This is a genomic window from Mariniflexile aquimaris (assembly GCF_042676825.1).
Classification (GTDB): domain Bacteria; phylum Bacteroidota; class Bacteroidia; order Flavobacteriales; family Flavobacteriaceae; genus Mariniflexile; species Mariniflexile aquimaris.
In genome coordinates this window covers 1-92,627 of the sequence record NZ_JBHTIB010000016.1, presented here as the reverse complement: position 1 = coordinate 92,627, position 92,627 = coordinate 1, and the positions used below count along the sequence as shown (strand labels likewise).

The window sequence follows — 92,627 nt, the reverse complement described above, 5'->3', positions numbered from 1 at the left end:
GTGACATAAAATCACTACCTTTAAATTATTAATTCTGTATCACTATTTCAGGACGTCACATATTACAATTAGATTCCTAAAGCTTTCTTAACGTCATCTAATAAATTTTTACCATCGGCTAAAATTGTTGTGCCTTGAGAAGAATCTAATACATAATCAAATCCTTGCGCTCTACCCACTTTTAAAATAGCCGCTTTTGCTTTTTCAGTAATTGGTTGAATTAAGTCAAGTTCTTTTTTCTGTAAATCTTTTTGAGCATCTGCCTGAAATTGTTGAATACGTTGTTGTTTTTCTTGAATTTCTTGCCCTCTTTTTGCGTTTTCTTCTTCAGATTTTGTTGCAGCTTCAGCTTCATATTGCTTCAACAAGGTTTGAAACTCTGTAATAGAACTTTGAATATCTTTTTGATACGTTTTACTTAGTGTTTCAAGTTGTTTTTGAGCTTCTTTCATCTCTGGCATCGCCGTCACTAAATCTTGTGTATTTATATGAGCAATCTTGCTTTGAGCGTTGGTGAAGCTTACAGTACCAATACATAATGCCGTTGCTAATAAAAGGGTTTTAATTTGTTTCATTTTTAAATAGTATTAATGTGTTATAAATTATTGTTTTTTGTTCAAACTATCGGTTGCCTTTTGGCGATCTTCTAATATCTTCTTTTTTCGTTCTTCAAGTTCTTTAATTCGTGCTGCTCTTTCGGCTAATTTTTTCTGTCTGTTTTCCTCAATAAGTTGTGCTTGTGTTTTTGTCTCAACTTTTTCTTCTACCTTTTCACTTGTTGTTTCAACTTTAGCCTCCGTAGTTTTAGCCGTTGTATCACTTTTTACTTCCGCAGTACTTGTCTCAGTTTTTTCATCTGTATTATTAGCTGCATTTCTAGCATCAATCTTTTCCTGCTGAATTCTTGCTCGGTCTTCTATTATTTGTTGGCGACGTGCTTCGGCCTCTAATTTTTTAGCTTCTCGTGCTGCTAAAATTTCTTGACGACGTTTTTCGACTGCACTTTCACGTTCGTTTTTCTTTTCTTCTAAAGCTTTTTCTCTTTCTTCGAGTTCCTGATTTATTTCAGGTACTAATTCTTCTGCTTCTGCTGCTTTGCGTTCGGCCTTTGTTTCTGCCTGAGTTCGTTTTGCACTACGAGTAATACTTCGTATAATCTGCTCACTTAAATCGAATTGTTTTGCAGAATACAACATCACAGCATCAGATGATTTATCAAAAATAAAATCATATTTTTTGGTTCCAGCCAAATCTTGAACTGCGGCAAAAATCTGATCCTGAATGGGCTGCATTAATTGTCTTTTCTGAATAAACAAATCGCCATTTGGCCCAAAACGTTTTTGTTGATAATCTAAAATCTCTTTCTCTTCAAAAGCGATATCTTCTTCACGTTCGCTAATAAGTTCTTTTGTTAAAAGCGCTTTTTCGTTACTTAAATCTTTACGCTTTTGTTCTACAACACTTAACTTAGCCTGAATTTCGTTCTTCCACTTTTCGGCCTTCTGATTTAATTGTGTGATGGCTTCTTGGTATTCTGGAACATTTTCTAGAATTAATTCGGTATCGATATATCCAATTCGTACACCACGCTGTGCATTAATTGAAAGGCTTATCATAAAAACTAATGTCAGTAAAAAAAGAACGTTATTTTTCATCTAGGTCTGTTTTTAATATTTAATTTTTTTAAATTCTAAAAATCGACAGATGATTTTTTCTGTTTCTGCCCTTTTTTTGAATTGCATCTTCAAAATTAACGAATTTTAATCTTAAAAATTTTAATTCTCATTTAAAACATTACATTGTTAGTAGAAAATATCGTGCCAAATTAATTTTTCAATTAAAATTGTTGTCCAATTATAAAGTGAGTTTCCCAACCATGTGCTTTTGTTTCGGTAGATAATGGATCGAAACCGTATCCAAAATCGATTCCTAACAACCCGAACGCAGGCATGAAAATACGAATCCCTAATCCTGCGGAACGATACATATTAAACGGGTTATAATCTCTAAAACTGGTGTAAGATGCACCTGCCTCTAAAAATGATAGACCATAAATTTTTGCGGATGCTTTTAACGTAATTGGATAACGCATCTCTAACGAGAATTTATTGTATATGGTACCACCATCGGTGTCTGATAATGATTGGTTTGGATAGCCACGTAAAGCAATCGCTTCTCTACCATCTAAACTATAAGTACCTAAGCCATCTCCTCCAACAAAGTAACGCTCGAAAGGTATTACACCTCTGTCGTTATTATACGCTCCTAAAAACCCGAATTCAACACTTGGCCTTAAAACCAAATCTTTCGCTAATTGGGTAAACCACTCGCCTTTAAAATTTATTTTATAAAATTCGAGCCACTTGTAAAATTCTTGGTCTATTTCTGCAGCTCTTGAATCTGAACTAGTTAGTCCATCTCTCTCTTCTCTTAATTCTTCATAATCTACACCATCAAACAATGAGTATGGCAGCGATAATTTTGCTGTTACTCCAAACTTTGATCCTCCTGTTGGATAAATTGGGTCTACACTGGTATTATTTCGGTTTAATCCGATGGTATATGAAAGGTTGTTTGCATATCCATCGCCAAATGTAAATAGTCCTGTGTTGTAATTATTTAAATCGTAACGTTGAAAACTTACCGCTTGTGATAGTACAAAGTAATCATCTGGCACCGTTAAACGTTTTGCTAAACCAAAGGTAATACCTGTAATGTTAAAGCTTTTAGATTTATCTGCATTACCCGTAGTGTAATCGTATAAAAACTGTTTTGTATGAGATAAAGATGTTGAAAACTGCACCGGACGTTTCCCGCCTAACCATGGTTCTGAAAATGAGAAACTATAGGTTTGATAAAAACGACTTGCCTGTAAACGGAGGGCTAATTTTTGACCATCACCCATTGGGATGGGTTTGTAAGCATCTTTTTTAAAGATATCTTTTATAGAGAAGTTATTAAACGATAATCCTAGGGTTCCAATAAAGCCACCGCCGCCATAACCACCTTGTAGTTCTATTTGGCTAGATCCGGTTTCTTTAACCGAATATTCCATATCGATGGTACCTTCATTAGGATTGGCATTGTTAAAGTTTGGCGATATTTCTTGTGCATCAAAAAACCCTAATTGACCAAGTTCTCGAACTGTACGTACTACATTCGCCTTACTATATAATTGCCCCGGACGGGTTCTTATTTCGCGGTAAATAACATGGTCGTTGGTTTTATCGTTACCAACTACGGTTACACTATTAAAGTAAGCTGGTTTTCCTTCTACAATTCTAATTTCCATGTCTATAACATTATTAGAAGCTCCAACTTCAACAGGATCGATGTTTGAAAATAAATAACCATTGTTCTGATATTCATTGGCAATATCAAACGCATCTGGTTTAGAATTATCTTGAATACGTTTTTGCAGCAACACACCATTATAAGTATCGCCTTTTCTAATACGTAGAATTCTATTTAAATACTCATTAGAATAAACGGTGTTACCAATAAATGTAATATCTCCAAATTTGTATTGACTACCTTCATTTACTTTTAAATGTAATGAAATGGTTTTATCGGTATTTACAACAACACTGTCTGATATTATACGAGCATCTCTATAGCCGTTTTCTTTGTATTTATCAACCACTTTTGTTAAATCGGCTTGATAAGCAGAATCCACAAATTTAGATCGCTTTAATATTCTAAGACGATTGATTTGCTTGGTACTTTTCATGCTTTTACGAAGAAATTTATCATTTAATACTTCGTTGCCAGTAAATACGATTTCTTTAATTTTTACTTTTTCGCCTTTATCGATGTTTAATACCATGTTAACTCTAGACGTTGTAGTAGAATCTTTAACTTCGATGGTATTAATATGGACTTTAGAATTTAAATACCCTTCCTTTTTATATTTAGTAGTAAGAAAGTTTTTGGTAGTGGTTATTAAGTTTTCTGTTACTTTAACCCCTTTATTTAATTTGTTATCTTTTATAATACCTTCAATTTTAGACTTCTTAACACCATTAATTTTTAACTCGTTAAGCTGCGGAAGGTCTGACAATCGTATTTCTAAGTTAGCTACATTGCCTTCAATATTAGTTACATATACTTCTATATCGTTAAATAATTTTGAATTCCAGAGTTTTTTTATGGCATCGCCAATTTCTTCTCCAGGAATGGCAATTTCTTTACCTTTTGTTAAACCAGAATAAGTAACTATGGTTTGCTCGCTAAATGAAGTGTTTCCAGCAACCGAGATTTCTCCTATAATATATTTTTCGCCGTTGCTATATGATAATTCTTGTGCTTGAATACTGATGCTGCTTATAATAAGCAAGGGTATAATGCAGCGTTTTAAAAATGTTGTCAAAGGTATAATATTAGCTAAGTTGTTCACTTGTTTTCCCAAATCGTCGTTCTCGTTTTTGATATTCTATAATAGCTTCATACAAATGCTGCTTGGTAAAATCCGGCCATAATACACCCGTAAAGTACAACTCAGCATATGCTATTTGCCAAAGTAAAAAATTGCTTATACGCTGTTCGCCGCTGGTTCTAATAAGCAAATCTACGTCCGGTAAATTTCGCGTGTAAAGATGCTCATTAATAATTAATTCATCAATTTTTTCGGGCGAAATTATATTATTTTTAACTTTAATGCTAATCTCTTTAACAGTATTTAGCAATTCTTCGCGCGAACCGTAACTTAAAGCTAATGTTAAAGTCATTCGCGCATTGTCCTTTGTTTGCTCTATAACCTCATGAAGTTCTTTAAATACTTTTTTTGGCAAGGTATTTAAATTTCCAATTGCTGCGAGTTTTATATTATTGTCTTGAAGGGTTTTAATCTCTTTTTTTAATGAAGTAACTAAAAGTTTCATAAGTGTTTGAACTTCTAGTTTTGGGCGATTCCAATTTTCGGTAGAAAAAGCATAGAGTGTTAAGTTTTCAATGCCAAGTTCGGCCGAAGCTTCAACTACTTGTCTCACCGCTTTTGTGCCATTTTCATGACCAAATGCCCGCATCATGCCTTGTTGTTTAGCCCAACGCCCATTACCATCCATAATAATGGCAATGTGTTTTGGGAGTGTTCTGCTTAGTACGCTTTCCTTTAAATCCATTTTAATTTATACAATAACATGGGTTTTCACCAAATGTATATGTTAAGGTAATGCCCGAAAACACATACCAGTCGTTATTATTTAAATTCCCAAATCTATATGGGAGATTATTTTGGTTACTAGGCAAACTTCCATCTAATTCATCTGAAAATGTATACCGCGCTCCAACTTCTAAAGCTAAAATTATATTTCCTAAAAAGTTAGATTTAAAACCTACTGCCATTGGTATTCCATATGCCCAACTAGAATTATTCTCAGGGGTTTGAACACCATTAAAAAAATAAGAATTGTCGTGATGTGCCGCACTTACTCCTGTGTAAAGATAAGGCGTAGCCACTTTATCGCCAGAATGTAAATCGTAGTCCATAAAGGTAAATTCTATTCCTGCAGCTATTTCGGTTATTTTAGTGGAGAACTCATACCCTCTTTGAATACGTCTTGGGTCGTCCGAATTGACATCGATACCTTCTAAATCGCTAAAAATTATCGAGGCACGATACGAGTGTCTTTTACTTCTATTCCATTTATAAATACCGCCAATAGCTAATTGATTTGGTGAAATAAAATCGGTAGCCCCAACATCGCCTATAAAATTACTGCCTCCTAAAAAAACACCTAATTCGTTAATTTGAGAATAGCCTAATTGAACGGTTAAAATACTTAATATTAATACGCTTAAATGCCTCATAAATATATAAAAGTTTGCAAATATAATAAATAAGATTAGCCTAATACCATTTGTGCCAATTTGTATTAGTGTAAAACAGTATTTCTATTAAATTATTGTTTAATTGCGTTTATCTTCACCCCAAAGCAGTTTTTTTCTTAAGGTGTCTAAAAAGCTTTCATCTAAAAGATCGATCATTTTAATTTTAAAATCGGCCTTTTTTATTTTTATAATAGTACCATTTTCTAGAGTGGCAATTCTAGAATCTAAAGAAATTAAATGACTTTCTTCGCGCCCTTCCACTCGTAATTGAATTTCGGTGGAATCTGGTATTATTAGCGGGCGCGCACTTAAATTATGGGGTGCAATGGGTGCTAAAACAAAACTATTGGTGTCTGGTGTTATAACGGGCCCTCCGCAACTTAACGAATATCCCGTAGAACCCGTTGGGGTAGATACTATTAAGCCATCGCTCCAATACGATGTTAAATATTCGTCGTTTAAATATGTTTCTACGGTAATCATGGAGGTGGTATTTTTTCTGCTTACCGCAATTTCGTTAAGCGCAAAATTTAATGCCTTAATTTCTTCATTTTCAGGTGAAGTTTCGATAGACAATAAACTACGCTCAGAAATTTTATATTTACCATCAATAATATTTTGAATGGCTTTTTCTATTTGATTAACCTGTATAGTAGCTAAAAATCCCAAACGACCGGTATTGATACCCACAATAGGAATTCCCATATCTTTCACAAAAATAATAGCTCTTAATATGGTACCGTCGCCGCCAACACTTACTAAAAAATCGAACGATTTATCTAACGTATCGAATGTTTTAAACGATTTATAAGCGTCAAAATTTGGAGATTCTTTTTTTATAAGATTGAAAAACTCGGTTTCAATATAGGCATCGGCATTCTTTTTTAATAAATAATCGAATAACCTTTCAACAGAAGTTGTAGTAGTTTCGTTATAAAAGCGTCCAAAAACTGCAACCTTCATATTATATGTTTAAATATTTATCTAAATAGTCCGATCGCTCTTTTAAACTTTCAATGTAACCATCGTCTTCATGCCCAGAAATAATGTTGTAACTATAGCGTCTAAAGGATTGAATAATATCATTTAGTCCGCCATTCTTAATTTTTAAAGTCACCTGCACAAGATCGTAAGTCATATTCGAAATAAAAGCGCCTAAGAGTTTGCCGTTATTAGATTCGACTATCTGGCTAATTTCGCTAAAGGAATAATCGTTTATACCTTTTTCTACAACAATAATTCCGCCTTGCCCAGAAAAAAACGGCGACTCGCTAAATAAACTTATCACATCGTTAAGTTCATAATAACCCAAATACACATTTTTTTCGTTTAACACAGGCATAATATTGGTAGCGTTTTTAGCAAAAACCTCTAAAACATCAAGCCATTGGGTGGTATTTCTAACATAAAAATCCTCGAACGCATATTTATACTCCATAAGCGATTTTTCGCCTTCAAAACAATAGGCATCCGTTTCAGAAAAACTTCCTAAATAAATCTTATTATCGTCCTGAATAGGAATATGCGAATAGGTTAATTGATTAAAAAGTAACTGCAAATCTTTAATTTTACTGTTACTATTAAGTGGTTTTATGTCGTTTATAATGTATTTTGATAAATTCATTACCGTATTGTATTTCAATGCAAATTAATCAAAAAAAAAGTATATAAGCCTTTTCTACTTTGTATTTTTGTCATTTAAAAAAGCAATACATGACGAAGTTAAGTGTTAATATTAACAAAATAGCGACTTTAAGAAATTCTAGAGGTGGCGATCTGCCTAATGTTGTACAATTCGCTAAAGACGCACAACGGTTTGGCGCAGAAGGCATTACTATTCATCCAAGACCAGACGAACGCCATATTAGATACCAAGATGCTCACGACCTGAAACCGGTAGTTTTTACCGAATACAACATAGAAGGCAACCCTGTTACCTCGTTTTTAGACTTGGTTTTAAAAGTAAAACCTACACAAGTAACATTGGTTCCAGATGCAGAAGATGCCATTACCAGCAATGCAGGTTGGGATACCTTAAAACATAAAAGTTTTTTAACCGATGTTATTAAAGAATTTCAGCGAAATGGCATTCGAACATCCATATTTGTAGACCCCGTTTTAAAACAGATAGAAGGTGCAAAAGCTACAGGAACCGATAGAATTGAGTTGTACACTGAAGCATTTGCCCATCAATATGGTTTAGGAAACAAAGCAGCCATCAAGCCGTATACGGACAGTGCTGAACTTGCCAATACCTTAGGTTTGGGAGTGAATGCCGGCCATGATTTGTCTCTAGATAACATCCAATTTTTTAAAGAAAATATTCCTAATTTATTAGAAGTTTCTATTGGGCATGCCTTAATTGCCGAAAGCTTGTATTTAGGCATTGAAAATGTTATTCAAATGTATTTACATAAATTAAAATAATGATTTTACATTCAAATATAATAGGCGAAGGCCGACCATTTGTTATTCTTCATGGATTTTTAGGAATGAGCGATAATTGGAAAACACTTGGTTTGCAATTTGCCGAAGCGCCTTTCGAGGTTCACTTAATAGACCAACGAAATCATGGTCATAGTTTTCATAGCCAAGAATTTAACTATGATGTGTTAGTTGAAGATTTAAAAAACTATTGCGACGAACATAACCTTGAAAATATTATTCTACTTGGTCATTCTATGGGCGGAAAAACGGCGATGCTATTCGCAACTAAATATCCAGAGCTAGTTGACAAACTGTTGATTGCTGATATTTCTCCAAGATTTTATCCAGTACATCATGATGGCATATTAGAAGGCCTAAGCGCCTTAAACTTTGATGTAATAAAAACACGAGGGGAAGCCGACACGGTATTAAGTCGTTTTATTTCGGATATGGGAATCCGACAGTTTTTGTTGAAAAATTTATACTGGAAAGAAAAAGGAAAACTTGCCTTACGTATGAATTTAGAGGTGTTAAAAGAAGAAGTAGCTGAAATTGGCGAAGCGTTACCATCGCAAGCAACCTTTGAAAAAGACACGCTTTTTTTACGCGGCGACCGATCAGAATATATTAGTATTGACGATGAAACCATTATTGTAAGTCATTTTCCAAAAGCAAAAATCACCACGATTTCAAATGCAGGCCATTGGTTACATGCCGAAAACCCAAAAGAATTTTTTGACGCTGTGATGGGGTTTGTTAAATAATTTATTTTGTACATTTATTAAAAACACAAAATCATGAATACTGTTCTAAAACTTTTATTAACTGCTTTTGCAGTATTTACCTTAGCCCATTTTCTGCCAGGCGTAACCTTATCTGGAGACATATATATTAACGCCATAATTGTAGCCATCGTTTTAGCAGTTTTAAACGTATTGGTAAAACCTGTTCTTATTATTTTAACACTTCCAATAACCATTGTAACTTTAGGGTTATTCTTACTTATAGTGAATGCTTTAATTATTTTATTAGCAGATACATTAATCGACGGATTTTCGGTAAACAGCATCTGGACAGCTATTTTATTTAGTATTCTACTGTCCATTCTAGAATCTTTACTGCAATCACTTTTAAAAGAAGATAAAAAACCGCTTTAAATCAAGCTATTAAAAACTTTGCCGGGTTGTAAAAATATTATATTTTTGCAACCCAAAATTGGTTAATCAATTTTAAAAAAAAGAAACAAACATTATTTGTTAAATGCCTATTAAAAGGATTTATATCATTTAAAATGAATATTACAAGAGAAAACGTTGATGCATTAAATGCGGTTGTAAAAGTAGATATCGCTAAAGAAGATTATAGTGCCAAAGTAGAAAAAATATTAGCAGATTACCGTAAAACGGCAAACATTCCTGGATTTAGAAAAGGACATGTGCCAATGGGAATGGTTAAAAAGCAATATGGCAAAGCGGTATTGGTAGATGAAGTAAACAAATTATTGCAAGATGCTTTAAATAAATATCTTACTGAAGAAAAATTAGATGTTTTAGGGCAACCTCTACCAAAAGCACAAGATCAAATAGATTGGGATGCTGATATATTTTCATTTGAATTCGAATTAGGATTAGCTCCAGAATTTGAGGTTAATTTAGCTGGAAAAACACCAATCACTCAGTACAATATTGTGGCTGATGAGAAAATGATTAACGAGCAAATTGAGCGTATTCAAAAACAATATGGTAAATTAATATCGCAATCTGTTGTAGAAAAAGATAGCGAAATCACTGGTGTTTTCAAAAATGAAGAGCGCGAAATTGAAAACAAAGTATCTATAACTTTAGATAAATTTAAAGAAAAATCTACCGAAAAATTATTTATTGGCGCCAAAGTTGGTGATGTAATTTCCTTAAAAACTAAAGGTCTTTATGAAGATGAGCATGAATTAATGCATGCCTTAAAAGTAGGTCATGACGATGTACATGGATTAGATATTGAAGTAACTTTTACTATTTCAGAAATTAACAAACGTGAGCTTGCAGATTTAGACCAAGAATTGTTTGATAAATTATTTGGTAAAGATGTTGTAAAATCGGTAACAGAATTAAAAGACAAAATTAAGGAAGACGCCGAAAAGCAATTTACGCAACAAGCAGATCAAAAACTTTTAAACGATGTAACCGAGTATTTAGTTGAAAATACTAAATTCGATTTACCTGCAGAGTTTTTACAAAAATGGATGCAAACAGCTGGAGAACAACCATTAGACAGCGACCAAGCAAAAGAAGAATACGAGAAATCTGAAAAAAGTTTACGCTATCAATTAATTGAAGGTAAATTAATTACAGATAATAACATTCAAGTAACTATGGATGATATTAGAAATCATTCAAGAGAAATGATAAAAGCACAAATGGCTCAATTTGGACAAATGAATCCATCTGATAAAGAATTAGACGATATTGCTGCACGTATTTTATCAAATCAGGATGAAGCTCGCCGTATTTCAGAGCAATTAGTAAGTCAAAAACTATTAGCGCTTTACAAAGAAAAAGCTAATCTTAAAGTTAAAGAATTAAGTTACGAAAACTTTGTTAAAGAAGTTTACGGCCATAAATAATACTGTGCCTTTTAAAGAATAATTCATTATATTTAGGCGTTATAATTAACTAATTGTAACGCCTAATTTATTGAGTATATTTAGCTTCAAAGATTGAAATTAATTTTTAAATCTTCATTTTAGAATCACTCAATTGAATATTAAGGATTTAACTTAAAAAACAACAAGTAACAACTATGGATTACGCAAAAGAATTTGAAAAATTCGCGATAAAAGATCAAGGTATTAGCAGCACATACTACAACAAAATTATTAGCAGTATGTACCCAACAAACTTAACACCTAATATTATTGAAGAGCGCCAAATGAACATTGCTATTTTTGACGTGTTTTCTCGTTTAATGATGGATCGCATCATTTTTATGGGAACCGCTATTAACGACCAGGTAGCAAATATTATTCAAGCACAACTGCTGTTTTTAGAAAGCACCGATGCTAATAAAGACATTCAAATTTATATAAATTCTCCAGGTGGAAGTGTATATGCCGGTTTAGGTATTTACGATACCATGCAGTTTATTAAGCCAGATGTGGCTACTATTTGTACAGGAATGGCCGCTTCTATGGGTGCGGTTTTACTTTGTGCTGGTGCTAAAGGAAAACGCAGTGGTTTAACACATTCACGTGTCATGATTCATCAACCATTAGGTGGTGCTCAAGGTCAAGCCAGTGATATTGAAATTACCGCCAGAGAAATTCTTATTTTAAAAGAAGAACTTTATAAAATAATTAGTAAGCACTCAGGGCAGGAATACGACAAAGTGTATGCCGATAGCGACAGAGATTACTGGATGAAAGCCGATAAAGCGAAAGAATACGGTATGATTGACGAAATATTAGCTCGAAATTAAAATAAAAATTGTAATTTTAAAGAATTGTTAAAGAGGTAGTTATATATAACCCTCCTTAAAAGAACGACGATTAATGGCAAAAGAAGAATTAGAATGTTCGTTTTGTGGACGTAAAAAACCAGAAACGAATCTATTGATAGCAGGATTAGATGCGCATATATGTGATAGATGTATAGAGCAAGCGCACGGTATTGTGCTAGAAGAATCCAAACAAAACGATAGCAGCGACTTATCTGCAGAATTAAAACTACGTAAGCCTCAACAAATCAAGGCCTTTTTAGACGAATATATTATTGGGCAAGACATGACCAAAAAGGTAATGTCTGTTGCCGTTTATAACCATTACAAACGTTTACTTCAACCAGTTACAAAAGACGATATTGATATACAAAAAAGTAATATCATTATGGTTGGGCAAACTGGTACTGGAAAAACTTTAATGGCAAAAACCATTGCCAGAATGTTAAATGTTCCTTTAGCAATTGTTGATGCGACTGTTTTAACGGAAGCAGGTTATGTTGGTGAAGATGTAGAAAGTATTTTAACCCGTTTATTACAAGCGGCAGATTATAATTTAGAAAAGGCTGAAAAAGGCATTGTTTTTATTGATGAAATTGATAAAATTGCTCGTAAAAGCGATAACCCATCTATTACAAGAGACGTTTCTGGTGAAGGTGTACAACAAGCCTTATTAAAACTATTAGAAGGTACCGTAGTTAACGTGCCACCGAAAGGCGGCCGCAAACATCCAGATCAAAAATTCATTGAAGTAAATACCGAAAATATTTTATTTATTGCAGGTGGTGCTTTTGATGGTATTGAACGTCATATTTCGAAACGCTTAAATATGCAAGCAGTTGGTTATAGTGCTTCTATGGCTGATGGTGGTGTAGATCAAACTAACTTGTTGCAATATATTATTCCGAAAGATTTAAAAGATTTTGGTTTAATTCCAGAAATTATAGGACGTTTACCGGTATTAACCTATATGGATCCGTTAGATGCCGAAACATTAAGAGCAATATTAACAGAACCTAAAAACGCCATTATTAAACAATATAAAAAATTGTTTTCTATGGATGATGTAGATTTTACCATTACCGATGGCGCATTAGATTATATAGTTGACAAAGCTATTGAGTATAAATTAGGTGCCAGAGGATTACGTTCTCTTTGTGAGGAAATTTTAACCGATGCTATGTTTGAATTACCAAGTAGTAACGATAAAAAATTAAACGTAACCAAAAGTTACGCCGAAGAAAAATTAGTAAAAACTACTTTAAAGAAACTTAAAGCGGTTTCATAAAAAAATCTTATAAAAATTATTTAAAGCTGTCTTTTATAAGGCAGCTTTTTTATTTTTGTTAAACTATGAGCAAACAACCTATTGGTATTTTCGATTCTGGAGTTGGCGGCACATCCATTTGGAAAGAAATAAACATGCTCTTACCAAACGAAAATACTATTTATTTAGCCGATAGTGCTAATGCTCCGTACGGTACTAAAGGAAAAGAAGCCATTATTAACTTGAGCATTAAAAACAGTGACTATTTAATAAAACAAGGCTGTAAACTAATAGTAGTAGCCTGCAATACAGCTACTACAAACGCAATATACACGCTTAGACAAAAATATAGCATCCCGTTTATTGGTATTGAACCTGCCATAAAACCTGCGGCATTACAAACCAAAACACATGCTATTGGCATATTAGCCACTAAAGGCACCTTAAGCAGCGAATTATTTTCGCAAACATCAGGGTTGTTTGCAAGCCACATAAAAGTTATTGAACAGGTTGGTGAAGGCATTGTAGAACTTATAGAAAGTGGCCAATTGAATTCTCAAGAAATGAGGTCCCTTTTAAGTATTTACCTAAAACCTATGATTGATGCCAATATAGATTACTTAGTTTTAGGCTGTACCCACTACCCTTATTTAATACCGATATTGATTGATTTACTTCCAAATCACGTTAAAATTATTGATTCTGGAGAAGCTGTTGCACGACAAACCAAAGCTATTTTAGAGCAGTATGAATTAGTAAATCTATCCAAGAAAAAAGGAACTTGCCAATTCTTTACCAATGGAAGTCCTGAAGTCATGACAACACTGTTAGACTCTCATTTTGAAGTTAAAAAATTGGATTTTTAAATGCTGTTACTGCGCGTTAGGGATTGCACCGGCATCCTTTTTGACGTTATCGAAACCAAAATATTTTTTGGTTGAAGATATCGAAGCGAAGCTTTAAAAAAGATATAGCGTAAAGCCCGACCCTTGGGTAACGCCCAACAAAAAGAGATTCCTGTTCTGAAAGAAGTTGTAAATTACTCTTTAAACCAACCAGAATATTTTATGTAATTATTAGAGATGCGGTCTATTTGCCCTGAGATTAATTCTTGACTAATATCCTTTACTTTTTTTGCAGGAACACCAGCGTAAATGCTACCAGATTCTACGTGCGTATTTTGAGTTACCACCGCACCTGCAGCTATAATACTGTTGCTTTCAATAACACAATCGTCCATAATAATACTTCCCATACCTACCAACACGTTATCGTGGATTGTGCAACCATGTACAATGGCATTATGCCCTATAGATACGTTGTTACCTATATTAGTAGGGGCCGTTTTGTATGTAGCGTGTATTACAGCGCCGTCTTGAACATTTACTTTGTTGCCCATTTTTATGTAATTCACATCACCACGCACAACAGCACTAAACCATACACTGCATTGGCTTCCCATTTGTACATCTCCTACTATAGTTGCATTTTCGGCTACGAAACAATCGTCTGGTATTTGAGGTGATTTTCCTTCTACTGGTTTTATTACTGGCATGTTTTTTAAGTTAAATTAATGTGCTGCAAAATTACATAAATCAAGAAATCTATTTAAAGAATAATTGAAATAATTACACCTTAAGTATAAGAGGAAATATTAAATGAAGTTATTATATTAATTAACCGCGGGACAGTTACAGCTGTACTTTTCTTTTCTGCAGTTAAAGTTATACCCGAGAGTAAACTGATGAAATCCGCCATTGGTAAAAACCACCGAATTATTTTGATAGGTATAAGTGTAGGCAAACATGAAATTATTAAAATTTACCCCTAAAATAGGTGTTAATTGCTGTAGTTTTTGGCTAGCAACATCACCAGAACTTGTTTGGTACTCTGCGCCATCTAAACTAGTTCTATAAGACAACCCACCCCAAACTTTACCAAATTCCATGTTTTTGTAAACTTTGGCATTAACATCAATAGATGCTTCTTTTGTTCCATCTTTGTATTGATACATTAGCGAAGGTTCGTAACTCCATTCGCTTCCGAACTTATTAAACACATAACCCGCAGAAAGCAAATACCGCCTTAAATTACTGGTGATTTCAATATCGTTATTAACGCCTGCATTTTTTAAAACATTCTTTACCGTACCATGCGCATAAAAATCCAGAAAATGATAAGATACGCCCAGATCTATATTAAAATTAGTTTCATTCTGTACAATCCCCTCTATTATTGGGTCTGGTCCATCAAAAAGAAATGTGGTTTCGTCTAATTTATATTGAATAAAGCCTGCACTAATACCAAAAGACAGCATATTTAAATCAGCTTCACTTCTAGAAAACATAAGATGATGTGCATAGGTAGCATAGGCTCCAGTTTGTGAGTGATACCCATTTTTATCAGTATACAAAATACCTCCAACTCCAGAAGGCGTATCACCTATTCTTCCGTTTACACTTAGGGTCATAAGTTTAGGCGCATCGTCATGCCCAAACCATTGCTGACGAGCCGTTAACCTAATTTTACTACAATTAGCGGCACCTGCCATGGATGGATGAATTAAATAATAATTGTCGGTAAGATAATCGGTATAAATTGGCAATCCTTCTTGTGAGGTTGCGATAAGTGTAAACAACACTCCAACTACGGCCATTAAACCATTCTTTAAATTCATTTGATTATAATCAGAAGCTTTTATAAAACACCTATATTTTTAAAAAATTGTTTACACAAAAAATAAAGTTTAACCTTTATCCAATTAACTCTAAAAAGAGGCAACAAAACTCAAATATATGGATAACTAAAGTTTTCTTTTAGTATTTTTGTCAAAAATTAGCTGAAATGAATACTTTCAAGGTTTCCGTGCAAGAAACATCAAATAATGCCATTGTAAAATTCGAAGTAAACGCGTTTATAACAAACCATCAGAGTTTCGAATTCAATAATATCGATGAAGCAAAATCATCGCCATTAGCGCAACAATTATTTTATTTACCCTTTGTTAAAAAAGTGTATTTATCATCAAATTTTGTTGCGGTTGAACGTTACAACATTGTAGAATGGGCCGATGTTCAAGAAGAAATGGCCGAACAAATTGAGTCTTATTTAAATGATGGCGGCGTAGTGGTTGAATCAGCGGCAGAAACTAAAAAAGTTCCGGTAACTGTTTACGCAGAAAGCACTCCAAACCCATCGGTAATGAAATTTGTTGCTAACAAAAAAATTGTGACAGCATTGTTCGAATTTACTTCTATTGAGGAAGCAAAATTATCGCCTTTAGCTACCCAATTGTTTCATTTCCCGTTTGTAAAAAGTGTTTTTATTGATGAGAATTACGTTTCAATCACCAAATATAATATTGCCGAATGGCAAGACATTACTATAGAACTTCGCGAATTTATTAGAAGTTATATTGAAAACGGAAAGGAAATTGTACTGGCCAATGCGGTTGAAACTTTAAAAAAATCGAACACCCAATTAGATAGTGCATTTGATAATTTAGACGATGTCTCGAAAGAAATTATAAATATTCTTGAAGAATATGTAAAACCTGCCGTTGCAAGCGATGGTGGAAACATTCAGTTTATTTCATACAATCCGGAAAACAAAAACGTAAGTGTCTTGCTGCAAGGTGCATGTAGCGGTTGTCCGTCGTCTACTTATACCTTAAAAAGCGGTATAGAAAATATGCTCAAACAAATGTTGCCAGGAAAAGTAGAAATGGTTGAAGCAATTAACGGATAAATAATTATTATTTAAAACGTTTATAACCACATATTTAACCAACTTTTTTATCGCTAAATTGCCATAATTGTGTCAAAAATTCGCTATCTTTAGGGGAGAGACATAATTATAATCTTAAATATCATATATCATGGCAATTTTAAAAGTTATTGAAATTTTAACAAATTCAGACAAAAGTTGGGAAGATGCTACTAAAAAAGCGGTAAAACACGCTTCAAAAAGCGTAAAAAACATCCGTTCTGTGTATGTTCAAGAGCAAAGCGCCATCGTTTCTAATGGCGAGATTACAGAGTTTAGAGTAAATGCTAAAATCACTTTCGAAGTGGATTAGATATTTCGCTAAAAAAAATAATCGAAGCGTTCAATCATTGAACGCTTTTTTTGTTCCTAATTTTCTTTAAATTTGAATTATGAAATACATTATATTCTTATTATCCATTAGTATTATAGGATGCAAGGGTGAGCCCAAAGAAATTGTGACCCACCCATATACCAACGAATTAATAAATGAATCCAGTCCATATTTATTGCAACATGCTCATAACCCAGTTGATTGGCATGCGTGGAACGATAAAACATTAACAAAGGCCAAAGAAGAAAACAAATTAATGCTTATTAGCATTGGCTATGCGGCTTGCCATTGGTGTCATGATATGGAAAAGGAAAGTTTTCAAGATAGTTTGGTGGCGCAAGTGATGAATAAAAACTTTATAAACATAAAAGTTGACAGGGAAGAACGACCCGATGTAGACCAAATTTACATGAACGCCGTTCAGCTCATGACGGGTAGTACCGGTTGGCCATTAAATGTAATTGCATTGCCCGATGGCAGGCCTGTTTGGGGTGGCTCGTATTTCAATAAAGAACAATGGATGGAAGCCCTAAACAAAATTTCAAAACTATATAATGATAATCCGAAGAAGCTTTACGCCATTGCCGATAAACTAGAAAAAGGTTTAAAAACTATAGACCTCGTTGATTTAAACACAGAAGAACCCGCATTCGACACAAGTACCATTGAAACTATAGTACAAAATTGGTCGAATCAATTTGATTATACAGAAGGCGGACTGCGCGGTACCCCAAAGTATATGATGCCTAATAATTATCTGTTTTTATTGCGTTATGCTTATCAAACTAAAGACGAAAAGATACAAGATTTTGTAAACTTAACATTAACAAAAATGGCCTATGGTGGCATTTACGATCATCTTGGAGGTGGATTTGCAAGGTATTCTACCGATAACAAATGGCACATACCTCATTTCGAAAAAATGCTTTATGATAACGCGCAATTAGTCAGCCTTTATTCCAATGCTTATCTCGCAACAAAAAACGAACTGTACAAAAACGTCGTAGTTGAAACGTTAGATTTTATAAACCGAGAAATGACCGCCGAAAATGGGTCTTTTTACTCGTCTGTTGATGCCGATAGTAAAACACCTCAAGGTATCCTTGAAGAAGGCTTTTTTTACGTGTGGCAGAAAGAAAAAATTAAGTCCATTTTAAATGATGACTTTGAAATGTTTTCTGATTATTACAACCTCAACGACTACGGTCTTTGGGAAAACGACAATTATGTTCTTATTAGAAAAGATAACGATTCAACGATAATCACTAAATACGAAATATCAAAAGAAGCCTTAGCGCAAAAAGCAAAAAACTGGAAAAAAATCCTATACGATATTAGAACTAATAGATCTAAACCAAGATTAGACAACAAGTCCATAACCTCGTGGAATGCCTTAATGATTAAAGGATACCTGGATGCCTATAAAATATTGGATGATAGGGATTATTTGTATGCAGCAGAGAAAAATGCGCTTTTTATAAAATACAATCAAATACGTAAAGATGGCGGTTTAAACCACAGTTACAAATATGGGCAAAGTACTATAAATGGTTACTTAGAAGATTATGCCACAACCATTGATGCTTTCTTATCACTTTACGAAGCAACACTTAACGAAAAATGGTTAGTAACAGCCAAAGAATTAACAGATTATACCTTTGCACATTTTTTCAATGAAACAAACAAAATGTTTTATTTCACCTCTGATCTGGATAGTAATTTAATAACACGCAGTATTGATTATCGAGATAATGTGATGCCTTCAAGTAATTCTATAATGGCAAAAAGCTTGTTTAAGTTATCTCATTATTTAGATAAGGAAGATTTTAGAAACACAGCATTAACTATTTTAAATAACGTGAAATCTGAAATACCTAAAATGCCTTCAAGTTATTCGAACTGGCTAGACTTAATGATGAACTTTACATATCCATTTTATGAAGTAGCCATTATTGGAGATGATGCCAAAGAAAAATTAACAGCATTAAATAAAACATACCTTCCCAATAAATTAATTGTTGGAAGTACCGATGAAAACGACATGCCTTTACTGCTAAATCGCTATGTTTCTGACCAAACTTTAATTTACGTATGCGTTAACAAAGTTTGTAAACTACCAGTATCGGAAGTAGATGAAGCTATTAACATGCTACAGGAATGACGTTTTTAACCACATTTTTAATCGCACTTGTTGCTTTCTTGCATCTCTATTTTCTAATTTTAGAAATGTTTTTGTGGACCAAACCAAAAGGCATTAAAACTTTCAAATTAAAATCTAAAGATTTCGCCGAAGAAACCAAGGTTTTAGCTGCGAATCAAGGCTTATACAACGGCTTTTTAGCATGCGGTTTATTTTATGCCATCATTCAAAATGATATAAAATTTGCATTGTTTTTTCTAATTTGTGTGACCATCGCAGGTATTTATGGGTCGTATTCTACAAAGCAGATTAAACTTTTTTATGTGCAAGCAATTCCTGCAATACTGGCTTTAATAAGTTGTATTCTTTAAAACTTAACTTTTAATTACCATTGCTTTGCTTAAAATATTTTTAATTTTAAGCTTTAAAACATTATAAAATTAAATTATGAATTTAGAAAACATTGACACCCAAAAATGGATTGATTTAGCAACTGAATATGGCTTAAAAATAATTGCAGCCATTGTTATATGGATTGTTGGTTCTTGGGTTATTAAAAAACTCTTAAAGGCTAGTCGAAAAATAATGACCAAAAGCAGTTATGAGGAAAGCCTTCAGAAATTTTTGATAAACCTGTTAAACTGGTCCTTAAAAATATTATTAGTAATAACACTTTTGGGTACTTTAGGAGTACCTACAACGTCTTTTGCCGCGGTAATCGCCGCAGCAGGTTTGGCTATAGGTTTAGCACTTCAAGGATCTTTAGGGAATTTTGCAGGCGGTGTGTTAATTATGATTTTTAAACCTTTTAAAATTGGCGATTTAATCGAAGCTCAAGGTGAATTAGGCACTGTAAAAAAAATAGAAATTTTCACAACCAAATTAACTGGCATGTCTAATAGAGAAGTTATTATACCCAATGGCGCCTTGTCTAACGGAAACATTATTAACTACACCACAGAAGGCACAAGACGTGTAGATTTAGTTTTTGGTGTTAGTTATGATGCCGACATAAAAAAGACCAAAGAGATTTTAATGGGTGTATTAACCTCCCACCCTAAAGTTATTGAGACTCCTGCACCAACGGTAAACGTATTGGCTTTAGCAGATAGCTCGGTAAACTTTGCGGTAAGACCTTGGTGTAAAGCAGAAGATTATTGGACTGTTTACTTTGAAGTTACCGAAAACACAAAATTAGCACTCGATGCTGCAGGTATTGAAATACCTTACCCACATCAAGTAGAAATTAGAAAACAAGGTTAAGATTTAGGCTTTAAGGCCACAAAATCTTTTAAATAATAAGGTTCAAAATAAGCGACATCCTCAAAATCGTTTGTTTTGAACTTTTTATATGCTAACAAACCCATCTCGTTTGCCGAAGGTAATTTGTTTTCAATAAAAACCGCATTCGGATGATTGATTAACTCTTTTGTCTTTTCAACACCATTACCTATAAAATAAACCTTCCCTTTTTCTAAATAATCACCAAAAGCGTGTTCATCTAATATTTGAGCTTTAGTTTCGCGAATTCGATTGTAATTAGAATCAAAAACTGCCGAATACACTTCCATGCGGCGCGCGTCTAACATGGCTACAATAACACCTTCGTTACAGGAAACTTGATGTGCTAAAGCCTCTAAAGTAGAAACTGAAATTAAAGGCTTATCAAGAGCAAAACAAAGTCCTTTTGCAGCGGATACTCCAATACGCAGCCCTGTATAAGATCCAGGGCCTTTGCTAATGGCTACAGCACTTAAATCGTTTAAAGCAATGCCCGCTTCTTTTAAAACCTCATCAATATATACATGTAAACGTTCGGCGTGCGAATAATTTTTATCGTAATCCTCTTTTAAAAAAATAGTTTTTCCTTCTTTTGAAAGCGCTACCGAACAATTAGTTGTTGCTGTTTCTATGTTTAGTATTATCACAATTAATTTGTTAATGATTTTCCCATGTAAAAGTCTAAAACTTTTGTCTTAAAAACAAAATCATATTTAGCATTTATTAGAGATGATTGTGCATTTATTAATCGGATTCTGGCTTGCTCTAAATCGAATGAAGTCATGCTGCCAATATTAAAGCGTTCTTTAGAATTTTCAAAAGCTAATTCTTGTGATGCTAACGATTTCTTAGCTGCTGAAAATGCTTTTAAAGCCGCATGTGCATCGGTATACGCCTGTTGAATGTTTGATTCTAAGTCTAATTTTGCTTGTTCTAAATCAAGCTGGCTATTGTCTTCTTGAATTTTTGATTTTTCAACAGCAGTTTTATTTTGAAATCTCGTAAAAATGGGAATATTAACGCTTAAACTTAAACTATGTCCTTTGTTTTCATTGATTTGTTCAAAAAATGAATTTGAATTAATTAAGTTCGAAAAATTAGCTCCGGAATTAAATCCGTAACCAAGCGATACTGTTGGTAAATACCCACCTTTCGATAATTCGGTGCTTAAACTAGCTATCTCAATATTTTTTTCGGCTACTTTTATTTCAACTCTATTTTCTAGCGCATAATTTAAAACGGGTGCAATTTCTTTATATAACAAGCCTTCCGATGGACTGATAATATTAATTACTTCCACATCGAACCCCTCATAAGACACTTGTAATAATTGTGACAGCGACAGTAATGATAAATTTAAACTGTTTTCTGCAATTGTTAAACTTTGCTCATCTTTACTAAGAGTTGCTTCGGCATCGTAAATATTTGCTCTAGGTTGTGCACCTGCGTTTACCAAATTTTTAACTTGTTCTAATTGCTGAATACTAAATTCGTACTGTGCTTTTGCAACTTGAAGATTCTCTTTATTAAATAACACGTTTAAATAGGCATTAACCACGAATAAAGAAATATCATCCTTTATTTTATCTAACCCAAGTTTATTAGACTCTAAACTTAATTTTGCCTGTTTGTAAGCGTTGAGATTTCTATAACCATTAAACACGGTTTGCGAAACACTTATACTGGCATTAGTTGAATGGAATGTTCTGTCTACAAAGTTACCGGGAAATAATTCCGATTGCCCTAAGCTTAATGATTGCGATAAATTTGCCCCAACATATGGTAAAAAACTTCCTTTAGATGCGATAACATCTTGCTCCATACTTAACAGGTTATTCTCGCCTTTTTTTACTGTAATGTTGTTCTCTAAAGCGTGATTTACGCAATCTTGAAGCGACCACTTTTTAGTTTGAGCAGCTATTGTGGTACATGCTAAGAAGAATACCCATATTATAAAATGATTTTTCATGCTCGTTTTTCTAATATTAGTTATCATTGTCTTCTTTATCTTCGTCATCTTTAGAGGCTTTATTCCAAACTTTAATCTTATCACCTTTTTTAAGTCCACTTGTTATTTCAACATTGATACCATCAGACAGACCAAGTTCTACATCGCGTTTTTCAAATTTTTTATCGCCTGTTTGCACTTCCACAAAAGGTTTTTCTGTAATGCGGTTATATTGTAAAAGGGCTTCTTTTATAGCAAATACACTGTCTTTACCTTCAATATCAATCTCTGCATTGGCACTATAGCCTGCACGAATATTGGTGGCTTCATCGATAGTTACATTTGCTTTTATAGTAAATTGAACGGCCCCGTTAACTTCAATCCCTTTAGGTGCTACAAAGGTTAATTTCGCTGGAAATTGTTTGTCTCCAATAGCTCCTAATATTACCTTTATTTCTTTGCCTTCTTCTAATTTACCAACTTCGGCTTCATCCACCTTGCCTTCAAAAATCATATGACTCATATCGGCAATAAAGGCGATTGTTGTTCCTGCATTGAACGTATTACTTTGAATAACCTGATCGCCTTCACGGATAGGAATTTCTAAAATAGTTCCTGAGATTTGTGCGATGATGTTTGTGTTTGCAGAACTTCCGCCAGAGATAGATCCTTGTTTGATTATCTGATAATCGTTTTGTGCCTGTGCCAGACTTTCTTTAGCTTGATCGAACGCAAGTTTACTATTCTCGAAATCCTGAATAGAAATAACACCTTTGTCAAAAAGCGTTTTGTTTCTATCGTTTAATATTTTGGCGTTGTCGTATGATAGTTTTGCTGATGCAATTCTACTTCTTGCACTTACCAAACTTTGTTCATTTGGCACTACTCTAATTTTAGCAATTAAATCGCCTTTTTTAACGATATCGCCTTCTTCAACCAAAATTTTATCTACAATACCAGAAACTTGAGGTTTCAGTTCAATTTCCTCTTCGGGGTTTAATTTTCCCGTTGCCACTGCTTTTGTTTTTATGGATGTATAAAAAGGTTCTTCAACTTTAAAGTCTTCAATCGCTTTGGAATTGGCGTCTTTAAAATACTTTAATACGAAGGCCAACAGTATTACAACTATTAATACTGAAATGATTTTTACAGTTTTATTCATTTTATTTTTCTTGATTGTTTATTCTTCTCTTAATGCTTCAATTGGTTTTATGCTTGTGGCTTTAAAGGCGGGAATTAGCCCGATTAAAGTTCCTAAAATAACTAATATAATTAGTGAAATAAATACGACTCCTATCGACACCGAAGCGTTAACAATAGTTGCATCGTCTCCCTGCCCAAATGCCGCATCCAGACCTATTAAAATCCACCCTCCTGTTATTATTCCAAAAATGCCAGCAACAAGGGTTAAAAAAACAGCTTCTACTACTATTTGACGTTTAATCTCGAATGGCGTAGCGCCTAATGCACGTCGCACACCTATTTCCTTAGTACGTTCTTTAACTGTAATAAGTAAAATATTTCCAATTGCAAATACACCTGCTATTAAGGTAGCAATACCTACAAACCAGGTTAAAAATTGCATGCCAGTTAAAAAGCCAGTTATTTTAGCGAATTCTTTACCTAAATTAAAACTTCCAAATGCGCGTTTATCGTTTGGATGTACGTTGTTAAGATTTTTAAGCAACAGCTTCGAATCTTCTTCTATTTGTTTAATATCGAATTCTGGTTTTCCGGTAATCATCATCCAACCAATACGATCGCCTTGATTATAGATTTGTTGAAACGTTGTAAACGGAATGTGGATATCGGCAGAAGGCCCCATATTTACATTGCCGGTTTCGAACATGCCAATTACCTTAAAGTTGATGCTGTTTATTTGAATATACTCGCCAATTGGCATTTCGCCTTTTTCAAATAATTGCTTGTATATATCTTCTGAAATTGCGACTACTTTTTTATTATCGTCAATATCATTCTGATTTATAAAACGGCCATGTATTAATTTTTTCTTTTGAACTTGGTCTAGCAATGGGTAATCTCCATAAACACGAAATGTACCCGAAAGAAAATTTCTAACAATTAATGCTTCATTTATATTCCTAGGCACCACAAATTCGATACCTTCAATGTTCTCTTCGATCTTTTTAGCATCGGTTAGGGTTAGTTGAATTTGCTTGCCTTCTTGAAATCCCTTAAATGGTTTACTTGTACTTTGTCCCCAAATAAAAACGCTATTTGTTGCGAAACTTCCAAACAATCTATTAAAAGAATTCTCTAGACCTCGGGCAGAACCCAGCAAGCCTATAAGTAATAATATACCCCACCAAACTCCCACCATCGTAAGAATCGATCTTAGCTTATTTTTATTAAAGCTATCGAAAACTTCTTGCCAAGTGTCTCTATCGAGTAAAAATTTCAACATATTTAATCGTTTCTAAGTGCCACAATTGGCTTTATTTGTGATGCTTTTTTTGCAGGCAAATACCCTGCAATTGCCCCAGCTAGTATTAAAGTAATGGTTGCGCCGATTACGAGACTACTGCTTACGCTTGGATCTTTTATAAAATATTCTTCTAAACTTGGACCTACTAATTCTAACACACCCATACCCATTAATAAGCCAACATAACCAGCAATTGCCGTAATAAGTATCGCTTCAATTAAAATAATAGATACTATAGATTTAGGTGAAGCCCCTAAGGCTTTACGAATGCCTATTTCTTTGGTACGTTCTTTTACAATAAATATCATAATGTTGCTGATGCCCACAACACCTGCGATAAGTGTTCCGAACCCAATTACTAAAATAATAACAGTTAAACCCATTGTCATCTGATCGACAGCTTTGGTTCCTTGCGCCATATTATGCACCCTGATAGCGCGCTGGTCGCTTTTTGCTACTGAAAATCGCTCTTTTAATTTTTTGGTGAGTTGCGTCCCAAAATTTAATGCTTGATCTGAATTCATTTCAGGATTATAGGTTAAATGCATCAAATCGACAAAATCATTATTACCGTAAACAAATTGCGTTGTTGAAATTGGCATATAAATAACACTTTCTTCATTATCACCTTCATCATCAGTAAACACCCCAACTACCTTATATTGAATTCCACTTAAATTTATGTATTTCCCAATAGCGTCTTCTTTAAAAAACAAATAGTCATCCACTACTCTACCAATAACTACAACTTTTGCTCTGTTTTGTATATCATTCTGGTTTATATAGCGACCTACTTTTACTTTATTGTTTTCAATAAACATGTATTCTGGGTAGACACCTCTTACTTCGTAAGTGTTTTTTTCACCTTTATAAGAAGCATTTACACTTTTATTGACTTTGGATGTGATATACTGTACTTTATCTCCAAATTCGTCTAGAATAAATGTTCGGTCTTCATTTGTAAATTGGATTTGTCTACCAACTTGAAGCCCTTTATAGGCCTTGGTTGTTTTACCTGGAAAAATTACAATGGAGTTATTGGCATCGGTTCCAAATGCCTCTTTAAACGTGTTTTGCAAGCCGTTGGCAATACCAAAAAGAATGGTAAATAGCAAAATAGCAAAAGCCACCGTGAAGCCAGATAGCAAACTTCTGGTTCTGTTTTTATTGATACTTTGAAATATTTCGCGCCAAAGGTCTAAATCAAACATACTGTTCTGCCCTTACTTGTTCTACTTTCTTATCTTCCATAATAACACCATCACGTAATCGTACAATACGCTTACACATGTTAGCAATATCTTCCTCATGTGTAACAATTAAAATGGTTTTCCCTTCATCATTTAATTGTTGAATAAACGCCATGATTTCATGAGATGTTGTAGAATCTAAGGCTCCTGTAGGTTCGTCTGCCAGAAGTAATTTTGGGTTTGCGGCTAAAGCTCTTGCTATAGCCACACGCTGATTTTGACCACCAGAAAGTTCTTTAGGTAAATGATGCGCCCAATTGGTTAATCCTACTTTTTCTAAATGAAACATGGCAAGTTCTTGACGCTCTTTACGCTTCATGCCTTGGTAGTACAATGGAAGCGCTACATTTTCTAAGGCATTTTTATAATTGATAAGGTTGAACGATTGAAAAATAAATCCTAAAAACTTATTTCTGTAAACCGCTGCTTTTTTTTCGGTGAGGTTTTTTATTGGCAAGCCATCTAAAATATAATCACCAGAATCTGCTTCATCTAACATGCCAATAATATTAAGCAAGGTAGACTTACCAGAGCCCGACGAGCCCATAATGGCAACCATTTCGCCGTCTTCGACCGTAAGATCTATACCTTTTAAAACATGTAATTTGGAATCACCTATTGGATAGGATTTGTGTAGTTTATGAATTTCTAACATTATATTGATTGATTAATCATGCCTTAAACTTATTAGTTAGACTAAGTAAGTAAAGAAATGTTACAATATACGTTAAAAAAACTTTTTTATTATTTCTTTAACGTATTGAATTTCTTATAAATAAAATATGCAATGCCTGCAACTAAAATATAAGGAATAGCCATTAAATACACAATGCCATCATTAATACCTTCTGCAGCTGTTTGTCCTTCTGCGGTTTCAAGTACTGCCCTACACATAGCGCATTGGGCATTTGTTTCGATAAAAATGAAACAAGTTAAAAGAAAAAAGATGACTTTGCCTTTGAAACTACACATAATATGGTGAAATCATGATATAAACTATAACGCCTGTAACTGCCACATAAAGCCACAATGGAAAGGTAATTTTAGCTATTTTTTTATGCTTTTCAAAATTATTTGTTATTGCTCTTACATAAGTGATTAGCACAAATGGAATGACTATAATAGACAAAAGTATATGTGATAAAAGTATAAAATAATACACATATTTAATAGCGCCTTCGCCTCCAAATTTAGTAGAATCACTTGTCATATGATACGCCACGTACATTACTAAAAACGCCACAGAACACCAAAGTGCCGTAGTCATTAAGTTCTCATGAAGCACGATATTTTTCTTTTTAATAGCTATTAAAGCAATCACTAAGATTACTGCTGTTAATCCATTTATAGTGGCATAAATTGGTGGCAAAAACGATAGCGGTTCTACATTTGGTATTCTAACACCAAACAGTATAGCAACTGCCACAGGTATGATAATTGATAAAGCAACAATTAGTTTATTGTATTTTTTATCGTCTAAGATTTCGTTTTGATTATTCATTGAGTAATTTTTTAATATCTTCTTTTAATATACTTATCTCTTCTGGCATACCTTCGTCATCCGTTTTTTCTTCTTCAGAAATTATCCCATTGTAAAAAATAATTGGGTTCCCATTTACAATCCGCGATCGTAAATAGCCGTTTTTATCGATTAATGCGAAGTTTCCGGAGTGTTCAAAACCACCTTCTACAGTAGCATCTTCGGCGGTATATAAATTAAACCCTTCATTAGCCAATTTGTATATTTCTGTTTGATCGCCTGTCATTAAATTCCAATTAGGGTTGGTAACACCATATCTATCTGCGTAAGCTTTTAATACTTCTGGCGTATCGTTTTCCGGATTAATAGTAAATGACGCCACTCCAAAATTTTCAAATCCTTTAAATGCATTTTGAATTTGAACCAGATTCGCATTCATTCTGGGGCAAATTGTTGGGCAGGTGGTAAAGAAAAATTCTATGACATACACTTTACCTTCATAATCTTTATTAGTTATTAGCTTTCCATATTGATTCGTAAAGGCAAACGAAGGTACTTTTTTACGTTCATTATTGATTTCAATAAAAGCTAAATTTGATTTTTTTGAATCGTTAAAATCACTTCTACTTTCTTTTCGGGTGACATCATTATTTACGATTCTGTCAACTATTTTAGGAACAAAAATAATTCCGAAGACTAAAATAATAAAGGCTATTCCGATGTATGAATAATTAGTTTTTTTGCTCATGGCTTTTCATATATAGTTTCTTATACGTATTGGTTTCGACTTCACTCAACCTGACATCTTTTTTAATTGTCGACTGCGTTTAAATCGTTTGCTCTCCTTGTATCAGAATTAAATTCACCTTTTCTTTTTTGTCTATACTCCGTAAACAAAATGCGCAAATCGTCGCTCATTTTATTCTTAATTTCTGCCACTTCAATACAATTGTATGAACTTAAAACATAAGGTACTTCCTTTCTTGAAATTTCATTATCGGTCCTGTCGTCTAATCGCCCTCTTTGATTTAAGTCTTTATCGACGATAAATACTTGATTGGTAGCTAAATTTTCATCTAAATTAGAGTTGCATTTCAGACTTAAAAACACCTTTTCAATAGCGTCTGGAGTTCCAAAAACAAAATGCCAGAATCTTAAATCTTCATACGAACTTATTTCCGTTTTTAATTTCTCAACGGCTTCTTCTGTACCAACAGGCACCACAATAACAACTTGAAACTTTTTAAATCCTTTAAATTTATCGTAAACCAATTCCTTTAAATTGGACGCTGCTATGCTATTGCTTAAAGGCGTTTTACCCAAAAAACCAAGTACCGTAATATGATCTTTTAAAAGCACTTTTTCGTCTGAAGAAGAATTGAATGCATTTAAATCTACTACCGAAGTATTAACTATATCTAAGGGTGTATAATTGTGAGTGGCTGGATATAATAACAATAAAAAGGTAACTGGTAAAAAAAATAATATCCCTAAAACAACGTATCTGCCAATTTTTTTTAAATCCATTTCGTAGTACTATAAACGTAGAGCAAAAATAAAAAAAGGCGGTCTATAAAACCGCCTAAATATATGTTTTAACACTAAATTAGTGCATTTATTATTTAAAAATCGTGTTTGATAAATCCTTTAGAGTAAACACCTTCTATATAGCCGCCTTCTTGTAATAAGATAAACACTAAATAAAGAATTAAAAAGATTGCTGTCCATACCACCATACGTCTCAACGCTTTTACTTCGTCGCGCATGTGCATAAAATCCCAGGTAATATAATAAGCTTTAGCAATTGTTAAGATGATAAAAATCCAGTTTAAGATTTTCATTCCTAAAAAATGCCCCATTAAAGATTCTGGTTTATATATCCCTAAAACAACTTCAACAGTAGTGATTACGGTTAAAAGAATTAAAACGCCCCAAATTTTTTGAGTTACCGTTTTAAATTTAATTAAACCTCTTAAGATTTCTAATTTATGTGCGTGTGCCATTTTTAATATTTTTTACTTATTAAACTAGGTAGAAGAATGTAAATACAAATACCCAAACTAAATCTACAAAGTGCCAATAAAGTCCAACTTTCTCAACCATTTCATAATTTTTACGTTTTTCGTAAGTTCCTAATATCACATTAAAGAAAATAATGATATTGATAATTACTCCCGAAAATACGTGGAATCCGTGAAACCCTGTTATAAAGAAAAAGAAATCGGCAAATAACGGCGACCCATATTCGTTCTCATGTAAGTTCGCGCCTTCTACAACGTGTTTTCCATTCGTTTTTAGTTGATGTAACGATTCTTCTCTAGAAAGAATGGTTTTTTTCCCATGTTCATCGATAGTTTGCGTTCTTACTAAAATTTCTGGATGCGCTTCTAAACCATGAATAACATCGTTTACGGTATAAGTTGGCAAAGAACCTTCTCCAACAAACCATAAACCATTTTTATCTTGGTGTTGTTCTCTTTCAGTTGGAGCAGCAACCACAAAATCTCTAAGCGCAACGCGATGTCCATCGGTATTCACAAATTGAATAATGTTACCGCCTTTTGTTTGTACAGCACCAAAATCTCCTTTAATAAATGTTGCCCATTCCCAGGCTTGCGATCCAACAAATATTAAACCTCCTATAATAGTAAGCAACATATATAATGTTACTTTCGCTTTATTTAAATGATGTCCAGCATCTACGGCAAGTACCATAGTTACAGACGACATAATAAGCACAAAGGTCATGAACGCAACGTAAATCATTGGGTGTTCTTGCCCGTGTAAAAAAGGCACGTGTGTAAACACCTCGTCGGCTATAGGCCATGTTTCACTAAACTTAAATCTTGAAAACCCATAGGCTGCTAAAAAGCCCGAAAATGTTAAAGCATCTGAAACGATGAAAAACCACATCATCATTTTTCCGTAACTGGCTTTAAGTGGTTCATTACCGCCACCCCAAGTTTTTCCTTCTGCTCCAGTGTTTACAACTGATGTACTCATATATAGGTTGTTTGTTTAAAAGTTGGACAAAAATAGACAATTTATCTATTTAATAAAATATCCGCCATTAAATTTTAAGATTCTGCAAAAGTAAAAACGTTATAAAATATGACATAAGTCATTTTAATAACAAAATTTCTACCTTACGAAATATAAGAATAAAAAGAGATACACCCATAATATATCTATAAAATGCCAAAACGTAGCAGCCAGTTCAAAACCTAGCATTTTTGTAGCAGTATAGTTTTGTTTAAAATGATTATAAATTACTACCAACAAACAAATTAACCCTACAACAACGTGTAAAATATGTACCACGGCTATTAAATAGATGTAAGACATGGTAACATTACTGGTAGGACCTGTAAAATTATACCCTAAATCTATGATTTGCTGAAAACCTGATAATTGATTAAATATAAAAACAACACCTAAAATAAGTGTTACAAACAACCACAGCATGGTAGCTTTTCGTTGGTCTTTTTTCAAAGCATTTTTAGCCAAAATAAACGAAATACTGCTCAACACAATTACAATGGTGCTTACAATAAATGCCTGTGGCAGCTGAAAATCTTTTAACCAGTCGGGTCTAGAACTACTGACCACAAAGGCACTTGTCCACCCTGCAAACGACATAATTAATGATATGATTCCAAACCAAAGCATCATTTTTTTTGCTCTGTTATTTTTTTCCTCTAAAGTTCCTTGTGTTAAATCCATAGTTATCCAATAAATTTATCAATTACATAAACAATTTGCACCAATGTTATATACAACACGCTTATCAACATGAGTTGTCTTGCTGCTTTCTCTGTCATTTCATTAAACAATCGAAACGCATAATATAACATACCCAATCCTAATACAAACACTATTATAGCCGCAACGATAGATAAACTCAATGCTCCGGTAAATCCAAAAACCGGTATAATAGACACTAAAATAGTCCAAATAGTGTACATAATAATTTGTACCGCTGTTCCTTTATCGCGTTTTCCGGTTGGCAACATAAAAAATCCAGCCTTCTCATAATCATTAAACAAAAACCAACCAATAGCCCAGAAGTGAGGGAATTGCCAAAAAAACTGTAACGCGAATAAGGTGCCTGGTTCTATCCCAAAATTATCGGTCGCAGCTACCCAACCTAACATAAAAGGTATGGCTCCTGGTATAGCTCCCACAAAAACTGCCAACGGCGTTTTGGTTTTTAACGGCGTATAAACACAAGCATATAAAAAAATAGAAATGGCACCAAACATAGCCGTTTGCTTATTGATGCTATATAAAATTATAATTCCTAATAGGGTAAAAATACTGGCAATTATAAAAGCCGTATTAACAGACATTCTGCCAGAAGGAACAGGTCTGTTGGCTGTACGTTTCATTAAAGCGTCTAGGTCTTTTTCAATAATTTGATTAAAAGCGTTCGAAGCGCCAACCATAAAATATCCACCAAATGCCAATAAAATTAAGGTTTTAACACTTACAATATCCACCCCGAGCAAGTAGCCTGCCAGCGAAGAAAACACCACGCTTAATGATAAACGCATTTTAGTAATTTCTTTAAAATCCGAAATTACCGAAGTTGTTGTTACTGAAGTTTTTGTGTTGCTCAATAGTTTTTAACATTAAACCTTTTGTAAGGCGAGTGCAAAGATACTTTTTAAAACATTTTCACCAATGGTTTTTTCTGGTAAATTTATCTAACCCAACAGAGGTTATTTTTTGGGCGTGCCCTTTCAGGTCGGGCTATTCGTTACAAGTCCGCGCTCCCCCGAAGCCTCGGGGTCGCTGTGGGCTTTTCACTACTATCCCTCACGCGCGTTTGCTCGCAGCATAAGTTTTTAAATCCGTGCACAAACACTATTTGCAACAAAACATAAGATTTTCTTCTTTTGAATACGCTGTAAATTTAGATTTCCGCTGTAAAAAAACCGTAATTGTGTGCTAATTAGCAGGAAGCTCTATTGAAATTTACATACTAAAAAAGAGATTCCTGCCTTCATAGTAATTTGTTAAAAATCAAAATACCAATTAAACAAATCGGTTCTAATACCAAAGTTAATCCAAACGGTATTGCTTTTAAAGGTAGTTGCGGTTTCTGCTTCCGGATTAAAGTTTCTAACCGTGATATCGGTAAATATTTTTAAGTTCGATGCGGGGTTAATTACATAACCAGCTTGTAAATTCCCGTTAAAGATTTTGGTCTTTATGCCCTGACCAACTTCTACACCTGTGTCATACGGACGGTCGTTATAATCTCTATACACATCGCCTCCGTAACTAAAATCGTCGGTGCCATCATTAAAATCCAGTCCGCGCATACCAAAAATTAGTTTTGCATTCGCAAACCATCGGTTGTAGTGATAGCGTCCAATTAATATCGCTTCACTAAAGTTAGCACCCCACAAATGCGCCATAGATTGGTTGTTGTGTCCGTAATTTAAAACGATGGTGTTGTGCGAATACGTATAAGGTCGCACTCTATTGTATTCAAATTGTAACAACAAATTATCCACTTTAAAGGCATTATAATATTTAACACCTAATTGATAGCCATATTTATTTTTCCAGCTTTTTTCACCACCCTTTATATCGCTAAGCGAAAATTCATCTAATATAAACTGACTGTACATGTTTATATTATCATTAAACTTATATTTCGCCGATGCCCCAAGTATGGCATTCCCTGCGCCTTGACCGGTTTCAAATTCAATGGCTCTATAAAAAATAACAGGATTTAAATAATTAACATCAAAGCCTCTATCGTTACTATTGGTCCATAATACCGATTCGAACAATCCAATATTTAATCGTTTCGAAACATTCCAACTTAAATAATGACTCGCTAAATATTTGCTTAAAAAGGCCTTGTCTTCTACCACCTCATCTCTCACATCTTTTAACCACATCCAGGTATTTGTATATTTAATTTTCCAAAAAGAGGTGTTAAGTTTAAAAAATGGATGCGGACTCGCCACATCGCTCAATAACAACGACCGATATCCATCGCCTATAAAGTTCTTTCCATGACCAAATTGCATGTTAATAAATTTAGCCGGCGCATACGATAAATAAGCTTCCGCCACAGGATAATCGTACGAATCGGTCTTAAAACGCTTTGCAATGCCACGCCCGGGAATTATTGCAGGGTCTGGTCCAAAAGCCTTTAAACTTTCAGCGTACTCGTTTACATAGTTTGCAAAACGCCCTTGACTTTCAAAAACCGTGGCATAGAAATTAAGCTTATCGCCCAAACCACCTTGCACTAAAAGACCACGCGTGTTATTATAAGTGCTACTAAAACTGGCTTCGGTATCCTTCCCCACTTCTAAATCAAAAATAGGATCAATTGAAAACCAATAATCTTTAGCTTGTATTTGTACCAAATGTTCGTTCCATATTTTACTACCCATCCAAGTACTTGTTTCTTTTAGAAGCTTGTCATTTTCAGACTGGAAATCGTAATACTTAGAAACATCGTTGTAAACAAATGGTTTGGAACTCGTGTGACTATTAGTTCCGATAAGGTTCATACTTCTATCAAATCGGGCATAATCGCTATGTGTAAACGGAATGTTTAGTTGACTGGAATACGCTTTGTTTTCGAAAGTCTCTACGGCCTTGTTTATGTTATCAAATTCTAATTTTGCTTCTTGTTCTTTACGCGATATGTCATTTTGTTTGGACAAATCATGCGTTGCTACCTGCTGCTTTATGAGTGGAATTCTAATAGGAATTGAATATTGTTTATAGGTGTTTCTACCATTATAGGTGGCAGGTGTAATTTTAGGAAGCATTCCAAACACCCGTTTAGCTTCTGTTTTCAACGAATCGAACATCGCATCGATGTAAATAAGCTTAAACACACCTGTTGTGTCCACTTCAAACAATACCACTACTTCGCCTTTATAATTTTGTTTTAAAACACTTTCGGGTACTTTAAAATTATCATAAATATGATTATACATTTTTTGGTCGAAGCATTTTTGCAGCTCAGAAATTGTTAAACTCTCGCAATTCGGAAAAACAGGAGGCTTTTCGAAAGATAAATTTCCTTGAGAAAATGAATTAAATTGAACTAAAAGTAGGAATAGAACAACATGGTGTTTCATGATTATTTCTTGAGTATTAATTTTGAGTTGAAAGATACTATTATTTTAATAATGCGCTTATTAAAAGACGTATTATCCTGTAAAAAAGAATGTTCTAAACCGCTAATTACTGATATCGCTTTGTAACTATTTCGAATAAATATTGGCGAACATTAAAAAAAAATCCCGTTACAAAATTTGTAACGGGACCGTATTTATTATGATTCCTGAATATTCAGAAAAACTATTTTAGTCTTGAACTTGAAATACAATTGGTAACGAATAAGGCACGTTTACTGGCTTACCACGTTGTTTACCTGGTTGCATTTTAGGAAGCATGCTAATTACTCTTTCTGCTTCTTTTTCTAAACCTGGATGTGGTGCTCTTGCACGAATACCAGTAATAGCACCAGTTTTATCTATTTTAAAGATTACGTTAATACGTTGTCTTCCAGACAATCCTAATTCGCTAGCTAACTCAGTATTGAACTTTTTATTAACGAAGTCTGATATTTTTTTAGACATACAATCTCTTTTTGCATCGTTGTTACCACCTTCGCAACCAGGAAAAACTGGTACGTTTTCGATAACAGCAAATGGTACGTCGATATCTTCTTCAACTTCTACCACTTTAACAGCTTCTACTTTTACGATTTTTTGTTTTTGATCAGACTCTGTAGACTCTATAATGGTTTCCTTCACTTCTTTTTCATCTTCTACAACCTGAATAACTTCTGGTGCAGCTGGTGGTGGAGGTGGTGGAGGTGGCGTTTGTAATTGCTCAGTGATAGGAATTTCTTCTTCTAATTCCGCATCCATATCGATTTGACCAATATCAATCGCTGCTTTATCATAAGTTTTGTAATTAATAGCGAAATTTGTTAAAAATAACATTAACGCTAAACCAATAGCGAAATACAGTGAACTATTACGTCCAACATTTGCTTGAGGATTTTTTTTAAGCTCCATAATTTATTCGTTTTTCAAGATTGCTAAAATAACTATTTATTTGTCAAATAAGCAAGTGTTTATTATTTTTTAATGGTTCTATTTTTTTTTAATGCAAAAATTATAACCATAACAATCACTCCACTCATATTTGCTAATACATCATAAATATCAGACGATCTATATGATGTTACACTTCCCTGTAATACCTCAATAATTATACCAAAGACAATACAAATCGCGGCTCCGTAAATTATTGCAGTTTCTTTTTTCCATTTAAACTTATAAATAAAGGTGTTAACCCATAAAAAAGTTAAAACCACATAAGCTAAAAAATGAAATATTTTGTCTCCGGAGGAAACTTTTATAGTTGGCAAATTATTAAGCCTCATTAAACAAGCCGCTGTTAATGCTGCTGTATAAAGGATGCTTATTAATAATACCTGTTTCTTAAGCACCTATTAGCGCTTTATAAGCTTCAGCAGATAACAGATTATCGATTTCTGATGTATCTGATATTTTTAATTTTATCATCCAACCAGCACCGTAAGGATCTGAATTTACCAATTCTGGTTCATCTTCTAAAGCTTCGTTAAATTCTATAATTTCACCCGATAACGGTAAAAATAAGTCCGATACTGTTTTTACGGCTTCAACGGTTCCAAAAACAGCTTCTGCTTCAAGGGTTTCGTCAACGGTTTCTACTTCAACATATACAATATCGCCCAATTCGCTTTGTGCGAAATGCGTAATACCTATTGTTGCTATATCGCCGTCAATACTAATCCACTCGTGGTCTTTTGTATATTTTAATTCTGCTGGAATACTCATTTTTTTATTTTAAATTCTATTATTCAACAAATGTATTTATTCAAACTTTAAATTCAAATATATTATTTGTTAATTACCAAAATTATATCGGATGGTAAATCCTGAACGTATGGTTGTTTGCGGAAATGCCGTAGATATCGCATATTTAGAGAACGAATAATCAAAATAAAAGATACCTGTCAGGTTTTTGCTGAATGCATAATCGGCCGAATATTTTAACGCCCAAATAGTTTGCCCCGAGGTTACCTGATTGTTTTCTAAGTCGAGATACCTAATAATTGTTTTATTATCTCGCATCGATATATCAGCCTTCATGTTTAAATCGCTTACAATACGCTTGCTTGGTCCAGCCAAATTAGAGTTTATTCGTAAATCTTTAATGCGATATCCTAAGCCTAAAACATACTCCATTCCTTGAACTTCGGTCACTAAATTATTATCAAAACTAAGCGACAGTAAACGGTCTTTTTTAATTTCGGTTAATATTTTTACCGAATTCTTCATTTCAAAATCTATACGAACTAACGGACTAAACATTTCTGTTAAGTTGATATTACTAAACAGTGTTTCGTTTTTATAATTACCAGATTGATTTAATACCTCGGAAGGTTGATCGTCATAAACCTCACTAAAATCTGGTTTTACATAATCTAAATTAGATTGAAACTGGTTGATAGTATAAGTTGAACGATAGCCATGTGTTAATGAAAAACGCTTGAAATTCTTTTTAAACCAAGCAAATTTCATGAAGCCTGTGTATTTTAAATCCCAGTTTGGAATAGGCACATCTCTAAAAGCAGTAGTTTTTACACTACTTGCATCCTGCCCGGAATAGGCTGCTAAAAATGCTGGTAATAACACCGCTTGACTATTTTTCCCAAAACCTTTAGGGAATCCATCGGCATCAACATCAGTTAGGTCGACTCCTTTTTCTTGTGCCAATCGTTGCGCCACAATTAATCTATTTGCTCTAAAATCGTTAAACGCATCAGAGGTTGTTTCGTCGCTTTTACCAAACGCCGTTTTTATTAAAACGGTTGAAATATTAAAGTTTCCAAACGTATTTGGGGTTAGCGAATTATAAACGCCGTTAGTAACATTATAATTTTCGGTATAATTTTCATAATAGGTTCTACTTCCTACTAAATCAATTTTTAAATCTTTTACAGGTTCTAAACTTGCAGACACATCCAATTGCTTTGTGTTTGTAGTTGTATATTGCTCGTTAAAATCTGGATACAAGGTTAACCAACCACGCTCTGCCGCTAAATATCTAATATCGTTTTGGCTTCCAAAAGTAAATCCGGTTGTTGGTTTTAAGGTGCCAATAAATCCTGGAGTTTCTAAATATCCTGGTAAATAAATACCATTGTTCTCAGAATAATTAAGCTGAATTCGTTTAATACTTGTTAAAATATCTACCCCTGCATTTAACAATTTGGTAACGGATTGGTTCTTAACTTGCGGCTGATTGGTTCTGTTTTGGTTTTGTCCTGGAGGACCACCTGGAGTAGCTTGTCTGGTTCTTACTCTAGTAAGTGGCTTTTTTACTAAACCTATATACTTGTAGAACCTGTTCATATCTAGAGCGGTATTGATATTATGGGTATTGGCATTTTGAACCGTATTCCCTAAATCGTAGGTTTCTCCATCAATTTCGAGTTCACCATATAAATCGGAACCTTTTTGCCATTGGAAATTTCCGTTATACTGATAAGTAGCATTTATAAAACTAAAAGTTGGAATTTTATTTATAGGTATCTGATAGGTAATTCCTAAGTTTTGATTTTGCCTATTAGGGTCTCCAAAATCGAAAAAGCCATCCCAAACATCGAGTGTTTCGTCTTGTTCGCCATTAATGATATTATCTTTAAAATAATTTCGAACAATATTATTATTAGACGCCGTAAAATTAAAACTTAAAGATTCTGTTAGCTTGTAATTAATGGTATATTGAAAATCGAACGTGTAATTTCGACTAAATAATTCTTCAATTCCAATATTTCCTCCTGTTAAATCTACCTCTCTAAATTTTTGCCTATTAAATTGCCTGTTAATATTGGAATTAACGGTAAAACTAGCTGGTAATAAATTTAAGTTGAAATCTTTTAATAGTTTCCAGTAATTTCCTGTAAATAACGAATCGTTCTTTTTAAAAGGTTCAACTTTTATAGGGTTGAAATTGAAGGCATAATTGGCGCCCACATTAACCGTTTTATTTACAGCATCTTCAATTTCAAAATCTCGATGTTCTACTTTATTATAGGAGTAATTGAGTGTTACATTCTCAACATCGTAAAAACGCGGTTTCGCATCGGTAGTTCTAGTTTTCCTTACACCTATAAAATTGATGCTCTGGCGCTTGGTATAATCTTCTGATTGTTCTTTTATTGTTTCGCGCTCCGCCTCTGTAGTGGCAGCTGATAAACGAGATGCTAAGGTTAAATCGCTATAGTACGCATCATATTTTGGGGTAATCAACTCTTCACTTTGCCCATAATTAAATGGCACTTGAATGCCCCATTTTTTTGGCAATAACTGCCCCACGTTAATATTGGTTACTACATCGTATTGTTTTACATCTTCCAAACTACGTTGGCTCGGACCTTGCTCGATACTACCAAAGCCAGAAGTACTTTGTCTTCCGGTGGCACTAATTGTCATAAAGTCGGCAATATTAGTATCTAAACTCACCACTGCAGCCCAACCACCTTCGTTATCCATATCAGATAATCGTAATTCGTTAAACCACACTTCTGCACAAACGGGAGATGCTACCGGTGGCGCATCATTAGCGCCGCTGGCGATACCATTTTTCACCCCAACCATTAAGGTTCTAATATCCCCATAATTAGGATTTCCTTTTATAGTAACGCGGTGTTGACCTATGGTATAAGTAGAAAACTCATCAACAGGCGTATCAACTAACACACCATCTATTACATCGTAAAACTTTTGCTTTTCGGTAGACAGGGTTGGGTTGGCTATCTCTAAAGCTTTAATTTTTCCTAATATCTCAATAGGTAAATTAACTTCATTTTCTTCAGGCCATAATCCGAGGCTGGTAGTAGATTCGGATACCTTTAGTGGAATTTCTATTTGATAATAATTTTCGGTTAAATCATTACCCATACGAATAAATCCAACCACTGTATTGCCACTTGGAATTCCTGTATCTTCTTCCTGAAGATGCATAAACATGCGCATGCGTTTAAACTGACGCATATCTAAATCTATGTTTTTATAAACACCGCGAGAATCTTGAGATTCTAAACCACAAACATTTACTACTAACGATTGTTCGTTTTGTTCAACTACGGTATTGTTGTTAAACAATTGTTCAGATTCTATTCCTGGTGGCATTTCATAACTACCTTCATTATCTAAAGTACCAATTACACCTACCGAAAACTCTGTAGCATCATCCGACGGGTCGTCTTTATCTGCTTGAAGCGTTTGGGTATAACGTCTCCAATCACTTCGCACTAAATCTAAAGTTCCGAAGCGAAATACTGTTGGTTCTGAAAATTCTTTAAGGTATAAACGTGTAAAACGTACGGAACGCAAATCGCTAATACCACCAACAGATTTTGCAAGACTACCTTCTAAAGGGATTCTAAACAAATACCATCTAACTTCTGGAGTTTGCCCATTGGTTAGGGTTCGTGTTTGCGATTTAAAGTCGACTATATATTCTTTTAATGGATTGCTTGAAACCGAAAGATTATTAAAATCTGATTCTGTAAGTGGTAAATTTTGTCTGGTAATTGGCAGCTCGTATTCGTAATAACTATCGATAGTATTCATGGTATTATCACGATTAATATCCTCAACATCGGGCTGTGTGTTAGATCCTCTATTGGTATCTGTAAAGGTTTCGGGGGTATTACCTTCTACACCATTATAATTTTTATAGCGTTCAAAAATATCACCACTGGTATTCAAAAAATAATTATAATTATCTCTTGATGGGTCGCTACCAAAATTAGAACCAAAAGCAGCTATTTCAGCTTCATCATCATAACCATCATATCCAACATCTTGGTTTGTACGTTCATCTCCCGTCGAGTCGAACGCATATACTAAAGATTGGTTTTGAGGCACCACACTTCCCCAAGCAGTTACAGGAAGCAGGTCGATATTACCATCCTTCGGTAATCCATTCTCGTACATTTTTCTTCCATCCTTTATAATATCTTCTGAAATATTACCTAAGTTAAAAACTAATTTTCCTCCGGGGTTTGACGGGTTTTCTTGAAACGGATCTTGTAACCAAAACTCGATATACTCTACGTTTTGTTGTTCAAAATCGGTTGAAGTTAATTGACGTGTGATACCTGCCCAAGAACTCGCTGGATTATTGATAAGATTATTACTTGTTGAAGGATCGAAATTATAAGGACCTCTTTCATTTGGATAATATGCTAAGTCTAGAGTACTTAAAACCGTGTTTTGCCCTTGAACCAAATCTGTATCAGGAAACAACTCTTTTATAAAAACGCGACTGGTATATAAACTTGATAAATCGTTATCGGATACATCACTTGGTCTTTGACTTGTATAAAATATAGGATCGATACTATACCAGTTTAACATGGCTCTTCCATAACCATTTTGAATGCCGTTGTTATCATCACCAGGCGAGGCTGTTAAATCTAATGGCCTGCTTGATAAAAACCACGACAGTTGCGATTTCAAATCGATGGCGTTTTGAGACCCTTCAAAATCATCGACATACGAGGTCGATTCACCATTAAGGTTCGTACCCGATGGCGACCCTGGTGCTAAATAAGCAAACTCACCACGTAGCGATAAGTTGGATTCTACATCGGTATCAATATTTGGTAAGGCGTTTGCCAATCGTGTTAAAAATGGCACTTTGGTGGCGTAATTTCCATTAAATCCGAAAATAGTATTATTGATGGGCTCTGTGCCGTAATTAGCTTTTTGGGTTATTGGACGTTCGTTTAAATTTAAAAGCGTACCGCCTATAACAAAGTTATCGTTAAATTTATGCTCGACGTTTATTCCTGTGAAACGTCTTGTTTGCTGACCAAAAACGGAATTGTTCTCGGTGGACACTTCGATTGGTGTATCGGATGCTTTTAAAGCTTCGTCTAAAATCTGAACTTTTCCTAACTGGTAATCTACGGTATAATCAATCCCCTCAACCAACACACGACCACCTGCAGTTACACGAACAGAGCCTCGAGGCACATTAAAAGACCCAATAGAAATACCATCGCTTCCACTAGATTTATAACTTCCTTTTAATTTGAATTTATTTTTTTCGACGGCTTCCAAGGCTTTTGTTTTAGTTTGCTTATAAAGCACATCGTAAACATACTTTGCTTGGTTTTCGTTGTAAGTGGCCGTATTATCGTAATCTTCACTTCCTCCAAGAGCTAATTTGTTAAAAAGGTATTCCCCAAAAGGTTCAGCACTTGGGAAAATAATTTTTCCGGTTTGCGATAAAACGGTTATCCCGTCAACAAAATCAAAAAAACCATCTCCTTTAGTTTGCGGGTCGTTGTTAATATTTAATTTATCTAAATTAAATACACGTAACAAAGGCGTTTCATTTAAAGGGTCTTCGTTGGTTCCAGGCGTTGGAAATGCTGTGGTTCCAACAGGAGTTATATAGTTTAACGGCGATGCTTCGTTGTAAAAAATATTCAGTTTAAAATCGTCTGAACTTAAATTATAAGCACCCGTGTCGTAAATGTTTTTCATCATCAAATCCCAAACAGGCTGATTTACGTTGGTGATGCTACTTTTTAACATTTTTACAATTAAACTACTATTTACAACAGATGTGACATCGCCAGAACTGTTGGTAGTTACACTTGTTGCATCTACGCCATCGTTCGCAAATTCACCTACCTGATATACTTTTCCGCCTAAGGTATACTGGAACGCTACGGCCAATACCTCATCGTTATTTAATCGTTGATTTAATGAAATGTATCCTAATTGCGTATTTAAAACATACTCCTGGCCACTCGTTAACTTGCGAGCATTTTCTAGTTTCGCATAATCGTAACCTTCTTTAACGCCAGACACCGCAATACCAGATTGCACCGTTGCAATATCGCGAATGGCACTGTTAATTTGGGAACCAGAACCGCCAATATTAGTAGGATCGTAGGCATTATTTTTATTACTTGGGTATGCTGTTGGAGAGGCTGTAATGGTTACCGCAGAACCCACTTTGTTGGGGTTAGATTCTCCTAAATCTTGTAGAGCCACTACGTTTCTAACATTATCGGTTTTGTTACTTCGGTTAGTAATCCAAACCTCGAGTCGTGTTATTTGAAGACCGCCATTATTAATATAAGGATAGGTAGCTAAGGCTGTATCATATTTATCTCTAAAATATTGCGCTAAGAAGAAATGTCGATTTTCATCGTATTCTCTAATAAATAATTCATATTCTTCTAAAGTTCCGCCACCCTGGGCAACCACTGAATTTGATTGCGATTTTTGCTCAGAAAACACACCTGTTACCGTTGTTTTACCAAATTTTAATTGGGCTTTTACACCAAATAAACTTTGTGCGCCGGTAATTAACGAACTATTTAATGGCATACTTACATTACCAACCTCTATTTTTTGAATGATATCGTCTTCGGTGGGTGTGTATTCTAATTTAATAAGGTTCTGAAAATCGAAGGTGGATTGGGTGTCGTAATTAGCTGTTACCTGCAAACGTGTTCCGACTTTACCTAGTAAACTTAAACTGATTCGTTGATCGAAATCGAAGGTGAAATTACTTCGGTTTCTTGGTGAAAACGACGGATTGTCTTGTTTAGAAAACAGTACTCCTAAATCCATTTCAACCGAACCTTGCGGAACGACTTCAATAGTATTACTTCCAAAAATGGACTCAAAAAAATCTGACTTTACATAAAACTCGGGTAGTAAGTTTTTTTGAGCATCGTCTACATTTCCTTTTTTTCCATCAAAAGCATCAATCTTTTCTTTATAATAGGCTTTTACGCTTTCTTTTGCCACTAGAGCATAATACTCTTTTGGCGTTAAAATTACAGGATAATTTATATTAAAACTTCCAATTTTCTCGGTGTAAATATACCGATCTGTTATTGCATCATACGTATATTTAGATTCAATATTATTGGGATTAGGCGTTTTAATATTTCCTAAATCATAGCCTGTTTTTACAGAATCTTGCTCTGTAGGTTGCTGCGACCAAGCGGTAACAGAAAACAGAACTACAACAATTAACGCGTAATATTTTTTAATTGATTTAGAAAAGTGGCGGTTAGTTATATTCAAAATCTATTATAAATTTTTTAGAGCCTGTTTAATTATAGTTTCAACAGTGGCATCGGGTTGTGACGCAATAATTTTATCTACCACCCGTTCTGCCTGTTTTCTTAAATATCCAAGTACTTCTAAAGCAGATAACGCTTCATTTTTATTGGTATTGCCTTTAGAAACAGAAACTTCATCAATATCATAAATCTTTAAGACTTTATCTTTTAAATCGATGATAACGCGTTGGGCGGTTTTGGCACCAATGCCTTTTATGCCTTGAATTAAAGCCACATCGCTAGCGGCAATTCCTTCTATAACTTGTTTTGGAGTTAAAGAGGAAAGCATCGTACGCGCAATACTGGCGCCAATACCACTCACTGAAATTAATAATCTGAATATTTCGCGTTCTGCTAACGACGAAAACCCGTAAAGTGTATGAGAATCTTCTTTAACCTGTAAATGCGTGAATAATTTTAAATGTTCTCCTTCTGGTATTTGCGAATAGGTATGTAATGAAATGTTAAGTAAATACCCCACACCGTTACAGTCAATAACAACATCTGTTGGATTTTTTTCTACAAGTTTCCCTTGAATATGTGTTATCATTTATAGCAATTCGTTAACTAACCAAATGTAATAAAATTATTTACAACCCTTTTAATTAGGTTTTACCTTTTCTAATTCCTCTTTTTCTTTTTGTTGGGCATCAATAACCGCAATGGCGGCCATATTAACAATTTCATCTACGTTAGCTCCAAATTGTAAAATATGCACTGGTTTACGCATTCCCATCATGATTGGTCCGATAGATACTGCTTCGTTTAATTCCTTTAGTAATTTATAGGTAATGTTTGCAGCATCTAAGGTTGGGAATATTAAAGTATTCACCTTTTTACCTACTAATTTTGAAAACGGGAATTTTTCTTCCAATAACGCTGCGTTTAAAGCGAAATCTGTTTGTAATTCACCATCTACAACCATGTTTGGAAAATGACGATGCAAATAGCCCACTGCTTCACGAACCTTTGTAGCATGTTCGTTAGTAGAAGACCCAAAATTAGAATAGGATATCATAGCCATTACAGGATCTAAACCAAACATCTTCACAATTTGAGAAGTCATTTGTGCAATCTTGGTAAGCTCTTTTGATGTTGGATTAATATTAATGGAGGTGTCGCTTAAAAATAAAGGACCTCGTTTGGTCATCATGACGTTGGTTGTTGCCACTCTTTGTGTGCCCTTAGCCATACCTATAACTTCGAGCATAGGCTTCACCACTGAAGGGTAGCTTCTAGAATACCCAGAAATTACCGCATCTGCATCGCCTTCGCTTACCATCATAGCAGCAAAATAATTTCGTTCGCGCATTAATCGCTGCGCAGAATATAAGGTTACACCGCGTCTTTTACGTTGTTCCCAGAATACTTTGGCATATTTATTTTTGCGATTATTTTCTAATTCTTCTTTCGGATCGATTATAAGAACATCGGCATCAAATTCAATTTCAGCCATTAGGTGTTTTATTGTTTCTAATCGTCCTAATAAAATAGGAATCGCAATACCTTCCTCATACACTATTTGCGCTGCTTTTATTACTGACAATTGATCTGCTTCAGCAAAAACAACACGTTTAGGATTCGTTTTAGCTCGGTTGAATAATAAACGTATCAATTTATTGTCAGACCCTAATCGCTCTCTGAGTTCATCTTTGTATTTTTCCCAATCTGTAATGTGTTCTTTTGCCACACCACTATCCATAGCCGCTTTTGCAACCGCTGGAGGAACCTCAACAATTAGTCTTGGATCGAAAGGTTTTGGAATAATATAATCTTTACCAAATGTTAAGCGCGTTTCTCCGTAAGCAATATTTACCTGCTCTGGCACAGACTCTTTCGCTAATCTAGCTAAGGCTTTTACCGCCGCCATTTTCATTTCCTCATTAATTTTTGTAGCTCTAACATCTAAAGCGCCTCTAAAAATAAATGGAAACCCAAGTACATTGTTTACTTGGTTAGGATGATCGCTTCTACCCGTTGCCATAATGATATCTTTACGGGTTGCCACAGCAATATCGTATTCAATCTCCGGGTCTGGATTTGCCATAGCAAACACAATTGGTGTTTTTGCCATAGACAACAACATTTCTGGGGTAACAATATTTGCCATAGATAGCCCGATAAATACATCGGCATCTTTCATGGCTTCTACTAAGGTATCTATTTTTCTATGAGTGGCGAATTCTGCCTTTTCGGGAGTTAAATTTTCTCTGTCGTCTCGTATTACACCTTTACTATCCAGCATAACCATGTTCTCGCGTTTTGCACCGAAAGACTGGTATAAACGCGAACATGAAATAGCAGCAGCTCCGGCACCACTAATAACAATTTTAACTTCTTCAATTTTCTTTTTAGCAATTTCAACCGCATTAATTAAAGCAGCTGCCGAAATGATGGCTGTACCATGCTGGTCGTCGTGCATCACTGGTATATCGAGCTCTGCCTTTAAGCGTCTTTCAATTTCGAACGCTTCAGGAGCTTTGATGTCTTCTAAATTAATTCCACCGAAGGTCGGGGCGATATTTTTTACTGTAGCAATAAACTCTTCAACATTTTCGGTATCCACTTCAATATCAAACACATCGATATCCGCAAAAATTTTAAAAAGCAAGCCTTTACCTTCCATAACGGGTTTAGACGCTTCAGGACCAATATTTCCTAATCCTAAAACCGCGGTACCATTAGAAATTACGGCTACCAAATTACCTTTAGCTGTATATTTATAGACGTTATTCTTGTCTTTTTCAATCTCTAAACAAGGTTCTGCAACACCTGGTGAATAGGCTAAAGATAAATCTCTTTGGGTTGCGTATTTTTTTGTTGGTACTACTTTTATTTTACCTGGCGTAGGTTTAGCATGATAAATAAGGGCTTCTCTACGTTTACTTTCTTCGCTCATGGAAATATTTTATTAACTAACGAACAAAGATAGTAATCCTGATAAAGAAAACACTAAAGTTTTTAAGGAAAGTCTTTTACTTTTTTAGATAGATGATTGCTTCTTTAAAAAATCAATATTGCGTTTTAAACCTGCGAATTTAGTGCGTTTTACTGCCGATTTTTGAAACACTTTTTTGAAGGTATCTTCGGTAATCTCTTCCCAATCTTTTTTGGTCATGGACAATAATTCGGGATGCGGATTGAATATAGGCTCATTATGTGGTTTCGAAAATCGATTCCAGGGACAAACATCTTGACAGACATCGCAACCAAACATCCAATCATCAAACTTGCCTTTAAATTCTGTGGGGATGTTGTCTTTTAATTCGATGGTGAAATAGGAAATACACTTGCTACCGTCTACCACATACGGTTCGGTGATTGCTTGGGTTGGACAGGCATCTATACACGCGGTACACGAACCACAATGGTCGGTGGTTCTGGAGTCGTATTCCAATTCTAAATCGACAATTAATTCCGCAATAAAATAAAACGACCCGACTTGCTGGGTTAACAAATTGCTGTGTTTTCCTATCCACCCCAACCCCGATTTTGCTGCCCAGGCTTTATCTAATACGGGTGCAGAATCTACAAACGCACGACCATGAACTTCGCCTATTTCCTCTTGAATAAAATGTAAAAGTGATTTTAATTTATCTTTTATAACAAAATGATAATCGGTTCCGTAAGCGTATTTTGAGATTTTAAAGCTGTTTTGGTTTTGAGTTTCTTCCGGAAAATAATTTAATAATAATGAAATAACAGATTTTGAACCGTCAACCAATTTTGTAGGGTCTAAACGTTTATCAAAATGGTTTTCCATGTACTGCATTTGCCCGTGCATGTTGTTGTTCAACCATTTTTCTAATCTTGGTGCTTCTTCGTCTAAAAATTGAGCTTTGCTTATACCACAAGACAAAAAACCGAGGCGTTTGGCTTCATCTTTAATTAACTTGGTATAATTAGGTGTTTTATTCATAATACGGGCTTCGACTGCGCTCAGCCTGACATCTTGTTTCAATTTTTAACTTTACATGTTGTCACACTGAGCGCAGTCGAAGTGCTAATTTAACTTAATCTTTATACTTATAATGGGTTGCATTTCTACATTCTGAAAGAATTTGCAGCATATCAAAATCGCCATTAATTAAAGTAAGCTTTTTGGCTCTATTCCAACCTTTTATTTTCTTTTCGAAAAATATAGCTTGAAGCACATCATTAAATTCTTGATAAAATTCTAAAGATAATGGTCTTCGCTTATAGGTATATGAATCTTTACTGTATCCTGTTTGATGTTCAACAAATCGTTTTTGTATATCATTTGTTATTCCAGTATAGTAGGAACCATCGAAACATTTTAGAATATATACAAAGTAAAAAAACATTCAATACTATTTAAGGGCTTCGACTGCGCTCAGCCTGACAACAATAAAAACTTTTTTGAGGCTTCGACTGCGCTCAGCCTGACATCTTGTTTCGATTTATAACTAACCTTAATGTCACACTGAGCGCAGTCGAAGTGCTAATTTATCTTAATCTTTATATTTATAATGGGTTGCATTTCTACATTCTGAAAGAATTTGCAGCATATCAAAATCGCCATTAATTAAAGTAAGCTTTTTGGCTCTGGTCCAACCTTTTATTTTCTTTTCGAAAAATATAGCTTGAAGCACATCATTAAATTCTTGATAAAATTCTAAAGATAATGGTCTTCGCTTATAGGTATATGAATCTTTACTGTATCCTGTTTGATGTTCAACAAATCGTTTTTGTATATCATTTGTTATTCCAGTATAGTAGGAACCATCAGAACATTTTAGAATATATACGAAGTAAAAATACATTCAATACTATTTAAGGGCTTCGACTGCGCTCAGCCTGACAACAATAAAAACTTTTTTGAGGCTTCGACTGCGCTCAGCCTGACATTAAATTTAAAACAACCCGCCTTGAATAGGCCCTTTTATTTTACCTAAATGTTTATAAGCTAATTCGGTTACTTCACGCCCGCGTGGTGTACGCATAATAAATCCTTGCTGAATTAAAAAAGGTTCGTACACTTCTTCAATAGTTTCGGTGCTTTCGCTTACTGCAGTAGCGATTGTAGAAATACCAACAGGACCACCTTTAAATTTTTCGATAATGGTGGATAGAATTTTGTTATCCATTTCATCCAATCCATGGGCATCTACATTTAAGGCTTCTAGTGCGTATTTCGCTATTTTTATATCGATGCTTCCGTTACCCTTTATTTGAGCAAAATCGCGCACGCGACGCAATAAGGCATTGGCGATACGCGGTGTGCCTCGGCTTCTTCCCGCCACTTCTATAGCCGCTTCCATAGATATTGGTACATCTAAAATAGACGCGCTTCGTTGTAATATGGTAGTTAATAATTCGGTGTTATAATATTGCAACCTACTCTGAATACCAAAACGTGCTCGCATAGGTGCGGTTAATAATCCGGAACGCGTGGTTGCACCAACAAGCGTAAATGGATTTAAGTTGATTTGAACGGAACGCGCATTTGGTCCGGACTCAATCATGATATCTATCCTGTAATCCTCCATAGCCGAATACAAATATTCTTCTACAATAGGACTGAGTCTGTGTATTTCATCAATAAACAACACATCGCGTTCTTCCAGATTGGTTAGCAATCCTGCTAAATCGCCCGGTTTGTCTAACACAGGACCTGATGTTATTTTAATTCCAACATTTAATTCGTTAGCCAAAATATGCGCCAAGGTTGTTTTTCCTAATCCTGGAGGGCCATGAAACAAAGTATGATCTAAGGCTTCGCTTCGTAAATTAGCTGCCTGAACAAAAATTTGAAGATTCTCCAATACCTGCTCCTGACCAGTAAAATCATCGAAAGATAAAGGTCTTAACTTTTTTTCGACATCTAATTCTTCAGGTGAAAAGTTTTCGTTTGTTGGATCTAAGTTTTCGTTCATAGCAACTTCCTCCGAAGGCAGGAATCTTATTTGTTTTTTAAATTTTGGATTCCCGCCTACGCGGGAATGACAAAAAAATCTATTCAAGCAAATATAAAGAAAAAGCCTTTCTAATTTAAAGAAAGGCTTTATCAAAATATTTGGTTGGTTAAATTTGAGGCTTAATTTAAAATTGTGAATTCGCAACGACGGTTAATATCGTATTCTTCTTCGCTACAAATACCTTCTTTTACACATTTGTTAAGTGGTTGCATTTCTCCATAACCAATACTTTTCAATCGGTTTCTTTCTATGCCTTTACTTACTAAATACTCTAACGTTGAAGCTGCACGACGTTTAGACAGGTCTAAATTATACTGGTCATTACCTCTGGCATCTGTATGTGCAGACACTTCTACCTCCATCGATGGATATTTTTTCATTAAATCGACTAACACATTTAAGGTAGTTGCTGCATCCGGACGAATTTTAGATTTATCGAAATCAAAATAGATTTTATCTAATTCTACTTGTACGTCGCCTTTTTCGTTTTGTTTAACGCGTTCTTCAGCATCGGCAAACGCTTCTAGAATCAGGTAAATATTATGCTGAACTTTTCCTTTGCTATCGGTTGAAAATTCTACATCATGAGGAATGTAAGCTTTACGAGTCCCTCTGATTTTATACTTTTTGTTTGGCTCAATTTTAAATAAATAATCGGCTTTTGTTCCAACAATAGAATCTTGAATTACATTTCCAGCATCGTCAAATAAGGTTACTAACGACCCAGGAAGTAATGCTTTACTATGCTTATCTTGCACTACACCAGCTACTAAATATTTGGTTAAAATATTCTCTTCTCTGGCAAAACCATAAATTCTATCGAATCCACTTCGGTTTGAAGACACAAATCCTTGGTTGTCTTTTTCTCTGATGGTATACGCAAAATCGTCTATACAACTATTTATTGTGCTTCCTAAATTTACAGGTTTATCAAAAGTGCCGTTTACTAAATTGCTTCTAAAAACATCTAAACCACCATAGCCTAAATGACCATCGGAAGCAAAATACAACACATCCAGATCGCTTATATACGGAAACTGCTCGCGGTGTTTGGTGTTCACATTTGGCCCTAAATTTTCTGGCGTTCCGTACGTACCGTCGTCGTTAATGGCTACTTTATAAATATCGAAACCTCCAATAGTTCCTGGCATATCGCTGGCAAAATATAACGTTTTTCCATCTTTACTAATCGACGGATGTTCGCAACTGTATTGATAGGAATTAAATGGCAATTCTTTAACATTAGTCCATTTCCCATCTACCAATTCTGCTTTAAAAATCTGAACATGTGCAATTCGTTCTTCTTCGGTTTTGGCACGTGTATTAATGGTTCTGTTAAAATACATGGTTTTCCCATCTCTGCTAAATGCAGCATTACTTTCGTGAGAATCGGTATTAATTTCTTCTGAAAAAGGCATTACATTTTCTAGTTTTCCATCGGGTGTAAGTATCCCTGAATATAAATCTAGATAGGGCAATTTATTCCATGCGTATGATGGACTTTCGGTATTTCTAGTTGAAGCGAATGCTACTTTATCATCACCATAAAAAGACAAACCAAAATCACTATTTGTAGAAGCTTCATTAGCTATCTGCTCTAACTTAAAAGTGTGTGGCGTCGTTTTATCGGTGTTCTCAATAAAATCAAGCGTATTAATTCTCTTATTGTAATACCTGCTTAAATGAACATCGGCTTCTTTATAATCTTTAACACCTTTTAAGGCTTGTGCGAATCTAAAATGAAATTCTATATCTATAGAATCGCCATAATTAACAAACAACTCTCTATAGGTTTTAATGGCCTTTTGCAGATTGGTATTGTAGTAATAACTATCTGCCAAGTTTTGAAGCACTTCCTGGGTACGGTCTTTTGTTTCGTACAATTCGGCCGCTTCAATATAAGCCCTCATTTCGAAAAGCTTATTGGCTCTTTTTATGTTTCCTTTTTGCGCTAGTGCTATTCCACTAACTAATAAAAGGCTCGCAAGTATGTATACATGTTTTTTCATCTCTTTTTAGTCTTTATGGTTAGAAGAATCTTGGTGAACGATCGTAGCCACCTCTAAATCCGAATAAATCAATATCAAACAAAATAAATATTTCGTGAGAACCTGAATTGTAATCGCCGAGGTTGGAGGTAGTAAAATCGTAAGCATAGCCTATTTTTAAATCTGGCATCACTCTAAAACTTACCAGTCCGCTAATAGCATCGTCTAAACGGTAGCCTAAACCAGCTTCTAGTTTTTCATTTATTAAAACATTGGCCGTAATATCTAAAGCTAAAGGTGCTCCTTTAACCGATTTCGCCATAAATGCCGGTTTAAATTTTAGATCTCTATTGATATCGAAAACATAACCACCCGTTAAATAATAATGAACGCTTTCAACACCTGTTGCTTTCACACCATTTTCGGTTTCAATATGCTTAGAATTCAACATATTAGGAGCAGATAACCCAACATAATATTTATCTGTGAAATAAAATGCTCCTATTCCTATATTCGGGAATGTTTGATTAATGTTTTCGTTAAAAGCCACATCGGTTGATGCACTACCCGATTGCAGATTAAAGCCATCGAAATTTACATTAAAGAATGTGAATCCGGCTTTAATACCGAAGGATAAATTACCACGATCTAAGCCCATTGGTAACACATATGCAAAATCTGCATAGATGTTATTTTCCTGAACCACATCGCCAATATTATCGTTGGTAAACGAAATACCCGCTTCAATTTTATCGTTAATTGGTGTATGGGCAAAAAAGGTTCCGGTTTTTGGGGCTCCTTTCATTCCCACCCATTGTGTTCTATATAATCCACCCATATTTAAAATGGCTGCCTCTGTAGTGGCATAAGCTGGATTTATAACGCTCATGTTATACATATACTGCGTAAACTGAGGGTCTTGCTGCGCGAAACTTTGAAAAGACATTAATGTCAATCCTACTAAGGCAGCTATTTTATGATATATATTTAAATTTTTCATGTTTTCTAAATTTTGTTTATCTAAAATTATCTGCTTAAGTATAAATGTCCTTGTTTTGGCTTGTTCTCGCCATCGTTAAATATGAAAATGTAATAGTACATTCCTACTGGCAAGTCGCCTTTTACTGTAGTTCTTGACTGATTAGATCTTCCATTAAAACGAGGGGTTGACGCATTTCCTTTATAGACCAGATTACCGTAGCGATTATAAATCTGCATTTCGAATTTCGGATAAAGAATATCTAAATTATTAACCTCGTAGGTATCATTAACACCATCGCCATTAGGTGAGAATCCATCTGGTAAAAATAATTCTCCGCAAGAGGTTAAGTCTGGTGTTACTTCTAATCGTACGCTGCTTTCACATCCTGTTGTTGCATCTATTAATGCTGCATAATAGGTTGCTAAATTTACAAGTGTTTCAGAATCACTAACTACGTTTCCATCTACACTGGCATCATACCATACAACATTGCTTGATGACGAGTTATATTCCAAAATATTAAGCGTTAAATCGTTTATTGTTGGACCATCATTAATACAATACTCTTTACTTGCATCCATTAAGGTTGGCGTTGGTGTATCGTTAATGGTTACATTAATTTGAACGCTTAACGACGATTCGCATCCTGACGCTGTAGTTTGTGTGGCAAAATAATCTTCGCCATCTACCAAGGCCGCTGATGTTAACAATGGCGTTGATAAGGTAGCATCGGTATACCAATTAACGGTTCCCGTTGGTTGAATACTTGCTGCCAAATTTGCAACGGTTGGTCGATCAACTAAACAGAAGGATGGATTTGCGTCCAATACAACTATTTGAGGTGAATCGTTAGCAGTTACTGTTATTTGAGCACTAGCATCTGGATAACATGGTGAAACCGCTGCAACCGTATAAGTATAAATACCTGGCGCATCAGCACTCGGATCAAAAACTCCTGTACCACTTGGTAATGCTGGCGACCATGTTCCTCCGCTTTGTGCAGAAGTTCCTAAGAATGTAAATAAATCTGTTGGACCATCGATAACACAAATGGCTGCTGTATTGTCTGTTCCCGCATTTGGAGCTAATGTTACTGTAACAACTACTTCGCTACTTACTGTTCCGCAAGCATTTGAAAGCATATAGGTATATGTTCCTGATGCGTCCACTAAAGGATTAAAAACTCCTGTTCCGCTAGCCATAGCTGGCGACCATGTTCCTCCTGTATCGGCGCTTCCAATTAAACCAAATAAATCGGTTGTTCCATTATTGCTACACACATCTAAAGCGTTATTAGTTCCTGCATTTAAAGGTCCATCGACCGTTACAGTTATTGTGGTGCTGGCATCAACACATGGTGCAGATGCTGTTACTAAATAGGTAAATTGATAATTTCCTGGGGTAACTCCCGTAGCATCAAAAGTGCTTCCGGTTAAAGTTCCAACACCGTCGTCGTTAGTCCAAACACCTCCTGCATCTTGAGTTCCGTCTAATCCTGCAAATAAATCTATCGCATTATTAGTATTACAATCTGCCATAGCAATTGCAACTCCAGATTTTGGCGATTGGTATATTGTTGCTGTCACTGATGTTCTAACTGAAGATTCACAACCTGTGGCCGCATCGGTTTGCGATGCGAAATAATCTTCACCATCAATTAAAGCAGTAGTTCCAAGTAAAGCCGTTCCTCCTGTTGCATTGTCGTACCACTGAATTGTAGTTCCTGTAGCAGATAAATTGGCTATGGTTGCCGAATCACAAAATTCTTGTGTTGCGGGAGCCGTTGGTGCTGCGGTATCGTTTATCACGATTGTTACTGTTACTAAAACGTCATCACAACTTCCTATGGCGTCAACGTCATAAGTAAAATTATAAGTTCCTGAAGCAAGCCCATCAAGGTTTACTGAATTTCCCGATAAAGCACCTGAAGCATCATCATCGCTCCAAACACCTGCTTGGTCTTCGCCTGTTAATAAATCGAATAAATTATAGGTTTGTCCTGTTGTAATTGACGCGATACAAAATTCTATCGGCGCATTAGGTGTGCCTGATTCTGGTGCATCTTCAACAGTTACTACAACCGTAGAACTGTTAGTACAACCGTTTACGTCTGTAATCGTATAACTGAAATTATAAGAACCAATGGTTAAACTGTTTAAATTAACACTACTTCCTGATAAAGCACCTGTTGTATTATCATCGGTCCATGTGCCTCCGGCATCTTCGCCTGATAATTGCGCAAATAAATCTAATGGTGAATTCGCTGCTAAATCATTTTCACAGAAAACTGCTGGTGTTGCTGTTCCTGTGTTTGGTAACGGATTGATTGTTATCATTACCGTTACTAACTCATCGTCGCAACTTCCTATAGCATCCACATCGAAAGTGAAATTGTAATCACCCGGTGTTAAAGCTGATAAATCTACTGGGTTAGAAACTACGGCTCCGGTATTATCTAAACCTGAATACCAGCTTCCTGTTTGGTCTTCACCAGTTAATAAATCGAATAAATTATAACTCGCTGGCGCTGTGCCTTCACAAAATGCTATCGGAGCGTTTGGAGTTCCAGATTCTGGCGCATCTTCAACAGTTATAACAACCGTAGAACTGTTAGTACATCCGTTTACGTCTGTGATTGTATATGTGAAGTTAAACGAACCAATGGCTAAACTGTTTAAATTTACATTGCTACCGGTTAAAGCTCCTGTAGTATTATCATCTGTCCATGTACCTCCGGCATCTTCGCCTGATAATTGCGCAAATAAATCTAATGGAGAATTTGCTGCTAAATCATTTTCACAAAATACTGCTGGTGTTGGTGTTCCTGTGTTTGGTAACGGATTGATCGTGATCATTACCGTTACTAACTCATCGTCGCAACTTCCAATAGCATCCACATCGAAAGTGAAATTGTAATCTCCCGGTGTTAAAGCGGATAAGTCTACTGGGTTAGAAACTACGGCTCCGGTATTATCTAAACCTGAATACCATGTTCCTGTTTGGTCTTCACCAGTTAATAAATCGAATAAATTGTAACTCGCTGGTGCTGTTCCTTCACAAAATGCTATCGGAGCGTTTACTGTACCTGATTCTGGTGCATCTTCAACAGTTATAACAACCGTAGAACTGTTAGTACAACCGTTTACGTCTGTGATTGTATAGGTAAAGTTAAACGAACCAATAGTTAAACTGTTTAAATTAACGCTGCTTCCTGATAAAGCACCTGTTGTATTATCATCTGTCCATGTGCCTCCGGCATCTTCACCTGACAATTGCGCAAATAAATCTAATGGTGAATTCGCTGCTAAATCATTTTCACAAAATACTGCTGGTGTTGCTGTTCCTGTGTTTGGTAATGGATTGATCGTGATCATTACCGTTACTAACTCATCGTCGCAACTTCCAATAGCATCCACATCGAAAGTGAAATTGTAATCTCCCGGTGTTAAAGCTGATAAATCTACTGGGTTAGAAACTACGGCTCCTGTATTATCTAAACCTGAATACCAAGTTCCTGTTTGGTCTTCATCAGTTAATAAGTCGAATAAATTATAACTTGCTGGCGCTGTTCCTTCACAAAATTCTGCGGGAGCATCTGCTGTTCCAGATTCTGGAGCAGGTTCTATCGTAATGGTTATTATTTCTGTATCGGAACACGTTCCGTTGTCTATGGTATAGTTAAAAGAATAAGGGCTTCCGGCGACGGTTAAACTGGTTAAATCTAAAGAACTAGAAATAGTAACATCACTAGCGTCTCTCCATATTCCTGAATTATTATCTTGAGAACCATCTAAAGCCATAAATAAATCGAAGGGCGAATTCCCTGCTAAATCATTTTCACAAAATGTTTGATTCACCGCTACGCCTGCATTCGGATTAGGCAATACAATTACTTGTACTGTTGTAGATTGCTCTGGACAAGGATTTGATACGTTTTGAGTATATGTAAAATTATAGGTAGCAGGAGTATATCCTGATAAGTCTATAGGATTTGTAATTACGGTTCCAGAACTGGTTGTGCCTTGTGTCCATTGTCCGCCAGCGTCTTCATTATCTATTAAGGTAGATAAATCGAATGCCGATGGTAAATTAGCAACACAAAAAGAGGCAGGATTTGCAGCAGACACTGTTCCTGAGCTATAAACTTGATAAACATTTATGGAAACCGTTGCCACACCATCGGGACACACACCGGCACTAGGCACAGTATATGTAAACACATAGTTGTTCTCGGCAGTTAATGTAGAAATATTTACGGTTCCAAGGTGTCCTCCAGAAGTTACTAGTGGTCCTGACCAAGATCCTGTGTTTACTTTTGGATTTCCTAATAATTCATACAAATTAAAATCGCTTGTTGGTAAACTATCATTACAATATTCTAAAGAAGCTGAAGTTCCAGCATCAACAGGCGTATCAATATTTACGGTTACCGGAATTGCGTTACTCACACATCCATTATCTACTTGAATATAATAGGTGCTACCATTAACTAATGGTGTAGTTAATGCTAAATCACCTGAAGTTGGGACGCCATTCGTGTCAATACTTGAATACCAATAGTAATTTGCAAAGGCAGTTCCCGTATTTAAGTCGCCAATAGTTGGATTATCACTAGCACAAAACATTTGTGGGTTTGATGGTGTTGGATCTGGAGGTGATACAAACACCGCTGTTTTTGCTACTTCAATTTGACTTGAGCAACCTGTGCCGTTTGGCCCAGCATAAAAAACAACATAATAGGTTTTAAATCCATTTGGAATAACATCCGAAGTATTGGCTTGATTGGTTAACGCTAAATCATTAAAGATTCTAACAGAGCCTCCTGAAGGTATATAGGTTGTAAGTACATCATCGATGTAAGTTTGTATGGTAGCATTTTCATTGCTACAATATACCTTATCTAAGATTTGTCCGGTAGGATTAATGGTGAAATCAATATCAACAGATTGTCTAGATCCACAGCTAGCTGGATTGGTATCGAGATAATACGTTCGTTCGGTGACTAATTGTCCAGAACTAAGTGCTGTTCCGCCGGTACTTGTTGTATACCAAGCGATACCACCACCATTATCCGTAGCATAAGCATTTAAGTCTGAAACTTTAAATCCTGTTGCGTTACATATCGGTGATGTAGGCGGCGTTGGATTGAGAGCAGGACACTGCGCATTCACTGCGAGTGTTGTCCAAAAAAAAACAAAAACAAAGGATGCTATTTTAAAGGCATTCCTAATTAAGGGTTTTGTTATCATAATTGAAATATTTTATATTCAGGTTAATTATAGCCAGTTCAAATTGTTTTCATCCTATTAAAATCCTTAACAGAATTAATCTTACAATTCATACATGGCGCAATTTAACTGATTTTTTTGTATTTCAACGATATTTTTCAAAAAATTTTACATTTAATCGAAAAAAAATGCCTTTAAACGAAAAAACCACCTTAGTTAGGTGGTTTTTTTACTACAAAATATGTTATATTTTAATGTTGAAGCTCTTCTTCGCCTTCTTTTAGCGGAATATTTTGTGGCACAAAATCGACATCGTGTCCTGGTTTGCTGTAATCATATGCCCAACGGTGTACATGAGGAATTTCTCCTGGCCAGTTACCATGAATATGTTCTACTGGGGTTGTCCATTCTAGCGTTGTAGATTCCCATGGATTCTGTACGGCTTTTTTACCATAAAACATACTGGTAAAGAAATTGTACAAATATACTAACTGTACAACACCACCAACTAAAGCAAAAATGGTAATGATGACGTTAACATTGGCTAAATCGTCAAACAACGGAAAATTAGAATTTGTATAATAACGACGTGGTAAACCTGCCATACCTATAAAATGCATTGGAAAGAATACACCATAAGCACATACCGCAGTTATCCAGAAGTGGATATAGCCCAAGTTTTTATTCAACATTCTACCAAACATTTTAGGATACCAGTGGTAAATACCAGCAAACATCCCGTAAAGTGCCGAAATACCCATTACCAAGTGAAAATGCGCTACTACAAAATACGTATCGTGAACGTTGATATCTAAAGCACTATCTCCAAGAATGATTCCTGTTAAACCTCCAGTAATAAAGGTAGATACAAACCCTATTGAAAATAACATGGCAGGATTCATTTGTAGATTCCCTTTCCATAAGGTTGTTATCCAGTTAAATGCTTTTACAGCGGATGGAATCGCAATTAATAAGGTGGTGAATGTAAATACAGATCCTAAGAACGGATTCATTCCTGAAATAAACATGTGATGCCCCCAAACTATCGTCGATAAAAATGCAATAGCTAAAATAGACGCAATCATCGCTCTGTAACCAAAAATTGGTTTACGCGAATTCGATGCCATGATTTCAGACACGAGACCCATCGCAGGTAAAATAACGATATATACCTCAGGGTGACCTAAGAACCAAAATAAGTGTTCGAATAATACAGGCGAACCTCCCTGATAATGTAAAACTTCACCTTGAATAAAAATATCTGAAAGGAAAAATGAAGTCCCAAAACTTCTATCCATTATCAATAATAAGGCAGCTGATAATAATACTGGGAATGAAATAACACCAATTACAGCAGTAATAAAAAATGCCCAAATAGTTAATGGAAGTCTTGTCATAGACATTCCTTTAGTACGAAGGTTAATTACAGTAACTATATAGTTTAAAGATCCTAATAACGATGATGCAATAAAAATTGCCATAGATACTAACCATAAGGTCATACCCATTCCAGAACCACCTTGCGCCATTGGTAATGCACTTAATGGCGGATATATTGTCCATCCGGCAGCAGCAGGTCCAGCTTCAACAAATAAAGATAATACCATGATTATACTTGATAAGAAGAATAACCAATACGATACCATATTTAAAAATCCAGATGCCATATCGCGGGCTCCAATTTGCAACGGAATTAAGAGATTACTAAACGTACCACTTAAACCAGCTGTAAGTACAAAGAATACCATTATAGTACCATGAATGGTAACCAATGCTAAATAAATATCAGCGTCCATAACGCCATCTGGTGCCCATTTACCTAATAAGGCTTCAAACAATACATTAGGCTCTTCTGGCCATGCAATTTGCATACGAAACATCATAGACATAATCACACCAATAACCCCCATAATGGTTCCAGTAACTAGGTACTGTTTCGCAATCATTTTATGGTCTTGACTAAATATATATTTAGTTACAAACGTCTCTTTGTGATGATGTCCGTGGTCGTCGTGTGCGTCGTGAGCGTGAGTATCTTCGTGTGATGACATAATCTTATATCGTTTTACTTTTTTTAATTAATTAATGAGTTTTTGAATTCCTTTTGCTCTTTCATCCAAGCATCATATTCTTCTTGCGTTTCAACTACTATTTTCATTTGCATGTTATAATGCGATTTTCCGCAAATCTTATTACATAACAGCAAATAGTCAAATTCGTAAGGCTCTAAGGCTTCTCCACCTTCAGCAATTAATTTGTTACTTTTTTCTACTCTAATATTATTAATGTTTTTGACTTTATCAATTATCTGAGGTGTTTGTCTCATATCGGCAGTCGTAATTGTAGGTGTAAACCCGAATTGGGTTATCATACCTGGCACACAGTTCATTTGTGCTCTAAAATGCGGCATATACGCTGAATGCAACACATCTTGCGAACGCATTTTAAATAAAACCGGTCTTCCTACTGGTAAGTGCAATTCTGTAGTAATCACATCATCCTGTGCATTCGGATCAGCTTCATCAAGACCAAGGATGTTTGCTCTATCAATATCAATTAAACGCACATTTGCCTTCCCTAAAGTGTTATCTGCTCCAGCATATCTCGCTTTCCAGTTAAACTGTTGTGCATATAACTCCACGATTAACGGATCTTCACTTTCGTCAACACCCATAATATTTATCCATGTATTTAATCCGTAGATAATCAAACCAGCTAAAACAATTACAGGGATAATAGTCCAAATAGCTTCAAGCTTATTGTTATCGGCAAAAAACAATGCTTTTTTACCTTTTTCACCTTTATATTTAAAAGCAAAATAGTGTAATAAGAATTGGGTAATAGTTTGTACAAAGAAAATAATTACCATAGAGATAATCATTAAATTGTCGATGGTTGGACCATGTTCTGATGCCGAATTAGACATTAAAGGCAAATCGCCCCATTTTGCAAAACTTACTATGGTAATGATATAGATGAAGGCTAAAAAGCCCATCATTAAATACCCGTTTATTTTATTATCCTTATCGTTGGCAACTTGAGTATTCTCGTTTTTAGCCTGTGCTAAATCGAAAATCTTCACCATTTGCCAAATGGCTATTAAAATAAATACTAAAACTATAATTGTTAATAAAGCAGTCATTGTTATCGTTCGTCTTTATTTATTTCTAATTAATAATGGAATTGTTCACTTTCTTTTCTAAAAGGATATCCTTTTACAAGTAACGGTGCTTTTGTTAAGGCTGTAAACACCACAAAAATGAATAATCCTGCGAAAAGCAATACAGCACTAATTTCCGGAATGCCTATAAACCATCTATCTCCAACCGTTGCAGGCATAATCATATTGAAAATATCTATATAATGTCCGAATAAAATCACTATTCCAGTCATTACCACAAAATAAGGCACACGTTTATAGTCTGCATTCATTAACAGTAAAATTGGGAATACGAAATTCATAACCACCATTCCTAAAAATGGTAATTTATAATCAGCAAAACGCGTTACGAAATAAGTTACCTCTTCCGGGATATTTGAATACCAAATAAGCATGAATTGTGAAAACCATAAATAGGTCCAGAAAATACTAAACGCAAACATAAATTTAGCAACATCATGTAAATGGTTTTCGTTTACAAACTCTAAATAGTTTCTAGACTTTAAGTAAATGGTTACTAATGCAATTACAGTAATACCACTAACAAACATGCTAGCAAATACGTACCATCCAAATAAGGTAGAAAACCAGTGTGGATCTACACTCATAATCCAGTCCCAAGACATCATGGATTCGGTATAGATAAAGAACACTAAAAATCCTGCCGCAATACGAAACGATTTTTTAAAGTTACTGGTGTCTTCTGCAGTATCTTGTGCAATAGAAAATTTACGTGCAAAATGGCGGTATAAACTCCATCCTGCGATGAATATTAATCCGCGAATTATAAACCAAGGTAAATTTAAAAATGAGGATTTTCCTTGTATTAATTTATCATGAGCAACCACTTCAGGGTCCATCCAAACAAATAAATTATAATGACCAATTGTTCCTGAAGCCACGGCAATTGCTAAAACAATTAATGCACCAGGTAAAACATAGGCAGTAATAGCTTCCATAACTCTGAAAAGCACTGGAGACCAACCTGCCTGTGATGCAATTTGTATAGCATAAAAAGCCAAAACACCTAAGCCAATCATCATAAAGAAAAAGGCTGCAACGTACAACGCAGACCAAGGTCTGTTTGCGATTTGATGCTGAACATGTTTCGCATGATCGTCGCCATGATGTGCTTCGTCAGCTTGAGCATTATGAGAATCTGCAACTGCATGAGTCGCTTCATCCGAATGTCCATCACCATGTGCAGAAGCTTCTTCAGCAAGTAATGTTTTTACTTCATCTAAAGATTTATGAGATGTCATAAAACCATATCCCACACCTAATGCTCCTAAAATCATTAGTATGAAAGAAAATGTCTTTAATTTATTTGAAAATGTATACATATCTTTATAATAATCTTGTCGTTCTTATTTTTCTAGTTGCGCTTTTAAATCTAACACATACGAAACAACTTGCCAACGCTCTTCCTCTTTTAATTGGTTTGCATACGAACCCATCGCGTTTTTACCATAATAAATAGTATGATAAATACTTCCTTCATTGATGGCTCTTCCGGCGTCATCGTAACTAGGTATCCCCAGAATTTTTTCGCGTTTTACTAAATTACCTTGTCCGTCTCCTTTTGCACCATGGCAAATACCACAATAGATATCGTACAATACTTTACCTCTTTCTAAATTTACTTGGGTAGAGTCTAACGGACTTTTTAATGTCTCTTTAGCTAACAAATACCCTTCGGTCGTGTTATCTATTTCAAAAGGTAAATGTCCTCTAGCAATACTACCATCAGCAGGTAACTGTGCTTCTACACCATTAGGAAATGCAGCTTCTCCATACGTTTCATAACCTACAGATTCATACATATTAGGCATAAATTGATAGTTTGGTGCTGTATCTTTTTTACATGAAACCACCACTATTACAAGGGCTAATACTAATATTTTAATCGAGCCTTTCATCATCATTAATGCGCTTTATCAATTATATTAATTTCAACTGCTCCAGTCTCTTTTAGTAAACTTTCAAGTTCTTTTTCATTTCCATCTATAGCTATTTCCATTAAAAAATGGTCGTCTGTAGTTCTAGGATCCGGATTTTCGGCTTGTTTAAATGGCCACATTCTGCTACGTAAATAGAAGGTAATTACCATTAAATGCGCCGCAAAAAACACGGTTAATTCGAACATAATTGGCACGAAAGCCGGCATGTTTTCAATATAACTAAAACTAGGTTTACCTCCAATATCTTGAGGCCAGTCTTCTATCATGATAAAATTCATCATGGTAATCGCAACCGATAACCCAACCAAACCATACAAAAACGCTGTAATAGCAATTCTTGTTGGCGCTAAGCCCATAGCTTTGTCTAATCCGTGTACCGGAAATGGCGTGTATATTTCTTCAATGTGATATCTTTCTGCCTTAACTTTTTTAACGGCCGACATTAAAACATCATCATCTGTATAAATAGCGTGAATAACTTTTGAAGCTTCCATTGACTCTATTCTAGTTTATTAATTTTTTAGCTTGTCCAGACCAATCATCACGTTCTGCTCTTCCAGGGAAGGATTCGGTAATAGAATCTAACAAGTCATATTCTCTTTTGGTCATTTTGCTAACTTGAAGAAAGGTAAAAATACCAATACTATGAAGTACTTCTTCCATTTTAGGTCCAATTCCACTAATTTTCTTTAAATCATCAGCCTTTTGCGTAGTCGCATCAAACGCACCAATACTTCCTAATAAATCGCTAACTTTTGATGCATTATCTGCTTTAGCTTCTGGTTTAGCTGCTGTTACTCCCAAAGAGGTTCTTGCATCTACACCAGTACCAACTAAACTTCCTCCAGCTTCTCTAATTTTTTTGTAACGCTCGCCAGAAGATTTTAAAATTGTTTTCACCTCTGCCTGTGCAATTACAGGAAAGGTTCTTGAGTATAACAAGAATAACACAAAGAAGAATCCAATAGTACCAATGAAAATTCCAATATCTACAAATGTTGGAGAGAACATGGTCCATGATGATGGTAAATAATCTCTATGTAATGAGGTTACGATAATTACAAAACGCTCGAACCACATTCCTATATTTACAACAATAGAAATAAAGAATGAGAACATGATACTAGTACGCAATTTCTTAAACCACATAAACTGTGGCGAGAACACGTTACAAGTCATCATCGCCCAATAAGCCCACCAGTAAGGTCCGGTAGCTCTGTTTAAGAACGCGTATTGTTCGTACTCAACACCAGAATACCACGCAATAAATAACTCTGTAATATAAGCCACACCTACAATAGAACCCGTAATCATGATTACAATGTTCATTAATTCGATGTGTTGTACAGTAATATAATCTTCTAGGTTACACACTTTTCTCATAATAATAAGTAGCGTGTTTACCATGGCGAATCCTGAGAATACCGCTCCTGCAACGAAGTACGGTGGGAAAATGGTGGTATGCCACCCTGGTATCACAGAAGTTGCGAAGTCAAAAGATACAATAGTATGTACAGAAAGTACTAAAGGTGTTGCTAAACCAGCAAGTACCAGTGATACTTCTTCAAAACGTTGCCAATCTTTAGCACGACCAGACCATCCAAAACTCAATAATGAGTAAATTTTCTTTTGAAATGGTTTGATAGCTCTATCTCGTAGCATAGCGAAATCTGGCAATAACCCTGTCCACCAGAATACTAATGAAACCGATAAATACGTTGAAATCGCAAATACGTCCCAAAGTAACGGCGAGTTAAAGTTAACCCAAAGCGAACCAAATTGATTCGGAATTGGTAACACCCAGTACCCTAACCATGGACGACCCATGTGGATAATTGGGAACAAACCTGCCTGAACTACCGAGAAGATGGTCATCGCCTCTGCAGAACGGTTAATTGCCATTCTCCATTTTTGACGGAATAATAAAAGTACCGCCGAAATAAGTGTTCCTGCGTGACCAATACCAACCCACCAAACGAAGTTAGTAATATCCCAAGCCCAACCTACAGTTTTATTCAAACCCCAAGTTCCAATACCCGTAGATATGGTATAAATAATACACCCTATACCCCACAAAAAAGCTGCTAGGGAAATAGAAAAAACTATCCACCACTGTTTATTTGCTTTTCCTTCTACAGGAAACGCCACATCAACGGTAACGTCGTGATATGATTTTTCGCCTGTAACTAAAGGTCTTCTAATAGGTGCTTCGTAATGAGACGCCATTTCTTACTTGTTTATTTGTTTATTTGTTTACTTGCTTAAAGGCTTACTTGCTTAAAAGATATGTCTTTTTAAACTGTTTACTTTTAAACTTTTTACTTTATCTATGCTTCGGTTGTATTTCTCACTTTTGTTTGATACATCACGTTTGGTTTTGTCCCTACGCTTTCTAACAAGTGATACATACGATTATCTTCTTTAAGTTTTGCAACTTTACTTTCTTTATCGTTGATGTCTCCAAAAATCATGGCGCCATTGCCACAAGCTGCAGAACATGCTGTTTGGAATTCGCCGTCTTTAATTTCGCGTCCATCACGTTTTGCATCAAGAATCGTTTTTTGTGTTTTTTGAATACACATAGAACATTTTTCCATAACACCTCTAGAACGAACAACCACATCTGGATTTAATACCATACGTCCTAAATCATCATTCATATGATAGTCAAATTCATCATTCCCTGCATATAAGAACCAGTTGAAACGACGTACTTTATAAGGACAGTTGTTTGCACAATATCTGGTACCTACGCAACGGTTGTAAGCCATTTGGTTTTGACCTTGACGACCATGAGAGGTTGCTGCAACCGGACAAACTGTTTCACATGGTGCATGGTTACAATGCTGACACATGATTGGTTGGAATGCCACTTGAGGATTATCTGAAGGGTTTTCCATTTCACCAAATTCACTTAATGAACTTCCTAAACCAGAAATATCATCTTTCTTGTCGTTATCTTCAATAAAACTTTCTTCAGATGAATAATATCTATCAATACGTAACCAGTGCATATCTCGGCTACGACGTACTTCTGTTTTACCAACTACTGGCACGTTATTTTCAGCGTGACAAGCTATTACACAAGCACCACAACCCGTACAAGCATTTAAATCGATTGATAAATTGAAATGATGACCAACAGTACGATCGAATGAATCCCATAAATCAACTTCTGGTGATGTTACCGGTGTTTCAACATGGTTTAAAGATACTACAGGTACAGCATTCCAATGTGATTTATCTTTTGTATTGAATATTTCTAAAGTCGTTTCTTTGATAATATCGCCACGACCCATTAAAGTATTATGTAATTGTACCGATGCAAACTCATGCTCTCCAGAAGCAGCTTCAATCGTTACGTTCTGAACAGTATTGAAATTTTGGTACAATGCATAGGCATTAACACCTGTTTGCATTTCTTCTTTTAAGCCAATAGTTCTTCCGTAACCAAATGCTAAACCAACAGATCCTTTTGCCTGACCTGGTTGAATAATTACCGGAGCAACAATACTTTTTCCATTTACAGTCACTTTCGCATAACTTCCGTTTAATGCACCGTTAGCAACATGCTTGTTTGCTAAACCTAAAGCATCGGCATCTGCTTTCGATACTGTTAAATAGTTATCCCAAGATGTTCTTGTAATTGGATCTGGAAACTCTTGTAACCATGGATTGTTGGCTTGTTGGCCATCGCCCATACCTACTTTGGTATATAAGGTTAATTCTAATCCTTGTTTTTTTACTGAAGACGCTAAAGCTGATGCTGCATTTCCAGAAGGTGCTTCTACCGATGCTTCAACATTAGAAGTCGCAACTGTTTCGGTCGCAATAGTTCCAACAAAAACACCATCATGCAATGCCTGATTAAAAGAACTACCTCCTAAAATGCTTGTTCCCCAAGCTTCTTTTATATAATCATGATAAGAAACGGTATTTCCTGTCCACGCCAATAGCGCCTCTTGAAATTGTTTCGTATCAAATAACGGACGAATTGCAGGTTGCGTTAAACTGTAATGTCCTTTTTTAATTTCTACATCACCCCAAGCTTCTAAATAATGAGGTGCTGCACCTATATATTGAACGACTGAAGACGTTTCGTCTACTTTCATAGAAAACGCTACAGATAATTCTGTTTTTTTCAATCCTTCAGCAAAATCTGAAGCATTTGGTAAGGTATATAACGGATTTACCCCACTCATAATAATAGCACCCACTTTACCAGCTTTCATATCTGAAACAAGTGCTGCTACAGAGGCATCATTACCTTGACGCGTTTTTATTGGCGTTGCTTTATCAAAAGCTTTACTTCCTAAATACGCATTAATATCTAATACTACGGTTTGTGCGTTTACATCTTGAATTCCGGTTACTACCACAGCATCACTACCAGCTTTCTTTAATTGATTCGCTGCATTTTTAACAGCCTTTTCAACTGCTTCTGGCAAGGTACCCGATACAGAACCACCAACCACATAACTGTATAATTTAGCTAAGGCTAATTTCTGCTCACTTGGTGTTAAAGGCACACGCTTATCGGCGTTAGCACCCGTTAACGACATATTAGATTCAAATTGAATATGACGCGACATTTTTCCATCTTGCGGAAGACGTCCTTTTGCATATCCAGCATCAAAGCCTCCACCTTGCCAATCTCCTAAGAAATCTGCACCGATAGAAACAATTGTTGAAGCTTTCGAGAAATCGTAATTAGCTAATCCGCGTTCTCCATATTTTGCTTGGTAAGCGTCTAGTGCTGCAGATTCTGAAACCGCATCGTACACGACGTGACGAACATTACCGTACTTTTCTTTAAATTCTGAAATTAACTTGCTCGTAGAAGGACTCGCAAAGGTTTGAGTAAACAACACAATTTCTTTACCAGCACCACTTAAACTTGTTAATTTATCACTTATTTGAGCATTAAAATCGCTCCAAGAAATAGACTGTCCTTCTTTTTTCGGACTTTGAATTCTTAAACTATCATATAGCCCTAAAACCGAAGCGTTTACTCTGGCATTTGCATGACCATTCGTAGCAGCTAAAGCATTATTTTCTATTTTAATTGGACGTCCTTCACGCGTTTTTACCAAAACACTTGCAAAATCGAAACCATCGGCAATTGTAGTCGCATAATAGTTAGCCACTCCAGGAATAATCTCTGTTGGTTGCACAACATAAGGAATCGATTTTACTACAGGTCCTTCGCAAGCAGCTAATGATGCTGCAGCAGTACTAAACCCTACATATTTTAAGAAATCGCGACGTGTTGTAGAACTCGCTCCTAATGCTTCTTTATTACCTAAAAACTCATCGACAGGAATTTGCTCAACAAACTCGTTTTGTTTTAGCGTCTCAACAATAGAACTATTCTCATTTAGCTCTTCAACACTTTTCCAGTATTTCTTGTTTGATGACATATTATATAATTGAATTACTTCTTATTAAATTTATTAATAGTGGCATTTTCCACATTCTAAACCACCCATATCGGCCACAGTAAAAGTATCTTTACCGTACTTCTTAGCTAAAGCCTCATGAATTTTTGTATAGTAAGCGTTGTCTTTAACATTTACATCGGTTGTTCTGTGACAATCAATACACCAACCCATTGTTAAAGGCGCAAACTGACTAACAACTTCCATTTCTTGTATTGGCCCGTGACATGTTTGACATTCAACCCCAGCAACAGACACGTGTTGTGAATGGTTAAAATAAACAAAATCTGGTAGATTATGAATTCGAACCCATTTTACAGGCTGCGATTTACCAGTATATTTTTGTTCAGCATCATCCCATCCAACGGCTTTGTATAATTTTTTAATTTCAGCATTGTAATCAACACCTATAGCAGCACCTTCGGCTAATGTTTCTGGAGCTACTTCATAAATAGATTTATGGCAGTTCATACACACATTTAACGACGGAATACCTGAATGTTTACTTTCTCTAGCAGAAGAGTGACAATATTTACAATCGATACCATTATCTCCGGCATGAATTCTGTGTGAATAATGTATTGGCTGTACTGGTTCGTATCCTTGATCGACACCAATTTGCATAAAGTAACCATAAACAAAATAAGCACTCGCTAATAAAAAGAAAATTGAAACAACCAACATTAAGAATTGATTCTTAACAAAGGCTTGCCAAAGTGGCGTTCTTTTTGATTCTTCAGGTAATTCAATATTTTGAGCCGCAGCAAAACGACGAAGTGTTTTGTTTACAACATACAAGCCTATAGCCAATAATAAAAACAAAATTGCTAAGGCTCCTAAGATAAGTTCGTTAGAAATACCACCTTCAGTCGACGTAGTAGTTGCAGCAGCACCCGTTGCAGCAGCAGCTGGCGCTTCGGCCTTCACCTCCGCAGTATACGCTAAAATGTTATCGAGATCTTCATCACTTAACTGCGGAAATGCCGTCATAGCAGCACCACCATATTCATTGTAAACTTTGTTGGCGTAAGCGTCACCCGATTTAATGACTCCCGCACTGTTTCTAATCCAAGCATAAATCCATGCTTTGTCTAAACCTTGTTCGTCTGCTAAACGCGCTTCTACATTACGCAATGCAGGTCCAGTCATTTTTTTATCTAACTGATGACATGCAGCACAATTGGCATTAAATAAAGTTTTTCCTTTTGCCGCATCTCCTCCCTGAGCAGAAAGAGTTGTTGAAAACGCTAATAAAATGATTAAGCCTAAACTAAGAATATTCTGACTTAATATACGGTGAATCACCTTTCTCATATTGTTGGTTATATTAACTTCTTAACTTTGGTATGACTTTTGTCATTTTTTAAATAAAAAAATCACAGTTATAAAATCACAGGCAAAAGTAATATTTAAACTCGATTTGAGAAATCTTAGTGATGCGATAATGCTAATTTAGAATTATTATAAATAATAAAATAGGCCTAATTTAAGTTTATAACGTATATTTTTGCATAAATTTATTTGATTATGAAACTATTAAAATTAAGAATTAGTCTTTTAGGTATTTTTACTTTTTTGTTAACATCTAGCTATTGTTTTGGACAACAAGGCACTGTATCGATTCAGCAAGACAGCAAAATCACCAATTTACTGGAGATTAAAAAAGAAATGAATAAAAATGAAGCTGATTCTGACCGCTATAAAATACAGATTTATTCAGGCAATCGTGGCAGTGCAGAGTCGGCGCAAAGAGACTTCAATACAACTTTTACAGACTGGAAAGCAACCATTCAATACGAAACACCCAATTTTAAAATTTGGGCTGGAAATTTCACGACGCGTTTAGAAGCAGACCGCGCGTTGAAGAAAATTAAAAATAAATTCCCAAGTGCATTTATTTTCAGACCGAAAAAATAATGCCGTTACTAATAAGCATAAAAAAAAGCGACCCGTGGGTCGCTTTTTTTAGCTTATACAATTTACTTATTTAAGTTTCTTTTTAACTTCAACCTCATGGAATGCTTCAATGATATCGCCTTCCTGAATGTCGTTGTAATTCTTAATTTGCATACCACAATCAAACCCTTTGGTTACTTCTTTAGCGTCATCTTTAAATCGTTTTAAGGATGCTAATTCGCCTGTAAAGACAACCACACCATCTCTAATTAAACGAATTCCTGAGTTTCTAAGAATCTTACCATTGGTTACCATACATCCGGCAATACTTCCAATTTTAGTCACTTTAAATATTTCTCTAATCTCAGCAGTACCTGTAACTTCTTCTTTAAACTCTGGAGATAACATACCTTCCATCGCATCTTTAAGATCGTTGATAGCATCATAGATTATAGAATAGGTTCTAATATCAATTTCTTCTTTATCTGCTATCATTCGAGCGTTACCAACTGGTCGCACATTAAATCCGATAATGATTGCATCGGAAGCCGAAGCTAACAACACATCACTTTCGGTAATGGCACCAACACCTTTATGTAAAATATTAACTTGAATTTCTTCGGTAGATAATTTCTGGAACGAATCGGTTAATGCTTCAACAGAACCATCCACGTCACCTTTAAGGATAATGTTTAATTCTTGGAAGTCACCTAAAGCAATACGTCTTCCAATTTCATCTAGAGTAATATGACGTTGTGTTCTAACCGATTGCTCACGTTGTAATTGTGCACGTTTTGCTGCAATTTGTTTGGCTTCACGCTCGTCTTCAAAGACATTAAATTTATCTCCCGCTTGTGGTGCGCCATCCAAACCTAATATAGATACTGGCGTTGAAGGTCCTGCAGCCACAACATTATTGCCACGTTCATCCTGCATCGCTTTTACCTTACCACTGTTTTTTCCAGCCAATACATAATCGCCAACTCTTAGCGTTCCTGCTTGTACTAAAATAGTCGCAACATAACCACGTCCTTTATCTAAATACGCTTCTACAACAGTACCTAATGCTGGTTTATTTGGATTTGCTCGTAATTCTAATAATTCGGCCTCGAGTAATACTTTTTCAAGTAATTCTTTAACCCCAGTTCCTACTTTCGCAGAAATATCATGCGATTGAATTTTACCGCCCCAATCTTCAACCAATAAATTCATTTGTGCTAATCCTTCTTTTATTTTTTCAGGATTTGCCGCAGGTTTATCGATTTTGTTAATTGCAAAAACAATAGGCACTCCCGCAGCTTGTGCATGGGCAATCGCCTCTTTTGTTTGTGGCATGATATCATCATCGGCCGCAGCCACGATAATAGCGATATCTGTTACTTGAGCTCCACGTGCACGCATCGCGGTAAACGCTTCGTGACCAGGTGTATCTAAAAACGCAATTTTTTGCCCGTTATCCAATTCAACCCCGTAGGCTCCAATATGTTGTGTAATTCCACCAGATTCTCCAGCAATTACATTTTCTTTACGTATATAATCTAAAAGAGATGTTTTACCATGATCGACGTGACCCATTACAGTAACAATCGGTGCTCTTGGTATTAAATCTTCTTCTTTATCTTCATAAATTTCGATAGACTCCTCGATATCGGCAGTTACGAACTCTACTTCATAACCAAATTCTTCAGCAACAATAGATAAAGTTTCAGCATCTAAACGCTGATTCATAGTTACCATCATTCCTAAAGACATACATGCAGAAATAATTTGAGTTACCGGAACATCCATCATGGTAGCTACTTCGCTCGCCGTAACAAACTCTGTTACTTTAAGGATTTTGCTTTCTGCTGCTTCTAATTCTAAATTTCTTTCGGTTTGATCTCTGTGCTGATCTCTCTTATCTCTTCTATATTTTGCGCCTTTTCCTTTAGACGATTTACCTTGAAGTTTCTCTAATGTTTCGCGAACTTGTTTTTTAACATCTTCATCACTTGGATCTTCTTTAACGATTGGACGTCTGGATTGACCAGGCTTCCCTTTAAAACGATCGTTACCGCCTCTGTTATCACCTCTATTGTCGGTAGACTGATTTGGTCCGCCGCCAACTTTACTAATTCGTCTTCGTTTTTTCTTATTTGCGGAAGCTCCGTCGGCACCTTTAGCGTCTGTTTTTTTATCTTCCTTCTTTTTCTTAGGCTTATTAAACTGTGATAAATCAATTTTATCTCCAGCAATTTTTGGACCTGTAAGAACTTGATATTTGGTTTTTACTCTTTCTTCTGGAACTAATTCGCCCGCTGCATTTGTTCGAAGCGTTTTACTTTCTTCTGGCTTTTTAGGCTCTGCAGCTTTTTCCTGTTTAGCTTTAAAAGGCTCCTTGCTCACAGGCGCTTTTGCTATCTCAGGTTTTACAACATCCTGAACAATTTCAGACTTTTTAATTTCTTCTGGAGCTGGTGTTTCTTGAACTACCTTTGCTGCTTCTTCTGCCACAGGTGCAGCCTGTATAGGCTCTTCCTGTTTTGGAGTTTCGGCCACTGGAGTAGGTTTTTTAGGATCTAAATCGATTTTACCTACTTGCTTTGGTCCAGAAAGTGTTTTAGAGGCTCTTATAACTTCTTCTTTTATGGCTGCCTCTTTCTGTTTTTCTTCAATTTCACGTTCTCGTTGCTCACGAAGTACTTCTTTTTCCTTCAATTTTGCTTCACCAACTTCTTTAGATGCCACTTTTTTGTTTGCATCTGTTTGAAATTCGTTTGAAAGAATTACGTGTACCGCTTCTGAAATTTTCGTATTCGGACTTTTTTCTATCTCCACGCCTTTCGATTCTAGAAAATCGACAGCCCGGTCAATAGAAATATTGAGTTCCCGTAATACTTTATTTAATCTAATTGTGTCAGCCATAAATTGCCTTTAAAATACTCAAATATATGTTATTCTTCAAATTCTTCTCTAAGAATTCTAATAACGTCTTTAATTGTTTCTTCTTCTAAATCTGTTCTTTTTACTAAATCGTCTACATCTTGCTCTAAAATACTTTTAGCAGTATCTAATCCAGCTTTACTAAACTCTTCAATAATCCATCCTTCTATTTCGTCAGAGAATTCTCTTAATTCAACATCCTCTTCCGCACCTTCTCTAAACACATCTATCTCGTAACCAGTTAATTGACCAGCTAAACGAATGTTATGTCCGCCTCTACCAATGGCTTTGCTTACTTCTTCTGGCTTTAATATAACTTCTGCGCGTTTTGTTTCTTCGTTTATTTTAATTGAAGTTACTCTTGCAGGACTTAAAGCTCTGGTAATGTATAATTGTAAATTATTGGTGTAATTAATTACATCGATATTTTCGTTCCCTAACTCACGTACAATACCATGAATTCTAGATCCTTTCATACCAACACAAGCACCAACAGGATCGATTCTATCATCATAAGAATCTACCGCCACTTTTGCCTTTTCACCAGGTATTCTCACCACATTTTTAATGGTAATTAAACCATCAAACACCTCAGGTATTTCTTGCTCAAAAAGTTTTTCTAAGAATACTGGGGAGCTTCTAGACATGATGATGGTAGGTTTAGCGCCTTTTAATTCAACACTATCAATTACCCCACGTACGTTATCGCCTTTTCTAAAGAAATCTGATGGAATCTGTTTTTCTTTTGGAAGCACAATTTCGTTTCCTTCGTCATCTAATAAAATAACGGCTCTGTGACGTATATGATGCACTTCGGCTGTATAAATTTCGCCAACTAAATCTTTAAATTGCTTAAAAATTATGGTGTTGTCATGCTCATGAATTTTAGAAATTAAATTTTGACGTAATGCTAAAATTGCTCTTCTTCCTAAATCAATTATTTTTACTTCTTCTGATACATCTTCACCAACTTCAAAATCTGGTTCAATTTTACGAGCTTCAGATAATGATATTTCATGATTAGGTTCCTCAACTTCGCCATCGGCAACTACTACTCTATTTCTCCAAATTTCTAAATCCCCTTTATCTGGATTTACAATAATGTCAAAATTATCGTCGTCGCCATATTTCTTTTTTAAGGCACTTCTAAATACATCCTCTAAAATAGCCATTAACGTTACTCTGTCAATTAGCTTATCGTCTTTGAATTCTGAAAAAGATTCAATTAACGCGATATTCTCCATAACTCTTATTGAATTAAAATTTAATCATCACTTTTGCTTCTACAATGTCATCGTAAGCAATATTTGCTTGCTTTTTTACAGTTATTTTACCTTTACCTACTGGTTTTGGCTCTCTAACTTTCCACTCTAACGTAATTTCTGTTTCGGTTGCTTTTGCTAAAGTTCCTTCGAATTTTTCAGAATTTGTTCTTACCGTTAGCTCTCGTTTTATATTTTTTTTATACTGTCGTTGGTTTACTAAAGGCGATGTCGCTCCTGCCGACATGACTTCTAAAGAAAAATCATGTTCTTCTCTATCGATGTTATGTTCGATGGCTCTGCTTATAAACATGCAGTCTTCAACCAAAACACCTTTATCGCCATCAATTACTATATTTATGTGATTATCTCCTTGAATAGAGAAATCAATTAAAAACAAATCTGGTCGTTCTTGTAACGCAGCTTCTAATAACTCTGTAACGGTATTTTTAAACATTTTTTATTATAAAAAGAGGGGACTTCCCGTCCCCTCTAACTTAATTTTGCCTTTCAACGCTGCAAATATATAATATTTTATTGATTACTACGGTAATATTTCATAAATTTCGAATAAACTCAGCAATAAAAACATGAAAAAAATACTCGTTCCTACCGACTTTTCTGTCCAAGCCGAAAACGCTTTAAAAGTGGCAGCCCAATTAGCAAAAAAGCATAAATGTGAGATTTACTTATTGCATATTTTGGAAATTCCCATGCGTCAAGTAGATCCTATGAGCAGCTACACCAGTTTGCCAGAAGCTGTTTATTTTATGAAACTAGCCCACAAACAGTTTGAGGAATTACGAGCCAACAGTTATCTAAAAAACATTAAAATACACGAACATGTTGAGTTTCAAGAAATATTTAAGGGCGTGTTTCATGTGTGCAAAAAACACGACATTGATTTAGTTATTATGGGCTCTAATGGTGCCGATGGTTTAAGAGAAATGCTTGTAGGAAGCAATACCGAAAAAGTTGTTAGAACCTCCGAAACACCCGTAATGGTTATTAAAAACGAACACAAAACTTTTAAAACTAAAAATTTTGTGTTTGCTTCTGATTTTAAAGAAGAAAGTTTAGGCGCCTTTAAAAAAGCCATGACCTTTGCTGAAATTTTTGGCTCTAAAATACATTTGTTAATGGTGAATACACCCATAGATTTTATGACCACTGCAGAAGCCGAAGATAGAATACAGAATTTTATTAAGCCGTTTAAATTGTCGAATGTCAGCATTCATATTTACAGCGACATGACTGTTGAAAGAGGTATTATGAATTTTTGCAAGTCTATTGATGCCGACTTAATTGGCATGAGCACCCACGGCAGACAAGGGATTTCTCATTTCTTTAATGGCAGTATTAGCGAAGATTTAGCAAATCATGCCAAACGCCCTGTAATTACTTTTAAAATCTAAACTGAAACTATTGTAACAATCGGGATTTACCACCCTGCTGACTTATTAGGGCTTGCTTCGGCAAACTTCGTTCGCTACTTTCAAAACAAAATACATTTTGTTTCTCAGTAATGCTCAGCATAAACTTCTCGCAATTTATTCAATCATGTTCAAAAAAAATCCTGACTCAAATTAAGAATCAGGATTTACAACCATGTTGGCTTACTAGGGCTTACTTCGACAGCGCTCAGCATAAACTTCTCGCCCCTTATTCATTCATGTTCAAAAAAAAATCCTGACTCAAATTAAGAATCAGGATTTACAATCAAGTTGGCTTACTAGGGCTCGAACCTAGACTCTTCTGGACCAAAACCAGACGTGTTGCCAGTTACACCATAAGCCAATGTGCAATTGAGGCTGCAAATTTAGTACAAAGTTTTATTTTAGCAAGTATTTTTTAAAAAAATAATTGCGATTACTTAAGGTTTACTTAAAAACATACTGAATACCATAATTATTATTAAATTCGCCGATGCAAACAAACATGTTTTTTTATGACCAATTTCAATTTTAAAAAATGGAATACCATTTTAGGATGGATTACTTTTTTAATAGCACTTACCACCTATACCCTTACGGCAGAACCAACAGTAAGTTTTTGGGACGCAGGCGAATACATATTAACGTCGGCAAAATTACAAGTAGGACACCCTCCTGGAGCTCCGTTTTTTCAGATGTTGGGCGCCTTTTTTGCCATGTTTGCTTTTAAACCAGAGCAAGTTGGTTTTATGATGAATATGATGAGCGCCATTTCCAGCGCCTTTACTATTCTCTTTATGTTCTGGACCATTACTTTGCTCTTAAAAAAACTTGTTGCACATAAAAACGAGATCAATAATGCCAAAGCTATTGCCATTTTAGGCAGTGGTTTAGTAGGTAGTTTGGCGTTTACCTTTACAGATTCTTTCTGGTTTAATGCAGTAGAAACCGAAGTTTATGCCATGGCAACCTTGATTATGTCTGTGCTATTTTGGCTCGGTTTACGCTGGGAACAGGATATGCATAAACCCCGAGGCAATCGCTGGCTTATTTTAATTTCGTTTATTATCGGGCTTTCGTTTGGGGTGCATTTTATGGGATTATTAACCATTCCTGCCATTGGTCTTATTTACTTCTTTAAAAACTACAAAACAGTCACAATTAAAAATTTTATAATTGCCAATGTGGTTTCGGTAGTAATCTTACTATTCATTTTTAAACTATTAGCGCCTAATATTCTTAAGATTTTTAGTGTTTTCGAAATCTTTTTTGTGAACTCTGTTGGGCTCCCATTTAATTCTGGTTCTATCATTGCAGGAATCGTGCTAGTAGCGGTCATTGCCTATGCTTTAAGGTACACTACTAAAAAAGAATACGTAAATTTAAACACAGGCATCTTATGTGTTACGTTTATAATTATTGGTTTTTCAACTTGGTTAATGCTTCCAATAAGAGCCAATGCCAACGTGGTAATTAATGAAAACAATCCGTCGAGTGCCAGAGAATTACTTGCCTATTATAATTTAGAACAGTATCCGGAAACCCACTTGTTTTACGGACCGCAGTTTACCGATCAATATGCGTATTTAGATGATAACAATCCGTATGTAGACGACAAACCTAAATACGAAAAAGACGAAGTAAAAGGCGAATATGTTATTGTAAACAATTACAAAAAAGCAAAACAAAACTACAACAGTAAACATGCCTCTATACTACCTCGTATGTGGAGCGGTGAACATGCTGAAAATTATATGATGTTTTCAGGCTATTTAGAGTTTAAGCTGAAACCTGAGTATCAAATGGAAAATCAGCTTAGAACTGTGGTTAATAACTTTAAAAAAGATGTCGCCAGCGGCAATGTTGATTACGAAGATTACAACAGCTTTTTAACGCGCTATAAAGGTTATATCGATGTAGAAAAACCATCGCTATGGCAAAATGTAACCTACATGTTTCAATATCAGTTAGGATATATGTACTGGCGTTATTTTATGTGGAATTTCTCTGGAAGACAAGACGATATTCAGGGTAAATATGATAACCATGGCAATTGGATTACCGGTATAAAACCTTTAGACGAGAAGCTTTTAGGGCTTTCGCAAGATAATTTACCAAGCGATGTTAAAAACAATAAAGGCCGTAATACGTACTATTTATTACCGTTCCTTTTAGGACTTTTAGGATTTATATTTTTGTTCAATAAAGACAGAAAACTGTTTTGGACCATGCTTGTATTTTTCCTTTTTACAGGAATCGCTATTCAGGTTTATACCAACGTGCGTCCCTTTGAGCCGCGCGAACGCGACTACTCGGTGGTTGGTTCTTTTTATGTATTTGCACTTTGGATAGGGTTTGGTGTTTATGCCTTATTCGACGCCTTTAAAAAATTGGTAACACCAAAACTGTTAGCTCCTGCAGTTTCTGTAATCTGCCTGGTTTTGGTACCAGGTATTTTAGCAGCTAACAATTGGGACGACCACGACCGATCTGATAAATACACCGCAAGAGCCATGGCGAAAATGTATTTAGATTCTTGTGCCAAAGACGCTATATTATTCACTATTGGCGATAACGATACGTTTGCATTATGGTACGCGCAAGAAATTGAAGGCTATAGAACTGATGTGCGCGTGGTAAACACCAGTTTATTTCAAACCGATTGGTATATAGACCAAATGAAGCGCAAAGCGTATGAAAGCGACCCGATTCCGTCGCAATTAACCCACGATTTATACAAATATGGCACCAACGATTATATAATTATCGAGCCTGTTGTAAAAGATACTTTATATGTGAAGCAATTTTTAGATTTTATTGCGAGCAATAATCCGAAAACAAAGTATAAATACATTTTAGAACAAAAAGGAATAGACTTGTCGCAGGTTAGAAATCAAGATTTAACGGCGAGCTATTTACCAACCGAATTTTTAAGAATTCCGGTAAATAAAGAAAATGCTTTAAAATATGGCCTTGTAAAAGCCCAGGATGCCGATAAAATTGTGCCTCACATTGATATTCATATTACAGGAAATGCCTTGTACAAGAACCGATTATTAATGCTTGATATTGTGGCTAATAATCATTGGAAACGCCCTATCTATTTTACAGGAGGTAGTTTTGGAGACGACGATTATATCTGGATGAAAGATTATTTACAGCTTGATGGCATGTGTTACAAACTGGTACCAATAAAAACACCAGTAGACAGAGCAAATCCGTTTGATATGGGACGTGTTGACAGCGAATTAATGTATGAAAAAGTTAAAAAATGGGATTGGGGAAATAGCGGCAAAGACATTTACCACGACCCAGAAACACGCAAAAACTCCATTACCTACCGCGGTAATTTGGCGCGCTTAATTGAGCAATTACTTACTGAGAACAAACTCGATAAAGCAGAAGAAATTGCCGATATTGCCATGACGAATATGCCTGTAGATTATTTTGGGTATTACACCTTATTAGAACCTTACATTACGGCGTATTACGAAATTGGTAATAAACAAAAAGCGCAAAAATTATACAAACAAGTAGCTAAAAAATATCAGGAAAACCTAGCCTATTACAGCAGTTTAACACTTGCTAACCAGGATAGGCTGTTTGAAGATATTTACACCGATATTCAACGCTACAAAGGTTTGGTAGATGTTATTACAAAATACGATTTGGAATTCGCCAAAAAAGAAGGCGACATATTTAATACTAATTTGATGCTGTTTAAACATTTTTATGGAGAAGACGCCGAAAGCAAACCCAATGAAGAATTAGATATTCCGGTACAAGATAACACCTTAGATGTAACCGAGTAAGGCATGACCTTAACACCTGTAAAAACACCAATAGTTGCAAAAAAGATGTTCCCAAATTATATTTGGGACATCGCAACTACTGAAAAAACTATATATCTTACGTTTGATGATGGCCCAACGCCAGACATTACAAACTGGACATTAAACACCTTAAAAAACTACAATGCCAAAGCAACTTTTTTTTGCATTGGTAAAAACATAACCGCCCACCCTAGTATTTTTCAAAATATTATGAATGATGGGCATGCTATTGGAAATCATACGAACAACCACATTAAAGGCTGGAAAACAAAAACCAATAACTATTTGGCTAATATTGAATTGTGTGAAGATGCTTTTAGAATTCAGAATTCAGAAATTAGAAATCAGAATTTGTTTCGTCCGCCTTACGGACAAATAACCCCAAAACAGGGCAAAAAACTGCTGGCTCTGGGGTACAAAATAATTATGTGGGATGTATTGTCTTTTGACTGGGAAAAGAACATATCTGAAGAAACCTGTTTTAATAACGTGATATCTAAAGCAACCAGCGGCAGTATTGTGGTGTTTCATGATAGCGTGAAAGCTTCCAAAAACATGCAATATGCCTTACCGAAAGTATTAGATTATTTTAGCAAAAAAGACTTTAAGTTTGAAGCTTTAGCATTTTAACATAGACTAGATGCTTATTAAAATATGGTTGCCTCGTATTTAAATTAATGAAAATATAATTTTTAAAATTACTGCTGAGTTTGCGTTAGGGATTGCAGCGGCATCCTTTTTGTGATGCTTTGAAACGATACCATTTTATAGCACCTAACTATTTTTGATAATATGATCTCGAAAAATATTTGTCGGTGCTTCACAAAAAGATATAGCGTAAAGCCCGACCTGTTCCTGAACTTATTTCAGGATAAAGGGAACGCCCAATAAAAACAGGTGCCCGCCAAGAAATTTAGACGTATTGCTGAATTATACTAATAAGGGTATTCGCGTCTTGCTCGCCGCTTTGACGCCATTTCATTTCGCCATCTTTATAAATAATTAATGTTGGTAATGCTTTTACGCGTAGGGCTTCTGCGAGCTCTTCGTTTTTTTCAACATCAATTTTTATTACTTTGGCCTTATCACCAAGTGCAGCGGCAACATCTCTAAGTACTGCGTGCATCGCAGTAGATTGCTCATTCCATTCTGTGAAAAAATCTAACAAAACAGGAATTTCTACATCAATAAGTTCCCCAAATTTTGACATACATTTTTGTTTATTAGTCAAATATACTTATACAAACCTACGTAATTTTTCGAAAATACCAATAAATGCCCTATTTATAATGTATTGTAATAAAGATAAACAATTTTTTGGCTTATAAAAGTGCTTTATTTAAGAGATTGCCGCTCCCTTTTTAAGTTCAATTACTGTAATTTCTGGCCAAATGCCTACGCGTCCCGGAAATGCTAAATACCCAAAACCGCGATTTACATTTAAATATTGACCCATTTCTTTATAAATACCGGCCCAATATTTATAGCGCCATTTTATAGGACTCCATTTTATCCAACCCGGAATTTCTATACCAAATTGCATACCGTGGGTGTGTCCGCTTAAAGTTAAATGATAATGATACGGGTGTTTAATAACTTGCTTTTCCCAGTGTGTTGGGTCGTGACTCATTAAAATTTTAAAATCGTTTTCTTTTATTTGCTTAGACGCTTTGTTTAAATCGCCCGCTTGTTTAAAGCCGCCAACACCCCAATTTTCTACTCCAACAAGCGCAATACGCTCGCCATTTTTTTCTAAGAATCGGCTTTCGTTTAATAACAAATCGAAGCCTAATTCTTTTTGTAAGGCTTTTAAGGTTTCTAAATTTTGATGTTTGGCTTCCTCCGATTCCCAGCGCGCATAATCGCCATAATCGTGATTTCCTAAAACGGAATACATGCCATCTTTTGCCTGTAATTTATTAAAAACGTTCATGTAAGGCAACAACTCGTCTGCTTTATTATTTACCATATCGCCGGTAAATAAAATGACATCGCTTTGTTGTTCGTTTATTAAATTAACAGCATAGTTTAGCTTGTCTAAATTATCGAAACTTCCGGAATGAATATCGCTGATTTGGGTGATTTTATACCCATCGAAGGCATCGGGTAAGTCTTCAAAATTAAGGGTGTATTTTAAAACCTTGTAGTTGTATTTTCCTTTGTAAATACCATAAATAATAGATGTTAACGGTATGGCAGCAATGCCCAGCGCAATTTGACTTATAAATTTTCTTCGAGACGCCAAATAATTTCCTTTAGCAGCTTCGCCTTCGGTAAAATAACGGTACGCTGCCATTGGCACTCTAAAAATATCTTCTGCAAACATGCCTATTAAAAGCACCATTTTTGGTATGATGATGGCCAAAAGAAAGCCAAAAGCATAGGCATTGGCATGCGAAAAGCCATTACTACGGTTAAAACCCGCGTAACTATAAATAAAATTACCAACTACTAAAACCGATAGTAACCAGTATAATAAGTACATCCAATTATTTTTTGTGATGGTTTTAAATGCCTGAAATGCATACAAATCCATAATTATAAAAACGATTAGAAAGACAATCCAACGAAGCATAGTATTTTTTTTATCAAAGATAACGGTATTATAAAAGATTACGAATTACTATAGAGGTATTTAACTTATACTTAAGAATTAAATCCATTAGAATTTTTAAAAAGTTGCTGCCGAAATGTGCATTATTCTCTAATTAACGCTTAACTTTTTGTAGTTTTGGTTTCTATCAAAACAAATACTATGTCCGATCAAAAACGTCTTTTCTTAGTTGATGCTTACGCCCTAATTTTTCGTGGGTATTATGCCTTTATTAAAAACCCTAGAATTAATTCGAAAGGTGTTGACACCTCGGCCATTATGGGTTTTATGAACTCGCTTTTAGACGTTATTAAACGCGAACGCCCAGACCATTTAGCGGTTTGTTTTGATAAAGGCGGAAGTGCCGACCGTGTGGAGATGTTTGAAGCTTATAAAGCCAATAGAGATGAAACGCCCGAAGCCATAAAAATTGCTGTGCCGTACATACAAGACATTTTAAAAGCCATGCACATTCCTATTATGGTGAAAGATGGTTTTGAAGCCGACGATGTTATTGGAACACTTTCTAAACAAGCTGAAAAAGAAGGCTATAAAACTTTTATGGTTACGCCAGATAAAGATTTTGCGCAATTGGTTTCTGAAAATATTTTTATGTACCGCCCTGTTTTTGGTGGTGGTTACGAAACCTGGGGCATTGACGAAGTAAAAGCAAAATTTGAAGTTGAAGACCCTTTACAGGTAATAGATTTTCTGGGTATGATGGGCGATAGTAGCGATAATATTCCTGGTTTGCCAGGTGTAGGCGAAAAAACAGCCAAAAAACTCCTTGCCCAATATGGCAGTATGGAAAACCTTTTAGCCAATACCCATGAGCTTAAAGGCAAGATGAAGGAAAAGATTGAAGGCGCTAAAGAATTGGGTTTACTTTCTAAAAAACTGGCCACCATTATGCTTGATGTTCCGGTGGTTTTTGATGCCAAAGATTTTGAATTGAACCACCCAGATATTCCTAAAGTGACGGAAATTTTTCAGGAGTTAGAATTCAGACAATTGCTTTCTAATTTCGAAAAAACTTTTGCATCAAACGATGAAACGGCTTCGGTTTCTAACGGCAAAGCATCGGCAGTAACGGAAACAAAAACAACTCCCAAGGAAGTTAAAGCAGCCGGTGCTGGCCAATTTTCTTTATTTGGAGCCGATATCTCTTCCGCGGAAGCGAAAACAGAAACCACATTTGAGCGCAAAACTGCCGAAACTACGCCGCATTTTTACCAGAGCGTTGCCTCGGGTATGGCTACCAAACTGTTTATTAAAAATTTAATGAGCCAAAGCAGTGTGTGTTTTGATACCGAAACCACTGGCTTAAACCCCATAACCGCCGAACTGGTGGGCATTTCTTTTTCGTGGGAAATTGGCAAAGGGTTTTATGTGCCATTTCCGGAAAACAGAGACGAAGCGCAAGAACTTATTGAACAATTACGTCCGTTTTTTGAAAGCGAGGCGATTCAGAAAATCGGTCAGAATTTAAAATACGACATTAAAGTTTTAGCTAAATATAAGATTACGGTAAAAGGCAAGTTGTTCGACACCATGTTAGCGCATTATTTAATTAACCCCGACATGCGCCATAATATGGATGTTTTGGCGGAAACGTATTTAAATTACTCCCCGATTTCTATTGAAGAATTAATTGGGAAGAAAGGAAAAAATCAGCTTTCGATGCGTGAGGTAGCGCTAGAAAAACAAACCGAATACGCTGTTGAAGATGCCGACATTACCCTGCAACTTAAAGAACATTTTGAAAAGGAATTAGGAGAAGCCAATACCCAAAAATTGTTTGACGATATTGAAATTCCGTTACTTCGTGTGCTTGCTGCGATGGAATTAGAAGGTATTAATCTGGATGAAGCCTTTTTAAACTCACTATCGGAAGAACTTGATAACGATATTAAAACCTTAGAAACAAAAATATATGCCGAAGCTGGCGAAGCATTTAATATTGCTTCCCCAAAACAACTGGGCGATATTTTATTTGATAAACTAAAACTGGTTGATAAACCTAAAAAGACGAAAACCGGACAGTATGCTACGGGTGAAGAAATTTTAAGTTATTTGGCAAAAGACCACGCCATTGTTCGGCATGTATTAGATTACCGTGGGTTGGCAAAATTAAAAAGCACCTATGTCGATGCGTTACCTACCCAGGTTGAACCTTCAACTGGTCGTGTACACACCGATTATATGCAAACTGTTGCGGCTACAGGGCGTTTAAGTAGTAACAACCCCAACCTACAAAACATTCCTATTCGTACCGAACGCGGTAGGCAGGTGCGAAAAGCTTTTATTCCGCGAAACGATGATTATGTGTTACTGGCAGCCGATTATTCGCAAATAGAATTACGCATTATTGCGGCTTTAAGTAAGGAAGAAACCATGATAGAGGCTTTTAAAAATGGTGAAGATATTCATGCGTCTACTGCTTCAAAAGTATTTAATATTCCCCTTGCAGAAGTTACTCGCGAACAGAGAAGTAATGCCAAAACCGTTAATTTCGGAATTATTTATGGTGTTTCGGCATTTGGATTAAGCAATCAAACCGATTTAAGCAGAAGCGAAAGTAAAGACCTTATAGACACTTACTACGCCACCTACCCAAAACTGCGTCGCTACATTAGTGAACAAATCGATTTTGCCCGCGAAAATGGCTATGTACAAACCGTATTGGGCAGACGTCGCTATTTAAACGATATTAATTCCAGAAACGCTGTAGTTAGAGGTGCTGCCGAACGTAATGCGGTAAATGCGCCTATACAAGGTAGTGCTGCCGACATTATTAAAATTGCGATGATTAGAATTTACGATAAGCTTATTGCGGGTAATTTTAAAACCAAAATGTTATTGCAAGTGCATGATGAGTTGGTTTTTGATGTGCATAAACCAGAATTGGAAGCTATTAAAACCTTGGTTAAAACCGAAATGGAAAACGCTTATAAATTAGACGTGCCATTGGTGGTTGATTTGGGTGTTGGTAACGATTGGCTGGAGGCGCATTAAATAGAGGTATTCGTGTTGCTCTCTTTATTTGAATATTATGAGGTGCATACTTTGGTTCGATGGAAAAACACCCCTAAAGTCCCCTCAAGGGGACAATCCTAATTGACAAACTCTATAGGTTGGATCTTTGAAGTTTTTATATCGAATTTCATTGTTTTACAATTTTTTTTAAATAATCTGAACTGGGACGATTTTTTACAATATCGATGGAAGTACACCCCTAAAGTCCCCTCAAGGGGACATTCCTTATTGAGAAGTTTTTTGGTTGGAACTTTGAAGTTGTTTTATGGATTTTCGACTTAATTTGTTTTTTGAAAGTTTTCTAAGTGTGATGTTATAGTACATATAAAAATGATTGAATCGCGATTTATTACTTATAAATACTAAATAAATTAGGTATGTAAACAATAATCCCCTCGAGGGGACAAACCTAATTGAGAGGCTTTATTGGTTGGAACTTTGAAGTCGTTTTCTTCTGGTATTGTTTGTTGAAAGTTATCTGAGTGTGATGTTTTAGTACATATAAAAATGATTGAATCGCGATTTATTACTTATAAATACTAATTAAATTAGGAACGTTAACAAATATCCCCTTGAGGGGATTATAGGGGTGTAAGCATAGACATGAGAAACAAAATAATACCATACAACCCAAAATTAAAACTACTGGCACGGGAGTTGCGGAAAAACAGCACGCTTCCAGAGGTTTTATTATGGCAAAACATTAAGCAACGCGGTTATGGCGTTCAATTTCATAGGCAAGTACCCATGCTTGATTATATTGTTGATTTTTATTGTCATGAAATTGGTTTAGCGATTGAAATTGACGGCAGCAGTCATGAACAATCTTATTCTTACGATGTTAAAAGACAGCAAGCTTTAGAAGGTTATGACGTGACATTTTTAAGATTTTCTAATGAAGATGTTAAGAAAAATATGTTCAGCGTTTTATTAATTATTGAAGAAACCGTAAATAAATTACAAGGATAAATACCGCCAAAAATAGCGTTATGTTTTGCTACTTTGACAGAAAAACACCCCTTAGAGCTTCGCTCGCTATTTTCGATGGAAAAACACCCCTAAAGTCCCCTCGAGGGGACATTCCTTATTTAGAGGCTTTATAGTTTAGAGCATTGTAGTTTTTATATGGAATCTCATTGTTTTACAATTGTTTTAAGCAATCTGAACTGGGACGAATTTTTACAATATCGATGGAAGTACACCCATAGAGCTTCGCTCGCTATTTTCGACAGAAAAACAACCCTAAAGTCCCCTCAAGGGGACAATCCTATTGGAGAGGCTTTATAGGTTGGAACTTTGAAGTTTTTATATCGAATTTCATTGTTTTAAAATTGTTTTAAGTAATCTGAACTGACACGAATTATCACAATAAAAATAATAGTATTGCGATTTATTACTGCTTAAAATTAAATTTCAAACAGAAACAATATTCCGTTTGAGGGGATTACAACCCTGTTGTTTTATACGACAAAAAAATGTGCGTAATTTCGTGATTTGTCATATTTTTTTGTATTTTTAGCTTTGCTATAAATCTATCATGAGTAATTTACCAATTGTAACTCTTTCTAAAAAGCGTCATAGAAACGACAACCAAATCTTTATTGGTTTTAAGTACGATAGCGCACTAATAGAAGTTGTAAGACTACTTCCCAACGCTACTTGGAGCGCCACATTAAAAAGCTGGTATATAAAAAATAATCCTGAGAATTTAAAATCAATACATGCCGTTTTTAAAACGCATGCTTATGTAGATAGTAGTCAATTATTTGACAAAGCTGCCGAAAAAGCTGAATTTTTTCCAGTAAAACGTGAGCGGAAATTGAGCGCAGAAAACAGAACGCTTTTAAATGGTTTTTATAAATATTTAAAAGGCAAGCGCTACAGTGCAAGTACCATTGAGACTTACAGTTTTTTTATTGCCGATTTTATTGAATTTCATAGCACCAGAGCTCCTGAAAGTTTTACGACTAAAGATGTTGAGTTATTTATTGAAAGTGTATTCGTAAAACGACAGTATTCTATAAGTTCGCAACGTCAATTTATAAGTGCGGTAAAACAATTTATTAATTATTACCCCAGTACAGGCATAAATAATTTAACGTTAACACGTCCTAAAAAATCTAAAATTCTTCCTACGGTATTGTCGCAAGAAGAAATGATAAGCATCATTCAGCATACCAAAAACCTGAAACATCGTGCTATTTTGGCGCTTATTTATTCGGCAGGACTACGAATAAGCGAGCTTTTAAATTTAAAGCTTGAGCATTTTCAAATTCACAGAAAACAATTGCATATAAAAAGTGCTAAAGGCAGAAAAGACAGATATGTAACTCTGGCCGAAAGTTTTATGCCTTTATTACAAAATTATTTAACCACTTATAATCCGCAGCTATATTTTGTTGAAGGTCAATCGGGATTACAATATTCTGCTTGCAGTGTTCGGAAATTTTTATCGAAATCTTGCAAAGCGGCTAAAATTCATAGAAGCATTACGCCACATACCTTAAGACATAGTTATGCCACCCATTTATTAGAAAGTGGCGTAGGCTTAAGGCATATACAAGAATTATTAGGCCATAGTAAACCGGAAACCACGATGATTTACACACATGTGGCGCGAAAAGATTTACTGGACATAAAAAGTCCTTTAGATCATGCTGTGAAGCAATTGCAAGAGATGCAAAAAGACGAACAAAACTTCCTATTATCCCGCAATATTTAAATGGAAATAGGAACAAAAGTAAACATATAACCAGTTCTACGCAATTTGAAAAAAACAGTACCAAACTTAATACGAATTGAATCGAGCTATGAACCAATAGCATCCGAAAGATTATTACTTTGGAGATATAATCGTATAATCGATGAAGGATATTCTTTTCCAATATTTGACTTTTATTGCTACTGTGCTCTTTTGATAAGACACGCTAAATTGGAACGGTATCCTGAAATAATGCTAAACGGAACTGAACTTAAACCGGAAATAAAATTTCAACTAATAAACTTTCAAATTAACAACGATGAAGAAGTTTCAAAAACTGACAAGGAATTTCATCTTGTAGAAATGAAAAAAATGTTAGTTGAACGAAAAAAGTTTATAAAAAAAGAAATTCGTCAAACTAAAATTGACAGAAGTGAAATAGAATCAATAAGTCCTAAAAACTCTGAATTTTATCGAACTCTATTAATTCTGACAAGGGAATTTACCGACATAACACTTATGGATTGGTTTATTCCAATTGTTTTGACTTATGAAAGACTTATACATATCTTTATTAGACACGTAGAAGAAACCAAATTTGCAGACGGAAAAAAGAAACGACAGACATTTTTCGATTATGAACCGAACGAAATTTGGACTCTTTTAAAAACACTAATAAAATATGACAAAGAAAACATTGAAAATCATTTTCTAGAAAATAGTGTCCATCACCAATTGGAAAGGAAAGATTTAATGACAGATTATCTTCGGAATTATGAAAATCCAATAGTTTTTAATGGAGATAGTTTTGTAATACGAATTGACAAGAATGGATTTATTAAACAATTTTATCAGTTATAAAAACTGCGTAGAACACCGTATATAATTTATTGCTAGTTCTAGCCTACTTACGAAAATCCTCGCGGATTTTCTATTCGGTTTTTATTTACTAAATTAGGTGCTTAACCACGCAACAAACCATATACAAACACGTTGGCGGTAATTTGAAGAAACAATTAACAACGAAAAACATTCAAGAAAATGAAGCTATAAGTAACTGTAAGATAGAATAAGAATTGAAATATCCTTTAATACGCAAAGTAGAAAGGGCGATTGTTAATATTAAAAAATTAGAAAATGACACAGTTACAAATGATTGACAAAACAAAGTCAATAGCTCAAAATGATAAAAATATTTCTGCCGTATTTATGTACGGGTCATTTACCAAAAATGAAGGGGACAAATATTCAGATATTGAATTCTACATCTTCTTGAAGGATAAAGAAAATTTTTCCGCTGAAAATTGGGTAAGCCAAATTCATCCTTTGGCATTATATTTTACCAACGAGTATGGAAGTGAAGTTGCCATTTTTGAAAATATGATAAGGGGGGAGTTTCATTTTTTGACAAACGACCAAATGGAAGTTATCAAATCGTGGGACGGTTTGGTAGAGTTTAGCGACTTTGACAAGATGATTTTAGTAGATAAAGAAGATTTATTGACTAACACGCTCAAAGAAATAAAAACTAAAGTACCTGATCGAACAACAAATGAAAATATCCTGTGGTTGAGCCAATCATTGTTGAATGTTTTACTTACAACAAGCAACTTAATTAAACGACAGGAATTTGCTCACGCTTACCAAAGCTTATCAAATGTTCAAAAATATTTACTTTGGTTAATAAGAATTGAAACATACCAAACCAAACATTGGGAAAGTCCAACAAAAAGCTTGGAAAAAGACATAGACCCAGATTGGTATTCGTTATTTCAGGAGACAACATCAGAATTAGATCCGACAGATATTAAAACAGCTTTCAAGAAGACATTAACATTGACTGAAAAACTTTTTGATAATCTTGGAGTTGAAGCAAAATTAAAGGGGGTATTAAGGAGAATTGAATAAAAAAAACTACCGCCAACATTGTATAAGCGTAATGCGGGCTGAACTGCTAAATTTGAGCATTTTTGCTCCTAAGAAACTTTGTGGTGGGCGGACAGTGAATTGCTCCGAAATCCCGCACTACGCTTATACTTGACCGTTGTGTGTCATTTTTTGAGAAAATTTGAACTATAATGAAAAACAGAGATGAATTTTGTAAATTTACGCTTAAAAAGGAACAAACCTGAATGACTAAAAAAGCATTAAATAATAATTTTCATAACGCTTCAAGAGCAAAAGAGGACGAATTTTACACTCAACTTTCTGACATAGAAAGAGAATTAAAATATTACAAAAAGCATTTTAAAAACAAGGTTGTTTATTGCAATTGTGATGACCCAAGAGTTAGTAATTTCTTTCATTACTTTTCTTATAACTTTGAGAAATTAGGATTAAAAAAACTAATTGCAACTTGTTACAAAAACCAAAGTATGGACTTGTTCAGTCAAAACGACAAAGAACAAGCCATTTATTTAGAATATGATGGCGACAAAAACGGAAATTTTGAACCAGACCCAGAAGAAATTGGAATTAAAAATTTAAAAGGTAATGGTGATTTTAGAAGTGAAGAAAGTATTGAACTTTTAAAGCAAGCTGATATTGTAGTTACAAATCCACCCTTTTCATTATTTCGTGAATATATTGCTCAATTAATTGAATTTGACAAAAAATTCTTAATTATTGGAAGTCAAAACGCAATTACTTACAAAGACGTTTTTCAGCATTTTAAAGAAGATAAAGTTTGGTTAGGTTATAAAAACGGTGATATGGCTTTCCAAGTTCCTGAACATTACGAACCAAGAGAAACAAGATATTGGGAAGATGATGAAGGACAAAAATGGAGAAGTTTAGGAAATATTTGTTGGTTTACTAATCTTGACATTTCCAAACGTGATGAAGATTTAATTCTTTACAAAACTTATAACGAAGAAGAATATCCAACATATGATGATTATGATGCAATAAATGTGAGTAAAGTTGCAGAAATCCCAATGGATTACAAAGGAAAAATGGGTGTTCCAATTACGTTTTTAGGAAAATACAATCCTTCTCAATTTGAAATAGTCGGACTTGATAGATATGTTGAAGATAACTCTAATTATGGCAAAAGGTTTTCTGTAAATGGTAGAGAAACTTATGCAAGAATAATAATTAAGAACAAAAAAATATGAAGATAAAACTCAAAGAAATTACAGTCCGAGAATTGACGAACGGTTATGAAGATAAAGAAGAAGATGGAGTAATTGGATTTGACGGAAAATTAGATATTCGTCCACCTTACCAAAGAGAATTTATCTATAAGGAAAAACAAAGAGATGCAGTAATAGATACAATTTCAAAAGATTTCCCTTTAAATGTAATGTATTGGGCAGTTCAAGAAGATGGAAACTTTGAAGTTATAGATGGACAACAAAGAACTATTTCAATTTGTCAATATGTAGAAGGCGATTTTGCTTTTAAAAATAGATATTTTCACAACCTACAAAAAGACGAAAAAGAACAGATTTTAAACTATAAATTAATGGTTTATCTCTGTACAGGTTTGGATAGTGAAAAGTTGGAATGGTTCGAGACAATTAATATTGCAGGTGAAAAACTAACAGACCAAGAATTGAGAAACGCTGTTTATTCAGGTTCGTGGGTTTCAGATGCAAAAAGGCATTTTAGCAAAAGTAATTGTCCTGCTTATGGTTTAGGTAGCGATTATTTAAATGGTTCAGCAATAAGACAAGAATATTTAGAGACAACCATAAAATGGATTAGTGATAATAACATTAATACTTATATGGCAAAAAACCAACACGAACCTAATGCAAATGAGATTTGGCTTTATTTTCAAGCTGTTATTAGTTGGGTAAAGATTGTTTTTCCAAAGTATCGAAGAGAAATGAAAGGAATAGATTGGGGTTTTCTATACAACGAATATAAAAACGAGAAATCTGACTCAAAGAAACTCGAAATAGAAATTTCCGAATTAATGGAGGACGAAGATGTTGGAAGTAAAAAAGGAATTTATACTTACGTTCTAACTCGGAAAGAAAAACATTTAAATATTCGTGCATTTAGTCCAAATCAAAAACGAGAATCCTACGAAAGACAAAAAGGAATTTGCGTAGAATGTAAAGAACATTTTGAAATTGAGGAAATGGAAGCTGACCATATTACACCTTGGCACGAAGGAGGGAAAACGACAGCGGAAAATTGCCAAATGTTATGTAGAGAAGATAATAGAAGAAAAAGCGGAAAATAAAAAAACGTCACACAACACCGCGCATAAAAAATTGCTAAATCAAGTAAATTAGAATGTTTCTAAAATAAAAATATATAAAGTTAAACATCGGAAAATTGCGTTTTCAAAACCCGCAACTTTTCATGCTCAAACCCGTTGGGCAACATTTGAGAAACCGTGAACTGAATGAAAAAATGGATATTAATAATTATCGG

73 protein-coding genes and 1 tRNA gene are annotated in these 92,627 nt (G+C 35.1%); 23 read left to right on the top strand and 51 right to left on the bottom strand.

Annotated features, from left to right (window positions below; translation table 11 throughout):
• Nucleotides 1-68: 68 nt before the first annotated feature.
• The 7 genes from ACFQ0I_RS15650 to ACFQ0I_RS15620 form a co-directional block, all read right to left on the bottom strand.
• On the bottom strand, nt 69-575 hold the full coding sequence (locus tag ACFQ0I_RS15650) for an OmpH family outer membrane protein (protein ID WP_379943896.1): 507 nt from the start codon (nt 573-575) through the stop codon (nt 69-71).
• Nucleotides 576-602: 27 nt separating this feature from the next.
• On the bottom strand, nt 603-1,655 hold the full coding sequence (locus tag ACFQ0I_RS15645) for an OmpH family outer membrane protein (protein WP_379943894.1): 1,053 nt from the start codon (nt 1,653-1,655) through the stop codon (nt 603-605).
• 182 nt (nt 1,656-1,837) lie between these two features.
• The gene (gene bamA, locus ACFQ0I_RS15640) at nt 1,838-4,369 is read right to left on the bottom strand and encodes an outer membrane protein assembly factor BamA (RefSeq protein WP_379943892.1); all 2,532 of its coding nucleotides are present in this window, start codon (nt 4,367-4,369) and stop codon (nt 1,838-1,840) included.
• A 10-nt stretch (nt 4,370-4,379) separates the two neighbouring features.
• Entirely contained in the window at nt 4,380-5,120 is a 741-nt protein-coding gene (locus tag ACFQ0I_RS15635) for an isoprenyl transferase (protein WP_379943890.1), read from the bottom strand.
• 1 nt (nt 5,121) lies between these two features.
• Complete coding sequence (porG, locus tag ACFQ0I_RS15630; protein ID WP_379943888.1) at nt 5,122-5,808, bottom strand: type IX secretion system protein PorG; 687 nt, start codon at nt 5,806-5,808, stop codon at nt 5,122-5,124.
• A 99-nt stretch (nt 5,809-5,907) separates the two neighbouring features.
• Nucleotides 5,908-6,792: an NAD kinase gene (locus ACFQ0I_RS15625; RefSeq protein WP_379943886.1), complete on the bottom strand. Its 885-nt coding sequence runs from the start codon at nt 6,790-6,792 to the stop codon at nt 5,908-5,910.
• 1 nt (nt 6,793) lies between these two features.
• Nucleotides 6,794-7,453 carry an acetoin utilization protein acuB gene (locus tag ACFQ0I_RS15620; RefSeq protein WP_379943884.1) on the bottom strand — a complete coding sequence of 220 codons (660 nt, stop codon included), beginning with the start codon at nt 7,451-7,453 and terminating at the stop codon, nt 6,794-6,796.
• 89 nt (nt 7,454-7,542) lie between these two features.
• Between ACFQ0I_RS15620 and ACFQ0I_RS15615 the strand changes: the two genes are divergently transcribed.
• From ACFQ0I_RS15615 to murI, 7 genes are all read left to right on the top strand, one after another.
• Nucleotides 7,543-8,256 carry a pyridoxine 5'-phosphate synthase gene (locus tag ACFQ0I_RS15615; protein WP_379943882.1) on the top strand — a complete coding sequence of 238 codons (714 nt, stop codon included), beginning with the start codon at nt 7,543-7,545 and terminating at the stop codon, nt 8,254-8,256.
• On the top strand, nt 8,256-9,020 hold the full coding sequence (locus tag ACFQ0I_RS15610; RefSeq protein ID WP_379943880.1) for an alpha/beta fold hydrolase: 765 nt from the start codon (nt 8,256-8,258) through the stop codon (nt 9,018-9,020). The genes ACFQ0I_RS15615 and ACFQ0I_RS15610 overlap by 1 nt, the downstream gene beginning before the upstream one ends.
• Nucleotides 9,021-9,053: 33 nt before the next feature.
• Nucleotides 9,054-9,413, top strand: a complete 360-nt coding sequence (locus ACFQ0I_RS15605) for a phage holin family protein (RefSeq protein WP_379943878.1) — start codon at nt 9,054-9,056, stop codon at nt 9,411-9,413.
• 134 nt (nt 9,414-9,547) lie between these two features.
• The gene (tig, locus tag ACFQ0I_RS15600; protein WP_379943876.1) at nt 9,548-10,876 is read left to right on the top strand and encodes a trigger factor; all 1,329 of its coding nucleotides are present in this window, start codon (nt 9,548-9,550) and stop codon (nt 10,874-10,876) included.
• Between the two features lie 176 nt (nt 10,877-11,052).
• Nucleotides 11,053-11,727 carry an ATP-dependent Clp endopeptidase proteolytic subunit ClpP gene (clpP, locus tag ACFQ0I_RS15595; RefSeq protein WP_379943874.1) on the top strand — a complete coding sequence of 225 codons (675 nt, stop codon included), beginning with the start codon at nt 11,053-11,055 and terminating at the stop codon, nt 11,725-11,727.
• A 73-nt stretch (nt 11,728-11,800) separates the two neighbouring features.
• Nucleotides 11,801-13,033, top strand: a complete 1,233-nt coding sequence (gene clpX, locus ACFQ0I_RS15590) for an ATP-dependent Clp protease ATP-binding subunit ClpX (RefSeq protein ID WP_379943872.1) — start codon at nt 11,801-11,803, stop codon at nt 13,031-13,033.
• A 65-nt stretch (nt 13,034-13,098) separates the two neighbouring features.
• Complete coding sequence (gene murI / locus ACFQ0I_RS15585) at nt 13,099-13,878, top strand: glutamate racemase (protein ID WP_379943870.1); 780 nt, start codon at nt 13,099-13,101, stop codon at nt 13,876-13,878.
• Nucleotides 13,879-14,051: 173 nt separating this feature from the next.
• Here murI and ACFQ0I_RS15580 read toward each other — a convergent pair whose 3' ends face one another.
• Nucleotides 14,052-14,567 carry a gamma carbonic anhydrase family protein gene (locus ACFQ0I_RS15580; protein ID WP_379943868.1) on the bottom strand — a complete coding sequence of 172 codons (516 nt, stop codon included), beginning with the start codon at nt 14,565-14,567 and terminating at the stop codon, nt 14,052-14,054.
• Nucleotides 14,568-14,684: 117 nt separating this feature from the next.
• The gene (locus tag ACFQ0I_RS15575) at nt 14,685-15,689 is read right to left on the bottom strand and encodes a PorP/SprF family type IX secretion system membrane protein (RefSeq protein ID WP_379943866.1); all 1,005 of its coding nucleotides are present in this window, start codon (nt 15,687-15,689) and stop codon (nt 14,685-14,687) included.
• A 167-nt stretch (nt 15,690-15,856) separates the two neighbouring features.
• Here ACFQ0I_RS15575 and ACFQ0I_RS15570 point away from each other — a divergent pair, with 167 nt between their 5' ends.
• From ACFQ0I_RS15570 to ACFQ0I_RS15550, 5 genes are all read left to right on the top strand, one after another.
• Complete coding sequence (locus ACFQ0I_RS15570) at nt 15,857-16,759, top strand: NifU family protein (protein ID WP_379943864.1); 903 nt, start codon at nt 15,857-15,859, stop codon at nt 16,757-16,759.
• A gap of 130 nt (nt 16,760-16,889) precedes the next feature.
• Nucleotides 16,890-17,090, top strand: coding sequence for a dodecin family protein (locus tag ACFQ0I_RS15565; RefSeq protein WP_379943862.1), 201 nt, complete (start codon nt 16,890-16,892; stop codon nt 17,088-17,090).
• 79 nt (nt 17,091-17,169) lie between these two features.
• The gene (locus ACFQ0I_RS15560) at nt 17,170-19,272 is read left to right on the top strand and encodes a thioredoxin domain-containing protein (protein WP_379943860.1); all 2,103 of its coding nucleotides are present in this window, start codon (nt 17,170-17,172) and stop codon (nt 19,270-19,272) included.
• On the top strand, nt 19,269-19,622 hold the full coding sequence (locus ACFQ0I_RS15555) for a DUF1304 domain-containing protein (RefSeq protein WP_379943858.1): 354 nt from the start codon (nt 19,269-19,271) through the stop codon (nt 19,620-19,622). Before ACFQ0I_RS15560 ends, ACFQ0I_RS15555 begins: the two co-directional genes overlap by 4 nt.
• Before the next feature lie 76 nt (nt 19,623-19,698).
• Nucleotides 19,699-20,514 (top strand): mechanosensitive ion channel family protein, encoded by an 816-nt coding sequence (locus ACFQ0I_RS15550; RefSeq protein WP_379943856.1) that lies wholly within the window; start codon nt 19,699-19,701, stop codon nt 20,512-20,514.
• Here the strand turns inward: ACFQ0I_RS15550 and tsaB are convergent.
• The 36 genes from tsaB to ACFQ0I_RS15370 all read right to left on the bottom strand — a co-directional run bounded on the left by tsaB (nt 20,511) and on the right by ACFQ0I_RS15370 (nt 69,876).
• Nucleotides 20,511-21,182, bottom strand: coding sequence for a tRNA (adenosine(37)-N6)-threonylcarbamoyltransferase complex dimerization subunit type 1 TsaB (gene tsaB / locus ACFQ0I_RS15545; protein ID WP_379943899.1), 672 nt, complete (start codon nt 21,180-21,182; stop codon nt 20,511-20,513). The genes ACFQ0I_RS15550 and tsaB overlap by 4 nt on opposite strands.
• On the bottom strand, nt 21,182-22,501 hold the full coding sequence (locus tag ACFQ0I_RS15540; RefSeq protein WP_379943854.1) for a TolC family protein: 1,320 nt from the start codon (nt 22,499-22,501) through the stop codon (nt 21,182-21,184). The genes tsaB and ACFQ0I_RS15540 overlap by 1 nt, the downstream gene beginning before the upstream one ends.
• Nucleotides 22,502-22,517: 16 nt before the next feature.
• Entirely contained in the window at nt 22,518-23,642 is a 1,125-nt protein-coding gene (locus ACFQ0I_RS15535; protein ID WP_379943852.1) for an efflux RND transporter periplasmic adaptor subunit, read from the bottom strand.
• A gap of 18 nt (nt 23,643-23,660) precedes the next feature.
• Nucleotides 23,661-24,905 carry an ABC transporter permease gene (locus ACFQ0I_RS15530; protein ID WP_379943850.1) on the bottom strand — a complete coding sequence of 415 codons (1,245 nt, stop codon included), beginning with the start codon at nt 24,903-24,905 and terminating at the stop codon, nt 23,661-23,663.
• A gap of 2 nt (nt 24,906-24,907) precedes the next feature.
• The gene (locus ACFQ0I_RS15525; RefSeq protein WP_379943848.1) at nt 24,908-26,137 is read right to left on the bottom strand and encodes an ABC transporter permease; all 1,230 of its coding nucleotides are present in this window, start codon (nt 26,135-26,137) and stop codon (nt 24,908-24,910) included.
• Entirely contained in the window at nt 26,130-26,831 is a 702-nt protein-coding gene (locus ACFQ0I_RS15520; RefSeq protein ID WP_379943846.1) for an ABC transporter ATP-binding protein, read from the bottom strand. The genes ACFQ0I_RS15525 and ACFQ0I_RS15520 overlap by 8 nt, the downstream gene beginning before the upstream one ends.
• A gap of 89 nt (nt 26,832-26,920) precedes the next feature.
• The gene (locus ACFQ0I_RS15515; RefSeq protein ID WP_379943844.1) at nt 26,921-27,070 is read right to left on the bottom strand and encodes a hypothetical protein; all 150 of its coding nucleotides are present in this window, start codon (nt 27,068-27,070) and stop codon (nt 26,921-26,923) included.
• A 70-nt stretch (nt 27,071-27,140) separates the two neighbouring features.
• Nucleotides 27,141-27,677, bottom strand: coding sequence for a DUF420 domain-containing protein (locus tag ACFQ0I_RS15510; protein ID WP_379943842.1), 537 nt, complete (start codon nt 27,675-27,677; stop codon nt 27,141-27,143).
• Nucleotides 27,670-28,404 (bottom strand): SCO family protein, encoded by a 735-nt coding sequence (locus ACFQ0I_RS15505; protein ID WP_379943840.1) that lies wholly within the window; start codon nt 28,402-28,404, stop codon nt 27,670-27,672. The genes ACFQ0I_RS15510 and ACFQ0I_RS15505 overlap by 8 nt, the downstream gene beginning before the upstream one ends.
• A 62-nt stretch (nt 28,405-28,466) precedes the next feature.
• Entirely contained in the window at nt 28,467-29,183 is a 717-nt protein-coding gene (locus ACFQ0I_RS15500; RefSeq protein ID WP_379943838.1) for a hypothetical protein, read from the bottom strand.
• 95 nt (nt 29,184-29,278) lie between these two features.
• Nucleotides 29,279-29,659: a cytochrome C oxidase subunit IV family protein gene (locus tag ACFQ0I_RS15495; RefSeq protein ID WP_379943836.1), complete on the bottom strand. Its 381-nt coding sequence runs from the start codon at nt 29,657-29,659 to the stop codon at nt 29,279-29,281.
• A 19-nt stretch (nt 29,660-29,678) separates the two neighbouring features.
• The gene (locus ACFQ0I_RS15490; RefSeq protein ID WP_379943834.1) at nt 29,679-30,659 is read right to left on the bottom strand and encodes a cytochrome c oxidase subunit 3; all 981 of its coding nucleotides are present in this window, start codon (nt 30,657-30,659) and stop codon (nt 29,679-29,681) included.
• A gap of 138 nt (nt 30,660-30,797) precedes the next feature.
• Complete coding sequence (locus ACFQ0I_RS15485) at nt 30,798-31,379, bottom strand: cytochrome c oxidase subunit 3 (protein WP_379943832.1); 582 nt, start codon at nt 31,377-31,379, stop codon at nt 30,798-30,800.
• Between the two features lie 2 nt (nt 31,380-31,381).
• Nucleotides 31,382-32,275: a heme o synthase gene (gene cyoE / locus ACFQ0I_RS15480; RefSeq protein WP_379943830.1), complete on the bottom strand. Its 894-nt coding sequence runs from the start codon at nt 32,273-32,275 to the stop codon at nt 31,382-31,384.
• Between the two features lie 399 nt (nt 32,276-32,674).
• On the bottom strand, nt 32,675-34,774 hold the full coding sequence (locus ACFQ0I_RS15475) for a gliding motility protein RemB (RefSeq protein ID WP_379943828.1): 2,100 nt from the start codon (nt 34,772-34,774) through the stop codon (nt 32,675-32,677).
• A gap of 228 nt (nt 34,775-35,002) precedes the next feature.
• Nucleotides 35,003-35,722: an energy transducer TonB gene (locus ACFQ0I_RS15470; RefSeq protein WP_379943826.1), complete on the bottom strand. Its 720-nt coding sequence runs from the start codon at nt 35,720-35,722 to the stop codon at nt 35,003-35,005.
• Between the two features lie 62 nt (nt 35,723-35,784).
• On the bottom strand, nt 35,785-36,093 hold the full coding sequence (locus tag ACFQ0I_RS15465) for a VanZ family protein (protein WP_379943824.1): 309 nt from the start codon (nt 36,091-36,093) through the stop codon (nt 35,785-35,787).
• A 58-nt stretch (nt 36,094-36,151) separates the two neighbouring features.
• A complete protein-coding gene (gcvH, locus tag ACFQ0I_RS15460; RefSeq protein WP_379943822.1) occupies nt 36,152-36,532 on the bottom strand; it encodes a glycine cleavage system protein GcvH in 381 nt (126 codons plus the stop codon).
• A 69-nt stretch (nt 36,533-36,601) separates the two neighbouring features.
• Nucleotides 36,602-43,828, bottom strand: coding sequence for a T9SS outer membrane translocon Sov/SprA (gene sov, locus ACFQ0I_RS15455; protein ID WP_379943820.1), 7,227 nt, complete (start codon nt 43,826-43,828; stop codon nt 36,602-36,604).
• A gap of 6 nt (nt 43,829-43,834) precedes the next feature.
• Nucleotides 43,835-44,416, bottom strand: a complete 582-nt coding sequence (ruvA, locus tag ACFQ0I_RS15450; RefSeq protein ID WP_379943818.1) for a Holliday junction branch migration protein RuvA — start codon at nt 44,414-44,416, stop codon at nt 43,835-43,837.
• Between the two features lie 51 nt (nt 44,417-44,467).
• The gene (locus ACFQ0I_RS15445; protein WP_379943816.1) at nt 44,468-46,765 is read right to left on the bottom strand and encodes an NADP-dependent malic enzyme; all 2,298 of its coding nucleotides are present in this window, start codon (nt 46,763-46,765) and stop codon (nt 44,468-44,470) included.
• 84 nt (nt 46,766-46,849) lie between these two features.
• On the bottom strand, nt 46,850-47,785 hold the full coding sequence (gene queG, locus ACFQ0I_RS15440; protein WP_379943814.1) for a tRNA epoxyqueuosine(34) reductase QueG: 936 nt from the start codon (nt 47,783-47,785) through the stop codon (nt 46,850-46,852).
• A 94-nt stretch (nt 47,786-47,879) separates the two neighbouring features.
• Entirely contained in the window at nt 47,880-48,191 is a 312-nt protein-coding gene (locus ACFQ0I_RS15435; RefSeq protein ID WP_379943812.1) for a GIY-YIG nuclease family protein, read from the bottom strand.
• Nucleotides 48,192-48,338: 147 nt separating this feature from the next.
• Nucleotides 48,339-48,650, bottom strand: a complete 312-nt coding sequence (locus ACFQ0I_RS15430) for a GIY-YIG nuclease family protein (RefSeq protein WP_379943810.1) — start codon at nt 48,648-48,650, stop codon at nt 48,339-48,341.
• 90 nt (nt 48,651-48,740) lie between these two features.
• Nucleotides 48,741-49,763, bottom strand: coding sequence for a Holliday junction branch migration DNA helicase RuvB (gene ruvB / locus ACFQ0I_RS15425; protein ID WP_379943808.1), 1,023 nt, complete (start codon nt 49,761-49,763; stop codon nt 48,741-48,743).
• A 161-nt stretch (nt 49,764-49,924) separates the two neighbouring features.
• Complete coding sequence (locus ACFQ0I_RS15420; protein WP_379943806.1) at nt 49,925-51,814, bottom strand: OmpA family protein; 1,890 nt, start codon at nt 51,812-51,814, stop codon at nt 49,925-49,927.
• A 19-nt stretch (nt 51,815-51,833) separates the two neighbouring features.
• Complete coding sequence (locus ACFQ0I_RS15415) at nt 51,834-52,793, bottom strand: PorP/SprF family type IX secretion system membrane protein (RefSeq protein ID WP_379943804.1); 960 nt, start codon at nt 52,791-52,793, stop codon at nt 51,834-51,836.
• A gap of 26 nt (nt 52,794-52,819) precedes the next feature.
• A complete protein-coding gene (locus ACFQ0I_RS15410; RefSeq protein ID WP_379943802.1) occupies nt 52,820-58,024 on the bottom strand; it encodes an Ig-like domain-containing protein in 5,205 nt (1,734 codons plus the stop codon).
• Between the two features lie 230 nt (nt 58,025-58,254).
• Complete coding sequence (locus ACFQ0I_RS15405) at nt 58,255-60,054, bottom strand: cytochrome c oxidase subunit I (RefSeq protein WP_379943800.1); 1,800 nt, start codon at nt 60,052-60,054, stop codon at nt 58,255-58,257.
• 23 nt (nt 60,055-60,077) lie between these two features.
• Nucleotides 60,078-61,145, bottom strand: coding sequence for a cytochrome c oxidase subunit II (locus ACFQ0I_RS15400; RefSeq protein ID WP_379943798.1), 1,068 nt, complete (start codon nt 61,143-61,145; stop codon nt 60,078-60,080).
• 29 nt (nt 61,146-61,174) lie between these two features.
• Nucleotides 61,175-62,506 carry a quinol:cytochrome C oxidoreductase gene (locus tag ACFQ0I_RS15395; RefSeq protein WP_379943796.1) on the bottom strand — a complete coding sequence of 444 codons (1,332 nt, stop codon included), beginning with the start codon at nt 62,504-62,506 and terminating at the stop codon, nt 61,175-61,177.
• Nucleotides 62,507-62,530: 24 nt separating this feature from the next.
• Nucleotides 62,531-63,082, bottom strand: a complete 552-nt coding sequence (locus ACFQ0I_RS15390; protein ID WP_379943898.1) for a c-type cytochrome — start codon at nt 63,080-63,082, stop codon at nt 62,531-62,533.
• Between the two features lie 5 nt (nt 63,083-63,087).
• The gene (locus ACFQ0I_RS15385) at nt 63,088-63,618 is read right to left on the bottom strand and encodes a DUF3341 domain-containing protein (protein ID WP_379943794.1); all 531 of its coding nucleotides are present in this window, start codon (nt 63,616-63,618) and stop codon (nt 63,088-63,090) included.
• Between the two features lie 10 nt (nt 63,619-63,628).
• The gene (nrfD, locus tag ACFQ0I_RS15380) at nt 63,629-65,350 is read right to left on the bottom strand and encodes an NrfD/PsrC family molybdoenzyme membrane anchor subunit (protein ID WP_379943792.1); all 1,722 of its coding nucleotides are present in this window, start codon (nt 65,348-65,350) and stop codon (nt 63,629-63,631) included.
• Between the two features lie 101 nt (nt 65,351-65,451).
• Nucleotides 65,452-68,544, bottom strand: a complete 3,093-nt coding sequence (locus ACFQ0I_RS15375) for a TAT-variant-translocated molybdopterin oxidoreductase (RefSeq protein WP_379943790.1) — start codon at nt 68,542-68,544, stop codon at nt 65,452-65,454.
• A gap of 33 nt (nt 68,545-68,577) precedes the next feature.
• Nucleotides 68,578-69,876, bottom strand: coding sequence for a c-type cytochrome (locus ACFQ0I_RS15370; RefSeq protein WP_379943788.1), 1,299 nt, complete (start codon nt 69,874-69,876; stop codon nt 68,578-68,580).
• 213 nt (nt 69,877-70,089) lie between these two features.
• On the opposite strand from ACFQ0I_RS15370, the gene ACFQ0I_RS15365 reads away from it, so the two are divergent.
• Entirely contained in the window at nt 70,090-70,479 is a 390-nt protein-coding gene (locus ACFQ0I_RS15365; protein ID WP_379943786.1) for an SPOR domain-containing protein, read from the top strand.
• Between the two features lie 66 nt (nt 70,480-70,545).
• On the opposite strand, the gene infB is transcribed toward ACFQ0I_RS15365, so the two are convergent.
• Genes infB through rimP form a run of 3 tightly spaced genes read right to left on the bottom strand, consistent with a single transcriptional unit; the run spans nt 70,546 to nt 75,099 of the window.
• Complete coding sequence (gene infB, locus ACFQ0I_RS15360) at nt 70,546-73,362, bottom strand: translation initiation factor IF-2 (RefSeq protein WP_379943784.1); 2,817 nt, start codon at nt 73,360-73,362, stop codon at nt 70,546-70,548.
• 29 nt (nt 73,363-73,391) lie between these two features.
• Nucleotides 73,392-74,624 (bottom strand): transcription termination factor NusA, encoded by a 1,233-nt coding sequence (gene nusA / locus ACFQ0I_RS15355; protein WP_379943782.1) that lies wholly within the window; start codon nt 74,622-74,624, stop codon nt 73,392-73,394.
• A gap of 13 nt (nt 74,625-74,637) precedes the next feature.
• Nucleotides 74,638-75,099, bottom strand: coding sequence for a ribosome assembly cofactor RimP (gene rimP, locus ACFQ0I_RS15350; protein ID WP_379943780.1), 462 nt, complete (start codon nt 75,097-75,099; stop codon nt 74,638-74,640).
• A 133-nt stretch (nt 75,100-75,232) separates the two neighbouring features.
• On the opposite strand from rimP, the gene ACFQ0I_RS15345 reads away from it, so the two are divergent.
• Entirely contained in the window at nt 75,233-76,057 is an 825-nt protein-coding gene (locus tag ACFQ0I_RS15345; RefSeq protein WP_379943778.1) for a universal stress protein, read from the top strand.
• Nucleotides 76,058-76,366: 309 nt separating this feature from the next.
• Here ACFQ0I_RS15345 and ACFQ0I_RS15340 read toward each other — a convergent pair.
• Nucleotides 76,367-76,439: transfer RNA gene (locus ACFQ0I_RS15340), tRNA-Gln, on the bottom strand.
• Nucleotides 76,440-76,590: 151 nt separating this feature from the next.
• On the opposite strand from ACFQ0I_RS15340, the gene ACFQ0I_RS15335 reads away from it, so the two are divergent.
• Together ACFQ0I_RS15335 and ACFQ0I_RS15330 are read left to right on the top strand one after the other, a co-directional pair.
• Nucleotides 76,591-79,887: a protein O-mannosyl-transferase family gene (locus ACFQ0I_RS15335; protein WP_379943776.1), complete on the top strand. Its 3,297-nt coding sequence runs from the start codon at nt 76,591-76,593 to the stop codon at nt 79,885-79,887.
• 3 nt (nt 79,888-79,890) lie between these two features.
• Nucleotides 79,891-80,538 carry a polysaccharide deacetylase family protein gene (locus ACFQ0I_RS15330; protein ID WP_379943774.1) on the top strand — a complete coding sequence of 216 codons (648 nt, stop codon included), beginning with the start codon at nt 79,891-79,893 and terminating at the stop codon, nt 80,536-80,538.
• A gap of 283 nt (nt 80,539-80,821) precedes the next feature.
• Here the strand turns inward: ACFQ0I_RS15330 and ACFQ0I_RS15325 are convergent, their stop codons facing one another.
• A complete protein-coding gene (locus ACFQ0I_RS15325; RefSeq protein ID WP_379943772.1) occupies nt 80,822-81,118 on the bottom strand; it encodes a thioredoxin family protein in 297 nt (98 codons plus the stop codon).
• 129 nt (nt 81,119-81,247) lie between these two features.
• Nucleotides 81,248-82,483, bottom strand: a complete 1,236-nt coding sequence (locus tag ACFQ0I_RS15320; RefSeq protein ID WP_379943770.1) for a metallophosphoesterase — start codon at nt 82,481-82,483, stop codon at nt 81,248-81,250.
• A 180-nt stretch (nt 82,484-82,663) separates the two neighbouring features.
• Here ACFQ0I_RS15320 and polA point away from each other — a divergent pair, with 180 nt between their 5' ends.
• The 7 genes from polA to ACFQ0I_RS15285 all read left to right on the top strand — a co-directional run bounded on the left by polA (nt 82,664) and on the right by ACFQ0I_RS15285 (nt 92,433).
• Nucleotides 82,664-85,516 (top strand): DNA polymerase I, encoded by a 2,853-nt coding sequence (polA, locus tag ACFQ0I_RS15315; RefSeq protein ID WP_379943768.1) that lies wholly within the window; start codon nt 82,664-82,666, stop codon nt 85,514-85,516.
• 624 nt (nt 85,517-86,140) lie between these two features.
• Complete coding sequence (locus tag ACFQ0I_RS15310; RefSeq protein ID WP_379943766.1) at nt 86,141-86,506, top strand: endonuclease domain-containing protein; 366 nt, start codon at nt 86,141-86,143, stop codon at nt 86,504-86,506.
• 568 nt (nt 86,507-87,074) lie between these two features.
• On the top strand, nt 87,075-88,259 hold the full coding sequence (locus ACFQ0I_RS15305) for a tyrosine-type recombinase/integrase (RefSeq protein ID WP_379943764.1): 1,185 nt from the start codon (nt 87,075-87,077) through the stop codon (nt 88,257-88,259).
• 45 nt (nt 88,260-88,304) lie between these two features.
• Nucleotides 88,305-89,099, top strand: a complete 795-nt coding sequence (locus tag ACFQ0I_RS15300; RefSeq protein ID WP_379943762.1) for a hypothetical protein — start codon at nt 88,305-88,307, stop codon at nt 89,097-89,099.
• 276 nt (nt 89,100-89,375) lie between these two features.
• The gene (lnu(I), locus tag ACFQ0I_RS15295; RefSeq protein ID WP_008992950.1) at nt 89,376-90,146 is read left to right on the top strand and encodes a lincosamide nucleotidyltransferase Lnu(I); all 771 of its coding nucleotides are present in this window, start codon (nt 89,376-89,378) and stop codon (nt 90,144-90,146) included.
• 224 nt (nt 90,147-90,370) lie between these two features.
• Nucleotides 90,371-91,354, top strand: a complete 984-nt coding sequence (locus ACFQ0I_RS15290; protein ID WP_379943759.1) for an adenine-specific methyltransferase EcoRI family protein — start codon at nt 90,371-90,373, stop codon at nt 91,352-91,354.
• Nucleotides 91,351-92,433 carry an HNH endonuclease family protein gene (locus ACFQ0I_RS15285; RefSeq protein WP_379943757.1) on the top strand — a complete coding sequence of 361 codons (1,083 nt, stop codon included), beginning with the start codon at nt 91,351-91,353 and terminating at the stop codon, nt 92,431-92,433. The genes ACFQ0I_RS15290 and ACFQ0I_RS15285 overlap by 4 nt, the downstream gene beginning before the upstream one ends.
• Nucleotides 92,434-92,627: the final 194 nt, after the last annotated feature.

What these genes read in the sequence shown, in the direction of transcription:
- ACFQ0I_RS15650 (WP_379943896.1), bottom strand. Translation starts at nt 575, where the DNA reads ATGAAACAAATTAAAACCCTTTTATTAGCAACGGCATTATGTATTGGT.
- ACFQ0I_RS15645 (WP_379943894.1), bottom strand. Translation starts at nt 1,655, where the DNA reads ATGAAAAATAACGTTCTTTTTTTACTGACATTAGTTTTTATGATAAGC.
- ACFQ0I_RS15635 (WP_379943890.1), bottom strand. Translation starts at nt 5,120, where the DNA reads ATGGATTTAAAGGAAAGCGTACTAAGCAGAACACTCCCAAAACACATT.
- porG (WP_379943888.1), bottom strand. Translation starts at nt 5,808, where the DNA reads ATGAGGCATTTAAGCGTATTAATATTAAGTATTTTAACCGTTCAATTA.
- ACFQ0I_RS15625 (WP_379943886.1), bottom strand. Translation starts at nt 6,792, where the DNA reads ATGAAGGTTGCAGTTTTTGGACGCTTTTATAACGAAACTACTACAACT.
- ACFQ0I_RS15620 (WP_379943884.1), bottom strand. Translation starts at nt 7,453, where the DNA reads ATGAATTTATCAAAATACATTATAAACGACATAAAACCACTTAATAGT.
- ACFQ0I_RS15615 (WP_379943882.1), top strand. Translation starts at nt 7,543, where the DNA reads ATGACGAAGTTAAGTGTTAATATTAACAAAATAGCGACTTTAAGAAAT.
- ACFQ0I_RS15610 (WP_379943880.1), top strand. Translation starts at nt 8,256, where the DNA reads ATGATTTTACATTCAAATATAATAGGCGAAGGCCGACCATTTGTTATT.
- ACFQ0I_RS15605 (WP_379943878.1), top strand. Translation starts at nt 9,054, where the DNA reads ATGAATACTGTTCTAAAACTTTTATTAACTGCTTTTGCAGTATTTACC.
- tig (WP_379943876.1), top strand. Translation starts at nt 9,548, where the DNA reads ATGAATATTACAAGAGAAAACGTTGATGCATTAAATGCGGTTGTAAAA.
- clpP (WP_379943874.1), top strand. Translation starts at nt 11,053, where the DNA reads ATGGATTACGCAAAAGAATTTGAAAAATTCGCGATAAAAGATCAAGGT.
- clpX (WP_379943872.1), top strand. Translation starts at nt 11,801, where the DNA reads ATGGCAAAAGAAGAATTAGAATGTTCGTTTTGTGGACGTAAAAAACCA.
- murI (WP_379943870.1), top strand. Translation starts at nt 13,099, where the DNA reads ATGAGCAAACAACCTATTGGTATTTTCGATTCTGGAGTTGGCGGCACA.
- ACFQ0I_RS15580 (WP_379943868.1), bottom strand. Translation starts at nt 14,567, where the DNA reads ATGCCAGTAATAAAACCAGTAGAAGGAAAATCACCTCAAATACCAGAC.
- ACFQ0I_RS15575 (WP_379943866.1), bottom strand. Translation starts at nt 15,689, where the DNA reads ATGAATTTAAAGAATGGTTTAATGGCCGTAGTTGGAGTGTTGTTTACA.
- ACFQ0I_RS15570 (WP_379943864.1), top strand. Translation starts at nt 15,857, where the DNA reads ATGAATACTTTCAAGGTTTCCGTGCAAGAAACATCAAATAATGCCATT.
- ACFQ0I_RS15565 (WP_379943862.1), top strand. Translation starts at nt 16,890, where the DNA reads ATGGCAATTTTAAAAGTTATTGAAATTTTAACAAATTCAGACAAAAGT.
- ACFQ0I_RS15560 (WP_379943860.1), top strand. Translation starts at nt 17,170, where the DNA reads ATGAAATACATTATATTCTTATTATCCATTAGTATTATAGGATGCAAG.
- ACFQ0I_RS15555 (WP_379943858.1), top strand. Translation starts at nt 19,269, where the DNA reads ATGACGTTTTTAACCACATTTTTAATCGCACTTGTTGCTTTCTTGCAT.
- ACFQ0I_RS15550 (WP_379943856.1), top strand. Translation starts at nt 19,699, where the DNA reads ATGAATTTAGAAAACATTGACACCCAAAAATGGATTGATTTAGCAACT.
- ACFQ0I_RS15540 (WP_379943854.1), bottom strand. Translation starts at nt 22,501, where the DNA reads ATGAAAAATCATTTTATAATATGGGTATTCTTCTTAGCATGTACCACA.
- ACFQ0I_RS15535 (WP_379943852.1), bottom strand. Translation starts at nt 23,642, where the DNA reads ATGAATAAAACTGTAAAAATCATTTCAGTATTAATAGTTGTAATACTG.
- ACFQ0I_RS15530 (WP_379943850.1), bottom strand. Translation starts at nt 24,905, where the DNA reads ATGTTGAAATTTTTACTCGATAGAGACACTTGGCAAGAAGTTTTCGAT.
- ACFQ0I_RS15525 (WP_379943848.1), bottom strand. Translation starts at nt 26,137, where the DNA reads ATGTTTGATTTAGACCTTTGGCGCGAAATATTTCAAAGTATCAATAAA.
- ACFQ0I_RS15520 (WP_379943846.1), bottom strand. Translation starts at nt 26,831, where the DNA reads ATGTTAGAAATTCATAAACTACACAAATCCTATCCAATAGGTGATTCC.
- ACFQ0I_RS15515 (WP_379943844.1), bottom strand. Translation starts at nt 27,070, where the DNA reads ATGTGTAGGGCAGTACTTGAAACCGCAGAAGGACAAACAGCTGCAGAA.
- ACFQ0I_RS15510 (WP_379943842.1), bottom strand. Translation starts at nt 27,677, where the DNA reads ATGAATAATCAAAACGAAATCTTAGACGATAAAAAATACAATAAACTA.
- ACFQ0I_RS15505 (WP_379943840.1), bottom strand. Translation starts at nt 28,404, where the DNA reads ATGAGCAAAAAAACTAATTATTCATACATCGGAATAGCCTTTATTATT.
- ACFQ0I_RS15500 (WP_379943838.1), bottom strand. Translation starts at nt 29,183, where the DNA reads ATGGATTTAAAAAAAATTGGCAGATACGTTGTTTTAGGGATATTATTT.
- ACFQ0I_RS15495 (WP_379943836.1), bottom strand. Translation starts at nt 29,659, where the DNA reads ATGGCACACGCACATAAATTAGAAATCTTAAGAGGTTTAATTAAATTT.
- ACFQ0I_RS15490 (WP_379943834.1), bottom strand. Translation starts at nt 30,659, where the DNA reads ATGAGTACATCAGTTGTAAACACTGGAGCAGAAGGAAAAACTTGGGGT.
- ACFQ0I_RS15485 (WP_379943832.1), bottom strand. Translation starts at nt 31,379, where the DNA reads ATGGATTTAACACAAGGAACTTTAGAGGAAAAAAATAACAGAGCAAAA.
- ACFQ0I_RS15475 (WP_379943828.1), bottom strand. Translation starts at nt 34,774, where the DNA reads ATGAAACACCATGTTGTTCTATTCCTACTTTTAGTTCAATTTAATTCA.
- ACFQ0I_RS15470 (WP_379943826.1), bottom strand. Translation starts at nt 35,722, where the DNA reads ATGGAGCTTAAAAAAAATCCTCAAGCAAATGTTGGACGTAATAGTTCA.
- ACFQ0I_RS15465 (WP_379943824.1), bottom strand. Translation starts at nt 36,093, where the DNA reads ATGAGGCTTAATAATTTGCCAACTATAAAAGTTTCCTCCGGAGACAAA.
- gcvH (WP_379943822.1), bottom strand. Translation starts at nt 36,532, where the DNA reads ATGAGTATTCCAGCAGAATTAAAATATACAAAAGACCACGAGTGGATT.
- ruvA (WP_379943818.1), bottom strand. Translation starts at nt 44,416, where the DNA reads ATGATAACACATATTCAAGGGAAACTTGTAGAAAAAAATCCAACAGAT.
- ACFQ0I_RS15445 (WP_379943816.1), bottom strand. Translation starts at nt 46,765, where the DNA reads ATGAGCGAAGAAAGTAAACGTAGAGAAGCCCTTATTTATCATGCTAAA.
- queG (WP_379943814.1), bottom strand. Translation starts at nt 47,785, where the DNA reads ATGAATAAAACACCTAATTATACCAAGTTAATTAAAGATGAAGCCAAA.
- ACFQ0I_RS15435 (WP_379943812.1), bottom strand. Translation starts at nt 48,191, where the DNA reads ATGTTTTTTTACTTTGTATATATTCTAAAATGTTTCGATGGTTCCTAC.
- ACFQ0I_RS15430 (WP_379943810.1), bottom strand. Translation starts at nt 48,650, where the DNA reads ATGTATTTTTACTTCGTATATATTCTAAAATGTTCTGATGGTTCCTAC.
- ruvB (WP_379943808.1), bottom strand. Translation starts at nt 49,763, where the DNA reads ATGAACGAAAACTTAGATCCAACAAACGAAAACTTTTCACCTGAAGAA.
- ACFQ0I_RS15420 (WP_379943806.1), bottom strand. Translation starts at nt 51,814, where the DNA reads ATGAAAAAACATGTATACATACTTGCGAGCCTTTTATTAGTTAGTGGA.
- ACFQ0I_RS15415 (WP_379943804.1), bottom strand. Translation starts at nt 52,793, where the DNA reads ATGAAAAATTTAAATATATATCATAAAATAGCTGCCTTAGTAGGATTG.
- ACFQ0I_RS15410 (WP_379943802.1), bottom strand. Translation starts at nt 58,024, where the DNA reads ATGATAACAAAACCCTTAATTAGGAATGCCTTTAAAATAGCATCCTTT.
- ACFQ0I_RS15405 (WP_379943800.1), bottom strand. Translation starts at nt 60,054, where the DNA reads ATGTCATCACACGAAGATACTCACGCTCACGACGCACACGACGACCAC.
- ACFQ0I_RS15400 (WP_379943798.1), bottom strand. Translation starts at nt 61,145, where the DNA reads ATGACTGCTTTATTAACAATTATAGTTTTAGTATTTATTTTAATAGCC.
- ACFQ0I_RS15395 (WP_379943796.1), bottom strand. Translation starts at nt 62,506, where the DNA reads ATGTATACATTTTCAAATAAATTAAAGACATTTTCTTTCATACTAATG.
- ACFQ0I_RS15390 (WP_379943898.1), bottom strand. Translation starts at nt 63,082, where the DNA reads ATGAAAGGCTCGATTAAAATATTAGTATTAGCCCTTGTAATAGTGGTG.
- ACFQ0I_RS15385 (WP_379943794.1), bottom strand. Translation starts at nt 63,618, where the DNA reads ATGGAAGCTTCAAAAGTTATTCACGCTATTTATACAGATGATGATGTT.
- nrfD (WP_379943792.1), bottom strand. Translation starts at nt 65,350, where the DNA reads ATGGCGTCTCATTACGAAGCACCTATTAGAAGACCTTTAGTTACAGGC.
- ACFQ0I_RS15375 (WP_379943790.1), bottom strand. Translation starts at nt 68,544, where the DNA reads ATGTCATCAAACAAGAAATACTGGAAAAGTGTTGAAGAGCTAAATGAG.
- ACFQ0I_RS15370 (WP_379943788.1), bottom strand. Translation starts at nt 69,876, where the DNA reads ATGAGAAAGGTGATTCACCGTATATTAAGTCAGAATATTCTTAGTTTA.
- ACFQ0I_RS15365 (WP_379943786.1), top strand. Translation starts at nt 70,090, where the DNA reads ATGAAACTATTAAAATTAAGAATTAGTCTTTTAGGTATTTTTACTTTT.
- infB (WP_379943784.1), bottom strand. Translation starts at nt 73,362, where the DNA reads ATGGCTGACACAATTAGATTAAATAAAGTATTACGGGAACTCAATATT.
- nusA (WP_379943782.1), bottom strand. Translation starts at nt 74,624, where the DNA reads ATGGAGAATATCGCGTTAATTGAATCTTTTTCAGAATTCAAAGACGAT.
- rimP (WP_379943780.1), bottom strand. Translation starts at nt 75,099, where the DNA reads ATGTTTAAAAATACCGTTACAGAGTTATTAGAAGCTGCGTTACAAGAA.
- ACFQ0I_RS15345 (WP_379943778.1), top strand. Translation starts at nt 75,233, where the DNA reads ATGAAAAAAATACTCGTTCCTACCGACTTTTCTGTCCAAGCCGAAAAC.
- ACFQ0I_RS15335 (WP_379943776.1), top strand. Translation starts at nt 76,591, where the DNA reads ATGACCAATTTCAATTTTAAAAAATGGAATACCATTTTAGGATGGATT.
- ACFQ0I_RS15330 (WP_379943774.1), top strand. Translation starts at nt 79,891, where the DNA reads ATGACCTTAACACCTGTAAAAACACCAATAGTTGCAAAAAAGATGTTC.
- ACFQ0I_RS15325 (WP_379943772.1), bottom strand. Translation starts at nt 81,118, where the DNA reads ATGTCAAAATTTGGGGAACTTATTGATGTAGAAATTCCTGTTTTGTTA.
- ACFQ0I_RS15320 (WP_379943770.1), bottom strand. Translation starts at nt 82,483, where the DNA reads ATGCTTCGTTGGATTGTCTTTCTAATCGTTTTTATAATTATGGATTTG.
- polA (WP_379943768.1), top strand. Translation starts at nt 82,664, where the DNA reads ATGTCCGATCAAAAACGTCTTTTCTTAGTTGATGCTTACGCCCTAATT.
- ACFQ0I_RS15310 (WP_379943766.1), top strand. Translation starts at nt 86,141, where the DNA reads ATGAGAAACAAAATAATACCATACAACCCAAAATTAAAACTACTGGCA.
- ACFQ0I_RS15305 (WP_379943764.1), top strand. Translation starts at nt 87,075, where the DNA reads ATGAGTAATTTACCAATTGTAACTCTTTCTAAAAAGCGTCATAGAAAC.
- ACFQ0I_RS15290 (WP_379943759.1), top strand. Translation starts at nt 90,371, where the DNA reads ATGACTAAAAAAGCATTAAATAATAATTTTCATAACGCTTCAAGAGCA.
- ACFQ0I_RS15285 (WP_379943757.1), top strand. Translation starts at nt 91,351, where the DNA reads ATGAAGATAAAACTCAAAGAAATTACAGTCCGAGAATTGACGAACGGT.